Here is a 114,284-nt window from a genome sequence, read left to right as displayed (position 1 = left end):
GCGTGCGAGCACGACGAGCTTGCGATCCTCGTCCGAGAGGTCATCGGTCACGATCGTTCCTTACTGCCGGCTCCTGATCGCGATGTGCGCGAAGCAGATCCGACGGTGTCATGGGTTCCGTTACGCCGGGCAGACCCGTCGCGGCGCTTGTGGTCCTCCGGTGAGCCACGCTCGCCGGCCGCCGCAGACAGCGATTCCGGTGCGGCAACCCGCGCGTCGCCGTTGTCCGCGCGGTCGTGTTCATCTGATCGATCCTCGTCGTCCGGGGCTTCGATCCGGGTCACCAGCACGGTCGTGATCCGCTGGCGTCCCTGCCGATTCGGCCCGCCCTCGGCGATCAGTTCCAGCCCGTGTGACTGTACCCGCGCCCCGGGCAACGGAACGCGGCCCAGTTCCAGACCGACCAGTCCGCCAACGGTTTCCACCTCGTCGTCGTCGATCTCGATGTCGAACAGTTCGCCGAGGTCCTCCACCGGCAGCCGCGCCGACACCCGATAGGCCTCATCCGGGAGTTCCTCGATCGGGGCGACCTCGTCGAGGTCGTATTCGTCGGTGATCTCCCCGACGATCTCCTCGAGCACATCCTCGATGGTCACCAAGCCGGCAATGCCGCCGTACTCGTCGACCAGCATCGCCATGTGATTTCGGGTGCGCTGCATGTCGGCGAGTACCCGGTCGAGCGGCTTGGAGTCCGGGATGAACTCGGCCACCCGCATGACGTCGCCGACGGTGAGCGCCGACGCGTCGTCGGCCGATCTGGCGACCAGGTCTTTGAGATACACCACCCCGAGGACGTCATCGGTGTTCTCGCCGATCACCGGGATACGCGAATGACCGGACCGCACAGCCAGATTGGTGGCCTGCCCGGCCGACTTGTCGGCTTCGATCCAGACCATCTCGGGCCGCGGGACCATCACCTCGCGGGCGAAGGTGTCACCGAGATCGAAGACTGACTGGATCATCCGGCGCTCGTCGGCGGCCACGACGCCGCTGGCCTCGGCGAGGTCGACCACCTCGCGCAGTTCGACCTCGGTGGCGAACGGCCCGTTGCGGAAGCCGCGTCCGGGCGTCAGCGCGTTACCGATGAGGATCAACAACCGGGTGACCGGCTTGAGCAGGACACCGAGGGCCGACAGCAGAATCGCCGACGACAGGGCGATCGTGTACGCATGCTGGCGGCCCAACGTCCGCGGTCCGACTCCGACGGCCACATACGACACCACCGCCATACCGATGATCGCCGCGAACAGGCCCCAGCCGAGTCCAAGAGCATCGGTGGCGCTCAACGCGATCAACGCGACAGCGGCGGTCTCGCAGCTCACGCGCAGCAGCACCGCGAGCCCCACATAGGTGGCGCGCGCGGACAAGATCGTCATCAGCCGCCGAGCCCCCGCCCGGCCTTCCTTGACCATGTCCTCGACGCGGGCGATGGACACCGTCGACACCGCGGTGTCGATCGCGGCGAACAACCCACCGACACTGATCAGGATGATCGCCGCGACGACGAACCATATGTCGTCGGGCACGGTCATTTCTCCTCGGGCGGTGCGGCATCCGAGGCCTTGGCCTCGTCATCCGCTGCGGTGAACCCGATGTTGGACAGCAGACGCGCGTCCTTGTCGGACTGCCGCTGCTTGCGCGCCTGACGGTGACGTTGCGCGTAGAAGGCCTCGAGGATCTCGTTCTGCAGGCCGAACATCTCGCGTTCTTCGTCGGGGTCCGCGTGGTCGAAGCCCAACAGATGCAGGACGCCGTGGATGGTCAGCATCGACAGTTCGTGGTCGAAGGAACGTCGTGCTGACTTGGCTTGCTGCGCAGCGAATTCCGGACACAACACGATGTCCCCGAGAATCGCTGGACCCAGGTCGGCGGCGTCGGGCCGACCGCCCGGCACCAGCTCGTCCATCGGGAAGCTCATCACGTCGGTGGGACCGGGCAGGTCCATCCACTGAACGTGCATGTCGGCCATCGTGTCCTCGTCGACGCACAGCACCGACAACAACGCCGCCGGATTCACGTCCATCGCGTTGATCGCGAAACGCGCGGCCTCGATGATCAATTCGGCCGGGACGTCGACCCCGGATTCGTTGGCGAACTCGATGCTCATGAGCGTCGTCCGTGGCTCGATGCGCGTCGGGTGGCGCGATTACCGGGCAGCTTGTCGGCGTCGCGCAGACGGCCGCCGCGCTGGGCCTCCTCGGCGCGTCCGTAGGCGTCGACGATGTCGGCCACCAGACGGTGGCGCACCACGTCCTGGCTGGTCAGGTGCGAGAAGTGGATGTCGTCGATACCCTCGAGGATCCCCGTTGCGGCAAGGAGACCGCTTCGCGCACCGCCAGGAAGGTCGACCTGCGAGACGTCGCCGGTCACCACAACTTTGGAGCCGAAACCCAACCGGGTGAGAAACATCTTCATCTGTTCGGTGGTGGTGTTCTGCGCCTCGTCGAGGATGATGAAGGAGTCATTGAGGGTTCTACCGCGCATAAAAGCCAGCGGCGCCACCTCGATCACCCCGGCCGCCATCAGCTTGGGGATCGACTCCGGGTCGATCATGTCGTGCAGGGCGTCGTAGAGCGGACGCAGGTAGGGGTCGATCTTCTCGCTCAGCGTGCCGGGCAGAAACCCGAGCCGCTCGCCGGCCTCGACCGCCGGTCGGGTGAGGATGATCCGGTTGACCGCTTTGGACTGCAGGGCCTGCACGGCTTTCGCCATCGCAAGGTAGGTCTTGCCCGTGCCGGCCGGTCCGAGCCCGAAGACCACCGTGTTGTTGTCGATCGCGTCGACGTAGCGCTTCTGGTTGAGCGTCTTGGGGCGGATCGTCTTGCCGCGCCGCGAGATGATGTCCAGGGACAGCACCTCGGCCGGCGACTCGGCGGTCGTCTCGGAGAGCATCGACACGCTGTGCCGCACCAGGTCCGGCGTCAGCGGGGTGCCGCGGCCGACGAGGTCGACCAGTTCGCCGATGACCCGCTCGGAGGCCGCGACATCGGCGGCGGCGCCGGTCAGCGTGACCACGTTGCCGCGCACATGGATCTCGGCGGGCAGAAGCTGTTCCAGGGTGCGCAGATTGACGTCGCTCGCGCCGAGCAGCCCGAACACCACTTCGGGAGAGACTTCGACGGTAGACGTGACCACAGATCGGCGCGTCGAGGTCGCGCGCGACTGCCCGCTCGTGTCGGGATTGTCGTCAGTCACGTATGAAATCACTCCTGATCATCGGGTTGTGTGGCACCGCCCATGCGCGCTGGGCAACACTGCGGTGCACGCCAGTGTATCGCGACACAACGAGCGGCCAGCAGGCAATATTCCGGTGCCGTTCACATCCCCTACCGTTCAGATCCCCAGCACGCGCATCGTCTGTCGGTTTCCGACGCTGCGCGGGTTCACGAAGACGTCGTGCCCTTCCTCCGGCACCACGATCAGCTCGGCGGACTGCCCGCGCGACCCCACCACCTCGACGTAGTGGCGGCTCACCTCGACGGGGATCGCGGTGTCCCTGTCGCCGTGCACGGCGACGACGTGCGCGTCGAAGATGTCCTGCTCGATCGGTGACGCGGCCCGATACCGCGCCGGCGCGTCCGCGTAGGACGCCCCGATCAGCGCGCGCACCGACTCGCGACCCGCCTGGCCTGCCGCGACGAGGTCGAGCGCTGCCGACTGCGCCACAACGGTGGTGATGCGCGTCCGGGCCGTCTGGGCGCCGAGTCGGGCGACCGCGCACACCGCCAGTTGACCGCCGGCCGAATGGCCGACCACACCGACCGACGACCAGTCGACGCGGTCGGCGACCACGTCGGGCAACGGCGCACGCACCTGCTCGTCGAGCGCCGACAGCGCGTCGACGACGTCGGTCGCGCTGTTCGGCCAGCCACCACCGGGCTCGCCGACGCGGCGATACTCGATGTTCCACACCAGAGCGCCACGTTCGGCGTATTGCCGAGCGATTGCGGACTCGATGGTGAGGCTGAACTCCGTGGTCCAGTACCCGCCGTGAATCAGGACCACCGGCCGCATCGTCGGCGGCAGATCGGCCGGATCGGATGCGTGATAGAGGTGACCGAACTTCGACGGCGCCGCGCCGTAGTGGATCTTGGTGCGATGCACCGCACAGCGTTTCACGAGTTGACCGGTTTCACGAGCTCACCGCGTCCAGCGGTCGGTCAGGGCACCGATCGCCCCGAGCGCGACCGCAGCGGCCGTCGACGTCCGCAGGATCTCCGGGCCGAGGATCACCGCGTGCCCACCGAGAGCGGTGAGGTCTGCGACCTCGCCGTCGTCGAGGCCGCCTTCTGGCCCGATCACCAGCACGATCCGATTGGCTTGCGCCAGTGGAAGATCGCGCAACGACGCGGACGCCTCCTCGTGCAGGATCGCCACCGTGCCGCCCGTCGCGATCGCGTCTGCGCAGAGTGCGCGCACGTCGGTCGTCGACGCGAGGTCGGTGACGTCCGGAATCCAGGCCCGCCGACTCTGCTTGGCGGCGGCCGACGCGGCGACACGCCACTTCGTCACGCCTTTGTCGGCTTTACCTGCCCACCGCGCGACGCACCGGGCCGCTTGCCACGGCACGATGATGTCCGCGCCGGCCTCGGTGGCGAGGTCGACGGCCAACTCGGAGCGCTCCGATTTCGGCAGCGCCTGCACCACGGTGACCTGCGGGGTCGGCCGTGCTCGGTAGGTGAACTCACGGACTCGCGCGATCAGCCGGTCTTTCGCCTCGATGGACTCCACCTGCGCCAGCGCGGTCGATCCGGCGCCGTCGCCGATCACGACGCGCTCGCCGACCGACACCCGGGTGACCGTGACCGCATGCCGGCCTTCGGGACCGCCGAGCACGACATCGGCTCCGGGTTCGGGGACCGTCTGGACCCAGAACAGCGGAGGACTCATACGCCCGCCGACCGCTACCGGCCCGCGAACGCGTTGCGCAGACGGGAGAACAGCCCGCCCGGACCGGCGGCGCTCGTGGTGTTGATGATCTCGATCTGATCGTCGGACGCGTCGCGGAAGCGTTTGAGCGCCTCGGACTGCGCGGCGTCGAGCTTGCCGGGCACCACCACGTCGAGGTGGACGTGCATGGTGCCGCGAACACCCGAGTTGACGTGTGGCATGCCCTGTCCGCGCAGCTTCACCACCTGGCCGGGCTGGGTTCCGGCGGCGATCGTGACGGTCACCTGATCGCCCAGGATGGTGTCGACGGCGAACTCCGAACCGAGCGCCGCGTCGGCCATCGGCACCCGCAAGGTGCAGTGCAGGTCGTCCTTGTCACGCATGAACACCGCATGCGGGCGCTCGGCCACCTCCACGTAGAGGTCACCCGCGGGTCCGCCCCCGGGGCCGACCTCACCTTGACCGGCCAGCCGCACGCGCATACCGCTCTCGATGCCTGCCGGGATCCGGACGGTCATCGTGCGGCGCGACCGAACGCGGCCGTCGCCACCGCACTTGTGGCAGGGATCGCTGATGACCTCGCCGACGCCATGGCACGTCGGGCAATCGCGGACGGTCATGACCTGGCCGAGGAGCGAACGCTGGACGGCCTGGATCTGCCCGTTGCCCTTACACGTGTCGCAGGTGGTGGGTTTGCTGTCGCCGTTGGTTCCCGATCCGGTGCACACGTCGCACAGGATCGCGGTGTCGACGGTGATCTCCTTGTTGACGCCCGACGCACACTCGTCGAGGTCGAGTTCGATCGCGACGAGTGCAGGCTCGCCGGGCTGTACCCGGGACCGCGGGCCGCGCCCCGAACCGAATCCGCCGCCACCACCGAACGCACCGCCGGACCCGAAGAACGCCTCGAACACGTCACCGAAACCACCGCCACCGCCGAAGCCGCCGAATCCACCACCGGCACCCGCGGTCGCGAGCGGATCTCCGCCGGCGTCGACGATGCGACGCTTCTCCGGGTCACTCAACACCTCGTAGGCGGTGCTGAGTTCCTTGAAGCGTTCCTCTTCTCCTGGATTGACGTCGGGATGCAGTTCGCGTGCCTTCTTGCGATAGGCGCGCTTGATCTCCTGGTCGCTTGCCCCTTGGGGCACGCCCAGAATTCCGTAATAATCACGTGCCACGGTTGTGTCGGTCCTTCAGGTATGGCTCGGTGTTCAGGTATGGCTCAACGTTCGGCGAGTACTTCGCCGACGTACTTCGCAACGGCTGCGACGGATGCGATTGTTCCCGGATAGTCCATGCGGGTCGGACCGAGCACGCCCACCCCGCCGAACACCGTGCCCGATGCACCGTACCCTGTCGACACCACCGAGGTGCCGCGCAGGTTCTCCGTCTGGGTCTCCTCCCCGATCTGCACTGTGACGCTGCCCATACGGTGCGCCGCGGCGAGCAACTTCAGCACCACGACCTGCTCTTCGAGCGCGTCGAGTACCGGGTCCATGCCGCCGGTGCCAGGGGCGAAATCGGCCGCCGACCTCGCCAGATTCGACGTCCCGCCCAGCACCAGACGGTCGTCCCCGCGCTCCACCAGCGTCTCCACGAGCACCGTCGCCACGTTCACCACTGCGGTGCGGATGTCGGCGGGGGCGGCATTGGCGACCTCGGCCACCGCGGCCGACGCCTCCTCGAGACGTTTACCGTGCAATGCCACCGAGAACATGTCGCGCAGCCGGATGAAGTCCTCGTCGTCGAGATCCTGTGACAGCGCGACCACCCGCTGTTCGACGCGCCCGTTGTCGGTGATCACGACCAGGAGCAGACGCGACGGCGACAAGGTCACCACCTCGAGATGGCGCACGGTTGCCGTGGACAGGACCGGGTACTGGATGACGGCGACCTGTCGGGTCAGCTGGGCGAGCAGCTTGACCGACCGGCGAAGTACGTCATCGAGATCCACTCCGGAATCGAGCACCGAGAGAATGGCGCGACGCTCGGCACCCGACAGCGGTTTGATCTCGCTGATGCGGTCGACGAAGACGCGGTAGCCCTTGTCCGTCGGTACCCGACCAGAACTCGTGTGTGGCTGGGTGATGTACCCCTCGGCCTCGAGGACGGCCATGTCGTTGCGCACCGTCGCGCTCGAGACGCCCAGCTGGTGACGCTCCACCAACGCCTTCGAGCCGATCGGCTCCTGCGTGTCGACGTAATCCGTCACGATCGCGCGCAGGATCTCGAACCGACGATCATCGGTGCTGGACACGCTTTTCACCTCCTGACCACGCTCGCTCTGCCATACAGTGGGTGACGTCCATCTTACGAAACTGCGCTGCAAAGGCCGGACAAGCAATGATCTTCAAGGGGGTGCGCGAGGGCAAGCCCTATCCCGACCACGGTTTGTCGACGCGCGCGTGGGCCAAGATCCCGCCGCGGCAGTTGCGACTCGACGAACTGACGACGGTGACGACGGTGCTCGCGCTCGACAAGCTCCTCAGCGAGGACTCCACTTTCTACGGGGACCTGTTCGCGCACGTCGTGCGCTGGCAGGGCGAGTTGTACCTCGAGGACGGATTGCACCGCGCGGTGCGGTCGGCGCTGCGCAACCGGCACATCATCCATGCCCGCACCCTGGATCTGGACGCGCTGGATCTCCGTTCGGAGGCCACCTCCATCGAGCAACAACTCGGCGACACCGCCGAATTGCCGAAGGCGGAACGTCCGGCCGGCGCCCATCGTCGGCCCACGCCCACCGGTGGCCGGAGCACGGGATGGACCACACCACCGCGCGCGCCCGACCCCAGTTGGAGCAGGCCGGTCGTCGAGTAGGACATGTGACCAGGAACAACATTTCTAAGGTTTGACTAACCTCTCATCGCATCGATAACATTTCGGACACCGACTTCTCACGACCAGCGACGTTCGGGCGACGGTCGGCCATCGGGGGTTCTCGGGCCGAAGGCCGACCAAGCGATCGAGTCCACGTCGTCGGTTACCGATGAAAGGACAACATGATCAAGCTCCTCCGCACCGCGACCATCGCGGTGTTCGCGCTGCTGCTCGGCGTCGGACTGGCCGGCGCGCCTGCCAACGCCGACGTCAACATTCGGGCCGGAAAGGCTGCGGACCTCTCCGTTGCCGCGGCCAACCCGAGCACCGCACAGCTCGAGCGTCAGTACGCCGGATTCTGGAACCCCAACGTTCCGGTGTCCCCGAAGTACGCCGCCAGCTACCGCGGCAACACCCCGAAAGTCCAGCAGCAGATCAACAAGGTGCTGGCCAATTCCCGGACCATGGACTTCTTCTCGATCCAGGGGCGTCTGACCAGCAAGACCATCAACGGCAACCGGATGACCGCGCGCGGCAACGGTGTGATGGCCGGATTCCCGGCGCAGGGCGTCACCATGGAGTACATCCGTGACGGCGGCCTGTGGAAGTTCGACTGGAAGGCCTACTCGCAGAGCAACGGCCTCAAGGGTCTCGACTGGGGCTACTGAGCCGCATCTTCATTGAGTGACAAGGATCTGACATGAGCAAGTTCATCCGTCTGGCCGCGATCGGCTTCTTCGCGCTGCTCCTCGGAGCGGGACTGGCTTCGCCGGCTCAGGCCGACGTCGACATCCGTTCCGGGAAGGCCGCGGATCTCCCCATCCGCTCGGCGAATCCGAGCAACGGTGAGATCGAGCGTTCGTACGCGGCGATGTGGAACCCCAACGTTGCGCTGGCTCCCAAGTACGCAGTCAGCGTTCGGGGCAACACCCCCAAGGTGCAGACCTCGATCCAGAAGGCGATGTCCATGAGCAAGACGATGGACTTCTTCTCCATCAAGGGGCGGGTGACCGGTAAGACGATCAACGGCAACAGCATGACCGTCACCGGCAACGGTGTCATGGCCGGCTACCCGGCGCAGAGCTTCACGTACTACTACGTCCGCGAGGGCGGCATCTGGAAGTACGACTGGAAGGCCAACTGCCGTCCGGGCTGCCAGGGCAATCCCGACTGGGGATACTGATCGGCAACACACGGCGGCCCCTCGCGACGCGAGGGGCCGCCGTGTGCTCTGTGTGGCCACTAACCGGTCTGCTGAGACCTCTGTACAGAGAGATGCACTTTCGATGATCGAAGTGACAGGCTTGTCGAAGTCGTTCGGCAAGAAGGAAGCCGCGAAGGACGTGACGTTCCGGGCCGAACCCGGCGCGCTCACCTATCTTTTGGGACCCAACGGGGCAGGCAAGACCACCGTCCTGCGCATGATCGCGGGCCTCTCGCGCCCGAGCTCGGGCACCATCTCGATCAACGGCTCGCGGTTGCGCGCCCTCCCGGATGTCAAGCGAGAGATCAGCTTCTGCCTCGGCGCCTTCGTCCGCAACCCCAATCACACCGGGCGCCAACACCTTCGCTGGCAAGCGCGGCTCGCGGGCATCGACACCGCCGACGCCGACCGCGTCCTCGAACTGGTGGGTCTGTCCGATGTGGCCAAGCGGCCCACCGGAAAGTACTCCTATGGAATGCTGCAGCGACTGGGGATCGCGACGGCACTGCTCGGCGACCCGCGGACCATCGTCCTCGACGAGCCCGCCAACGGCCTCGATGTCGAGGGAACCCTGTGGCTGCGTGACCTGCTCACCGGCCTCGCCAACGAAGGCAAGTGTCTTCTCGTCGCCTCCCACAGTCTGTCCGAGGTGGAGATCAACGCGTCGTGGGTCATCATCATGGGACAGGGACGCGTGTTGTCCAACACCTCCCGAGACGAGATCGTCGCCGCCGGTACCGAACCACGCAGGCTCGAGTCGGCCTACCTCGACATAACAAGGAACAGTGTGGAATACGCGGGAACAGGGGGCGCACGATGAGTCACCGCGCTCCCGATTCGACAGTCGCGACCGGCATCGAATCGGTGCCCGACGCGCAGCCGACCGACATCGACGCCGCACATTCGGCCACACCCGGTCCGGACGTGGCGCCCCTTCCGCCGGCCACCCGGGTTCGGTCGACAAACGTGCTCACCCGCTCTGCCCGACTCCCCCGCGATCTCGGCCGCGCCGTCGGCAGCGAACTCGCCAAGCTCTCCTGGCGTAGCCCACTCTGGTATGCGATTGTTCCACTGGCCGTTCTGATCCCGACCGCCATCAACTTCGGCATCGCCAAGGCAACCCAGATGGAGGCGATCGACGGCAGCGGCGGTATGGACACCAACAACGCCGGTTACTGGGTGATCGTCTTCTCGACCATCATCATGATGTCGGCACCCGTCTCGTCGTTCTCCAACGAGTTCAAGGACCGCACAGTGGAGATCGTCTGCTCGATCCAACCGCGCCGATGGCTCCTGCCGGTCGCCAAACTGATTGTCTTCGGCACGATTTCGGCGGTGGTCATCGCCGGGACCATCTTCGGAATCCTGTCGGTGTTTCCGCACGTGTTCCCCGAGATCTGGGGACGCGTGGATCTGTGGTCGGCCGCCGGGCTCCGGCAATGGGTGGGCACCGCGTACCTGTCGGTGTTGATCTGCGCACTCGGCCTCGGTTTGGCGGTCCTGCTCCCACGGCCCGGCCTGGTGATCATGGTGATCCTGCTGTGGATCTGGGGTATCGAGAACTTCGTCGGCATGATCCAGGGCGACATCGGGCTCACGTTGCAGAACTACTCGCCGTTCAAGAACGCGACGCTCGGCGTCGGCCAGATCACCTCCATCGAAAGCCCATTCGGCGGACCGAACGGCTCACTCGTCTATTTCTCGATCATCGCCATCGCGATCTTCGTGTTCGGGCTGGTCCGATTGGCCTCGACCGATCTGAAGAGCGAATAGCTGAGGAGCTCACCAATGAAACTGTTCAAACTTGTTGTGGCGTGCGTGTTCACGGTCATCTTCGGACTCGGACTGGCCGCGGCTCCCGCACACGCGGACGTGTCCGTCCGATCCGCCAAGACTGCAGACCTCTACGTCCGCACCGCTGCTCCGGGCAACGCCGAGCTCGAGAAACAGTTCGCCGCACTGTGGAACCCGAACATTCCGATGGCCAACAAGCTCGAGGTGAGCTATCGCGGCAATACACCCAAGGTGCGTGCGCAGGTGCAGAAGGCCCTGGCATACAGCCGGCAGATGGACTTCTTCTCGATCACCGGCCGCTCGATCGGCGCACCGACCATCAACGGCAACCGGATGACCATGACCGGCAGTGTGGTGATGGCAGGCTTCCCGGCCAAGACGTCGCGCTACCACTACATCCGCGACGCCGGACTGTGGAAGATCGACTGGAAGGTCACGTGCCAGGAACTGCAGTGCAACGGCAACCCGGACTTCGGCTACTGATCCGAAGCGCTCGATGGCTGCCCCTGCGACCTGCGGGAATCTGTACGCGGGAGGCTGGTCAGGTGCACAGTGCACTTGGTGGGGTTGGCAGGTACAGCTTTCCTACGGGTGGCGATCGTGTTCGGGACCGTCTGATCGAGGAACTCCACGGCGACGGCCACTGAAACGTTCCCCGACGACGTCGGCGGGTGGGTCGCGGCGACCCGGTGCTCGCGTTTCTCCCATCTGCTCGTAATGCATTGCGCGCAGATGGGAGACATGCGAGCAGATGTCAGTAGCACCGCCGGGTGAGAGGTGTCTGTGCGCGGCCAGCCGAGATGGTGTTCGACACGGCAGTCGAGCCACATCGTCGGTGTGTCGCGATTTCAGAAACCGCGTGTCTGGTCAGAAACCCGTGCGCGCCAGCGGTTTCTGGCGACACCTGCGGTTTCTGGCGACAAGCGCGGTTTCTGCGACGAAGACGACGGGAGGATGGTCGGGATCAGTCCCAGAGGATTCGGCGAATGACCCCGTCGGCAAGCAACCGCCCGGCATCGGTGAGTACGTAGTCGTCGTCGCGCCGGATCAAGAGCCCCTCGCCACACAGGTCGGCAGCCCGACGATCCTCGGCGTCGTCGAGCGCGGTCTGTGGGAGTCCATCGCGGCATCGCGTGGTCAGCATCACGGTTTCGACATGCCGGTCGGCGTCGGCGAGGATCTCTGACTCCGCGCTCGGCAGCCGCCGGCCGCCGAGTGCGTCGGCGTAGCGCGCCGGATGCTTGACGTTCCACCAGCGCACTCCGTTGACGTGGGAATGCGCACCCGGGCCGATCCCCCACCAATCGTGGCTGCGCCAGTACGCGAGATTGTGGCGGCATTCGCCCGCAGCCGACCGCGCCCAGTTCGACACCTCGTACCAGGAGAACCCCGCGTCGGTGAGCCTGCGGTCGAGGATGCGGTAACGGTCGGCGAGTACGTCGTCGTCGGGTGCAGGCATCTCGCCGCGCCGAATTCGCCGCGCCAGCGCCGTGCCATCCTCGACGATCAAGGCGTATGCCGACACATGGTCGACGTCGGCCGCGAGGACCGCGTCGATGCTGGCGTGCAGGTCGGCGTCCGACTCCCCCGGCGTCCCGTAGATCAGGTCCAGGTTGACGTGTGCGAACCCGGCTGCGCGCGCCTCGCGCGCGGCTGCGACGGCCCGCCCCGGCGTGTGCGTGCGGTCGAGCACCGCCAGCACGTGAGCGGCTGCCGACTGCATACCCAGCGAGATCCGGGTGAAACCGGCCGCGCGGAGCCCGTCGAAGAACTCGGGAGAGGTCGACTCCGGATTCGACTCGGTGGTGATCTCCGCGTCGTCGGCGATCTCGAAGTTGTCGCGAACCCGGTCGAGCAGACGACCGAGCCCAGACGCCCCCAGCAGCGACGGCGTTCCGCCACCGACGAAGATCGACGACACCGGCCGAGCCGGACGCAGCAGCGTCGACGCCGCCTCGAGTTCGGCGGCCACCGCGTTGTGCCATGTCTCCGGCGACGACGCGCTGCCGAGTTCACCGGCGGTGTAGGTGTTGAAGTCGCAGTAGCCGCACCGGGTCGCGCAGAAGGGAACGTGCAGGTACAGGCCGAACGGCACGGACCGATCGGCGCTCGCACATGCTCGTGCGATGGCCGGATCCACAACCGGTGGCGACGAGACCTTCACCTGATCCATCATGCCGACCGAACCCGGCAACGGCGTAATCGGCTCGGGAGCCGAGGCCACCGGCGGGAATAGACCGGTGGGAATAGTCGGCGGACCGCACGCCTTGACCCTCATACCTGCATGGATCGACGACCGACCTTTCCATCACAGTGATGGAAAATAACCCCAAGTAGACGAGGCGACCACGAGCGTGGCACTATGGACACCGTGATTTTCCCAGGGGTGTGGCTGGCTGCGCGTCGCCACATTGATTTCAAGCGCGTCTGCAGCGCATTCTGTCGCGTCTAGCGACGTCTCGGCCCTGAGGGATCCCGCATTTCCAGCGGGACGCCGGCACGTAAACCAGCCCGTTCATCGTGCGATACCCGCCGGCCTGTGCGCCGGCACAGGAGATTTCATGACGTCCACAACAGACGCCCCTGCCGTGCCCGAAGAGTCCGCACCCAAGGGGCCCGCGGAGTCGAAGCGGCCCGCACGGACCCCGCGCACCCCGCGTTCGGAAGCCGGCGGCGACGCCCCTCGGCCCGCACGTAAGGCGCGTCCGACCAAGCGCCGCGCGGAAGGCCAGTGGAAGCTGGGCTACCGCGAACCGCTCAATCCCAACGAGCAGGTCAAGAAGGACGACAACCCGCTCAACGTCCGGGCCCGCATCGAGAACATCTACTCCAAGCAGGGGTTCGACTCGATCGACAAGCAGGACCTTCGCGGCCGTATGCGCTGGTGGGGCCTCTACACCCAACGCAAAGAGGGCTACGATGGCACCTGGACGGGTGACGAGAACATCGACATCCTCGAGGACAGCCACTTCATGATGCGCATCCGCTGCGATGCCGGTGCGCTCAATGTCGAGCAGCTCCGCACGCTCGGTCAGATCTCGACCGAGTTCGCGCGCGACACGGCCGACCTGTCCGACCGCGAGAACGTGCAGTACCACTGGATCCGCATCGAAGACGTCCCTACCATCTGGGAACGCATCGAGGGCGTGGGACTCAAGACCACCGAGGCGTGCGGCGACTGCCCGCGCATCATCCTCGGCTCGCCCCTGGCCGGCGACGCCATCGACGAGGTCCTCGACCCCACCCCGGCGATCGACGAGATCGTGCGCCGCTACATCGGCGACCCGCAGTACTCGAACCTGCCCCGCAAGTTCAAGACCGCCATCTCCGGCCTGCAGGACGTCTCACACGAGACCAACGACATCGCCTTCATCGGCGTCAACCATCCCGAGCACGGCCCCGGTTTGGACCTCTGGGTCGGCGGTGGCCTGTCCACCAACCCGATGCTCGCCCAGCGGGTCGGCGCCTGGATCCCGCTCGACGAGGTGCCCGACGTGTGGGAAGGCGTCGTCTCGATCTTCCGTGACTACGGTTACCGCCGCCTGCGCGCCAAGGCACGCCTGAAGTTCCTGATCAAAGATTGGGGCATCGAGAAGTTCCGCCAGGTACTCGAGGACGAATACCTGGGTCGCAAGCTGATCGACGGTCCGGCACCCGAGCCACTGACCCAGCCGCGCGACCACGTCGGTGTGCAGAAGCTCAAGAACGGGCTCAACTCGGTCGGCTTCGCCGCGATCGCCGGGCGCGTCACCGGCACCAAGCTGACCGCCGTCGCCGACGCGGCCGAGCGCATCGGCTCCGATCGCATCCGCTTCACGCCGTACCAGAAACTCGTGGTCCTCGACGTCGCCGACGACAAGGTGGAGCAGCTCATCGCCGAACTGGCTCCGCTCGGACTGCAGGCGCGCGCCTCCAATTGGCGACGAAACCTCATGGCCTGCAGCGGCATCGAGTTCTGCAAGCTGTCCTTCGTGGAGACCCGGAAACGGTCGCAGGTGCTCGTGCCAGAGCTCGAGGAGCGCCTCGCCGACATCAATTCAGGTCTCGACGTCCCGATCACCGTCAACATCAACGGCTGCCCGAACTCCTGCGCGCGATCGCAGATCGCCGACATCGGCTTCAAGGGACAGCTCGTCGAGGACGGCAACGGCGGGCAGACCGAGGGCTTCCAGGTTCATCTCGGCGGCAGTCTCGGCCAGGACGCCGGCTTCGGCCGCAAGCTGCGCCAGCACAAGGTGAACTCGACCGAACTCGGCGACTACATCGAACGCGTCGTCCGCAACTTCGTGGACCAGCGCAACGACGGAGAACGGTTCGCGCAGTGGGCCGTTCGTGCCGACGAGGAGGCACTGCGATGAGCACGTCCACCGCCACGCCAACGGCCACCGGCCGACGTTTCGACGAGCACGAATTGCGCGCGATCGCCGAGCGCGGAGCCGCCGACCTCGGGCCGGACGCGACGCCCGCCGAGCTGTTCGCCTGGACCGCGGAGAGCTTCGGCGACAACTTCGTCGTGGCCTCCAACATGCAGGACGCCGCACTCGTCGACCTCGCCGTCAAGCACATCGACAGTGAGCTGATCGGTGGCGATCCGGTCAAGGTGCTGTTCCTCGACACCGGCTATCACTTCGCCGAGACGATCGGCACCCGAGATGCCGTGGAGCAAGTGTATGGCGTCGAGATGGTCAACCTGACACCCGAGCGTTCGGTTGCCGAGCAGGACGAACTGTTGGGCCGCAACCTGTTTGCCCGCGACCCGGGTGAGTGCTGCCGGCTGCGTAAGGTGGTGCCCCTCAAGGCCGGCCTGCAGCGGTTCGACGCGTGGGTCACCGGCATCCGCCGCGTGGAGGCGCCGACGCGGGCCAACGCACCGTTGATCTCCTTCGACGAGGGCTTCGGGTTGGTCAAGATCAACCCGATCGCACCGTGGTCAGACGAGACCATGCAGGACTACATCGACACCCACGGCGTTCTCGTCAATCCCCTTGTCGACGAAGGCTATCCATCCATCGGCTGCGCCCCCTGCACGGCCAAACCAGAACCCGGATCCGATCCGCGCAGTGGCCGTTGGGCCGGTCGCGCCAAGACAGAATGTGGGCTGCACGCATGACCATCACCGAGACCCCGCGCGAGATCGTCGAATCCGACGACTTCACCACCCTCGACGCACTCGAGTCCGAGGCCATTCACATCTTCCGTGAGGTTGCCGGCGAGTTCGAACGTCCGGTCATCCTGTTCTCCGGCGGCAAGGACTCCACCGTGCTGTTGCACGTGGCACTGAAGGCCTTCTGGCCTGCTCCTCTGCCGTTCGCGCTGCTGCACGTCGACACCGGACACAACCTGCCCGAGGTGCTCGAGTTCCGCGACCAGGTCGTCGAGCGTCACAATCTTCGCCTGCATGTCGCGTCCGTGGAGGACTACCTCGCCGACGGGCGTCTCACCGAACGCCCCGACGGCGTCCGCAACCCGCTGCAGACCATTCCCCTGCTCGACGCGATCACCGAGAACCGCTTCGACGCGGTCTTCGGCGGCGGCCGTCGCGACGAGGAGCGCTCGCGCGCCAAGGAGCGTATCTTCTCCCTGCGCAACGCCTTCGGCCAGTGGGACCCCAAGCGTCAGCGGCCCGAACTGTGGAACCTCTACAACGGACGTCACGCCGCCGGCGAGCACGTACGCGTGTTCCCGCTGTCCAACTGGACCGAACTCGACATCTGGCGTTACATCGCTCGCGAGCAGGTGCTGTTGGCGTCGATCTACTACTCCCACAAGCGCGACGTGTTCCAGCGCGACGGCATGTGGATGACTCCCGGCGTCTGGGGCGGCCCCCGCGAAGGTGAGGAACTGCAACGACTCTCGGTGCGCTACCGCACCGTCGGCGACGGCTCGACGACCGGCGCGGTGCTGTCGGAGGCCGCCGATGACGAGGCCATCCTGGCCGAGGTCGCCGCATCACGACTGACCGAACGAGGCGCCACCCGTGGCGATGACCGGGTCTCCGAGGCCGCCATGGAAGACCGCAAGCGCGAAGGATATTTCTGAGATGAAGCACGTTCCAGATCTGCTGCGGATCGCCACGGCGGGCAGCGTCGACGACGGAAAGTCGACCCTCGTCGGTCGCCTGCTCTACGACACCAAGTCCGTTCTCGCCGATCAGATCGACGCCGTCACCAAGGCATCGGTGGACCGCGGCCTCGCGACCCCCGATCTCTCGCTGCTCGTCGACGGCCTTCGCGCCGAGCGCGAGCAGGGCATCACCATCGACGTCGCCTACCGCTACTTCGCAACGCCCGCACGGTCATTCGTGCTCGCCGACACGCCCGGGCATGTGCAGTACACCCGCAACACGGTGTCCGGTGCGTCCACCGCGCAACTCGTCATGCTCCTCGTCGATGCGCGCAATGGTGTTGTGGCCCAGACCCGTCGGCACGCGGCCGTGATGTCACTGCTCGGTGTGCCCCAGCTCGTCCTCGCGGTGAACAAGATCGACCTCGTCGACAATGCAGCGACTGTGTTCGCCGAGATCTCCGCCGAGTTCGCCGAGTTGACCCATTCGCTGGGCTGGTCGGCTCAGCAGGTGCAGGCGATCCCGGTTTCCGCGCTGCACGGCGACAATGTCGCCACCCGCTCGGAGAACACGCCGTACTACGACGGGCCGACGCTCATCGAGCACCTCGAGAACGTGCCGAACGTGACCGATCGCGAACCCGTCGGCCTGCGTTTCCCCGTCCAGTACGTCATCCGGCCGCGCACCCCCGAATACCCGGACTACCGCGGCTATGCGGGACAGATCGCTGCCGGACGAGTGTCGGTCGGCGACGAGGTCGTCGTACTTCCGTCCGGCCGCCGGACCACCGTCAGCCAGATCGACACGGCCGACGGTCAACTCGCCACCGCGCATACCGGACGCAGCGTCACGCTGCTGCTCGCCGATGACGTCGACATCTCGCGTGGCGACGTCATCGCCGCCACGGGCGACGCTCCCGAACCGGTTCAGCAGTTCACCGCGACCGTGTGCTGGCTCGCCGAGAAGCCGCTGCGGCCGGGCGCACGCCTGCTGCTCAAGCACGGCACCAAGACCACGCAGGCCATCGTCGGTGCGCTCGACGCGCTGTTCGACGAGCAGAACCTGGCGTTGGTCGAGGCACCGGAGTCGGTGGAGCTCAACCAGATCGTGCGGATCTCGGTCCAGACCGCCGAGCCGATTCCGGCCGACGACTACCAGATCAATCGCGAGTCGGGCAGCTTCTTGCTGATCGATCCGCAGGGCGGCAACACCCTCGCGGCCGGCCTGGTCGGCGACGCACTTGCGCCGCTGCATCTCAAAGAGCTGGTGTGACAACCACTCTCGTACTCGTCGCGCACGGCAGCCGGGATCCGCGATTCGCGGATACCGCGCGCCGTGTGCGTGCGGCGGTGGCCGACCGGCTCCCCGGTGTGCGGGTTCGCTTGTCCTACCTCGACCTCAACGAACCTCGCGTCGAGGAGGTGCTGGCGTCATCCGGGCCCGCACCCGTGGTGGTCCCGCTCCTGCTGGCCGCGGGCTACCACAGCAAGACCGACCTCCCCGCCATCATCGGTGAGCACCGCCCCGGCGCCCGGCAAACCGACGTGATCGGCTCGCGCACAATGACTTCCGTCCTGGAACAGCGTCTTCGTGAGGCGGGGATGTCGCGACGCGACGGCGTGATCCTGTGCGCGGTGGGGTCATCGGACCCGACCGCCGATCGCCACGTGCGCCGTCGCGCAATCGAATTGTCCACCCGGTTGCACCGACCGGTCGAAACCGTGTTTGCCACCAAACTGGGTCCCAACCAGCGCGCATTGCACACCGCAGTTCGGCGGCTACGTGCCGGCGGCGCGTGTCGTATCGCCCTCAGCCCGTACTTCCTGTCGGCCGGCCTGCTGACCGAGCGCGTCGAACGCGCCCTCGACACGATCGTGTCCGACGCGGTCGTCGCCGGACCCCTCGGCACCCACGTCGACGTCGTGGATGCGGTCGTGTCGCTCTACCGCGGGGCCACCCTCGACACCCCGCTCGTACACCAAACCTGACCGTCGAACGTGCGTCGCGGATCGTTGACCGTGCGCCGGAAATCGTTGACCGTGCATCGTGTTCCGTTGACGGTGCACGCAATCCACGTTTCGCCAACTCCAAGAGGCACGGTCGACGATTCGAGACGCACGGTCAACGCCAGTTCAGACTCCCGCCGCGCTGAGTGCAGCCACCTTCGTCGCGCGGGCGTAGATCTCTTCGCCCGGTTGCAGATCCAGGGCATTGGCGTCGCCACGGGTGATCTGCGCCTGGAATTCGTCGCCGGTCGCAGCGGCCACCAACTCGACCCGGGTCTCGAATCCCAGTGCGACGACACGCTGCACAGTCGCCTTGATGACACCGGTGTCCAGCGCCGGATCGGCTGCGGGCAACGCCAGCTCCGGACGGCGACCGATGCGAATGTCGTGCGGCCGCACCAGTTCTCCGTTGAGGCGAACCGTGGAGCCGAGGAACGACGCGACGAACTCGTTGATCGGGCGGTCGTAGAGATCCTCCGGTGAACCGATCTGCTCGATCCGGCCCTTGTTGAGCACTGCGATGCTGTCGCTGACGTCGAGCGCTTCCTGCTGGTCGTGCGTCACGAGCACCGTGGTGACGTGCACCTCGTCGTGCAGCCGACGCAGCCATTTGCGCAGATCCTCGCGAACCTTCGCGTCGAGAGCACCGAACGGCTCGTCGAGCAGGAGCACCTGCGGGTCGACGGCCAGCGCGCGTGCCAGCGCCATGCGCTGCCGCTGTCCACCGGAAAGTTGTGCCGGATAACGCTTCTGGAAGCCGGTCAGACCGACGATCTCCAGCAACTCATCGACCTTGGCGTCGATCTGTTCCTTGGGACGCTTGCGGACCTTGAGCCCGAACGCCACATTGTCGCGCACGTTGAGGTGCTTGAACGCGGCGTAGTGCTGGAAGACGAATCCGATGTCGCGCTTCTGCGGCGCCAGACCCGACACGTCGCTGCCGCTGATGATGACGGTGCCCGAATCGAGACTGTCCAGGCCGGCGATGGCCCGCAGCAGCGTCGACTTGCCGGATCCCGACGGACCCAGCAACGACGTCAACGACCCGTCGGGAATCTCGATCGATACGTCGTCGAGGGCGGCGAAGTCGCCGTAGCGCTTGTTGGCACCGATAACCGAGATCGACATGTCAGACGCCTTCCTTGTGTTCGATGAGCTGCCGCGCATCAACGGATTGAGGACCGTGCGGGACGGTCAGTTCGAGTTCGTCGAGGTCGAGGTCGTCGTCGGCCTCCTCGGCGGATTTCTCTGTGTAGGACTGACTGGCGCGGTCGTAGCGGCCCTTGACACGACGCTCGATGAGCGACATCGCGACCAGGACGAGGATCGCCACCAGCATCAGGAGTGTTGCGGCCGCATACGCGCCGTACTCGTTGTAATCGTCGGTGTATCGCGAGTGGACCAGCAGCGTCAGCGTCTGCGAGATGCCCGGGTAGTTCGACGACACCATCGTCACCGCTCCGTACTCACCGAGCGAGCGGGCGACGGTCAGCACCACGCCGTAGGTGAGACCCCAGCGGATCGCCGGAAGGGTGATCCGGCTGAAGGTCTGCCACCCGTTGGCGCCGAGGGTGGCGGCCGCCTGCTCCTGCTCGGTACCGATCTCGTGCAAGACCGGTTCCACCTCGCGCACCACGAACGGCAACGTCACGAACAACGTGGCCAGGACGAGGCCGGGGAATCCGAAGATGATCCGGAATCCGGTGCTCTCGATTCCGCCGAACCATCCGCCGTAACCCCACAACATGATGAGCGCGACGCCGACCACAACCGGAGACACCGCGAACGGCAGGTCGACGACGGACTGCAGGAACGACTTTCCTGGGAAGCGTCCTCGCACCAGGGCCAGCGCCGTGGCGACACCGAAGATCACGTTGAGCGGCACCACGATGGCCACGATCAGCAAGCTCAGCTGCAACGCGGAAATCGCCGCGGGCGTGGTGATCCACTCCCAGAACTGCCCGAGGCCATGCTCGAACGAACGCCAGAAGATCAACGCCACCGGCACGACGAGCAGCACGAACAGGTAGATCAGCGCAATGGTGCGCAGCGTGTAGCGCGTGAACGGCGAAATCCTCACTGGTCATTCTCCTCTCGCACCGACTGCCGACGACCGGCCAGCCGCAGGACGAACAGCGTGACGAACGCGATGGCCAGCAGGGCCACCGAGACGGCTGCCGCGTTGACCGGTTCGTCGACCTCGATCTGCTGCTGGATGTACTGCGAGGCCACCTGCGTCTCGCCGGGAATGTTGCCGCCGATCAAGACGACCGAACCGAACTCGCCGATGGCGCGGGTGAACGCCAGACCGGCGCCGGTGAGGATGGCGGGCAGCAGCGCCGGCAGCACGATCTTGGTGAAGGTCACGAAGTTGCTGGCGCCGAGCACGGCCGCCGCCTCTTCCACGTCCTTGTCGAGCTCGAGCAGCACGGGCTGCACCTGGCGCACGACGAACGGGAGCGTCACGAAGGTGAGGGCAATAGCCAGCGCCGGCTGGGTGGCGTTGAGGTGGATGTCGATCGGGCTGTTGGGGCCGTAGAGCGACAGCAGCACCAGGCTCGCGACGATGGTGGGCAACGCGAACGGGAGGTCGATGATCGAGTTGACAAAACCCTTGCCCCAGAAGTCGTCGCGCACGAGCACCCAGGCGATGATGGTGCCGAAGACGACGTTGATCAGGGCCACGACGATCGACACCAGCACCGTGATGCGCAGCGCATCCAGTGCGGCCGGGTCGGTGACGGCATCGGCGAAGCCGCTCCACCCGTCGTCGAAGGACTGCACGGTGATGGCCGCGAGCGGCAGCAGCACGATGACGCTCAACCAGAGCCAGGCCACACCGATCTGCAGCGGTGACACACCACTGAAGGTCTTGGACCGGCCCAGGAATCCACCGGGCGGAGCAGACTCCGACCGATCCGGACCGGCGGGCGCCGGTTCTTGCACGGGTGCACTCATTGCTGTCCTCCCGACTTGTAGATCTCGGTGATCTCGCCCGACTTGGAGTCGAAGAGCACCTTGTCGACGGCCTTCCAGCCGGTCAGCTTCTTGCCCTTGTCGTCGACGGGGGCGGTTTCGCCGAGGACCGCACCGAGGTCCTTGATGGTCCAGAGCTTGGCGATGTCACCGGGGAACAGCGGTTTGGTCGACGCGATGACCTCGGGCAGCACCGGACGGAAGCCCTGCTCGGCCCAGATGCGCTGCGCCTGCGGCGTGAACAGGAACTGCAGGAAGGCGTTGGCCCCGGCACGGTCTTCGGTGGTGTTGACCACGGCGACCGGGTTCTCGATCTTGAACGTCTGCGGCGGGATCACATAGTCGACCTGGTTGTCGGGCGCGGCGGTCGCGTTGGCCCGATTGAGCATGATCGCCTCGTTCTCGTAGCTGATCAGGACATCGCCCTGCCCCTGCTCGAAAGCGGTGGTCGCCTCACGACCGGACTTCGGCTGCACCTTGATGTGATCGCGTACAAGGGCCGAGATGTAGTCCAGGCCGGCGTCGATGTTCTGACCACCATTGCTCTTGGCCGCGAACGGAGCGAGCAGATTCCACTTCGCCGACCCGGAGCTGCCCGGGTTCGGGGTCACCACCTCGACACCCGCCTTGAGCAGGTCGTCCCAGTCGTGGATGTTCTTGGGGTTGCCCTTGCGCACCACGAGCGCGACCACCGAGCCGAACGGCGTGCTGTTGTTGGGTGCGGCCTTCTTCCAGTCCTCGTCGACCAGGCCGGCCTTGACGAGCCGGGTGATGTCGGGTTCGACGGAGAAGTTCACCACGTCGGCCGGCACGTGTCGGGCCACCTTGCGCGACTGGTCGCCCGATGCACCGTAGGACGCGGAGAAGCCGATGTCGGCGCCCTCCGGCGTCGCCCGGAATGCGGGGATGACGTGATCGAAACCTGGCTTGGGGACCGCGTAGGCGACCAGGTTCAGGTGACGACTTCCACTGGAGATGTCGACGCCGCCCGGCTCGTCGGTCGAGCCTCCGCCGCAGGCGGACACAAGCGTCGCGATCGTGGCCAACGCCACCGAACCGAGCACGATACTGCGCCATCGATGGCGCGCCTGACCCCGCCTGTGACCGGTCATCGGCCCCCTCCTCACCACGCCCGTCGTCCGGGCTCACGCTTGTTTGACCGGATAACGCTAACGCCGGCGAGGAGCTACTCGGCACGTTGAATCTGGGGTGATCGGAAAGGGCGTCCGAGTGTGTTAGCGGGTGAGGAACCAGGCCAGAACGACCAGGATGACCAGCGCGATCAGTGCGAGGGTTACGCGAGAACGGATCACGGCCTACAACCCGGTTCCGTCGTCGTCGGCGAAGCGGCGGCGGTCGAGCACCGACAGCACGCCCTCGACCAGCAGGTTCAGCACGATTGCGGTGACGATTGCGACCGGTACGACCACCGCGAGAGTGACCAGGAGTTGCGGAACGAACGAGAGTCCGGTGAGCCATTCCTCCACGCCATCCCACCAGGTAAAGAAGGACGACACCGGTTTCACCTCACCCATCGCGGCGACTGGCCGACTTTTGTTCAACGTGATTGCAAACCCGGGAGCCTGTACCCCACGTCGAGTGGCGGCAACTCGGGTCGATCGCAATGATATAGCCATGACAGCGACTGACGATTCCACCGTAACCGAGTTGCCGGGCTCCACGAAGTCCGTGGAGGACGTCACCGGGTCGTCGCTGCATGCTGCGGGCGCGCAAACCCACGCCCATCACGGTGCTCCGTCGAGCGCGTTCCCGCCGATCGGCGACTACGCCTTTCTGTCCGACACCGAGACCAACTGCCTCATCGCGCGCGATGGTTCGGTGGAGTGGATGTGCGTGCCGCGCCCGGATTCGCCGAGCATCTTCGGCGCGGTTCTCGATCGCAGTGCCGGTCATTTCCGGTTGGCACCCTATGGCGTCAACGTCCCGGTGGATCGCCGCTACCTCCCGGGCAGCCTCATGGTGGAGACGACCTGGCAGACCGACACCGGTTGGATCGTGGTGCGTGACGCCCTCGTGATGGGTCCGTGGCACGACAACGACAAGCGGTCCACCACCCATCGTCGGACGCCTACCGACTGGGATGCCGAACACATCTTGTTGCGGACCGTGCGGTGCGTGTCCGGGACGGTCGAGTTGTCGATGAGTTGCGAGCCGGCCTTCGACTACAACCGCGCGCTGACCAATTGGGAGTACTCCGGCCCGGCCTACGGCGAGGCGATCGCCACCGCCTTCAAGACGGATGCCAAGACGCCTACGTTGAAACTGACCACCGATCTCCGGCTGGGTCTGGAAGGCCGCGAGGCCCGTGCGCGAACTCGCCTTGTGGAGGGCGACGACCGGTTTGTCGCGCTCAGCTGGTCGAAGCAGCCCGCCCCACAGAACTTCGAGGAGGCCGCCCAGAAGATGTGGGCGACGTCGGAGTGCTGGCGGCAGTGGATCAACATCGGCTCCTTCCCCGACCATCCCTGGCGCACGCACCTCCAGCGTTCGGCGTTGACGCTCAAGGGACTCACCTATTCCCCGACCGGCGCGCTGCTCGCGGCAGCGACTACGTCGCTTCCGGAAACCCCTCAGGGTGAACGCAATTGGGACTACCGGTACGCGTGGGTCCGTGACTCGACCTTCGCGCTGTGGGGCCTGTACACGCTGGGTCTCGACCGCGAGGCCGACGACTTCTTCTCCTTCATCGCCGACGTCTCCGGCATCACCAACGGCGAACACCATCCGTTGCAGGTCATGTACGGCGTCGGCGGTGAGCGCACGCTCGAGGAAGAAGAACTCACCCACTTGTCCGGATACGACGGCGCGAGCCCGGTGCGCATCGGCAATGGCGCGTACAACCAAGCGCAACACGATATCTGGGGCACCATGCTCGACTCGGTGTACCTCAACACCAAGTCCAGCCAGTCGGTGCCCGAAACACTGTGGCCGGTTCTGAAGGCACAGGTCGAAGAGGCCATCAAGAACTGGCAGAAGCCGGACCGCGGCATCTGGGAAGTACGTGGCGAGCCACAGCATTTCACCTCGTCGAAGGTCATGTGCTGGGTTGCCCTCGATCGCGGGTCACGCCTCGCGACGATGCACGGCGAGAAGAAGTATGCGCGCGAGTGGGCCGCGATCGCCGATGAGATCAAAGACGACATCCTCACCCACGGAGTCAACGAGCGTGGCGTGTTCACGCAACGCTACGGAAACGATGCCCTCGACGCGTCACTGTTGCTGGTTCCCCTGCTCCGCTTCCTTCCCTCCGACGATCATCGTGTCCGCGCAACGGTTCTCGCCATCGCCGACGAACTCACCGTCAACGGGCTCGTGCTCCGCTACAAGGTCGAGGAGACCGACGACGGACTCAGCGGCGAGGAGGGCAGCTTCACGATCTGCTCCTTCTGGCTCGTGTCCGCGCTGGTCGAGATCGGCGAGCTCGACAGCGCGAAGACGTTGTGCGAGAGGCTGTTGTCGTACTCGAGTCCGTTGAAGCTGTATGCGGAGGAGATCGACGCCGAGACCGGCCAGCACCTCGGGAACTTCCCGCAGGCCTTCACCCACCTCGCACTCATCAACGCGGTCATGCACGTCATCCGCGCCGAAGAAGCATCCCACTACGGACAGTTCCAGCCGGCCAATCACTGATCCGGGGAGTCGGGTCACGAGGCCCCATCTGTGCCTCGCCTCCCGCCGCTCCCTGAGGTGCGAGCGAAGCGAGCCTCGAAGGGCGCTGGTGAGCCGACAATGCCATCTCACCAGGGGCTTCGAGGCTCGCAGGCTCGCACCTAGTGTCCCGCGCCGTTAATTCGTTGAATTAGTCGAGCGATCGAGCTGAGGATGTCTTCAGCGGTCTTGGTCCAGATGAACGGTTTGGGGTGGGTGTTCCAGTCGGCGACCCAGGCCCTGATGTCGCGTTCGAGAGCGTGGACGCTGTGGTGGTCGCCGCGTTCGAGGAGTTCACGGGTGAGTTCGGCAAACCAGCGTTCGACCTGGTTGATCCAGCTGGAGTAGGTCGGGGTGAAGTGGATGTGGAAGCGGGGGTGACGCTCGAGCCAGGACTGCACGATCGGCGTTTTGTGGGTGCCGTAGCTATCGGCGACCAGATGCACGTCAAGGTCGGCGGGCACCTGTTTGTCGATGTGGCGCAAGAACTCTCGGAAGTCGACGGCGCGGTGGTGGCGGTGCATCTGGGTTATCACGGTGCCATCGACAATGTTGAACGCCGCGAACAGACTTGAGGTGCCGTGCCGCACATAGTCGTGGGTGCGTTTCTCGGGCATCCCCGGCATCATCGGGAACGCGGGCTGACTGCGTGCCAGGGCTTGAATCTGGCTTTTCTCATCGACGCACAACACGACGGCCGCCTCGGGCGGATCGAGGTAGAGGCCGACGATGTCATAAACCTTCTCGGTGAACAACGGATCATTCGACAATTTGTAGTGGTCGGCCCGATGAGGTTGCAGACCAAATGCTTTCCACACCCGGCCGATCGTCGACTTACTCAGCCCGGAACGCTCGGCCATCTTCGCCCGCGACCAATGCGTCGCGTTGGTCGGTGTCTGTTCCAGCGTGGTGACCACCACGTCCTCAATCTTCTCCGTAGCGATCGACGCCGGCCGTCCCGGACGCGGATCATCGACCAGGCCGTCGAGCCTCGATTCGACGAACCGCCGCCGCCATTTTCCCACCGTCGGCTGAGTCACCCGCTCACGGTCAGCAACATCCTTGTTGGTCAACCCTTCGGCGCAGCCCAACACAATCCGTGCTCGTAACGCCAACGCCTGACTGGACTTTGGGCGCCGAGCCCATCGCGTCAACGTGACCCGCTCATCCTCGGTCAACACCAGTTCGGCCTTCGGCCGTCCACCTGCCATACCCCAGGATCCCACGTCAGACTGGCCGTGAACGGCTGCGGCAGGCCGACGTAACAGTTATGTAATCAATTTAAGGCGCGGGACACTAGCCGGCGGAGACGGACTCAGCGCACTCGCTGCAGGCTGTCAGACGGTCAAGCCCCGACGCTCGAGAAGCGGAGCGATCTGCGCCTTTCGACCGATCAAAACCTCGTGTGCGACAAGCGGATCCACGCTGTCCCCGCGCGACAATGTCGCGTCGGCGAAGCGTCGACCGTTCTCGCGTTCGAGCCCGCCTTCGGCGAGGAACCACTGCTCGGTTTCGGCGTCGAGCACCTCCGACCAGATGTAGGAGTAATAGCCCGCCGAATAGCCGCCGCCGAAGATGTGGTTGAAGTAGGCGCTGCGATAGCGCGGCGGAATCAGCTCGGTCGCAAGGCCTGCGTCGATCAACGCCTGCTTTTCGAAGGCCTCCACGTCATCGACAGCCTGGGCCTCGTCTTCCGTCAGCCGATGCCAGGCGAGATCGAGTGCCGACGCCGCGAGATATTCGATGGTGCCATGGGCACTTTCGGCTGACGCCGATGCCCGGGCCGCGTCGGCGAGTTCGGCCGGGATCGGCTCGCCGGTCTCGCGGTGGCGCGCATAGTTGGCGAGGACGTCAGGATGCAGTGCCCACATCTCGTTGACCTGCGACGGGAATTCGACGAAATCACGGGGCACCGACGTACCGGACTGTGACGGATAGTCCACCGCCGACAACAATCCGTGCAGGGCATGTCCGAACTCGTGGAACAGTGTGGTGAGCTGATCCATGGTCAGCAGACATTGTTCTCCCGCATCGGGTTTCGTCAGATTCAGCACGTTGACGATGACGGGACGCTGCGCCAACACCTCCGACTGGTCGACGATGTTGCTCATCCAGGCGCCGCCACGCTTCGACGACCGCGCGTAGAAGTCGCCGAGGAACAACCCGATGCCGGTGCCGCTGTCGTCGAAAACCTCCCAGATGCGCGCGTCCGGGTGGTAACCGGCCAGGTCGGTGCGCTCGGTGAAGCGCAGTCCGTAGAGTTTTCCGGCCGCGTAGAACACACCACGCTCGAGTACCGCATTCAGTTCGCAATAGTCGGCAAAGTCGTCGAGCGCAACGGTCGAGGTCGTCCGCTTCTCGCGGGCGAGCCAGTAACTGTAGTCGGCGGCGCCGACGTCGGCGCCTGCGGCGAACTCGGTGAGCCGCGTCAACTCCCGGCCACCGGCGCGCATCGCCGAAACGGCCAACTCTCCCAACAGTTCGTCCACGGCCGCGGGATCGGGTGCGGTCTGCTCGGCGATGACGTACTCGGCATGGTCGCGGTAGCCGAGCAATGCGGCCCGACGCGCCCGCAGTCGGACGATCTCCAACACGAGTTCAGTTGTGTCGTGGTCGTTTCCACGAGAGCAGCGAGCCACCGACGCATCGAAGACCCGCTGCCGAACCCCTGCATCCGACAGCATTTCCACCGCGGACTGGCTCGTCGGCAGTTCGAGTGCGATGAGGTAGCCGGAGTCGTGCCCGGCGTCCGCAGCCGCCCGTCGCGCAGCGGCGATCTCACCCTTCGACATGCCGTCCAACTGCGATACGTCGTCGACGAGGACCGCCGAGGCGTTGGTGTCGTCGAGAATCTTCTGGGAGAAGGTGGTGGTGAGATAGGCCAGGCGGGAGGCGATTTGACGCATCTCGGCCTGTTCGTCGGGCCCCAGTGCGGCGCCCGCACGCACCGCTTCGCGGTAGCGCTTGTCCAGCAGCCGCCGCTGCGACTCGGTCAGTTCGAGTTGCTCCGCGCGCCCATACAGATCCGAGATCCGCTCGAACAGCACCGGATTCATCGCGATCGTGTTCTCGTGATCGGTCAGCTCTGTCGAGAGCTGCTGCGAGATCGTGTTTCGCTGCGGATTGGTGTCGGGGCCGACGAGATTGAAGAAGGTTCCGCTCGCCCGGGCGAGATCCCGGCCCGAGAGTTCCAGCGCCTCAATGGTGTTCGCAAAGGTCGCCGCACGGGTATCGGCGGCGATCGCCTCGACCTCCCGAAGCTGTTCGGCCATCGCCGTGGCAAATGCGGGCAAGAAGTCATCGTCGGAGATCGACGCGAAATCCGGCAGCCCGTAGGGCAGATCACTCTCGGCCAGCACAGGATTGATCGAATCCGCCGACATCACTTCCCCTTTGGTTTGTCACCCACCGCGTCGGTGGACAGCGCCGCGACGAACGCCTCCTGCGGCACGTCGACCCGCCCGATGGTCTTCATCCGCTTCTTGCCTTCCTTCTGCTTCTCGAGCAGTTTGCGCTTACGGCTGATGTCGCCGCCGTAACACTTGGCGAGGACATCCTTGCGGATGGCCCGAATGTTCTCGCGCGCAATGATCTTGGAGCCGATCGCCGCCTGCACCGGCACCTCGAACTGCTGGCGCGGGATCAGTTCCTTGAGCTTGGTCGCCATCTTGTTGCCGTAGGTGTAGGCGGCTTCCCGGTGCACGATCGCACTGAATGCGTCGACCGCCTCGCCCTGCAGCAAGATGTCGACCTTCACGAGATCGGCCTCTTGCTCGCCCGCCTCCTCGTAGTCGAGGCTGGCGTAGCCGCGGGTGCGGGATTTCAGCGCGTCGAAGAAGTCGAAGATGATCTCCGCGAGCGGCAGCGTGTACCGCAGTTCGACGCGGGTCTCGGACAGATAGTCCATGCCACCGAGCTCACCGCGCCGGGACTGGCACAGCTCCATGATGGCGCCGATGAACTCACTGGGCGCGATGACCGTCGTCTTCACGATCGGCTCGAAGATGTTGCGGGTCTTGCCCTCCGGCCAGTCCGACGGGTTGGTGACGACGTGCTCGCTGCCGTCCTCCATCACGACGCGATACACGACGTTGGGGGCGGTGGAGATGAGGTCGAGCCCGAATTCGCGCTCGAGCCGTTCACGCGTGATCTCCATGTGCAGCAGCCCGAGGAAGCCGCAGCGGAATCCGAAGCCGAGCGCCACCGACGTCTCCGGTTCGTAGGTGAGCGCGGCATCGTTGAGTTGCAGTTTGTCCAGTGCCTCGCGCAACACCGGGTAGTCGGAGCCGTCCACGGGGTACAAGCCCGAATAGACCATCGGCCGTGGCTCGCGGTAGCCGGTGAGCGCTTGGGTCGCACCGTTGCGCGCGGTCGTCACGGTGTCGCCGACCTTGGACTGCCGCACATCCTTCACGCCGGTGATGAGGTAACCGACCTCCCCGACACCGAGACCCTTGGACGGCTTCGGCTCGGGCGAGACGATGCCGACCTCGAGGAGTTCATGGGTCGCGCCGGTGGACATCATGGCGATCTTCTCGCGCGGCACGATCCTGCCGTCCACCACACGCACGTAGGTGACCACGCCGCGGTAGGTGTCGTAGACCGAGTCGAAGATCATCGCCCGCGCCGGAGCATCCGGATCGCCCTCGGGGGCGGGCACCAGCTTGATCACCTCGTCGAGCAGTTCGGTGACGCCGGCACCGGTCTTACCCGACACCCGCAGCACGTCGTCCGGTTCGCAGCCCACGATGTGCGCGATCTCGGCGGCGTAGCGGTCGGGGTCGGCGGCGGGAAGGTCGATCTTGTTCAGCACCGGGATGATGGTGAGATCGTTTTCCATGGCGAGGTACAGGTTCGCCAGCGTCTGAGCCTCGATCCCCTGCGCCGCGTCGACCAGTAGCACCGCGCCCTCGCACGCCTCCAGTGCCCGCGATACCTCGTAGGTGAAGTCGACGTGGCCGGGGGTGTCGATCAGGTGCAGGACGTAGTCGGTGTCCCCAACCTTCCAGGGCAGCCGCACGTTCTGTGCCTTGATGGTGATGCCGCGCTCGCGTTCGATGTCCATGCGATCGAGGTACTGCGCACGCATCTGGCGCTCTTCGACGACGCCGGTGAGCTGCAACATCCGATCGGCCAGGGTCGATTTCCCATGGTCGATGTGGGCAATGATGCAGAAGTTCCGAATCCGGGCCGGATCGGTGAAGGTGGTATCGGCGAAGCTAATCGTCAACTCTCCTCGATAAGGACGCTGCGCTGGACAAAACGCTGCGGTCGGGCGTCGGTGTCCATTTTCTCATGAGTACCCCGACCGCCCACGACCGAGGCTTTTCACCGCGCTCGACCCGACTACTGTGACCAGCGTGCCAGAGAACACCAGCGTCGAGTCCGTGGAGCGCGACGGCGTGGTCGCCGAAATCCACCGGCCGGCATCGATCCCGCGTGCGACGGTCGTCCTCGCGCACGGCGCGGGCGGCAATCGCCACGCCGTGATCCTGCGGGCGCTCGCCGAGGCCTTGTCCGCGCGGGCCTTCACGGTCGCCCGCATCGACCTGCCCTACCGGCAGCGCCGCCCCAAGGCTCCGCCGAGCCCATCCACCGCCGCGGCCGACCGCGACGGCATCCGCGCGGCGTGCGCGATGTTCCGCGACGAATCCGGCGGCCCGCTCATCGTCGGCGGACATTCCTACGGCGGTCGACAGGCGTCGATGGCGGTGGCCGAAGACGGCGCCGACCTTGCCGACGGTCTCCTGCTCACGTCCTACCCCCTGCACCCGCCCGGAAAGCCCGACCGGCTGCGCACCGAGCACCTGTCGTCGATCGCGGTGCCGACGCTCGTCGTCCACGGCAGCACCGACCCGTTCGGGACCACCGACGAGATGGCCGCGGCGATCGGCCTCATCCCGGCGCCGACGCTGATCGTCGAGGTGGAGAAGACCGGCCACAATCTCGACCCGAACAAGAAGCCCACCGTGCTGTTGACCGTCGACGCCGTCGACGACTTCCTGCTGAAAGAGATTTGCCGATGACGCGCCGCGCACCGATCCCGAAGCCCACCGCCCATCTCGCGCGGGAGGTCAGCTATTCACCGAACATCGACGGCGACGCCGACCCCGGCGAGATCGTCTGGACCTGGGTGCCGTTCGAGGACGACCCGAACCAGGGCAAGGACCGTCCGGTGCTCGTCGTCGGCCGCGACCGCGCCGATCAGAACTCCGACGATGTTCTCGGACTCATGTTGTCCAGCAAGGACTATCACCGCGACGACCCGGACTGGATCTCGGTCGGCGCCGGCGCGTGGGATGGTGAACACCGGGAGAGTTTCGTCCGGCTCGACCGCGTGCTCGTCATCGACGACGACGGAATCCGCAGGGAAGGCGCCATTCTCGATCGTCGCCGGTTCGACGAGGTGGCCGGCGAACTCCGCGCACAGCACGGCTGGCGCTGATCAGCCGCCCTCACGCCAGCCGCGTGATCTCCACGATCACATCGAGATCCGTTGCGCCGCCACCGGTGTAGATGCCCTTGAGGGGTGATACATCGGAATAGTCGCGGCCGACGCCCACCGACACATGCTGCTCGGTGATGGGGGTGTCATTGGTGGGGTCGTAGCCCCACCAACCGCCGGTCCACACCTCGATCCACGCGTGACTCTGACCTTCGACGGTTTTGTTGATCTTCGCATTCGGCTTGGGATGCAGGTAACCCGAGACGTAGCGCGACGGAATCCCCAAGCTGCGCAACATCAGTAGCGAGAGATGCGCATAGTCCTGGCAGACGCCCTTGCGCTCGTTCCATGCGTCGACGGCCGTCGTGTGCACACCGGTGGTGCCCGGCACGTACTCCATCTCGGCGTGGACGAACTTGCACACCGCCTCGACCGCCTCTTCCGGCGTCAAACCCTTCGCGAGCCGCTTCGCAGTCGCGCCGAGCCCGCGGTTCTTGGGGACATAGTCGGTGCTGGACAGCATCTCGTCGTAGCGGTCCTCGACGTACTCGCTACGAATGTCCTCCCAGGATCGGCTCTTGTCCGCATCCGGGCGTTCGCCCGCCTCGGTCTCCACCACCGACATCCCCGACACTTCGAGTTCCTCATGCGGTGCGTGCAGGTCGAATGCGGTGACCGCGGTTCCCCAGTAATCGGTGTAGCGATACGACCGGGTGGCGGGCACGGTCTCGACGCGGTTCACGATCACGTTCTGCCGGGCATCGCTGCGCGGGGTGAGGCGAGCCTCGTTGTACGACGACGTGACCGGTTCCTTGTAGGCGAATCCGGTGGAATGGACGACGCGCAGACGCCAGCTCACAGTTCACTCTCCTCGATCACGTGGCCCTCACTGACACGGGCGTCGGCCCACGACACGTACGGCGAGACGTGGAAGTACTGGTTGGTGACCGCCTCGTTGACGGCCCGACAGGTGTCCTGCAGGTCGACGAGCCGCTCCTGCAGATCGTCGAGAAGCTTTCCGGGCTCGAGGAATTCGAGCGAGCTGCGGGCGCGGCCGAGCAGCAGCTGCGCCTCGGCCTGGGCCCCGACGCGGCTCGGCCCCTTCTCCAGCATCGCCAGATTGTGCTCGGCGACGCTCAGCGCGTGGAAGATCGACCGCGGGAACAGGCGGTCGAGAAGCATGAACTCGACGATGTTCTCCGCGTTGAGGATTCCGCGATAGGTCCGCAGATAGGTGTCGTGCGCGCCCGCCGACACCAGGACGTTGACCCAGGCCGGCGAACTCGACCGATCGCCCGCGCGAGCCAACAGCATCCGGATGGTCATGTCCACCCGCTCCACCGAACGGCCGAGCAGCAGGTAGCGATACCCGTCGTCGTGACTCATCGTCGCGTCCGCGAGACCGGCGAACATCGCGGCCCGATTCTTCACGTAGGCCAGGAACTCGTGCGGGCCCAGCCGGCGGGAACGACGCTCGGCCGCGTCGAGCCCGTTGTACGTGGTGTTGAGGCATTCCCACAACTCGCTCGACGTCACCTCACGGGCACCGCGGGCGTTCTCCCGGGCCGCCCGCACCAGGTCGACGATCGAGCCGACGGCGTCGGAATCGTAGGCGACCCGCTCGGTGAGTGACCAGACGTCGAGTTCCTCACCCGATTCGGGTGCGGGGAGTCCGAGGACCTGAACGATCAGGCGGGCCTGACGGTCGACGTCGACCGTCGCGTCCTCGAGCAGCTGCTGGATGGCCACGTCGAGGATGCGGGCCATGTCATCGGCCCGCTCCACATAACGGCCGATCCAATACAACGACTCCGCGTTGCGGGCCAACATCATCGTGCGTCACCACCCTGTTCCTGGCCGCCCTGCTGCTGCGACTGCACCATGTCGCCCATCTGCTGACTCTGCGTGGACATGACGCCCTGTTGTTGCTGTTGAGTCTGTGTGTGCACGGGGTCCGGAGCACTCTCGGCCGGTCGTGCGGCGGCGACACCACTCGCCGTGACCACCTTGGCGCCGGACATCTCCCGCTCCTCTTCGGACCCTCGCGACGCCAGCACCCACGTGTCCTTGGAACCACCGCCCTGACTGGAGTTCACCACGAGCGAGCCCTCCGGGAGCGCAACTCGCGTCAACCCACCCGGCAGGACCCACACCGACTCACCGTCGTTGACGGCGAACGGCCGCAGGTCGACGTGTCGTGGGCGCAGGTCGTCGCCGATCTTGGTCGGCACGGTGGACAGCTGCACCACCGGCTGCGCGATCCAGCCACGCGGGTCGTTGCGGACCTTGCGCGCCAGCGTGTCCAACTCGGCCTTGGTGGCGTCGGGACCGAACACGATGCCGTAGCCGCCCGAGCCCTCCACCGGTTTCACCACCAGCTCGTCGATGCGGTCGAGCACCTCCTCGCACTCGTGGTCGAGCCAGCAGCGCAGGGTGTCGACGTTCTGCAACGACGGCTTCTCGCCCAGGTAGTACTCGATGATCTCCGGGACGTAGGTGTAGATCAGCTTGTCGTCGCCGATGCCGTTGCCAACCGCGCTGGAGATCACCACGTTGCCCGCACGCGCCGCGTTGAGCAGTCCCGCAACCCCGAGCATCGAGTCCGGCCGGAACTGCATCGGGTCCAAGAAGTCGTCGTCGATGCGCCGGTAGATGACGTCCACCCGTTGCTCGCCCTCGGTGGTCCGCATGTAGACGACGTTGTCGCGGCAGAAGAGGTCGCGGCCCTCCACCAGCTCGACGCCCATCAACCGGGCGAGCAGCGAATGCTCGAAATATGCCGAGTTGGCCACGCCCGGGGTGAGCACCACGATGTTGGGGTCGGCCTCGTTGAAGGCCGCGGAGGCGCGCAGGGCCCGCAGCAGGTGGCTCGGGTAGTCGGCGACCGCACGCACCCGGTGCGTGGCGAACAGATCCGGGAACACGCGCGCCATCGCGCGTCGATTCTCCAGGACGTAGGACACACCCGACGGCGAGCGGAGGTTGTCCTCGAGAACACGGAAGTCGCCGTTCTCGTCGCGGATCAGGTCGATACCGGCGACGTGGATGCGAACCCCGTTGGGTGGTTTGATGTTTGCCGCCTGGCGGTGAAAGTGCTCACACGAGTGCACGAGCCGCTTGGGCAGCACACCGTCGCGCAGGATCTCCTGCTCGCCGTAGATGTCGTCGAGGAACAGTTCGAGCGCCTGCACGCGCTGGGTGATGCCGGCCTCGAGCTTGGTCCACTCCGTGGCCGAAATCACCCGTGGCACAACATCCAAAGGGAAGGGCCGCTCCTTGCCGGACAGCGAGAAGGTGACACCCTGGTCGAGATAGGCACGTCCGAGCGCGTCCACCCGCGTCTCGAGATCGGACCGATCCTGGCGGCTCATCGCCTTGTGGATACCGCGATACGGTGTGCGGACGTCGGTTTCGCCGTCGAACATCTCGTCGTAGGCCTCGCCATAGGGACCCGACGCGTAACCGTCGAAAAGTCCTACCGCAGTTGATGTTTCGCCCGCAGAATTGGGCCTCGTCCTGGCCCCGGCGGGCCGCCCTCCCGACTTGCTCGTGGTCGTCGAGGACGACGATTTGGCCGGTACTGACTTACGCGCCGCTGCCTTCTTGGCGGGCGCACTGGTGGAAGCGGGGCTCATAACTTGCCATGGTGCTACAAAAACGCCGATTCGGCATGGTGGTCGCCGACACGCGCAACACGCTGGGGCGATGCCGACCAGGCACTCACACCGAGCGGCGCGCCCCCAGCGCACGCCTGCGCATACGTCGCACCACGTTCACCGCGCGCGTCTGCCAGCGCGGTCGCACGCTGGGCAGCGGCGCCGCGAGCACCATGGCGGCCATCGTGTCCAGGGCGACATCGAGCACGTCGTCGGAGGTCGGGGGTGGCGCGTCACCGGTGGCGCCCGCGGTCGTAGTCACCCCGAGGTCGGCAAGGTCGCCGGTGACCCGGTAGCCCGCCGATCGGACTGCCGCGACCATCGACGCCGACTTCGCCGCCGCCCATTCGCGCTGCGCGGGCGACAGCGCCTGGGCCGGGCCGCCGGGGGCGTCGAACAGGATCTCGCCGATCAGCTGCCCCTTGATCACCCGCTCGTAGCGACGCCATTCGATGGTGTCGGGCTGCAACCTGAGATTGAGGGCGCGCAGGAACTCGGCTTGCGCGGCCGACAGCGAGCTGTTGGTGCTGGGTACCGGGATGGTCAGCGCGGCGGGATCGACGCCGATGGTCGTGAGGAAGCGGTCCCACAGGGAGTCCCCCGGGACCGCCTGGGCACCGCGGGGCCCGACGGTGACGACGTGCACCCGCTCGGGGCCCACCACCTGCGACCATCGGTCCAGAATTTCCACGAAGTCCTGGAATTCCCAGAACGGCTCCTCGTCGATCACCGGCGGCGGATCGGCCGGGCTCTGATCGGGCGAATCGGGCCGGGCGAAGGCGCGCACCGACGAGACGAACTCGTCGAAACTCGCACGACGCTGATTCTTGACGTTCTCCTGCCACACCGACGGCAACTGGCGGGCCAGGTCCCGAACCGTCGCGATGACATGCACCTCGTCGGCAAAGGACAGGTCACTCATGAGGGACTCGATCTGCGCCGGTGTGGCGGTGCTGTACAGCTCGTGGGAGAGCAGCGAGGTCTGCGGCCACGCACGCATCTGTCCGAGCAGTTTCGGCCAGGTCCCGGCGAACGCCGGATCGGCCCAGTCGAGGTAGCGGTCGGGCTGCAGGTGCACGGCGGCATGAAAGTGGTCGGAGATCACATTTCCGGGGTAAAGCAGCCCCGATGACCTGAGTGCCAGGTCACGGTTGCGCCAGAGCCGGTCCTGCAGGTGGGTGGTGCCGGTCTTGGGCAGGCCGACGTGCACGAAGACGACTGACATGATGGTCAAAGACTAGTGGTGTGTCTCGGAAATAGGTGACCGGTATCCGGTAGAGCGATCGGCGACCTGGCAAGGCGGAGGAGGGAGCGATAGCGGCGCTATCGTGACCGACGACAACGCAGCCAGGCGTCGATCGAGCGCCGGAGACTGGTTGCATATTTCCGAGACACACCACTGCATCTGCTCACGGTGATCAAAAGCCGTGGCCTGTGTGTTCACCGTCGGGTTCAGCGATTTTGGGCAGAACCACCGCGACTGGTAATGTTGATCGCTGTTGCAGTGACGAGGTGGCACCCGTGTCGCCGGTGCGCGCTGCCGGCGCGAGCCGAACCCGATGCGGGTCTGCGAGCTCAGCCAGAACAGACCGAACACACCAGCATTGACCAGAGGAAACACGCGTGGCAAACATCAAGTCCCAGATCAAGCGCAACCGCTCCAACGAAGCGGCGCGCAAGCGCAACCAGTCGGTGAAGTCGTCGCTGCGTACCGCGATCCGCGGCTTCCGCGAGGCCGTCGAGGCCGGGGACAAGGACAAGGCCACCGAGCTCGGCCAGTCGGCCAGCCGCAAGCTGGACAAGGCTGCCAGCAAGGGCGTCATCCACGCCAACCAGGCTGCGAACAAGAAGTCGGCGATCGCCATCGCCGTCAACAAGCTCTGATCTGACCCTCGATTCGGCCTGACCGAATCAGCGCATCAGCACTTCCGGCTCACCCCGGCGACGTCCACGCAGTCGCCGGGGTGAATCGCGTCTGCGCCGACGGTGGGCTGAGATCGTGGAGGAGGTACCTCGCGGCTGAGTCGCGAAAGAGCCCCGGCCTCAGGGCCCGATCCGGCACAAAAGTAGGGGAAGAAACTCGTCTCCTGCCCTTGGTGTCCTCCCCTAGAAGTTTCTCGCGGACGACTATGAACCCCGGGGAAGAAGTTCTTCCCCTAGGCTTTCGCAGCAGGCGCTGCCGTATTTCCCCAGCTCACGGGGGCGGTCACCGAGCTCTCCCGATCAGTGACGCTCCCGCGGCCGGCACCGCACCACCCTGTGCCGAATCGTTGAATCTGTGCGCTGCAGCACACAGATTTTCCAACAGGACACAGAGTGTCCGGAGTGGATCAGTCCCGACGCCGACCGGTGGGCCGCAGGTCGGCGACCGTGGCGACGGCATGGGTGAGCGCATAGTCGGCGTCGGCCGCCTGCCCCTTGACGTCGGCGTTGAGCGCCGCGACCACCTTCATCGCCCGGGCGATCGACTCGGAGTCCCAGGCCCGCGCCTGAGCTTGCACGTTCTTGACCCGATTGGGTGACATACCGACTTCCGACGCCACCGAGAAGTGATTGCCGGTCAGCGGACGCACGCGTGCGATGGCGTGGACCGCCTCGGCCAGGGCGTCGGCGAGCAGGACGCGGGCCACGCCGTGATGCAAGGCCCATGCGAGCGATTCGAGAGCAGCCGCCCGATCACCGGTCACCGCTCGGTCGGCCACTTCGAAGCCGGTCACCTCCGGCCGACCTTGGTAGTACAACCGGACCGCGTCGCGATCGACCTTGCCGCCGGTGTCGGCCACCAGCTGGGCACATGCCGCCGCAAGTTCACGCAGCTCCGACCCGACCCCCTCGACCACCTGCTCGACGACGTCGGCGTGGACCTTGACGCCGAGCGCACGAAACTCCTTGCGCACAAAGTCCATCCGCTCCGACGGCCAGCGCGGAGCGGCCGTGGCGTGCTCCACGGCACCGGATTTCTTCAGTGCGGGCACGAGCGATTTCGCCCGACCACCGCCGTTGTGAATCACCATGAGCGTGATGCCGTCGGGCAGCGAGTCAGCAGCCTGCGCGATCAGTGCAGCCGGTTCCTTGCCCGCATCCGCTGCGGACCCGACGACCACGATGCGTTCCTCGGCGAACAACGACGGACTGAGCAACTCCGCGAGTTCGTGCTCACTGACATCCCCCGCACGCACACGCGTGACCGGCACGGGGGTCCCGGCAGCTTTCGACTGCTCAGCAGACACCGCCGAGATGACCCGGCCGGTGAGGAAGTCGTCGTCGCCGAGGAGCAGGTGCAGACGTTCGGTCACGGCCACAATCGTGCCAGACCGGGGTGACAGCGAACCGCGCAGACCGCGACTTCTCACCCCGATGATCGGCGGCCCCGCGACATCCACCGTGCGCAACCTCGCCGGACGAGCACGACGAGACCCGTGACGACAAGGACGATCGCGGCGCCCAGTACCCCGTCGGGTACCACGATGCGGGCCCAACTCAACCGTCCGAGCGTTCGCGCGCACACCCGCATCCACCACAATTCGGGGGCGACGCCCCGGACGAGCAGTTCGGCGGTCGCAGCGCCCGCTCCGTCCGCGGACCCGATCACCCCGACACAGGCGGCGACGGTGCCGACCACGCTGATCACCGCAACCACCGGCGCCACAAGCAGATTCGCCACCACCCCGACCACGGAGAAGGTGCCGGTCACCATCGCCACGATCGGTGCGGTCACCACCTGAGCCGCGATCGCCATCGCGAGGATCTCCGCGGGCCCGGGCGGGATCCGCATGCCGCGCAGTCCGTCGCGTATCCGCGGTGCCCACAGGACCAGTCCTGCGGTGGCGACCACCGACAATGCAAAGCCGGGTTGGAGCGCCAACTCCGGCCACCACAGCAAGGCCCCCACGACCGCGGCACCCAACGCCGGAAACGCCTGCGCACGTCGCGACGACAAGAGCGCCAGCAGGCCGATGGCACCCATGATCGCCGCCCGGAGCACACTCGGTGACGGTCGGACGAGCACCACGAAACCGAGGATCGTCACCGCACCCAGAATCGCCGCCAGCCGAGGCGACGCACCAGCAGCACGAACCAGCATCAGCACCGCGCCGCAGATGATCGCGAAATTGCTCCCCGACACCGCCGTGAGATGGCTGAGCCCGGACGCCCGGAAGTCCTCTTGCACAACCGGATCAAGGGTTCTCGTGTCACCGATGACCAGCCCCGGCAGCAGGCCCGACGACTCGGAGCCCAATGCCCGGGAACTGACAATCTGCAGACGGTCACGTACCGCGCCGGCCAACCGCTGGTGAATGGGTGGATGTCCGATCAGCGTCGGCGGACCTGCCGCGGTCAAGCGGGCGGTCAGCAGCGAACCGGCCGGCGGCGGACGCACCCGCACCAGCGCGCGAACCCGCTGACCCGGCAACAACACCGACCACTGCGCCGTGTCCGCAGACAACTCCGCTGGTCCCGGTGCGACCGTTCGCGCGCCGATCTGATTCACGACCACACGGGTCCGGACCCGACCGTGCCGCTCATCTCCGACGACCGTCGGATCGTCGCGGATGACCATGGTGACCGTCACTTTGCCGGACACGTCGGCAAGTGGGTGGTCGGCACGCTCCTCCTGCCGAATGAACATGGCCGTCGCGCATGTTGCAGCCAGACCGGTCGCGACCACCAGCAGGCCGACGGTGCGCCAGCTTACCAGCCCACGAGCACATGCCACGCCCGACGATCCGCAGCAGATCACCGAGACGATCGCGGCGAGCGCCGTGACCTGTTGCGAGGCAGCAAGTCCAGCAATCGTGGTGGCCCATACCACGACCGCGGGGAGCAGCAGGCGAAGATCCACACCTCGGCGATCCGGCTCAGACCGTCACCAGGTCGCGGAGTTTCGCCAGCCGCGCCGGCCCGATCCCGTCGACCTCCCCGAGCTGGTCGACGTTGCTGAATCGGCCATTCTTGTTGCGCCAGTCGATGATTGCGCGAGCGGTCACCGGGCCGACACCGGGCAACGCATCGAGCTCCGACTCGGTGGCGGTGTTCAGATTGACGCGAGCCCCCGACTCGGGACCCGGTGTCGCCGATGGCGTCGTAGGACCGCCGCCAGGCGTTGCCGACGACGCGGAGTCCGTGCGCGTGGCCGGGACAACCGAACTGCGCAGCGCGCGTCCGTCGGCGCCGGCGTATCCCACGAGAACCTGATCTCCGTCATGCAGGAGTTGCGCAAGATTCAGCGACACCGTGTCGGCTCCCTGACGCGGCCCGCCGGCCGTCTCGATGGCGTCGGCGACCCGAGCGCCCGACGGCACTCTCACGAGGCCGGGCCGGTGCACCAGTCCGACCACACTCACCACCAGTTGGGCCGGCGCCGGCACGGCGGTCGGCATCGACGTCGTCATCGGCACCGACGGGCCTGCCGTCGGTTCGAACGCCACCGCAGGCGGCGGGTCCGAGCCACGAAAGAGTCCGAAACCGGCTACCACGCAAGCGATCACACCGATTGCAAGGAGTGCGAGAGCGGCCGGCGGCGCGACGGCGAACCGTCGGGAGCCGATGCGTTCGGCGTCGTCCTCGTCATCCACGGAGTCGAGCAAGGTCGGCGACCGCACGGCAGTCGAACCTCCGCGGCCGTCGTGGTCGCCGTCCACGGGGTCGAGCCAGGCCGGCATGGCGCCTATCCCCCACCGCGTCTCGGAGACGTGATCGGCATCCGGCGCGGAGTCGGTGTCCGGCCCGGAGTCAGTGTCCGGGACCACCTCCGGCGCGCCCACGAGTGACCGACCAGTCGTGGCCGAGGGTCCGACCGGCGACAGGCGATCGAGCGGATTACGCCGTCCTGATGTGCTCATGCCCGAAGGCTAGGGCCGCGACCCGACCGGCAAGGCGGTTGGCGCGCGTGCGGTGCACCGGTCTGTGCACACACGACGGACTGTGCACAGACCTCGTCGGGTCAGTCCCGACCGATCCCCTCGATGGGCTCGAGATGACTTGCGATGACGACTCCGACCGCACCCGGCCCGACGTGACAGCCGAGCACCGGACCCAGGTCGACGGTGATCTCCGAGACGACGACCCGGAGCTTGGACCGCAGCTTCTCGGCCAGATCGGCGGCGGCGGCGTCGGCTGCGCAGTGCTGGATGCCCAGCGTCACGGCGCGTCCGGCGGCCGACTCGACGGCGGCGTCGACCATCTTCGCGAGCGCCTTGGAGAACGTTCGGTGGCGTTCGCGCAGGGCAAGGGTGCCGTCGACCATGTGCAGGATCGGCTTGATCGCCAGGGCCGAACCCAGCATCTTGCTGGCCGCGCTGATTCGCCCACTGTTGCGCAGGTTGTCCAGGTTCTGCACGCAGAGCAACGAGTCGACGGTCGCGGCCTCGCGGATCGCCGACTCATAGACGCGGTCTCGGTCAGCGCCCGTTCGCGCCGCCTGCGCTGCTGCGATCGCGGTGAACCCCACTGCGAGACCCACCGAGCGCGAGTCCACGACCCGGACCTGACCCGAGAACTTCTCCGCGGCCAATCGAGCCGACGCCCAGGTGCCCGACAGGCGACGCGACATGTGTACGGCCACCACACCGTCGCCGTCGCTGTCGGCGATGGCGGCGTCGAAGGCCTCCGTGAGCTCGTGCGGGTTGGCTCCCGAAGTGGTGACCCCGGGGGTCGAGATGAGATCGGGCGGAATCTCGTCGACGCCCTCCCGATAGTCCTGACCGTCGAGCGTCAGGTGCAGCGGGACCTGGCGGATGCCGTAATGGTCGGCCACCGACCGCGGCAACCGCGAGGACGAATCCGTGACGACGACGACAGGCACGCGTCTACGTTAGCCGGTTCACCCGGCCGGATGCGCCTCGGCCGCGCTCACCGCGGGAACGACGAGTTCCGCTATCCGGCGGTGACACTCGAAACCCCAGTGGATGCCGTCCGGATTCATCTCGACGTCCGGGTCGTCGAATGCGTCCCGCGTCGTCGGATAGAAGTCGACACACCTGATCTGGTGACTATCCGCCCAACGCTGCATCGCCGACGTGGTCGGTATCCGACCGAGGTGCACGTTGCCGTAGTACGGGCTCCGGTGTGTTGGTGGCAGACACAGCAGGAGCGGCAGGTCGGGTCGCAACTGGGCCAGCGCGGCGCGAATCTTCTCCAAGTACTCGACGGTGATCCGCGGCGGCAACGCCACCGGCCAGCCGAGGCGCGACGCCCGCGGTTGCACCCACTGGTATACGTCGCGCACCAGCTGCCGAAGCCTGTTCGGCCGCAGATAGCGGATTTCCTCGCGCAAGGCGGTGGGCAGCGGTGACGGCAGACTGTCCATGCCGCCGAAGGCCAGCACCACCACGTCGGCGTCGGGGACCGCAGCCCAGATGTTCGGGTCCTGGGTGAGTGCCCACCACACGTCTCGACTCGTCCAGCCGATGCGGCCGAACAAGTGGATGCGACGCCGACATTGCTCGCCGACGATCACCGGCCAGATCCGCGAATCCGTTGCGGGCAGACCGCCGGTGGGTCCGTAGTAGGCGAGCGAATCCGAGAGCACCAACACACTGCCGGGTCGGGCGCTCACTGGATCGCCGGGTCCGAATCCTCGGCGGACGCATTCCACACGTCGAGACGCCAGCGGCCCGGCGCACCCGGCATCCCGTGGCTGGACAACTGAACCCAGCTGGTGTTGGCGAGACCGCCGAACACCGGCCAGTTCTCGACCGGCAACGCCAGCAGCCCAGCCGTCATCGCCGCGATCACCCCGCCGTGGGCAACCAGCACCACCGGGGCCTCCGGCGTATCGCCGGCGCCCCACTCGGGCAGTTCGGCGATCAGCTCGTCGACCACGGGGATCGCCCGCGCGGCCACCTGGACCCGGCTCTCACCACCCGGTGGTGTCCACGTCGCATCGTCGCGCCACACCGCACGCGCACCCGGCGCGGACACGTCGACCTCGCTGTGGGTGAGTCCCTGCCAATCCCCGAGGTGCGTCTCGCGCAGCCGCTCATCGGTGGCCACCGTGAGACCGGTGCGCTGTGCCAACGCCTCGGCGGTGTCGCGTGCACGTCGCAGGTCCGACGATCTGATCACCATCGGCTGCCGCTCGGCCAATGCCGCCGCCGCCCACTTTGCTTGCCGCACACCAAGTTCGGACAGGTCAGTGTCGAGCTGACCCTGCATCCGGCTGCCCGCGTTGTACTCGGTTTGCCCATGCCGCAGCAGGATCAGTCGTCGGACCACCGGGGTGAGGCGTTCGACGGCGGTGTCGTGCGAATCCGGTCCACCACTCACGACGGGTCACCCAGATCGACCACCGGGCAGTCCTGCCACAGCCGCTCCAGCGCGTAGAACTGCCGTTCGTCGGCGTGCTGGATGTGTACGACGATGTCGACGTAATCGAGCAGCGCCCAGCGGCCCTCGCGCGTCCCCTCGCGTCGTACCGGTTTGTGCCCGGCCTCCCGCAGCTTGTCCTCGACCTCGTCGACAATCGCGTTGACCTGACGCTCGTTGTCGGCCGAGGCGATCACGAACGCGTCGGTGATCACCAACTGCTCGGACACGTCGAGCACCGTCACGTCGTGCGCGAGTTTGTCGGCGGCCGCCGCAGCAGCCACCCGTGCCATCTCCAGCGCTTCTGCTGACGCAGTCACACCCGTCCCTTCGTCTTTGCCTCACCGGCGGTGTCGAGGCCGCCATCCCGCGCCGGCGGCGACACCCCGGGCGAGGTCGCCCGAGGCGCACGATACAGCTTCCGTTTGGCTATGTACTGCACGACTCCGTCGGGCACCAGGTACCAGACGGGTCTGCCCTTCGCGGCCCGGGTGCGGCATTCGGTCGAGGAGATCGCCAGCGCCGGGATCTCCAACATCTGCAGCGTGTCGGGCGGCATCGCCTCCAGATGCTGCGCCAGATGCTTCGCGTTGAGCTCGTAGCCGGGCCGACTCACGCCGACGAACCGAGCCAGCTCGAACAGTTCCTCCCAGTCCTGCCAGGACAGGATCGACTCCAGCGCATCGGCACCGGTGATGAAGTACAGCTGCGCATCGGGCAGCAGTTCGTGCAGGTCACGCAGGGTGTCGACGGTATAGGTGTCACCCGCACGATCGATGTCGACCCGGCTCACGCTGAATCGCGGGTTCGACGCGGTCGCGATGACCGTCATCAGATACCGGTCCTCGGGCGGGCTCACCCGCGCGTCCTCATCGAGCTTCTGCCACGGCCGCCCCGTGGGGACGAAGATGACCTCGTCGAGCGCGAACCGGTGCGCGACCTCGCTGGCCGCGACGAGGTGCCCGTTGTGGATCGGATCGAACGTGCCACCCATCACGCCGATGCGGCGCACACGCGAACGGTCGACGGACATGAAGGGTGAGTCTACGCGTCCTCGCCGCGCCGTCGGAGTATCGAGGCTGCTCGACAGCAGCTCAGATCGGCAGGAGGTCGGCGATGACGCGGCCGAGTTGCACCGCGTTACGGCACTCGAACATGTCGATCGCCTCCTGGTAATCGGTCGCAGCCGAGTCCCCGGTGCCCCAGTGCGTCTGCGCCTCGGGATTGAGCCAATAGGCGTGCCGGGCCCGGTCCACCAGCTCCGTCAGAGCACCGATCGACGTGTCGTGGAAGTTGTTGCGCGCATCGCCCAGAATCAGCAGCGCACCGCGATGGGTCAGGGAGTCCGCGTACTCGGAGACAAAGCCGCGCAGCATGTTCCCGTAATCGGAATGCCCGTCACGAGTGCTGATGCGGGCGGTCGAGATCATCGCGTGCATGGCCGCGCCGAAGTCGTCCTCGCCATGGTCGAAGTACTCGGTCACCTCGTCGACGGTGTCCACGAACGCGAACACCCGAACCTTGGAGAACTGCTGGCGCAGCGCGTAGACCAAACGCAACGTGAACTGGCTGAAACCGGCGACCGACCCCGACACGTCACACACGATGATGAGCTCGGGACGGCCCGGCCGCGGCTTGCGGTGACTCAGTTCGATCGGCACGCCACCGGTCGACATCGAGGCGCGCAGCGTCTTGCGCACGTCGACCGCACCCCGATGCGCCCGCCGTCTGCGGGTCTCCAGTTTGGCCGCCAACAGTCGTGCGAGCGGCTCGATGGTGCGCCGGATCTCCATCTGCTCGCGCGCACCGGCAGACAGGAAGTTGATGTTCTCCGGGAGTTGCGGGACCGCGTACTCGCCGACGCGCTCGCGGCCGTTGCGATCGGCCATCCGACGCTGCGTCTCCGTCTCGATGGCCGCCCGCAGGTCGGCGGCGCGGGCACGTGCCGCCGCGCGATTCATCGGGTCGGTGCCCGCTCGATCACCCGAGCCGTCATCACCGCCGGCCATCGCCGCGGCGATGGCGGCGATCAACGTCTGCGGATTCACCGCGGACAGTGCCTGATACGCCGAGAACGCCTCTCCCCGCGTCGATTCGTAGCGCCCCAGCGCGTCGACGATCATCGCGACCATGTCGGCCAGCCGGGCGTCGGCGTCGGGTCCGTCGTCGGCGAGGACCTCTGACAGCATGTCGCGCACGGCGGGGATATCGACCTCGCCGTTCTCGTCGCGCGGCAGATCGGTTGTGACGGTTCGCTTTCCGAAGGCTATCGGAAACCAGAGGTCGAAGACACGGTCGAAGACCCCGCGTTGCGCCACATCGGAGAGCAGCGTCGCCGCGAGTCCCTCCCGGAGCTGCGGGCGGCTCAGCAGGTCGAGCACCTCCACCGCCGAGGCGGCATCGATCAGGTTCGACGGCCCCACCTCGATACCGCGGCGACGCAACTCGTCGACGAAGTCGGTGAGATGGGCGACGAGCGGCGCGGTCATCAGCCCAGCTTGAGTTCTTTGAACGCCGTCTTGAGGTCGGGCCGGTGCTTGAGCACCACGCCCAGCGTGCGGGCGATCAAACCGTCGTCGATGCCGCCGCGTGCACTGCCGCTCGCCTCGTCGCCCGCGCCAAGTGCCAACAACGTGTTGGCCCAGTCGATGGTCTCGGCCACCGACGGCTTCTTGCGGATGTCGAGGGTGCGCAGGACGCCGACGATCCGCACCAGTTCGGCCGAGAGAGCATCGGTCAGTCCCGGGACCCGCGAGGCGAGGATCTCCTTCTCTCGCGCCGCATCCGGGAAATCGATGTACAGGTACAGACAGCGCCGCTTCAGGGCCTCGGAGAGCTCGCGAGTGGCATTGGAGGTCAACAGCACCACCGGTCGTCGTGCCGCGGTGACCGTTCCCATCTCCGGGATGGTGATGGCGAAATCGCTGAGCACCTCGAGCAGCAGGCCCTCCATGTCGACGTCGGCCTTGTCGACCTCGTCGATCAGCAGGACGGTCCGCCCCTCCGACGAGATCGCCTTCAGCAGCGGCCGCGGCAAGAGGAACTCGTCGGAGAAGATGTCGGTCTTCGCCTCGTCCCATGCGCGCGTGCCGGTGGCCTGGATGTGCAGGATCTGCTTGGCGTGATTCCACTCGTAGAGCGCCCGCGCCTCGTCGATGCCCTCATAGCACTGCAAGCGGATGAGTTCGGCGTCGGTGGCCGACGCGATCGCGCGGGCGAGCTCCGTCTTGCCCACGCCCGCAGGACCTTCCACGAGCAACGGCTTGCCGAGACGGTCGGCGAGAAAGGTCGACGTCGCGGTCGCCTCGTCGGCGAGATAGCCCGTGCCACGCAGCCGGGTCACCACGTCGCCGACGTCGGCGAAGGACGGCTCGATGCGCGGTGCGGTGTCCGAGGATGCTTGGCTCATCAGGCGGGCCGCACGTGTCCGGCGCCCCACACCAACCATTTGGTGGAGGTGAGTTCGGGCAGTCCCATCGGGCCGCGCGCATGGAGCTTCTGCGTGGAGATACCGATCTCGGCACCGAATCCGAACTGCTCACCGTCGGTGAAGGCGGTCGACGCGTTGACCATGACCGCGGCGGCGTCGACGCGCGAGGTGAACTCGTTGGCGGCGGCCAGGTCGGTGGTGATGATCGCCTCGGTGTGTCCGGTTCCGTATTTGTCGATATGCGCGACGGCGGCGTCGAGGTCGTCGACGACCTTCATCGCGATGTCCATCGACAGGTACTCCTCGGCCCAATCCTGCTCGGTCGCGGGTTCCATCCCCGGCTCGTCGCCATGGATGATGACCCCCTGCGCCTGCAGGACCGACGTGATCCGGGGCAGCGCGTCTGCCGCGACGGCCTTGTCGATCAGGACGGTCTCGGCGGTGTTGCAGACGCTGGGCCGGCGGGTCTTGGAGTTCAGTACCACCCGCGTCGCGACGTCGAGGTCCGCGAGTGCGTGCACGTAGACATGGCAGTTGCCGGTGCCCGTCTCGATCGTCGGCACGGTCGCATTGCTGACGACGGCGTTGATGAGTCCGGCGCCACCGCGCGGGATCACCACGTCCACCAGACCGCGCGCCCGGATCAGTGCAGTCACGCTGGAACGGTCCTCGCTGGGCAGCAGCGCCACCGCGTCGGCAGTGACCCCGTTGTCCGACAACGTTTCTCGCAGGACTCGCACCAATTCGGCGTTCGACGACGCGGCCGACGACGATCCCCGCAGCAGCACCGCGTTGCCCGACTTGAAGGCAATACCGAACGCGTCGACCGTCACATTGGGGCGGGCCTCGTAGACGATGCCGACCACACCGAGCGGAACGCGGATCTGGCGCAGTTGCAAACCGTTGGGCAGGGTCTTGCCGGAGACGATCTCACCGATCGGGTCGGGCAGGACCGCAACCTGTCGCAGGCCCTCCGCGATACCGGTGACGCGCTCGGGAGTCAGGCGAAGCCGGTCGAGGAGGCTGGCCTCCATGTCGGAGGACTCGGCACGCGAGATGTCCTCGGCGTTGGCGGCCAGGATCTCCTCGACCGCGGCTTCCACGGCGTCGGCGGCTGCGAGCAGCACCTTGTTCTTGGCCGCAGTGGTCAGTCCGCCCAGCGACCGCGACGCCGATCGCGCTGCCCGCGCGAGGTCGAGAACGACCTTCTCGGTGTCCGGCTGTGTCCCGGACTCTGCGGTGACGGCTTCTTCTGCGGTGGGTGCGCTCATCGGTGTTCCTCGATCGTCGCGGTGACATGCGTGCGAATATCCGCCCACCAGCGTAGCGCCGCCGATTTCTCGGCCCAACGTGCCGTCGGCGAACGGCCGCGCGTCACCGACACCGGAGAGCATCGGCAAGGACATCCCGGGACGCCGCGTCGATCGCGAGTCCGTAGCTGCGCACGACGATGACGAACTGCACTGCGTACTGACACCAGAACCCCCGCTCGTCCGGCATCCAGCGGGCGGGTTCGGCGTCGCTCTTGTCCTGATTCGATCCCCCGTCCACCGCAACGAGATTGGCGGGGTCGTTGGCGAAGTCCTGCCGCAATTCCGCGGGCCACGCCCACGCCCCCATATCCCACGCGTACGCGAGCGGGACGATGTGATCGATCTGCACGGCTGCAGCGCCCAGGTCACGCCGGAACACGATGTAGTCGCCGGTGTACGGGCTGCGGAACTCCCCTGCGAGCACAGCGCCGGGGCACGTCTTGGTCGGGCCACGACGCGTGTCGTGCAGATCGCGCGCGAGGATGTCGTTTCGGGTGTCACACCCGTTGGAACCGCCACGTACCCGCACCTCGTCGCTCCAGGGAGTTCCGAATGCCGAGCGCTGATAGTCCTCGCGGTGCCGCCGGGCCGCCGAGACGGACAGCGCACCGAGTTCCCCGGTCAGCCGCTGCGCCCTTGCACGTACCCGCTCGTCGACACCCGTCTGCGCGGTGTTGACCATCACCCCGGTCGCCACGAAGAGCGCCGTCACCACGAACGCGCTCAGCACGCACCAGCGACGCATGGTCCATCCATGCACCCCAGAGCGTCGCGATCGGTGATGGCGTACCAAGCGTCGCCACCGGAGAGCGAGGGAGGGTCGGGCCATATTGGTTCGACGCGCGCCGCGCAGTTCCCGTTCCCTGCGGTCAATTAGGGCGTGTCTCCCAATTCCACTGCGAGGGATTGGTGGAGTCGATTGCACCCTGGCTGCGATCGAGCCGCCAAGACCCGCAAAGGGAATTGGGAGACACGCCCTAGTCGAGTCAGCGACCCACCGCCGCCTGCGGCGGCGATCGTGGAGGCGGGAAGAGGGCCGTGGAGCGCGGCGCGGCAACGATGATCCACGAAAAATAGGGGAAGAAACTCGTCCCCTACCCCTGGAGTCCTCCCCGCGAATTTTCTCGCGGACGACTCAACAAGCAGGGGCAGAAAGTAGGGGAAGAACCTTCCCCTACTTTCAGTGGTCCGGCGCCTCGCCGACGTGGCCCGTTCACCTGCCCTTCGAGGCATCCCTCGGCCGGCGCCTCGGGCACCTCAGAGAGCGGTGGGGTGGTGGACGCTTATGCGCAGGTCAGAGCGCTAGTCACCGAACTCTTCGAATCAGCGACCCACCCGCCGACGGCGTCGGCGATCGTGGAGGCGGGAAGAGTGCGGCCTCATCGCAGAAACCGCACTTGTCGCCAGAAACCGCTGGTGCACCTCGGGTTTCTGACCAGACACGCGGTTTCTGAAACCACGACTCGCCGACGACGCGCGTGGGAGGTCGGCGAAGCCGCCGTCGCGGTCAACCCTCACCGAGGTCCACCTCGAGCGCAGACCTCGGACTCCGAACATCGTCGTCGAGCACAGAAAGCGCTCTTTGCCGCCAAGAAACTAGGGGAAGAAAACTCGTGCCCTACTCTTGGAGTCCTCCCCTAGGAATTTCTAGGGGACGACTGTGAACCCCGGGGAAGAAGTTCTTCCCCTATTTTCAGGGACAGAGCACTGCGGCGTTTGCCCAAGTCAGAGCGTCGGTCACCCAACTCTTCGAGTCAGGACTTGTCGAGGTAAGCGATCTTGTGCGGCACCAGGATCGCGTCGACGAGGTCGGCGAGGGGTCGGTGTTCGATCAGGGAGAGGTCGGCGCCCACCACCTCATCGGCCAGTTCGCGGGCATCGGCGATGACGTCGACGTCGTCGAGCAGGGACAGGAAGCGCAGGGACGTGGTGCCGCCCGACTGCAGCGAACCGAGCACGTCACCCTCGCGACGCTGCGCCAGATCGACACGCGCCAGCACGAATCCGTCGTTGGAACCGGCCACCGCGTTCAGTCGCTGCATGCCCTGGGACACGGGTGCCGTATTCGTCATCAGCAGACATAAGCCGGCATGCTGCCCACGACCGACACGACCGCGCAGCTGATGGAGCTGGCTCACACCGAAACGCTCGGCGTCGACGATCACCATCATCGTCGCGTTCGGCACATCGACGCCGACCTCGATGACCGTGGTGGCCACCAGGATGTCGATCTCGCCGCGGCCGAATTCGTCCATCACCGCGTTCTTCTCGTCGGACGGCAGACGACCGTGCAGGAGCCCGATCCGTAGATGACCGAGTGGGCCGGCGATCAGGTTCTCGTACTGGTCGAGCACCGAAACCGTCTGCGGTGCCGTCGAATCGCCCTTTGCCGGGGTGCCTCTACCGTCCGACACCTCGTCGCCACCGATGCGCGAGCACACCACATACACCTGGCGGCCCGCCGCGATCTCCTCCGCCGCGCGCGACCACACCCGGTCGACCCACCGCACGTTCCCCATCGGAACCACGGTGGTGGTGATGGGCTGCCGACCCCGCGGAAGTTCGGTGAGCACCGAGGTGTCCAGATCGCCGAAGGCCGTCATGGCGACCGTGCGCGGGATCGGCGTCGCAGTCATCACCAGGAAGTGCGGCATCGCCCCGTCGCGACCGCGACCGCGCAACACGTCACGCTGTTCGACACCGAACCGGTGCTGTTCGTCGACGACGACCATCCCGAGGTCGAAGAACTCGACATTCTCTTCGAGCAGCGCGTGGGTACCGATCACGATCCCGGCGGCGCCCGACACCACGTCGAGCAGGGTTTGACGCTTGCCCTTGGTCTTCATCGATCCGGTGAGCAGCGCGATCTGGGTGGCACCGTCCGCCGCCGACAGCTCGCCGCCGGCCGCCAGGTCGCCGAGCATCGTTCGAATGGTCCGATAGTGTTGTGCAGCAAGAACTTCGGTGGGAGCCAGGATCGCGCACTGATGCCCGTTGTCGACCACCCGCAGCATCGCCAGCAGGGACACCAGCGTCTTACCGGAGCCCACCTCGCCCTGCAGCAGGCGGCTCATCGGTTGGCTGCGCCCGAGATCCGCGCCGAGTTCGGCGCCGACCTCAACCTGACCGACGGTGAGTTCAAACGGCAAGCGGGCCAGGAGCCCGTCCTCGAGCCCGCCTGGGACATGCGGGCATGGCGGCGCCGAATCATTACGCCCGGCGAGCCGACGCTGCGCCAGGACCGTCTGAATCGCCAGTGCCTCATCGAACTTCAGTCGGGCTGACGCCGCGGTGATGTCGTCCTCGGTGTCCGGGAGGTGAATCCGGGACAACGCGTCGGCGGTGGTGATCAGACCGCGCCGCTTGCGTTCGGCGTCACTGAGCGCGTCCGCGGTGTCGGGTCGGTGAGCGAGGACCCGGCGGACGGCACCCCAGATGTCCCAGGTCTGAATGTCGCGGGTGGCCGGATACAGCGGAATGATCGGCCGGTCGAACTGGGCGAGGAGACCGGCGGCATCGTCATCGGAGGTGAGATCGGCCTCGACCGCGTACATCTCGGTCAGCATCGCCGAACCGACCACGCGATCCACCTCGGAATCACCGTCGGGCAGGACCATCCAATCCGGATGCGACAACTGGATGGTGTCGCGGAAGAACTTCACCGTGCCCGCCATCATCACTCGCGCCCCCGGTTTCAGCCGGTGCTGGATGAATTTCGGATTGAAGAAGCTCGCCTCGTACTTACGGCTCTCGTCGGCGACCGTCACCTTGAGGAATCTGCCCGAGCGTTTCTTCATCGGAATGAGATCGGCCTTGGTGATACGGCCGACGATGGTCAGATACTCCCCCGTCTCGGGCATCTCCGCCTTCGACGCCTGCCCCTGGCGCACATATCGCCGTGGCGTGTAGTGCAGCAACTCGCCCACGGTCGTCACGCCCACCGAGGCCAGACCGTCGACCACCTTGTTGTCCAGAATCTCCGACAACGAATCCGACAGTGAAATCATAGGCTCTGGGAAATCATAGGCTCTGGGAAATCATAGGTTCTGGGAGATCATCGGTTTCGGGCACCCATCCCCGGTCACTCGACCCCGACCTCGATGAGGCGGTGGCGCTGACCGGTCTCGTAGACGGCAAGTTCGATGCCCTGATAGCTGCGTCGCATCTGTTCTGCGATCGCGTCGAGCGCGGCCTTGTCCACCTCGGTTCCGGCCAACACGGTGACCAGCTCGCCACCGGTGGCCAGCATCAGATCCACCAGAGCCGTTGCGGCCCCAGTCTGATCGGGTGCGACCACGAGCACGTCGGAGCCGATCAGCCCGAGCACGTCACCGACGTCACAGGTACCGGCCAGCGTCATCATCCGCTGTTCGGCGATCTGCAGTGATCCCCACCGCGTGCCTGCGGCCGCTTCGGCCATCGCGTAGGCATCGGCGTCGGCCTGCTCGCTCGGGTCGTGCACCGCCAGGGCGGCCAGACACTGGACCATCGACGACGTCGGCAGTGTGACGATCGCCCGCTGCGGGGACCGGACCTCGGTTGCGACGGTCACCAGTTCCTGAGATGCCAAGGCGCCGTTGGCCATCACCACGACATGCGCGCTGTCGGTGTTGCGGATCGCGTCGGCCAACTGCTCGGCGGTGAGACCTCCGTCGGCGAGGAGCACCGTCGCGCCCGCCTCGGTGAACAACTCGGCTGCACCCTCACCGGTGACCACCGCCACCACCGCACGTTTGTGCCGAGGCGGCGGCTCGACCGAATCAGCCTGCGCACGAATGGCATCCAATGCGAAACAGCTGATTCGGACGTCGGAGATGCGTCCGAGCAGCGCACCCGCCTCAACCGCCGCACCCGGGTCGCAGGTGTGCACGTGAACGGAGAACCGCTCGCCGTCCCCACTCGAACTGTCACCGACGATGACCACCGCGTCACCGACGTCGTCGAGGAAGCGGCGCAGATCTGCGATTCGCTCCCCGAGCGCACCGTGCAGCAGGTACATCACCTCGAAGTCCATGTCGCTGCCGTCGGTGCAGGTGTCGTCGGCCGAATGTCCGGGCTGCCCGCCGCCGGTGAGGATGCCGCGATAACGGCGGCGGCGGTTGGACACCCCGGTGAGCACCGACACCATGGCGTCGAGCAGCGCGAGGAACCCGCGGCCACCCGCGTCGACAACGCCCGCACTGGCCAGGACCGGGAGTTGGTCGGGGGTGCGTTCGAGGGCCTCGGCGCATTCGTCGGCGATGGCGCGGGCAAGATCACTGGCCGATTCGGACTCGTGCTCGGCTGCCGCCTGCGCGGCCACCCGGATCAGCGTCAGCACCGTCCCCTCCTGCGGCTCGCTGACCGCGCGGGTCGCGGCGAGCGATCCGAGACGCAAACCGGAGGCGACGAGATTCTTGAAGTTCAGCTCTGGCCCGTCGCCGAGCAATTCGGCGGCGTCGGCGAGACCCACCAGAACCTGCGACAAGATGATCCCGGAATTGCCCCGTGCCGCGGCCACCGCACCTTCGGCCATCGCCCGGGCCACATCCACAACCGCCACGTCCTCAGGCAGCGCCTGGGCAGCGTCCGCGGCCGCAGTCATCGTGAACACCATGTTGCTGCCCGTATCCGAATCCGGGATGGGGAACACATTGAGGTCATTGATCTCGCCACGCAGCGTCTCGAGGTTGTCGGCGCAGGCGCGCGCCCAGTCACGCAACAGCTGCGGGTTCATCGTCCGGGCGATCACACGACCCCTCATTCTGTTCTCGAGACGCTGGGATGTGTTCGAGATTACTCGGCGATCACGACAGACACCCCACGGCCGGCGATGCGTCCTCGCCGGTGGGGCGCGGATTTGGATGCGCCCCGGGCGGCCCGCTATCCTTGCAGGGTTGCCTGTCGGCGCACGCGCATGCTCCGTGCATTGTCCGACGCCACGACGGGCGGACCACCAGACCTTATTTCACCTATCAAGGGAGTTCGACGATGGCTGCCGTTTGCGACCTTTGCGGCAAGGGCCCGGGCTTCGGGAAGTCGGTTTCGCACTCGCACCGGCGCACCAACCGCCGCTGGAACCCGAATATCCAGTCGGTGCGCATCGAGGTTGCCCCCGGCAACCGCAAGCGCAAGAACGTGTGCACCTCGTGCCTGAAGGCCGGCAAGACCACCGCCGTCTGAGTCGGCGACCCTGGCGCATGCCGGGCAGGCGGTAGTTCCGCCACACCGACGAGACCCGACACCGACCGAGCAATCGCTCGCCCCGGCGTCGGGTCTTTGTTGTGCGCCTACTAGAGTTCGGCAGCATGACCTCCACCACATCCACCGCCACCACGCCCTCGACCGCCGAGCCGCTGGTCCACAGCGATGGCGGCGTTCTGACCATCACCGTCTCGACCGCCGCGGCCGGCACGTCACTGGCCGACGACGCCCTGGCCCAGGGTGCGCAGGCCCTGCGCGAAGTCGCCCGGGGCCAACGCGAGGCGGGAGCGATCCTGCTCGTCGGCGCGGGCGCCAATTTCTGTGCCGGCGGAAATGTGCGAGCGTTCGCCGCGGCCGAGGACCGGCCCACCTACCTGCGTGGCCTCGCCGACAACTTCCACGCGATGGTCGCCGCGCTGTACGAGGCCGACCGGCCCGTGGTAGCCGCTGTCAAGGGCTGGGCAGCCGGCGCCGGGATGTCGCTGGTACTGCACGCCGACCTCGCGATCGGCGGCGAATCCACCCGCATGCGTCCCGCCTACCGCGGCATCGGCCTGACCCCCGACGGCGGGATGACCTGGACGTTGCCGCGCGCAGTCGGGGCCGCCCGAGCCCGCAACATCATCCTCACCGATCGGGTGATCTCGGCGTCGGAGGCCGCCGACTGGGGTCTGCTGTCCGAGATCGTCGCCGACGACGATGTCGACGCGCTCGCCCGGGCCGCAGCCGAGAAGATCGCTGCCGGGCCATGGCAGGCCGATCAGGGTGCCCGCCGACTGCTGTCCGCGGCCCCCGATCACAGCCTGGTCGAGCATCTGGCGCTGGAGGCGCAATCCATCGCGCTGCGGTCGGGCGCGCCGGAGGGACGCGAGGGCGTCGACGCCTTCATCGGCAAGCGCAAGCCCGACTGGGCAGCCTCCCGTTAGAGCCCGTCAGGGCAAACGCCAATCGACCGGGTCGGCGCCGAGATCGGCGAGTTCGGAGTTCGCGCGACTGAAGGGCCGCGAACCGAAGAACCCCCGCGACGCCGACAGCGGCGACGGGTGCGGCGACACGATGACCGGGACATCCGGCATCCACTTCTGCAATTCGGCCGCGTGTTTGCCCCACAGAATCGCGACGAGTGGTTCGTCGCGATTGGCGAGCGCCTTGATCGCGCACTCGGTGACCTGCTCCCAGCCCTTGTTGCGATGCGACGCGGGCTCACCCGGCGAGACCGTGAGCACACGATTCAGCAGCAGCACGCCGGCGTCGGCCCAGGGACTCAGATCGCCGTTCGACGGCATCGGGTAGCCGAGGTCGGCGCAGTACTCGGTGTAGATGTTGGCCAGTGACCGCGGAATCGGCGAGACGTCGGGCGCCACCGAGAAGCTCAGTCCCACCGCATGCCCCGGCGTCGGATACGGATCCTGTCCGACGATGAGTACCCGCACATCGTCGAAGGGCCGCGTAAACGCCCGCAGCACGTGCTGGCCGGCCGGGAAATAGCCGCGGCCCTCGGCGATCTCGGCGCGCAGGAACTGCCCCATCTCGGCGACCGCCGACTCGACCGGCGCCAACGCCTCCGCCCACCCGGGATCGACCAACTCCGACAGGGGTTTCGGATTCGGGGGTTTCGCCATCAGTCGAGCCTCCGCAGTGCGGAGCGGTAGTACTGGGCGTTGCGGAAGTACATCTCGCAGTTGAGATCGACGTGGCCGTCAGTCACCTCGAAACCCTCGCGGATCTTCGCCGGGACACCCAACGCCATTCGGCGGGCGGGTACGGCGAACTTGAACGGCACCACAGCGCCGGCGCCGACGATCGCACCGTCACCGACCGTCGAACCGTTGAGCACCACCGACCCGGACGCGATCAGGCAGTTGTCCCCGATCGTCGCACCCTCAATGTGCGCGTTGTGCCCGACCACGCAGCCCGCCCCGATCACCGTCGGATCGACAGGGGTGCAATGGATCACGGTGCCGTCCTGGATGTTGCTGCGCGCGCCGATGCTGATGGTCCCGTAGTCGCCGCGCAGCACCGCGCCAGGCCACACCGACACCCCGTCGCCGAGGGTGACCGCCCCGATGACGACCGCGTCGGGATGGACATAGGTGTCCGCGCCCAGTATCGGCGCGCGGTCGTCGAGTGCATATATCGCCATGCCCCGATCTAATCACCCGCTTACCGATGGTCGCCGCGCGACCGGAGGATCGACGAACCCAGCCGTCAACTGTCCAGTCTCAGGCCGAGAAGGACTCCCAGCCACGCAATCGCGGACCGTCAGCGGCATGGATCGACCTGCCGTCGACCAGGACATCAGCGGGGACGCGCTCCACTCCCGGCGCCGAACTCACGCGGCCCGCTCGCTCCGCTCCCGGCGCCGACACCTCTCCGATCACCGTCCAGCCGGCCGGTACCGCGTCCGCGTCGAAGGCGGCCAGCAATTCGTGGTCTTCGCCGCCGGCGAGTACCCAGTCGACGACATCGGTGCCCAGCTCTTCCGCGAGCGCGGTCACCCTCTCATGTCGGGGCACGCTGCCTGAGCGCACCGACAGCCGAGTGCCCGACGCCTGCGCCATGGTGATCAATTCTTCGACGAGACCGTCCGAGATGTCGGTCATCGCATGTGCCCCGGCAGCCGCAGCAATCGGACCCTGGGTCAGGTCCGGCGATGGAATCCGATACGCGGCAACAAGATCCTGCCACTGCGCGATCAGGTCGTCATCCCCCGACGACAGCACCGCCAGGCCTGCGGCGCAGGCTCCCACCGGGCCGCTCACCGCGAGCACGTCTCCTGGGTTCGCGCCGCCGAGCACCACCGGCTCGGTGCCGTCCATCGCCCCGACTGCGGTGACACTGACCACTACTTGCTGCGCCGCCACGAGATCCCCACCGAGTACCCGCGCCCCGAGGCGATGCGCGGCGTCGACCATCCCCATGTTCAGGTCGAGCAGCGTCCCGACGAGAGTCGACGGCGGAGCCGCGATCGACACCACCACGCCCGTGGTTCGTCCGCCCATCGCGGCGATGTCCGCGGCACTCTGCACGATGGCGCGCGCACCCACGTCCTGGGCCGATGACCAGTCGAATCGGAAGTGCCTGCCCTCGACCGCGGTGTCGGTGCTGATCACCGTGACGCCCCGGGTGTCGATCACCGCGGCGTCGTCGCCCGATCCGATCACGATGTCGTGGTGTGCCGCCGAACCGCGTGCCTGTGCGGTGAACGCGGCGATCATGGCCCGCTCACCGATCTCGCCGACGGTCGCCGTACGCACACCATCGGACTCGGGCTTTCCGGCACCGGCGGCCGTCATTTCTGTTCACCCGGTCTCTCTGAGTCGCGCGTGGAAGGGTTTGTCGGTGACAATGTGTGCCACAGTGTATTGGCTCGGCGGGCGGTTCCCGCCGAGCGCGACATTGCCGCCGGCGTCGACAGCCCGATCCGGCGATGTGGATAAACGGAGAGGATGGCCGTGGTTCAGGCATACATACTGATCCAGACCGAGGTCGGACGGGCCGCGCTGGCCGCGGCGACCATCGCGGAGATCTCGGGGGTCGCCTCGTCCGAGGAGGTCAGCGGTCCTTACGACGTGATCGTCCGGGTCGATGCCGCCAACGCTTCTCACCTGACCGACGACGTCGTCCCGCAGATCCAGAAGGTGGACGGGATCACGCGCACCCTCACCTGCCCGGTGGTGAGCAGCACCCGCTGAGGCGGGCACTACCCTGTACCGAGTGAACGCAGCAGGCCCCGACGACAGCGGTTCGGTAGATCCGGACATCGCGGATACGGACGCCACCGGCAAGTCAGGTGGCGGCGACGCGGCGGATGACCGGGCGACAGTCGAGGCCACGACGGACGAGGAACCCACCGACGGTCGTTCGTCCGAGGGCCGCCCGGCCGAGCGCTACGGTTCCGGCCCGCGACTGAGTCCCGCGCTGATCGCAACCCTGGTCACGATTCCGATCATGGTGCTGGTGGGGTTCATCACCTATGCCGCGCTGAATCAGGACGACGACCCGACACCTGTCGACAACTACACCGTCGACACCGCAGTCGCGCCCGCGTGCGAGAAGTTCCTGGCCGCCCTTCCCGAACACTTCGACGGGTTCGGCGCCAAGGAGGTTCGGGGACAGAACGCCACCTGGCCGGCCTCGGGCGACGGTGACGACCTCACGCTGCGGTGCGGTGTGACCCGCCCCGCGGACCTGGCGCCGAGCAGCAAACTCCAGGTCGTCGATGCACCCGGGTCCGAACCAGTTCAGTGGTTCATCGTCGACACCATCGAGGGGCAGGGCCAGTCATATGTCGCCGTCGACCACCGGCCGTATGTTGCGCTGTGGGTGCCCGCCAACGCAGGCAACGGCCCCATCACCGACATCACCGGCGTGATCGCCAAGACGCTGCCGCCCGGGCCCCTCGAGTTTGCGCCCGCACCGTCACGGTGAGCGCGGGTGATTCCCGGCGTCAGTCACGGTAGATCTCGGGCTTGATCTCCCGCCCGAGCAGCGAGCTCACCGCATCTCCGACGGACATTCCCGAGTGGCACACCTTGTGCACCGCAGCTGTCAGGGGCATGTCGACCTGATGCTTCTCGGCCAGCGCCCGCACCGAGGTACACGACTTGACGCCCTCGGCGACCTGGCCGTGGGTCGCCTCCTGCGCCTGTTCCATCGTCAACCCCTCGCCCAGTCGGGCGCCGAAGGTGCGGTTCCTCGACAGCGGCGACGAGCAGGTCGCCACCAGATCACCGATCCCGGCGAGACCCGCGAGAGTTTCGATCTTCGCGCCGACCGCCACCGCGAGCCGGATGGTCTCGGCCAGCCCACGGGTGATGATCGTCGCCAAGGTGTTCTGCCCGAATCCCACACCGCTGGCCATGCCGCAGGCGAGCGCGATGACATTCTTGGCGGCACCACCGATCTCGCAGCCGATCACATCGGTGTTGGTGTACGGCCGGAAGTAACCGGTCGCGAACGCCTTCTGGAGGCGGCCCGCCCGCTCTTCGTCGACGCACGCGATGACGGTGGCCGCGGGCTGTCCCTCTGCGATCTCACGCGCCAGATTGGGTCCGGTCAGGACCGCGATCTGCTCGTCGGGAAAGGCGGTGACCTCGGCGATGACCTCGCTCATCCGCAGCAAGGTACTCGTCTCCACCCCCTTGGCCAGGGACACCAGCGTGGCGTCCTTGCGCAGATGAGGGGTCCACGCAGCGAGGTTGTCGCGCAACGATTGTGACGGCACCGCGCACACCACCACGTCGGCTTCTGCCAGCAGTTCCGGGTAGGAGTTCGACGCCTCGAGGTCGGCGGGCAGGGTGATTCCCGCGAGGTAGTCGGAGTTGGTGTGGGTGGAATTGATCTCGTCGGCCAGTTCGGCCCGACGCGCCCAAATCGACGTCGGAGTCCCGGCGTCGACGAGAACCTTTGCCGTCGCGGTCCCCCAGGAACCCGCACCCATCACCACCGCACGCACTGTCGTCCTCTCGTCGAGCCTGTGTTGGTGATCACCCTAGCCCTCGCCATCGATGCTTCGGCACGGAACCGGCCCGGGAGGACCAGCCGTATCCTGAGGAATGTGATGGAGTCTCGGGCCGCCGGCGCATGCGGCGGCGTCGCCGCCGATGGCACGCGGCGATCGGGACGGGTTTCGGCGGTGCTGGCCGTCAAACACCTGCGCGACGCCAAAACCCGTCTCGCTGCGACGCTCTCTCCCACCGCGTCGGTGACCGACCATCGTTCCCTTGTCCTCGCGATGCTGCTCGACACCATCGGGGCTCTGACGTCGGCCGGTGTGGATCAGATTCTGGTGGTGAGCCCCGACAACGATGTCCTGACGCATGCCCGGGCCGCGGGCGTGCGCGGCGTGCGCGAACCGGCCCGAGGTGACCGGGAGACGCCGGTGGCTGGGCTCAACCGTGCATTCGCCGACGGAGCACACCGCGCGCAGGAGATCTGGCCCGAGTCGGATTGGGTGCTGCTCATCCAGGCGGACCTACCGGCCGCACGCGCGACCAGTCTCATCGAGGTGATCGACGCCGCCGAGCAGGTCGCACGCAATCGTCTCTGCGATGAGGTCCTGCTCGCCGATCGGGACGGTTCGGGCACCGTGCTGTTGCTCCGACGCCCGTCGTGCGTCGATCCGCCCCGTTTCGGTGCGGGTTCGGCGGCCGCGCACCGGGGTGCGGGCGCGCTCGAACTCGATCCTGACCGGCTGCGCTGGTCCGATCTGCGGACCGACGTCGACACGGCCGGCGACCTCGACGCCGCGGCCGCTCTGGGCTTGGGTCCGAAGACATCCGCTGTGTTGAGCGCATGGGGTGAATCCGCCGACTGACGGGTCGCCGCCGACCCGCCTCACGCCGACCCACCGCGTGATGCGCCCACCGGCGTCACAGATTCGGCCGATGAGTCATGATTGACCGGTGAGCCCTGCCGACGCCTTCGACGCCTCCCCCGACTCGGGCACCCAGACACCGGAATCGCATGTGACAGAACCGACGGTCACGACCTCGATACCAGGCGCGCCGCCCGCGGCCACCCTGATCCCCGACGAGTCGGCCGACCTGCCCGAAGACCGGTACCTGAACCGGGAACTGAGTTGGCTCGATTTCAACTCCCGGGTGCTGGCGCTGGCCGAGGACACCTCGATGCCGCTCCTGGAGCGTGCGAAGTTCCTCGCGATCTTCGCGTCGAATCTCGACGAGTTCTTCATGGTGCGCGTCGCAGGTCTCAAACGCCGCGACGAGACCGGGCTGTCGGTACGCTCCGCCGACGGACTCTCGCCCCGAGAGCAGTTGTTGCGCATCGCGGGCCGCACCCAGACCATTGCCGACCGGCACGCCCGCGTGTTCATGGACTCGGTGCGGCCGGCGTTGGCGGAGAACGACATTCACGTGGTCGGCTGGTCGGACCTGACCGACGAGCAGCAGCGCCGAATGGTGGAACACTTCCACGACGAGGTCTTTCCTGTCCTCACCCCGCTCGCCGTCGATCCCGCGCACCCGTTCCCTTACATCAGCGGTCTCTCACTCAATCTCGCGGTGACGGTCCGCGAAGATGCCGAGAGCGGCGAACACTTTGCGCGCGTCAAGGTGCCCGACAACGTGAATCGCTTTGTGCGCGTGGATCAACTCCTGCCGCGGCCGACCGGGGAAGGCAAGGAACAGAAGCGCACCGTGGTGTTCCTGCCCATGGAGAATCTGATCGCGGCGAACCTCGAACACCTCTTCCCTGGCATGGAAATCGTTGAGCACCATGCCTTCCGGATCACCCGCAATGCGGACTTCGAAGTCGAGGAGGATCGCGACGAGGATCTTCTCCAGGCCCTCGAGCGGGAACTCGCGCGCAGGCGCTTCGGCTCCCCGGTGCGCCTCGAGGTCGCCGACGACATGAGCGAGCACATGCTCGAGTTGCTGCTGCGCGAGCTCGACGTCAATCCCGCAGATGTCATCCAGGTACCCGGTCTCCTCGACCTGTCGTCGCTGTTCGAGGTCAACGCACTCGACCGGCCGCATCTCAAGGACCGTCCGTTCGTCCCGGCGACGCATCCCGCCTTCGGGGAGCGCGAAACCCCGAAGAGTGTCTTCTCCACCTTGCGCGAGGGTGACGTGCTGGTGCATCACCCCTACGACTCGTTCTCGACGAGCGTGCAGCGCTTCATCGAACAGGCCGCCGCCGACCCGCAGGTTCTTGCCATCAAACAGACCCTGTACCGCACGTCGGGCGACTCGCCCATCGTCAATGCGCTGATCGACGCGGCCGAGGCCGGTAAGCAGGTCGTGGCGCTCGTGGAGATCAAGGCGAGGTTCGACGAGCAGGCCAACATCAAGTGGGCACGTCAGCTCGAGCAGGCCGGAGTCCACGTGGTCTACGGCCTCGTCGGCCTCAAGACCCACTGCAAGACCTGTCTCGTGGTGCGTCGCGAGGGCTCGTCCATCAAGCGGTATTGCCACATCGGCACCGGCAACTACAACCCGAAAACCGCTCGCCTGTACGAGGATGTGGGTCTGCTGACGGCATCCCCGGACATCGGCGCGGATCTGACCGATCTCTTCAATACCCTCACCGGCTACTCCCGCAAGAAGGAGTACCGCAACATCTTGGTTGCGCCGCACGGGATTCGGGCAGGCATCATCGCCCGCATCAATCGGGAGATCGAACTGCACCGCGAGGGCAACCCGCAGGCGCGGGTGCAGGTGAAGGCCAATGCACTCGTCGATGAGCAAGTGATCGACGCCCTCTATCGGGCATCGCAGAATGGCGTTCCCGTCGAGATCGTGGTGCGCGGAATCTGCGCGCTGCGGCCGGGGATGGAGGGCATCAGCGACAACGTGGTCGTCCGATCCATCTTGGGCCAATTCCTCGAGCACTCGCGAATCCTGTATTTCGGTGCGCAGGACGAGTACTGGATCGGCAGCGCCGACATGATGCATCGCAACCTCGATCGTCGCGTCGAGGTCATGGCGCAGGTGCGTGATCATCGACTCACCGCCGAACTGGGTGAGATGTTCGCCTCCGCACTGGATCCACGCACGCGCTGCTGGATACTCAAGTCCGACGGAAGCTGGGTGGCATCACCCGCCGCCGGCGAAGACGTTCGCGACCATCAGCGAGAGATGATGCGCCGCAATCGCCGACGTCCGGACATCGGGTCATGACGGGCAGCACCTTTTCGTAACCTCGACGCTCTAGGATCGCTCCCGATGTCGAAGACAGTGAAATCCGTGTGGGCCGCCGGCGGCGTCGTGTGGCGCGCGACCTCCGACTCGGTAGAAGTCGCAATCGTGCACCGGCCCCGCTATGACGACTGGACCCTGCCGAAGGGCAAGGCCGAAACCGGCGAAACCCTTGTGGACACCGCGGTCCGGGAGATCGCCGAGGAGACGGGCTTCAACGTTCGACTCGGCCGACACCTCCGCGACGTCAGCTACGACCTCGATCACTCACGCAAACACGTCCGGTATTGGTCGGCACCGGTCATCGACGGCGAGTTCGCCGCCAACGGCGAGGTCGACAAACTGCGCTGGCTCGACGTCGACAAGGCGGAGAATCAACTCAGCTATGCACTCGATCGCAAGATCCTGCGCGAGTTCACCCGACTGCCGGCCGACCTGCACACTCTGCTGCTGGTACGACATGCCAAGGCGGGACGGCGATCGCGCTACCGCGGCGACGACCGGCTGCGTCCTCTCGACTCGGAGGGGCGCAAGCAGGCCGACGCACTGGTCGGATTGCTGAGCGCATTCGGCGCCACTCGGGTGCATGCCGCCGATCGGGTCCGCTGCCGACAAACCGTCGAACCGTTCGCGTCATTCCTCGACACCGCGATCGAAAACGAGCCGACGCTGTCGGAGGAGTCATACCGGTCGGAACCGAAACCCGCGCACCGCCGGATCCGGGAGATCGCCGCCGACCTCGACCATGTGCACGCGGTCTGCAGTCAGGGCAAGGTCATTCCGCCGTTGATGGCATGGTGGGCCGATCGCGACGGCATCCGGCTACCCGCGGCGCGGAACCGCAAGGGAAGCGTGTGGGTCGTGTCGGCGCACGACGGTCGGCTCGTCGCCGCCGACCACATCTCGAGTCCGCTGCCCATGCCGTTGTAGCGATGCCCTGACGGGGCGGTCTTGCTCGGCATACAGTTCAGCCCTCGACGGGGGAAGTACGTCGAGGGCTGAACGGGGTTGGGTGCGAAGCTACTCAGCGACGAGTGCGCTTGGCCGGGGCCTTCTTGGCCGGAGCCTTCTTGGCTGCGGTGGCCTTCTTTGCCGGAGCAGCCTTCTTGGCCGGCGCCTTCTTGGCGGGAGCCTTCTTGGCTGCGGTGGCCTTCTTGGCGGGCGCTGCCTTCTTGGCGGGAGCCTTCTTGGCTGCGGTGGCCTTCTTTGCCGGAGCAGCCTTCTTGGCCGGAGTGGCCTTCTTGGCTGCGGTGGCGCGCTTGGCCGGTGCGGCCTTCTTGGCCGGAGCGGTTGCGCCGCTACCGCGCTTGACGGCCGGGCCGGACGCAGCGAGCTTCTGCTTGCCGGCGACGACGGCCTTGAACTGAGCGCCCGGACGGAACGCCGGAACGGACGTCGCCCGCACCTTCACGGTCTCGCCGGTACGCGGGTTGCGGGCCACACGCGGTGCGCGCCGCCGCTTCTCGAAGACGCCGAACCCGGTGATGGTCACGCTCTCACCCTTGTTCACCGCCCGAACGATCGTGTCCACCACGAGCTCGACGGCTTCGGTCGCAGTCTTGCGATCCGCGTCGAGCTTCTTGGTCAGCTCATCGATGAGCTCTGCCTTGTTCATTGATTACCTCCGCAAGCTGTTCTGACCACGCTTTTTTGGCCAGCTACCACCACACGGTAAACAACGAATTCGAAAACGTCCATCTTCCACGCCAATTAGACGGGCATGTTGCGAAATCGATAGTGATGGCCGTCATCTCCCCGAACGGGGATATGGGGTTTGGGAAGCGGTCCGAAATCAGGCCGGAAGCGTGACCGGTTTGAAAGCGGGACGAGTCGCCTCGTAGTCGGAAATCGCTTCTACCTGGCGCAATGTCAGCCCGATGTCGTCGAGACCTTCCATCAGACGCCACCGCGTGTAGTCATCAATTGCCAACGGCACCACGAGGTCTGCAGCGGTGACGGTCTTATGGACAAGGCTCACCGTCACTTCCAGACCCGGCTGCTCGTCGAGACGCTTCCACAACAACTCGACGTCGGACTGCTCGACCTGCGCGGCAACCAATCCGGCCTTCCCGGCGTTGCCGCGGAAGATGTCGGCGAACCGCGACGAGATCACCACCCGAAACCCGAAGTCCGACAGTGCCCAGACGGCGTGCTCGCGCGACGACCCGGTGCCGAAGTCGGGCCCGGCGACGAGAACCGAACCGCGACTCCACGGCTCGTTGTTGAGGATGAAGTCGGGATCGGCACGCCATCCGGCGAAGAGTCCGTCCTCAAAGCCCGTGCGGGTCACCCGCTTCAGGTAGACGGCCGGGATGATCTGGTCGGTGTCGACGTTGCTGCGGCGCAGGGGAACGCCGATTCCTGTGTGTTCGGTGAAAGGTTGCATCGAGAGGCCTTTGGTGTGGTGAGGGACGTTGTGGGATCTGGTCAGGACAGGTCGGCGGGAGACGAGAGAGTTCCGCGGACCGCGGTGGCCGCTGCCACCGCAGGCGAAACGAGGTGCGTCCGGCCGCCTTTGCCCTGCCGTCCTTCGAAATTGCGGTTCGACGTCGAGGCGCAGCGTTCCCCCGGCGACAGCTGATCGGGGTTCATGCCAAGGCACATCGAGCATCCCGCCTGCCGCCACTCGGCGCCCGCGCCGACAAAGATCTCGCCGAGCCCTTCGTCTTCGGCCTGTGCCCGCACGCGCATCGATCCTGGCACGATCAGCATGCGCATCCCGTCGGCGATCTTGCGGCCCTTCAGGATGCCGGCCACCGCCCGCAGATCCTCGATCCGGCCATTGGTGCACGAACCGACGAACACGGTGTCGACCTTGATGTCGCGCAGCGGCATGCCGGGACGCAGATCCATGTACTCCAACGCCTTCGAGGCCGAGCTCGCCGCGGTCTCGTCACCCATGTCGGCCGGGTCCGGGACCACCGAACCGAGCGGAGCACCCTGGCCGGGGTTGGTCCCCCAGGTCACGAACGGGCTCAACGCGGACGCGTCGATGTGCACCTCGGCGTCGAACTCGGCACCTTCGTCGGTGCGCAGACTGTCCCAATACTCCACTGCGGCATCCCATTCCGCACCGGTCGGCGCATTTGGACGGTCCTTCAGGAAGTCATAGGTCACCTGGTCGGGTGCGATCATCCCGGCACGCGCGCCGGCCTCGATCGACATGTTGCATATGGTCATTCGGGCTTCCATCGACAGCTTCTCGATGGCTGCGCCGCGGTATTCCAAGACGTAGCCCTGCCCGCCACCGGTGCCGATCTTGGCAATGACGGCCAAGATCAGGTCCTTGCTCGTCACACCGTGGGGTAGTTCGCCGTCGACGGTGATCGCCATGGTGCGGAACGGCCGCAGCGACAGAGTCTGGGTTGCCAGAACGTGTTCCACCTCGGATGTGCCGATTCCCATCGCCAGCGCACCGAACGCACCGTGCGTCGAGGTATGGCTGTCACCGCACACGACCGTCATCCCCGGCTGGGTCAGACCGAGCTGCGGACCGACGACATGCACGATGCCCTGCTCGGCATCGCCCATGGGATGCAACCGGATACCGAACTCTTCGCAGTTGTGGCGGAGGGTCTCCACCTGTGTACGCGACACCTCGTCGGCGATCGGCTTGAAGATGTCGAGGGTCGGGACGTTGTGATCCTCGGTGGCGATCGTCAGATCGGGGCGGCGCACCGGACGCCCGGCAAGGCGGAGCCCCTCGAAGGCCTGCGGACTCGTCACCTCGTGCACGAGATGCAGGTCGATGTAGATGAGGTCGGGATTCTTCGCGCCGGATGCATCGGTGTCACCGGGCACCACAACGTGGTCTTGCCACACCTTCTCGGCGAGAGTACGCGGCTGGGCTGGGCTGTTACTCATGGCTGCACTCGTCTATCTCGTGAACTACTGGGGCTATCTGGAGTTCTCACCGGATGTCTCGTCAACGTGAACATCGCCAACGTGGACATCTCAGTATTTGGACGGATAGTATCGTCCTATGGGAAATGATAGCGCATCTCCGGTCAGCAGCGGAATCGGAGTACTCGACAAGTCGGTCGCGGTTCTGCACGCGATCGCCGAGGCGCCATGCAATCTCACCGAACTCTGTGCGCACACCGGACTCCCCCGCGCGACCGCGCACCGGCTGGCCGTCGGCCTCGAAGCGCACCGGTTCCTGGCCCGCGACAGTTCCGGACGGTGGCAACCGGGACCGGCGCTCGGAGAGCTCGCGGCGTCGGCCCACGATCCGGTGACCGAGGCCGCCCTCATGGTGCTCCCGCGACTGCGTGACATCACCGGCGAATCGGTCCAGGTCTATCGCCGCGAAGGTGCCGAACGCGTGTGTGTCGCGGCGATGGAACCGCCTACGGGACTTCGGGACACGGTCCCGGTGGGCACCCGGTTCCCGATGAGTGCCGGATCGGCGGCCAAGGTGCTGCTCGCCTGGGCCGACCCGGCGACCCAGCGAGCCCTGGTGCACGACAGCGTGTTCAGCGAACGGGCCCTGCACGAGATCCGTCGTCGGGGATGGGCACAGAGCGCAGGAGAACGTGCCGCAGGCGTCGCCAGCGTGTCGGCGCCGGTGCGCGACGCCGGCGGGGACGTCGTCGCCGCCATCTCGGTGTCGGGTCCGATCGACCGGATGGGCCGACGCCCGGGCGCCCGGTGGGCGGCAGACCTCCTCGCCGCGGCCGACGCGATCCACAAGAGACTCCAGTCATCTCGCGGGTGAGGTGTGCCGTCGATCTCAGGCGTCGGCTAGCGTCAGAGCATGGGAGTCAATCAGCGCACACAGATCGTCATGACCGACGACGAGATCACCGAGTTCATCGCCCGCAGCCGGACCGCCACCCTGGCGACCACCGGACCGGACGGCGGCATCCACCTCGTCGCGATGTGGTACGGCATCGTCGACGGCGAGATCTGGTTCGAGACCAAGGCCAAATCGCAGAAGGCCGTCAACCTCCGACGCAACAGTCGCTGCTCGGTCCTCGTCGAAGACGGTGACACCTACGGCACCCTGCGCGGCGTCGCGATCGAGGGCACCGCGGAGATCCTCGACGACCCCGACTCCTGCCTGAAGGTAGGGATCAGTGTGTGGGAGCGCTACACCGCGCCCTACACCGAGGAGTCCAAGCCCTTCGTCGAGCAGATGATGAACAAGCGTGTCGCGGTGCGCGTCATCCCGTCGCGGACGCGCTCGTGGGATCACCGCAAGCTCGGTCTGGGCGAGATGCCGGTGTCGGGCTCGACCGTGCCGTCGACATAACAGTCGCCAAAAGCGAAGGCGCCCCCTCCGACATCTCGGAGGGGGCGCCTTCGTTGTAGCCCCGACGGGATTCGAACCCGCGCTACCGCCTTGAGAGGGCGGCGTCCTAGGCCGCTAGACGACGGGGCCAAGGAACTTTCGTTCTTGAACTGCTACATCCGATGAGACCCTACTCGGTGCTCATCGTGTGTAGTTCGCTGGGGTACCAGGACTCGAACCTAGAATGGCTGAACCAGAATCAGCTGTGTTGCCAATTACACCATACCCCAAGGCTTTGACCATTCCCGCGAGGAAACGGCCGAGCGCTAGAGTATCAAAGCCTGACCAGAAGACCACAAACGTGCAGCTCAGGCCCTATTTTTCGCTCAGTTCCCGCGCGGCCGCCAAGCGGGCCAGCGTCTTGTCGCGGCCGAGGATCTCCATCGACTCGAACAGCGGCGGACTCACCTGCGAGCCGGTGACCGCCACCCGCACCGGGCCGAATGCCTTCCGCGGCTTGAGTTCCAGACCGTCGACCAGAGCACTGTTGAGCGCGTCGTGGATCGACGGAGTGGTCCAGGACGGCAACTCGGCTATCGCGTCGATGGTGGCAGTGAGGACCGGTACGGCGTCCGGGCCGAGGTTCTTGTTCGCCGACTTCTCGTCGATGACGAAGTCCTCGTCGGAGACGTAGGCGAAGCTGATCAGATCCCAGGCGTCACCGAGAACCTGTATGCGGGTCTGGACCAACTCGGCGAGCGCGGCGAAGGTCGCGTCGTCGATCCGCTCCGTCAGCTTGCCCTGACCGATGAGGAACGACTTGAGTCGGGCGGTGAAGTCACCGAGCTCGAGCATGCGGATGTGCTCGGCGTTGATCGCATCGGCCTTCTTCTGATCGAAACGGGCGGGATTGGAGTTCACGTCGTGCACGTCGAAGGCGGCGATCATCTGTTCGAGGGTGAACACATCCGTCTCGTGCGAGTACCCCCAACCGAGCAGTGCGAGGTAATTGAGCAGCCCCTCCGGGAGGAAACCGCGATCGCGGTGATGGAACAGATTCGACTCCGGATCGCGCTTGGAGAGTTTCTTGTTGCCCTCCCCCATCACGAACGGCAGATGCCCGAACGCCGGCACCGCGTCGGCGACACCGATCCGAATGAGCGCCTGGTACAGCGCGATCTGGCGGGGAGTCGAGGACAACAGATCTTCGCCGCGCAGGACGTGGGTGATCTTCATCAACGCGTCGTCGACCGGGTTGACCAACGTGTAGAGCGGATCGCCCGAGGCACGGGTCAGCGCGAAGTCGGGGACGGTGCCGGCCTTGATGGTCGTGGTACCGCGGACCAGATCGTCCCAGCTGATGTCGGCGTCCGGCATGCGTAGGCGCACAACAGGTTTGCGGCCCTCGGCGAGAAAGTCGGAGCGCTGTTCGGGGGTGAGGTCGCGGTCGAAGTTGTCGTAGCCGAGTTTCGGATCACGACCGGCCGCCCGGTGTCGCGCCTCAACCTCCTCGGGTGTGGAGAACGCGTGATACGCCTCGCCCGAGGCCAGCAACTTCTCGACGACCTCGGCATGGATCTCGCGTCGCTCCGACTGCCGGTAGGGCCCGTACGGCCCCCCGACCTCGGGCCCCTCATCCCAGTCGAGGCCGAGCCACCGCAACGCCTCCAGGATTGCGTCGTAGGACTCCTGACTGTCACGCGCGGCGTCGGTGTCCTCGATGCGGAACACGAAGGTGCCGTTGTCGTGCCGGGCCTGAGCGAAGTTGAACAGTGCGGTCCGCACCAGACCGACGTGCGGCGTCCCGGTCGGCGACGGACAGAAACGGACGCGCACACCCTCGTTGTTCATGTGGGCCAGCGTATCGAACGCCCGATGCCCCGATCGTCAGCGGTGACGGCCGAGGAACTCGACGAGAAGTCGATTCACCTCGGCGGGCTGCTCGAGGTAACCGAAGTGCCCGGCCTTGGCGACCTCGGCGTACTCGGCACCCGGAACCGCGTCGGCCACCTCGCGTGCGAGTTTCGGCGGCAGGGTGCGATCGTCGGCAAACCCGATCACGAGCATCGGACGCGTGATCGCTCGATACGCAGCCAGCCGGTTGGCCTCCTGGTTGTGCAACTCGAGTTGTGCACGCACGCCGGCCGTCACCGTCTGCGGCGAGAAACCGATCACGTCGAGCCAGTCACGGGCGGAACGATCGTCGTCGAGCGTGTGCGGCGACAGGTTCAGATGTGCGGTGATCGCCGCCTGATACTCCGGTGGCAGCTTGATCTTGTTGTCGTAGAGGTCGCGCTCGCCGGCCGAAATCGCTTCCTGCAGCGGCGTACCCCGACCGTAGGTGGCAACGGCGACAGCGGCTTTCACCACGTCGGGGCGTGCGAGCGCGAGCTCCTGGGTGATGCGCGCGCCGAGGGACGTTCCGACGACGAGGGCCGGCCCGCCGCCGACATGCTCGATGAGAGCTGCCGTGTCGGCGACCATGTCGTCGACGGTGAATCCCTCGGCGCACTCGGATGACGGTGCGATACCCCGGTTGTCGAAGGTCACCACCCGATAGCCCGCCTTCACCAGTGCGGGTTCCTGATTGGCCTTCCAGACCCGGCCCGGACTGCCGGTACCCATCACCATGACGACGAGCGGACCGTCGCCACTCACGTCGTAGGAGATGTCGATGCCGTTGACCCTCGCGACGGTCACGACCTCTCCCCAACCGGATTGGACAGCGTCCCCAGCCCCTCGACCGTGACCGAAACCCGTTGTCCGGCAACCATTGGGCCGATCCCTTCGGGCGTTCCGGTCAAGATCACGTCACCGGGCAGCAGCGTCATGACGCGCGAGATCCACTCCACGATCGCGCCGATGTCGTGCAGCATCAACGACGTTCGGCTGCGCTGGCGGACCTCACCGTCGAGTTCGGTGCGCAGTTCCACGTCGGACGGGTCGAAGTCGGTGTCGATCCATGGTCCGAGTGGGCAGAACGTGTCGTAGCCCTTGGCGCGGGTCCACTGCCCGTCGATCTGCTGCTGGTCGCGCGCGGTGACATCGTTGGCAACCGTGTAACCGAGGATCACGTCCTTGGCCCGTGCGGCCTTGACGTCCCTGCATGGTTGCCCGATGACCACCGCGAGTTCGCCCTCGTAGTCCACTCGTTCCGACGAGGGCGGACGCAGGATCGGGACGTCGGGACCGATGATCGAGGTGTTCGGCTTGATGAAGATCACCGGCGACGCCGGGGCCCGCCCACCCATCTCCTTGATGTGATCGGCGTAGTTCTTGCCGATGCAGATCACCTTGCTCGCCAGGATCGGTGCGAGCAGCCGTACGTCGGCGAGCTTCCACGACCGGCCGGTGAAGGTGGGTGTGCCGAACGGGTGCTCGGCGATCTCCTTGGCCACCGCATCCGGTGTCACTCCATCCGGACCGGCCCCCTCGATGGAGACGAATGCCACTCCGCCGGGACTCGCGATTCGACCTAAGCGCATGTCGATGACACTACCGCCGGGTCTCAGATGTCGAGAACCGGGTTGGAGTGGTTGCGTGGCTCGTTCTAATATGTGGGCATTGAGTTCCAAAATATGAGATTGGTGGTGAGCGACGTGACCGTGATCGACGCGGTGTCCGTGCAACGCAGGTGGTCGATGCTCGGATGTTCGCTGCTTGCCGCCCTCACCACCACCTGCGTGGTGAGCGGAGTCGCCTATCTGATTCCGGCGCTGCACGCCGACGCCGGGCTCACGCTGACCGAGGCGTCGACACTCGCCGCCATCCCGACCGTGGGGTTGATGGTCGCCATCATCGGCTGGGGCATGCTGCTCGACCGGTACGGCGAGCGACGCATCCTGACGATTTCGCTGTCGATCAGCCTGGCCGGTGCGAGTGCGGCCGCGGCGGCAGCGTTCGCCGGTGCCTCGTATCTCGTGCTCGGTGCTTGCCTGCTCATCGGCGGCGTCGGATCGGGTGCGGCCAACGGTGCGAGCGGTCGGATCGTTGTCGGGTGGTTCCCCGCCGACCAGCATGGCACCGCGATGGGTATTCGCCAGATGGCCCAGCCGCTGGGCATCGCAGTATGTGCACTCACCATGCCGGCGACGGCGGCGGCGCACGGAATCGGTGCAGCACTTGCCATTCCGGCCGTCGTGACCGCGGCGGGACTTATCGCGGTACTGATCGGCGTCGTCGATCCGCCGCGGCACCCGACCCGCGTCGTGGACTCGCACGCACCAGCTCCGAAGCGAAATCCCTACCGGGAGAGCAGTTTCCTGGCCCGCGTACACACCGTCAGCGTTCTGCTGGTGGTACCGCAGTCGATGCTGTGGACCTTTGTGCCGACCTGGCTGATCGTCGCGCATCATTGGGCGCCGACGACAGCCGGTGTCTTGATCACCGTGACCCAGGTGATCGGTGCGCTCGGTCGGATCGTCGCCGGCCGGTGGTCGGACGCCTGGGCGTCCCGGATGCGCCCGGTCCGGCTCATCGCGATCGGCGCGGCCGCCGCGATGGCTGCGCTGGCCTTCGCCGACTGGATCGACAGCCCATGGGCGCCCGCCCTGATGGCGGTGGCCACGGTGATATCGGTCGCCGACAACGGACTCGCGTTCACCGCCATCGCGGAGTACGCGGGACCCGAATGGAGCGGTCGGGGTCTGGCCGTGCAGAACACGGGTCAGTATCTGGCGACGGCGGTGACCACACCGGTGTTCGGCGCATTGATCGCGGCCGTGGGCTTTCCGCTGACCTTCGCGATCACCGCGCTGACGCCATTACTGGCCGCTCCCCTGGTACCCGACGATCCGCCGGTCGTCGAAGAGCCGGTGGCATAGGCCGCCTCGACACACTCTGTGTCCACATGAGAACCTGCGTGCTCCAGCACACAGGTTCTCCTGCAGCACGCAGGGATGTTGTCTACAGCGACTCAGGCGAGCCGTTCGCGAATCCGCTTGCCGACCTCGCTGGTGCTCAGGACCGCACCGCCGCGATCGGCGAGGTCGTCGGCGACCGCCTTCTCGACGCGCTTGGCCGCATCGGCCTCACCGAGATGCTCGAGCAGCAGGGCGACCGAGAGGATCGCGGCCGTCGGATCGGCCTTGCCCTGTCCGGCGATGTCGGGGGCACTGCCGTGGACGGGCTCGAACATCGACGGGTTGGTTCGGGTCGCGTCGATGTTGCCGGACGCGGCGAGACCGATTCCACCACTCACCGCGGCCGCGATGTCGGTGATGATGTCGCCGAACAGGTTGTCGGTGACGATGACGTCGAATCGGCCCGGATCGGTCACCAGGTAGATGGTGGCGGCGTCGACGTGGCAGTAGTCGGTGGTCACATCGGGGAACTCGGCCCCGATCTCCTCGACCGCGCGCGCCCACAGCGACCCGGCAAAGGTGAGCACGTTGGTCTTGTGCACCAACGTCAGATGCTTGCGCCGCTGCTGAGCCCGGCCGAAGGCATTACGGACGACGCGTTCGACGCCGTAGCGCGTGTTGACGCTGACCTCGGTGGCCACCTCGTGCGGGGTTCCGGTCCGAATGGCCCCGCCATTGCCCGTGTACGGCCCTTCGGTGCCCTCGCGGACCACCACGAAGTCGATGTCGGGGTCGCCTGCGAGCGGCGTGGACACACCCGGGAACCGTCGCGACGGGCGCAGGTTCACGTGATGGTCGAGCGCGAAGCGCATCGTCAGCAGCAGGCCGCGCTCAAGGACACCCGACGGCACCGACGGGTCGCCGATCGCGCCGAGCAGGATGGCGTCGTGCTCACGCAGCGACTCGAGGTCAGCGTCAGTGAGCAGTTCGCCGTTGCGGTGGTAGCGGCGGGCACCGAGATCGAACTCGGTGGTGTCGACGTCGGGAACCACCGTCCGCAGCACGTCGAGTGCTTCGCCGATGACCTCCGGCCCGATGCCGTCGCCGGCGATGACGGCAAGTTTCATGACAGATCCACCTGTTCGATGAGAGTTGCGCCGACCGCATCGGAGATCGCGGAGACGAGGTCGTCGGCGATCTTGTCACCAACGCGGAGCATCATCGTCGCGCCCGGTCCCTCGGCGTCCTGGGACAGGCCGGCAGCGAGGATGTCGATACCGGCGTTGCCGAGCAGCGTGCCGATCTTGCCCAGCGAACCAGGCTGGTCGGCGTAGCTGACCAGCAGGTTGTGGCCCTCGGCACGCAGGTCGAAGTTGCGGCCGTTGATGTTGACGATCTTCTCCACCAGCTGCGGCTCGGTGAGCGAGCCGGCGACATTGAGCACCGAACCGTCGGCGAAGACGGCCTTCACATCGACGACGCTGCGGTGGTTGGGGCTTTCGGTGGCTGTGGTCACCTCGGAGGTGACACCACGCTCGGTGGCCACTGCGGGCGCGTTGACGAAGGTGACAGGCTCCTCGAGGACCGCCGAAAACAGTCCGCGCAGCGCCGAGAGACCGAGGACCTCGACGTTGCTCGACGCGAGTTCACCGCGCACGTCGACGACGATCGAGGTCGGCGGCTCCGGGCTGATCGCGCCGATGACGACGCCGAGCTTGCGGGCCATCTCGAGCCACGGCGCGACCTCTTCGTCGACCGCCCCACCCGTGATGTTGACCGCATCCGGCACAAAGTGGCCGGCCAGGGCAAGTCGGACGCTCTTGGCGACGTCGGTACCGGCTCGATCCTGCGCCTCGCTGGTGGAAGCGCCGAGGTGAGGTGTGACCACCACCTGCGGCAGTTCGAACAGAGGCGAATCGGTGCACGGCTCGGTCGCGTAGACGTCGAGACCCGCGCCCCGGACCTGTCCGGCGGTGATCGCGTCGGCGAGCGCCTGCTCGTCGATCAGCCCGCCACGCGCGGCGTTGACGATGACCACGCCCTTCTTGGTGCGGGCCAACTGCTCGGCGCCGATGAGACCCAGCGTCTCCGGCGTCTTGGGAAGGTGCACGGTGATGAAGTCGGCACGCTCGAGCAGCTCGTCGAGCGTGACCAGCTCGATGCCGAGCTGTGCGGCGCGGGCCGGCGACACATACGGGTCATAGGCGATGACATGGGTCTCGAAGGCCGCCAGACGCGCTGCGACGAGCTGGCCGATACGACCGAGCCCGACCACGCCGACCGTCTTGTCGAAGATCTCGACACCGTTGAAGGACGAGCGCTTCCAGGTGTGGTCACGCAGCGTCGCATCGGCCGCCGGGATCTGGCGGGCCGCCGACATCAGCAAGGCGATGGCGTGTTCGGCGGCGGTGTGGATGTTGGAGGTGGGCGCGTTGACCACCATCACGCCACGCGATGTCGCGGCCGGCACATCGACGTTGTCCAGGCCGACGCCGGCACGGGCGATGATCTTGAGCTTCTTGCCCGCCTCGAGCACATCGGCGTCGACGGTCGTCGCCGACCGGACGAGCAGGGCGTCGGCGTCGACGACGGCGTCGAGCAGCTTCGGACGATCCGGACCGTCGACCCACCGCACTTCGACTCCGTCGCCGAGCGCCTCCACCGTGGAGGGCGCCAACTTGTCGGCGATCAGGACAATCGGACGGCCAGCAGAGCTCACTTTATGTTTCTCCATGTCGGACGTGGGATCAGGTTCGCGACGATCTCGCGCGGTCACGCGCAGAGCAAAGTCTCCGACCACACAGCTTAGAGGTGTGCTAGGGGCCACAGAACAGGCGGTCCACCCCTTGCCTGGAGGAAGGCTGTGGACGCGGCTGGAATGTGACGGCTATTACGGATAGGTTGCAATGCAACCGCGGGACGATTCCGCGGCGGGCGCAGCGGCGCGCACGCCCGGTACCGTGTGCACAGACGCCTGCCGCGCTCTGACGGCAGGCGTTTCGACGCCTACTAACGATGGAGTGTGGATGATTAGGAAGCTGACAGCACTGCTGGCTGTTCTGGCTGCGACAGTGCTGGCCGGCTGGGGGGCGGGTTCTGCAATCGCCGCACCGGCAAAGGCGTACGTCGGCGGTGGCTCGGGAATTCTCGTCCTCAAGGGCGGCAACTCCGCGGCGGCCTGCACGCTCACCACGATCGGAAAGTCGAAGACCGGCAAGCTGATCGGCATCACCGCGGGTCACTGCGGTACGCCCGGCCAGAAGGTCTACTCTGAGACCTATCAGGACCGCGGCCAGATCGGCACCATCACCTACTCCAAGCCCGACCTGGACATGGCGATCATCGAGTTCAACCCCGCCAAGGTCGTGCCGCTGCGCACCGTGCGCAGCGTGACCATCCGCAGCGTCGACACGCGGCCGATCGGTTTCCCGACCATCGCCTGCAAGGAGGGCCGGACCACCGGGTCCACCTGCGGTATCGCCTGGTTCTCCGACGGAGACGTTCACCTGTCGCAGATGTGTGTGATCGAAGGTGACTCGGGCAGCCCGGTGGTCGTCGGTGATCGCCTCGTCGGCATGGTCAACGCGTACTACTTCGTCGGCTGCGTCGGACCGGAGACCGGCACCAACATCGGCCCGATCCTCAAGCGGGTCAACTCGTTGCCCGCCTACCAGGGCTTCCGCCCGATCTGATCGCGGCTCTCCCGCGCAAACAGAAAAGTTGCCCTTTGACTCGCGAGTCAAAGGGCAACTTTTTTGTTTCGATCAGGCGGTCTCGGTGATGGGGCGATCGACCCAGCTCATCAGGTCGCGCAGCTTCTTGCCGGTGACCTCGATGGGGTGCTCGGCGTTCTGCTTGCGCAGGCCCTCGAGTTCCTTGTTGCCGCCTTCGACGTTGGCGACGAGGCGCTTGACGAAGGTGCCGTCCTGGATGTCGCGCAGGATGCCGCGCATGCGCTCCTTGGTGTCGGCGTCGATGACCCGCGGGCCCGACAGGTAGCCGCCGAACTCCGCGGTGTCACTCACCGAGTAGTTCATGCGCGCGATGCCGCCCTCGTACATGAGGTCGACGATCAGCTTGAGCTCGTGGAGCACCTCGAAGTAGGCCATCTCCGGGGCGTACCCGGCCTCGACCATGACCTCGAAGCCGGTCTTGACCAGTTCCTCGGTGCCACCGCAGAGCACGGCCTGCTCGCCGAAGAGGTCGGTCTCGGTCTCTTCTTTGAACGTGGTCTTGATGATTCCGGCACGGCCGCCGCCGATGGCACTGGCGTAGGACAGCGCGAGCGCCTGGCCCTCGCCCTTGGGGTCTTGGTCGACCGCAATGAGGCACGGGACGCCCTTGCCGTCGACGAACTGACGGCGCACGAGGTGTCCGGGCCCCTTCGGGGCGACCATCGCGACGGTGATGTTGTCCGCCGGCTGGATCAGGTCGAAGTGGATGTTGAGGCCGTGCCCGAAGAAGATGGCGTCGCCGTCCTTCAGGTTGGGCTCGATGTCCTCGGTGAAGATCGTGGCCTGGCTGGTGTCCGGCGCGAGGATCATGATGACGTCTGCCCACGCCGCCGCCTCGGATGCGCTGAGGACCTTGAGCCCCTGCTCCTCGGCCTTCTCGCGCGACTTGCTGCCCTCGCGCAGGCCGATGACGACATCGACACCCGAGTCACGCAGCGACAGCGAATGCGCATGCCCCTGGCTGCCGTAGCCGATGACCGCGACCTTGCGACCCTGGATGATCGACAGATCGGCGTCGTCGTCGTAGAACAGTTCGATCGCCACAGTTGATTCCCTTCATATGTGGTGTCCCCGGAGACTCGTTGTCACCCAACGGGACTGTCTAAATTTCTGTGCAGTCGGTCAGCGGTGTGCCGACATACTCTTGGGTCCCCGACCCAGCGCGACCGCTCCCGATTGTGCGATCTCGCGGATTCCGTACGGATCCAGCATCCGCAGCAGTGCCTCGAGTTTCTCCGCGGTGCCGGTCGCCTCGATGGTGAGGGACTCGGGTGACACGTCGATCACCTTGGCGCGGAACAGGTTCACCACCTCGATGACCTCGGTGCGCACGGTCGCGTCCGACCGCACCTTGACCATCATCAGCTCACGCGACACCGACGCAGCCGGATCCTGCTCGACGATCTTGATGACGTTGATCAGCTTGTTGAGCTGCTTGGTCACCTGTTCGAGCGGGAAGTCCTCGACGCTGACCATGATGGTCATCCGCGAGATGCCCTTGAGTTCGGTGGGCCCGACGGCCAGGGACTCGATGTTGAACCCTCGCCGGGAGAACAGCGCCGACACGCGGGCCAGCACGCCTGGCCGGTCTTCGACCAGCACGCTCAGGGTGTGGGTGGTGCTCACTGCTCGTCCTTCTGGTTGGGAGCCGCCGCATCGGACTTCTCCATGGTTTCGTGGATGTCGACCGGGTCCGACGCGGATTCGTCGTCGTCGAACAGCGGCCGGATGTCGCGGGCAGCCATGATCTCGTCGTTGCCGGTGCCGGCGGCGACCATCGGCCACACCTGGGCGTCCTTGCCGACGATGAAGTCGATCACCACCGGGCGGTCGTTGATCTCGCGGGCCTTGGCGATGACCTCGTCGACGTCGGACTCACGTTCGACGCGGAATGACGCGCAGCCCAACGCTTCCGACAGCTTCACGAAGTCCGGGATCATCCGGGAGTGCGTGGCGAGGTCGGTGTTGGAGTAGCGCTCCTCGTAGAACAGGGTCTGCCACTGCCGGACCATGCCCAGGTTTCCGTTGTTGATCACGGCGACCTTGATGGGGATGCCCTCGATCGCACACGTCGCGAGTTCCTGATTGGTCATCTGGAAGCACCCGTCGCCGTCGATCGCCCAGACCTCGGCGTCGGGGTCGGCCATCTTGGCGCCCATCGCCGCCGGGACGGCGTAGCCCATGGTGCCCAGGCCACCCGAGTTCAGCCAGCTGCGCGGCTTCTCGTAGGAGATGAACTGCGCGGCCCACATCTGATGCTGGCCGACGCCGGCGCAGTACACCGCGTCGGGCCCGGCGATCTTCCCGATCTGGGAGATCACGAACTCCGGCGACATCGAACCGTCGGTCTGACGGTCGTAGCTCAGCGGATAGGTACGACGGATGTTGTCGAGGTAGCGCCACCAGGTGGAGATGTCCGCACCCTCGCCGCTGGTCGCCCGCTCGTTGCGCAGGGTCTCGGTCAGCTCGGTGATGACGGCCTTGCAGTCGCCGACGATCGGCACGTCGGCGTGCCGGTTCTTGCCGATCTCCGCGGGGTCGATGTCGGCATGGATGACCTTGGCGTTGGGTGCGAACGACGCCAACTGGCCGGTCACGCGGTCGTCGAATCGGGCACCCAGGGTGATGAGCAGGTCGCTGCGCTGCAAGGCGGCAACCGCGGCGACGGTGCCGTGCATGCCGGGCATGCCGAGGTGCTGCTGATGGCTGTCGGGGAAGGCACCGCGCGCCATCAGCGTCGTCACCACCGGGATGCCGGTGAACTCGGCGAGTTCCAGCAGTTCGGCCGAAGCGTTGGCCTTGATCACGCCGCCACCGACGTAGAGCACCGGCGAGGAGGCCGCGTTGATGAGGCGAGCGGCCTCACGAACCTGCTTGCCGTGCGGCTTGGTGACCGGCCGATAGCCCGGCAGATCGATCTGCGGCGGCCACGAGAAGGTGGTCTGCGCCTGCAGGATGTCCTTGGGGATGTCGACCAGAACCGCACCCGGGCGGCCGCTTTCGGCGATGTGGAACGCCTCGGCGATGACCTGCGGGATGTCGGCGGCATTGCTCACCAAGAAGTTGTGCTTGGTGACCGGCATCGTGATACCGGAGATGTCGGCCTCCTGGAAGGCGTCGGTGCCGATCAGCGCGCGTCCGACCTGACCGGTGATCGCGACCACCGGGACCGAGTCCATCTGGGCGTCGGCCAGCGGTGTCACCAGGTTGGTGGCACCGGGACCGGACGTGGCCATCATGACCCCGGCGCGTCCGGCAACCTGCGCGTAGCCGGTCGCAGCGTGACCGGCACCCTGCTCGTGGCGCACCAGGACGTGGCGGACCTTCTTGGAATCCAGCAGCGGGTCGTAGACGGGGAGCACGGCTCCACCGGGAATGCCGAAGACGATCTCGACGCCGAGTTCTTCGAGCGAGCGCACCACCGACTGCGCACCGCTGACCCGCTCGGGGGCGACGGTGTGCTGCCCTACCGCACGGAGATTTCCTCCCGCGGGCGACTGTTGCCGGGCTCCTGCATTGCGATCCGGCTCACTGCGGCCGGCGTCGGTGCGTGCTGTTGGTGCGCTCACTGCACGATCCTCATCTGGTTGTCGATCTTCATTTGCTGGTGACAAGAAAAAACCCCCGACAGCTTCGCTGTTCGAGGGTGGCGCGTCGATGCTGAGTGGGGTCTCGTCTGTGACCGGTCAGGCGACGCGCCAGCCGATTACTACTACGAGAGTCCCGTTCTTCATCACGCATTCACGGTATGACCGCGTGTAGTCGTGAGTCAAACTCCGGACCGTTGCGTCTCATATCGTGAGAACACACAGGTGGGGCCGCACCTGCCGGGATGGCACACAGCGCGGGTTGGCACAATGAAGGCGTGCCGACAGATTCACCGACCGATCCGGAGACCACCTCGCCCGCCGATTCTGACGCATCGGGGAGCGCCGAGGATCGCGTCGAATTGCCCGCAGTGTTTCGCCTGAACCGGGTCGCCTACTTCACGGTTCCCATGGTGGCGATCGTGTGCATCATCCTGGCCGGCACCTCCCTGGTCTGGCTCGGCTGGACGCTCGCCATCCCGGTCGTCCTTGCGGTGTGGATCCACCGGTTGCGCACCGTCGTCACCGAGGACGGGTTGACCGCGGTCGGTACCTTCGGCAGCGCAGCGGTCGCCTGGACCGATATCGCGGGCCTGCAATTCCCCCGGTGGAGCGCCGTGCGCGCGGTGACCTCCGACGGCGAGCGGGTGCGCCTTCCCGCGGTGGGATTCCACGATCTGCCCCGCCTGTCGGCAGCGAGCCGTGGCCGAATCCCGGACCCGTTCGCAGCGGCCGACGAAGCCGACAGCTGAGCCTTTTTTGAAGCCCCTAGCGGCAGCGGAGTACGCTGACCTGTAGCAACGCAGCAAGACTCGGCCACAACGCCACCTCGCCGCATTCACCACAACCGGGTCGGGCATGAAATAACACCGTCGGCTTTCGACGTTGTGGTGGCATCCGGTGTCATCGGCATCGGGTCGAATCACCAGCCAACTGCACCACCGCACGCCGATCAGATCGAGGAACCATGCCTGCCCTGAGATCACGCACCACCACCGTCGGCCGCGAAGCTGCCGGAGCGCGATCGCTCTGGCGAGCAGCCGGACTGACCGACGACGACTTCGGCAAGCCGATCGTCGCCATCGCGAACTCGTACACCCAGTTCGTGCCCGGCCACGTCCATCTCAAGGACGTCGGCGAGATCGTCGCCGACGCGGTGAAGGCGGCCGGTGGAGTGCCACGTGAATTCCACACCATCGCCGTCGACGACGGCATCGCCATGGGACACGGCGGGATGCTGTACTCGCTGCCGAGTCGCGAGATCATCGCCGACTCGGTGGAGTACATGGTCAACGCCCACACGGCGGACGCACTGGTCTGTATCTCCAACTGCGACAAGATCACTCCCGGAATGCTCAATGCCGCGATGCGGCTGAACATCCCCACCGTCTTCGTCTCCGGCGGCCCTATGGAGGCCGGCAAGGCGGTGGTGGTCGGGGACGTCGCCCACCCGTCGTCGGACCTCATCACCACCATTTCCGCGTCGGCCAACAGCGCCGTCGACGAGGAAGGGCTGTCCGAGGTCGAACGTTCCGCCTGCCCCACCTGCGGTTCGTGTTCGGGCATGTTCACCGCCAACTCGATGAACTGCCTGACCGAGGCACTGGGACTTGCGTTGCCCGGCAACGGTTCCACGCTGGCCACCCACGAAGCACGCCACGCACTCTTCGAGCGTGCGGGCCGCGTCGTGGTCGAGGCCGCGACACGCTGGTACCGCGACGACGATGCGTCGGTTCTGCCACGAAACATCGCGTCGGCCACCGCATTCCGCAACGCCATGGCACTCGACGTGGCGATGGGCGGCTCGACCAACACCGTCCTGCACATCCTTGCGGCAGCACAGGAGGGCGAGGTCGAGGACTTCGATCTCGCCGTCATCGACGAGATCAGCCGCAACGTGCCGTGCCTGTCCAAGGTGTCGCCCAACTCCGACTACCACATGGAAGACGTCCACCGGGCCGGTGGCATCCCGGCGATCCTGGGTGAATTGCGACGCGCCGGTCTCATCGACGACACCGCGTCGACCGTCCATTCGCCGACGATCGCGGACTTCCTCGACGACTGGGACATCCGCGGTGGCAAGGCCATCGACGCGGCGGTCGAGCTGTTCCATGCTGCTCCCGGCGGCGTGCGCACGACGACGCCGTTCTCCACCGCCAACCGATGGAGTTCGCTGGACACCGACGCCGCGGGCGGCTGCATCCGCGACCTCGAGCACGCGTACACCGTCGAAGGCGGCCTGTGCGTGCTGCGCGGCAACCTCGCCCCCGACGGCGCGGTCCTCAAGACTGCCGGCATCGACGAGGACCTGTGGCACTTCGAGGGCCCGGCCCGCGTGGTGGAGAGCCAGGAAGAAGCCGTCCAGGTCATCCTGTCCAAGAAGATCCAGGCCGGCGAGGTGCTGGTGGTCCGCTACGAGGGACCGTCCGGCGGTCCCGGCATGCAGGAGATGCTGCACCCGACCGCGTTCATGAAGGGCACCGGCATGGGCAAGAAGTGTGCCCTGATCACCGACGGCCGCTTCTCCGGCGGATCGTCGGGCCTGTCGGTGGGGCATATGTCCCCCGAGGCCGCATCCGGCGGCGCGATCGGACTCGTCGAAGACGGTGACCCGATCCTCATCGACGTCAAGACGCGGACGCTGGAAGTTCAGGTGCCCGACGACGTGCTCGCCGAGCGGCGGGCCAAGATGGAAGCCTCCGAGCACCCGTGGCAGCCGGTGGACCGCCAGCGCACGGTCACCACAGCGCTACGCGCCTACGCGAAGCTGGCGACCTCCGCGGACCGCGGTGCGGTTCGCCAGGTCGACTGAGCCGGCGAATACCGCGCCTGAGGCGAGCCGAGAGCCATCCCCTGCTCAGGAAGAGCCATCCCCCGATCCCTGAGGTGCGAGCTTGCGAGCCTCGAAGGGCTGCTGAGACGACAACGCGAATCTCACCAGCCGGGATTCCCGGCCTCAGCCGCCAGGGTTACCCGGTGACGACAGCGGGTTGGTGCCGTTGCACAAGATCCAGATGAGCGCTGCCGCACCGATTCCCACAATGAGCCACAGGAACGATCCGATGAACGGTCGTCTGGCCCATCCGTAGGGAAAGTCCAGTGAGTACAGGCCTGGGCCTGTGAGGATGATGACCGCGGCCGCCACGGCCAGGGTGAGCTCGTACTCGACGCCGCCGACGGCAGCGAAGAACGAGAAGCCTCCGGCCAAGGTGGTCTTGTAGGCGGCGGCGATCAGCATGGTGCCCAGGATCGCCGACGCACCCACCGGTGTGAGCAGCCCCAAGATCACCATCGCCCCACCGAGCGTCTCCGACAGCGCACCGAGGATGGCCAGCGGTTTCGCGAAGTCGGGATTGAACCCGATGCTGCTGTTGGCCGAGTTGACGAGCATGTCCTCGAACCCGCTCAGTCCCGGACCGCTCCACCAGCCGAAGAGCTTCTGCAGTCCGTGCGCGAGCGCGACCGCGCCAACCGCAACCCGCAGCAACAGCAGCCCGAGGTCGAGGGTGCCGCGACGGGCTTTCGCCTTGGCTTCGTCGAGATCGTCGGCCGTCGCGTCGGACGCAGGTGGCTCGGCGTCGGATTCCGACACCAGCGGCCGGGTCTCGTTCGCCGTCGCCTCGGCGTCGGCGGCGGGACGACGCGCCGCGAAAGCCTCCGTCGGACTGGTGTCGGGCTCGGGAGTCGAGTCGGGCGTGCGACGCCGAACCCCTACCGGATCGGTGATTCGCGACGCGTTTCGGTCGGGCCCGCCCGGTTCGTCGCCGGCGGTGACTCGTGTCGGTTCGGCACGCGCAGGCGCGGCGTCGGGACGCGCCACGACCGGTGGCCGTTCGATGACCGCCGTCTGCTCGTCCGGGACGCCGCGATCGACCGGCAGCGGATCGGTCTGTGGCGAACCGGTCTGTGGCGAACCGGTCTGTGGCGAACCGGTCTGCGGCGAACCGGTCTGCGGCGAACCGGTCTGAGGCGAACCGGTCTGAGGCGAACCGGTCTGCGGCGCGGTATTCGGAGCACTGGGCGTCGGGCGCGTTTCCACGTCGCCAGGGTCGAGGTCATCCAAGTCGTCGACCCGCGACACCTGCGCGGGTGACCGTCTCGCATGCCGCTCGTAGAAGTCGTCGCGGTTCGGTGGTGGTGCGACACGGCCCGGTTGCGGTGTCCTGGGAAGGTCGATCTGGCCCGTCGGCTCGTCGTACGGACTGGTCGGACCGTTTGTCGACTTGTCACGTTCGCTCACCATTCCGACTCTAAGGGGTTGGCGTCGCCGTGGTCGCCAGGCGCAGCCGGGTGAGTCGGACCAGCCGATCTCCGGTCCACCGCATCGGCACCACTACTGTGGACGGCATGCGTAAGGGGCGGCGGACGAGTCGGCACCGGCGGGGGTACGTCGGCGCGCCGGTCGGTCGATGGCGAGCGGTGGTGACCGGTCTTGTGGCGGTGACGATCGCGGTGAGTGGCTGCGCCGACTTCAGCGCCCAGGATCAGCAGAAGGCGGCGGGTCCGTTCAGTTCGAACAACCCGAATCCCCCACCTCCGACGCAGACGCCACCGCCGTCGCCACAACCTCAGCAACCGCCGACCGGTCCATGTATCGATCCCGATCCGTCGGTGATCGCGACGTGCCTGGAATCCACCGGCGGGATCGCGCCGGGCGACGAGAGCGGCCAGTCGGCGGTGATCGCCGAGCGCACCACCGGCAAGATCATCGCGCAGCAGAAGTACGGACCGCATCGTGAGTTGGGTTCGGTGCCGGTCGACGCATCGGGCGACGGCGGGCTGATCGACTTCGCGTTCTCACCCACCTACTCGCAGGACCGGCTGATCTACGCGTTCATCACCACGCCCTCGGACAACCGGATCGTCCGACTCGCCCCGGGCGACGTGGCCAAGCCGATCCTGGTCGGCATCCCGAAGGGCGCGACGGGCAACATGGGCTCGATGTACTTCCGGTCGCCCAACGAGTTGGTCGTCGCGACCGGTAACGCGGGAAGTCCGGCGTCGGCGAGCAATCCGTCGTCGCTGGCGGGCAAGATCCTGCTCGTCACCTCGCTCAGTTCAGGCGCCAACCCGCCGCCGAAGATCCTGGCCTCGGGATTCGGGTCGTCGGTCGCCCTCTGTCCGAACCCGGCTACCGGCGCGCTCTATGCCGCCGACCAGACCGCCACCGAGGATCGCCTGCAAGCCATCGAGGATTCCGGGCCCAAGGTGTTGTGGACGTGGACGGACAAGCCGAAGATCGCCGGATGTGCGGCCGCGGCCGGCAGCATCTACGTGTCGACCACCCGCACCCAGCGCATCGAGGCCGTCAACGAACCCACCCGGGAACGACCGACCATCACGGCGCCGGTGGTGGTCCTCGAACGCCGTTATGGCGCACTCGGCCGCATGGCCGCACTTCCGAACGGCCTGATCCAGTTCGCGACGGTCAACAAGGAGAACGGCCGGCCCGTGCCGACCGACGACCGGGTGGCCGTCATCCAGGGCGGCGCGGGAGCCGACAACCGCACGTGACTCCTGGCCACGTCCCGCGTCAAGCCGCGAGAACTCGAGTTGAGTTGGAGAACGCGAGTGCTGCAGCACTCGCGTTCTCCAACTCGGCACCTGTTCTCGCGCTCGGCGGGCGGGGGTTGCCTAGCTGCAGGCGGCGAGCACAAGCTCCTTGACGCGGGCGGGATCGGCTTGTCCCCGAGTCGCTTTCATGACGTCGCCGACGATCTTGCCGGCCGCCGCAACCTTGCCGCCGCGGATCTTCTCGGCGATGTCGGGATTGGCGGCCAGCGCGTCGTCGACCGCCTTCTGCAGCGCCGAGTCGTCGCGCACGACCTCGAGTCCGCGGTCGGCGACGATCTGCGCCGGTTCGCCCTCGCCGTCGAGCACGGCGGTCGCGACCTGCTGGGCCAGCTTGGTGGTGAGCTTGCCGTCGTCGACCAGGCCGATGATCTCGGCGACCTGGGCCGGGGTGATGGCCAGATCGGCGAGTTCCGTCTCACGCGCATTGGCCTGCTGCGCAAGGAAAGACACCCACCAGCCGCGGGCGGCCTCGGGAGCCGCGCCCGCGTCGACGGTGGCGATGATCAGATCCACCGCGCCGACGTTGACGAGGTCACGCATGACCTCGTCGGACACTCCCCACTCCTGCTGGATGCGGGCCCGACGCAGCCACGGCAGTTCCGGCAGCGTGGTGGCCAGCTCGGCGATCCACGCCGAATCCGGTTGCACCGGAGGAAGATCGGGCTCCGGGAAGTAGCGGTAGTCCTCGGCCGTCTCCTTGCGCCGACCCGGTGACGTGGTGCCGTCGGTCTCGTGGAAGTGCCGGGTCTCCTGGATCACCTCACCACCGGCGAGCAGCACCGCGGCCTGGCGACGCATCTCGTAACGCACCGCGATCTCCACACTCTTGAGGGAGTTCACGTTCTTGGTTTCGGTGCGGGTACCGAATTCCGTTGCGTCCTTGCGCATCAGCGAGACGTTGGCGTCGCAGCGCAACGAGCCCTGATCCATGCGGACATCCGAGACGTCGAGCGCCTTGAGCAGGTCGCGCAGCGCGGTGACGTAGGCCCGTGCCACCTCGGGTGCGCGTTCGCCGGCACCCTCGATGGGTCGGGTCACGATCTCCACCAACGGAACACCCGCGCGGTTGTAGTCGAGCAGCGAATGACTCGCTCCGTGGATACGCCCGGTCGACCCACCGATGTGCAGCGACTTGCCGGTGTCCTCTTCCATGTGCGCACGTTCGATCTCCACGCGCCATTCGGTGCCGTCGGGCAGAACGACGTCGAGGTACCCGTCGTAGGCGATCGGCTCGTCGTACTGCGAGATCTGGTAGTTCTTCGGCTGATCGGGATAGAAGTAGTTCTTCCGCGCGAATACACTCGACGGCCGGATCGAACAGTTCAATGCGAGCCCGATCCGGATGGCGGATTCGATGGCCTTCGCATTGGCCACCGGCAGCGACCCGGGCAGTCCGATGCACACCGGGCACACCTGGGTGTTCGGCTCGGCGCCGAAGGCCGTCGGGCACCCGCAGAACATCTTGGTGGCGGTACCCAGTTCGACGTGCACCTCGAGGCCCATCACGGGGTCGAACTCCGCGATGACCTCGTCGTAGTCCAGCAATTCGGCGGCGGCGGCAGTCATGGCTGACAGTTTATGCGGCGAATTCCCGGGTGGATGTTCAGGGTGATCACCGATGCGCCCCGAAGGCCTCCCTTCGTAGCGTCGGAGATGACGTACAAGCCACCGAACCAGGAGACCCGACCATGACCAGCACAATCGCGCCCGTCAACACTGCGCCCACTTCTGCGCCCGAGCGGCGCCTCACCCGTTCACGTACGGACGCGTGGTTCGGCGGGGTGTGCGGCGGCATCGCAGCACGATGGGACCTCGACCCCACACTCGTGCGCGCGCTCTTCGTCGTATCGATCCTGCTCCCGGGACCTCAGGTGCTGGTGTATTTGGCGCTGTGGCTCGTCATCCCGCGCGAACCCGTACGAACCAGCCCGGAGACGACAGTGATCGACGCGCCTACACCAGACGGATCCTTCAGCAGCTGACCCTCATCCGAAGATGACGCGGATCTCCTGGTATTGGTCCTGCGGGACCCGCTTCAGTTCGCCGAGCGCCTCGTCGAAGGTGATGCGCACGATGTCGGTGCCGCGCAGTGCGACCATCTGCCCCCAGCCGCCCTCCGCCACGAGATCGGCCACACCCATCCCCATGCGGGTGGCGAGGACACGGTCGAAAGCGGTTGGGACACCGCCGCGCTGGATGTGGCCGAGCACCGTGGCACGGGTCTCGATACCGGTGCGCTCCTCGATCAGCGGCGCGAGCACCTCGGCGATCCCGCCCAGCCGCGGCCGATTGAATCCGTCGAGACCCTTGACCGAGTACTCCTCTTTCATGTCCGGGAGTTTGAAACCCTCCGCAACCACGACCATCGGCGCACGACCGCGGTTCTTGACGCTGGTGACCCAGGCGCAGATCTGATTGAGGCTCTCCCCTTGCTCAGGGATGAGAATCGCATGCGCACCACCGGCGATCCCGGAATGCAGAGCGATCCAGCCCGCGTGGCGGCCCATGACCTCGAGCACCATGCAACGCTTGTGTGAATTGCCCGTGGTGCGCAACCGGTCGATCGCCTCGGTCGCGATCTCCACCGCCGTGTTGAAACCGAAGGTGTAGTCGGTGGCGTCGATGTCGTTGTCGATGGTCTTGGGCACGCCGACGATGTTGATGCCGTCTGCATAGAGCCGCTTGGCGGCCGACGCGGTGCCCTCGCCGCCGATCGCGATCACACCGTCGATCCCGAGGTTCTTGAGCACCTTCTTGATGTTGTCCGGACCGCCGTCGGGCTCCGAATACGGGCCGAAACGGCTGGTGCCGAGGATGGTGCCGCCCTGGTTGGAGAGACCGCGCACATGCGAACGGTCCAGCTCGATGATGTCGCCGTAGACCAGGCCGTACCAACCGTCCTTGAATCCCACGAACTCGTGGCCATAGACAGTCTCGCCCTTGAGCACTGCTCCGCGGATGACCGCGTTCAGACCGGGGCAATCGCCCCCGGACGTGAGAATGCCAAACCTCTTGGCCATTGTGGTGAGACCCTCCTGCCGACCGGATGGAACACACTCAATCTAGGGCATCTGTCTCGATCCGGCCCGACGTTGCGGCCTCCACCACACCCGCGTGAACGCCGGTTATCCGGCCGGCGACGGGCGTCAGCCGATCGGACCCCGCGCGGCCTCGTAGGAGGCGCCAATCCGATAAAGCCGATCGTCGGCGAGTGCGGGCGCCATGATCTGCAGGCCCACGGGCAGACCGTCGTCGGCGCTGAGTCCCGACGGCACCGACATGGCACCGATCCCGGCCAGGTTGACCGGCAGCGTGCACAGGTCGAACAGATACATCGCCAGCGGGTCGTCGACCTTCTCCCCCAACGGAAATGCGGTGGTCGGGGTGGTCGGCGACACCAGCACGTCGACCTTCTCGAACGCCGACGCGAAGTCGCGGGAGATCAGCGTGCGCACCTTCTGCGCCTGCCCGTAATAGGCGTCGTAGTAGCCCGACGACAACGCGTAGGTCCCGATCATGATGCGACGCTTGACCTCTGGACCAAATCCCTGGTCCCGGGTCATCGCCATGACCTCTTCGGCACTGTGTGACCCGTCGTCGCCGACGCGCAGTCCGTAACGCATCGCATCGAAACGCGCGAGGTTCGACGACACCTCCGACGGGAGGATCAGATAGTAGGCGCCGAGCGCATAGGTGAAGTGCGGGCAGCTGACCTCGACCACCTCGGCCCCGCGCTCGGTGAGCAGCGACACCGCAGCGCGGAACGACTCGAGGACGCCGGGCTGATAGCCCTCGCCCTGCAGTTCGGTGACCACGCCGATGCGGACGCCCGAGAGGTCCTGTTCGGCACCGGCCTTCGCCGCGGCGATCACATCGGGCACCGGAACATCGATCGACGTCGAATCGCGGGCATCGTGTCCGGCGATCACCGAGTGCAGCAGAGCGGTGTCGAGGACGGTCCGACCACATGGCCCGCCCTGATCCAACGACGACGCGCATGCGACCAGGCCGTAGCGCGACACCGTGCCGTAGGTGGGTTTGACGCCGACGGTCGCAGTGACCGCGGCCGGTTGGCGGATCGATCCGCCCGTGTCGGTGCCGATCGCCAGCGGCGCCTGGTAGGAGGCCAGCGCGGCGGCACTGCCGCCACCGGAGCCACCCGGGATGCGGGAGGTGTCCCACGGGTTGCGGGTCACCTGGTAGGCGGAGTTCTCGGTCGAGCTGCCCATGGCGAACTCGTCCATGTTGGTCTTGCCCAGGATCGGGATGCCCGCCGCGCGGAGACGCTCGGTCACGGCGGCGTCATAGGGCGGCACCCACCCTTCCAGGATCTTCGAACCGCACGTGGTCGGGGCGTCGAGGGTGGTGAAGACGTCCTTCAGCGCGATGGGCACCCCGGCCAGCGCCGACGGTGCGTCGCCGGACGCGATCGCGTCGTCGGCGGCCTTGGCCGCAACCAGCGCTTGCGCACCGCTGACGTGCAGGAACGCGCCAAGCTGATCGTCGATCTCGGCGATCCGGTCCAGATGCGCCTGCGTGACCTCCACCGACGACACCTCGCGCGAAGCGATCTTGCCGGCCAGTTCGGCTGCGGTGAGCCCGGTCAGTTCTCCGGCAGCGCGAGTGTCGGTGCTCACTGTTCTTCCCCCAGGATCTGCGGGACCGCGAACCGGTCCTGTTCGACGGCCGGCGCACCCGACAACGCCTGCTCGGTGGTGAGTCCGGGTACCACGACGTCCGGGCGGAGCACGTTGGCGAGTTCCGCGGGATGGGCGGTGCCCGGCACATCCTCGGCGGCCACCTCGGACACCTGCGCGACGTGGGTGAGGATCGAATCCAACTGCTCGGCGTACACATCGAGTTCGTCCGCGGTCAGATCCAGACGCGACAGCCGCGCAAGGTGCGCGACCTCCTCGCGGGAAATGGACTTCGGTTCACCGGCCACCAGTTCATCCTTTCGCGGGCGCGTCGTGATGCCCTCCAGCCTATGGGAGGCGACTCGACGCGCTCCCGCCACCCGAGGCGAGGGCTGTCACGTCAGCCATCTCTTGAGTCGCGCGGTCAGCCAGGGCAACACGAAGTAGACCATCAGCGGGGTGTTGATGACCGTCGCGACAAGCGTCTTCGCCGCGAGCGGCAGGTCACCGAGGTGCGCGACGACACCGTAGTTGATGGCCAGCGACATCGGGAAGAAGCCCAGCCAGATGGTGATCGCCTGTTTCCATCTCGCCGGCGGGTCACCCTGCACCCGAACGGCGTTCGTCAGATTGTGCTGGGGCTCGAACCACCCCTCGATGCCGGACAGCCGGTGGGTCGCGTATTCCGCCGCGACCCCCTCGCCACGCGACAACCAGGCCTTGCGTACCGGTGATCGCTGCCACTCATCCATGCTCAGTTCGTCGGCGAACCGGTAGACCACGTAGTACTCGTCGTCGATGCGGGAGTTGCGCAACCAGCCGCCGCCCAGGAACCCGGGAAATGTCCGGGCGAGCGCGATGCCCGCGTCGGTCCAGGTCACGAACTCGTGCTCGCGGCCGGGTGTGATCCGTCGCGCGACCGAGGTGGTGACGTGCGACGGCTCATCGTCGAGATTCTGTGGGGCTCGATCGTGGTCGGACATACCGCCATCCTCGCGTCGATCGGTCTCGGGAGCACGACGATCCGCACAACGTCACGCCGAGCACTCACTCCCGTGTGTAGAACTCCAGGGCGATGTTGTCGGGGTCGCGGAACGAGACCACCCATCCCCACAAACCGCGCACCGGCTCGTTGTGACCGATGCCGTGGGTGTCGAGGACCTCGATCCAGCGGTCGAGCTCGGCACGGTCTGCGACCGCGAACCCCAGATGATCGAGACCTGCCCGGTGCTCGTCGAACAGTCCGTCGACCGCAGAATCACCGTGTGCCACAAAGCTGATGGTGACGCAGTCATCGCGGGTCAGCACGGCCTTGCCGACGCCGTCCCGCTCGACGCGCAGCCCCTCCCGATATCCCAGCACTCGCGTGTACCACTCGATGGTGGTGTCGAGGTCGCTGACGGAAAGTGTGACGTGGTGCACACCATCGAGTTCCGGATGATCGGTCACCCCACCCACGGTAGCCCCGACGGACGGGGCCGCGGGATGCTCGCAACGCGCCCGTCACAGCCGGGTGCGAGAATGTCGCACGTGTCATACCTGCTTCGGGTGTATCTCCAGGACCGGCCGGGCAGCCTCGGGCTGCTCGCCGTGCAACTCGGTTCCGTCGGCGCCGACATCCTGTCGCTGGAGGTCGTCGAGCGCGGCGAGGGCTACGCCGTCGACGACCTCGTGGTCGAGGTCGCACGCGGCGCACTGCCGGACAGCCTGATCACCGCCGCCGAGAAGGTGAAGGGTGTGCGGGTGGATTCGATCCGGCCGTACTCGGGTGTGCTCGACACCCACCGCGAGCTCGAACTCGTCGATCAGGTGGCCACGACCGCAACCGACCGGCTGCAGGTTCTGGTCGATCAGGCGCCGCGCGTATTGCGCGTGTCGTGGGCGATGATCCTCACGCAGGGCGTCGGCGGCGGTGTCCTACAGTTGTTCGGCAGTTCGGGCGCGCCCGAGACTCCCCTGACCCGCGCCGACTGGCTGCCCCTGAATCGGGCAGAACAGTTGGATCCGGACGCCGATTGGGTGCCAGAAGCGTGGCAGGACATGGACACCCGCATGGCGGCCGCCCCGCTGGGTTCGAGCGGAAAGGCCATTCTGCTCGGACGGATCGGCGGACCCGATTTCCGGCCGTCGGAGATCGCCCGCCTCGGCTATCTCGCCGGAATCGTCAGCACGGTGCTGCGCGCCGAGAACTGAAGTCCGCGGCACTCATTCGCGAATGGTCATCCGAGCGACCATCGAGCCGACGACGCTATAGGTGAACGTCGACAGCCCGTTGAACCCATCACCGCCCACCTGTGCGATCACGATGGTCTCGGCGCCGTTCGTGGTCACGGACGTGACATCGAGCGTCACATTCTTGCCGACGTACTCGTTGTCGCTCCACCGGGTTATCGCCGAGTTTCCCACGAAGACCCGGCCCCAATCGTCGACTGCTCCGTCCGCATCGAAGGTCGCAAGAAACGCTTTGAGGTCACCGGCGTTGGTGGCGTCGATGGATGCCTGTACCACGGCTGGGAGTTTATCGGTCATGGTGTCTCAATCTCCTTGGCTGTCAGTCGATCAGCGTGTGGTGTAGCCGCCGTTGGCGAAGAGTGTCTGACCGGTGATCCAACTGCCGTCGGTGCACAGGAATGTGACGATCGGCGCGATGTCCTCGATGGTGGTGAGTCGATTTCCGATCGCCTGCGACTTATGGAACTCCACTCGCTCGGGCGTCTCCTGTGGGTAGAAGAATGGGGTGTCCATCGGACCCGGACCGATGTTGTTCACTCGAATACCACGCTCCGCAAACTCCTTTGAAGCTGCACGGGTGAAATGCTCGACGGGGCTCTTCCCACCGGCGTACGTGGAGTAGCCGTCGGTGTAGGCAGCGAGCAACGAGGTCACGATGGTGATGATGGATCCGTTGTCGTTCAGTCGCTTGCCTGCGTTCTGCAGGAAGAAGTACGCCGCCTTGGCGTTGACGTCAAACATCGTGTCGTACTCGGCCTCGGTGGTGTCGACGATCGGTTTGCGCAGAACCTTGCCGACGGTGTTGATCGCGATGTCCACTCCGCCGAAGGCCTCTGAGGCCGCGTCGAAGAGGGCGGTGTTGTTGGCCGGTACGGTCAGATCGCCCTGAACGAGGATCGCTTTCGACCCGACCTCGCTGATCGCCGCCTGCGTCTTCTCGGCGTCGACACGTGTGGCGTCGCTGTTGTAGTGGATCGCGACGTTGGCACCGAGCGCGGCGAGCCGAGTAGAGATCAGTCCGCCGAGGTTCTTCGCACCCGCCGCGACCACTGCGGCCTTCCCGGTGAGGGGTGCGTTGGTCCGATGCGCGTCAGCGCGCGTTCCTGCCTGTGTCATGTCGCTCCTTCGAATCGCATGGGTGTGTCCTCATCGAAAGTAGGAGCAGAACAAAACAAACACCAACGAACTCATTTGGTCTTTGATCAATTACAGTTTGTATGTGGCTGATGACCATCTCTCTCTGGGCGGAAATGACGCGCTCGACACCCGACGGCTGCGACAGTTCGTCGCCGTCGCCGAGGAGCCGACGCTCGCAGCAGCAGCGGCCAAGGTGTTTGTCACGCAGCAGGCGCTGTCGGCAGCGATACGCACACTCGAACGTGATCTCGGTGTCGAACTGTTCGATCGGTCACGGCGGCATCTCGAGTTGACCCCGGCCGGCCGCGCTCTGTATGTGGGCGCACGACCCCTTCTGTCTGGCACGTCAGCGCTGGCACGCGACGTAAAGCAGGTGGCGGCCGGCGCACGGCAGCCGTTTGTCATCGGACATTCACCGGCATTGTCCGGAGCCGAAGTGTATGCGCTCATCGAGTCCGCGCTCGACCACGGTGGCGACCGGTCCGTGACCGCCCGGCAGGTGTTTCCAGACGATTTCCGCGATGCACTGCTCTCCGGCAGTCTCGACCTCATCCTTCGTCGGGGCGTGTCGACGCCCCCCGAACTCGCATCGGCCATCATCACGTACCACCGCCTACGCATCGCGGTGTCGTCACGTCATCCGCTCGCTGGTCGCGCGCAGCTCACGATGACCGACCTCACACCACACCCGATCATGGTGTGGGCACCCGAGCATCAGTCGTTCTACACCGATTTCCTCATATCTCACTGCCGCAGAAGCGGTTTCGAGCCGCGAGTTCGCGTCAACCCCATCCAGGGGACACCACCGTCGACAGCAGTGCTCCGCGATGGTGATGCGTGCGCATTTGTCACCGACGAAGCCGGACCGGTCCACGGAGGACGCGCTGTGGTGGTGGACCTGACCCCGGCACCGCTCGTACCGGTTCAAGCCCTATGGATTCCGCACACCGAGTCCGATTTCCGGATGGCTCTGCTACAGATGGAGGCATGACCGAGATCGTTCTGGTCCAAGGTGACATCACCTCGGAGTCCACCGATGCCATCGTCAACGCCGCCAACTCGTCATTGCTCGGGGGCGGTGGAGTCGACGGCGCCATCCACCGTCGCGGCGGGCCGCAGATTCTTGCTGAGTGTAAGCAGTTGCGCGCCAACACTTATCCCGACGGCCTGGCGGCCGGGCACGCTGTTGCGACCACTGCGGGCGACCTCGAAGCCCGATGGGTGATCCACACCGTCGGGCCGGTGCATTCCACGACTGAGGACAGGTCCGCCACCCTGATCTCCTGCTATCGCGAATCCCTGCGTGTCGCAGACGAACTCGGCGCCACGACGGTTGCGTTCCCGGCGATCTCGACCGGTGTGTACGGCTGGCCCATCGACGACGGCGCACGCAAGGCCGTCCACACCGTGCGCGCCACCGATACCGACGTCACCGAAGTGCGGTTCGTGCTGTTCGACGGCCGGGCGTATCGCGCGTTCACCGACGCGCTCTCCTGACCTCGTTGACTGGGCGTCGAAAACCGTTGACTGTGCGTCGGAATCCGTTGACCGGGCGTCCCAAAGCGTTGACCGTGCACAGTCGGCCGGTCATTGTTCGACCGCCGGCGCCTCTCCCGTCTCGAGCAGTTGCTTGAACGCGTCCTCGTCGAGGACGGGAACGCCGAGTTGTTCGGCCTTGGCGGCCTTGCTGCCCGGTGAATCGCCGACAACCACGTAATCGGTCTTCTTCGACACCGAGCCCGACGCCTTCCCGCCACGTTGCAGGATCGCTTCTTTCGCCCCGTCACGGGAGAAGTCCTGTAGTGAGCCGGTCACGACGACGGTCTTGCCCTCGAGCGTCCGCGCGATCGACTCGTCGCGCTCGTCTTCCATGGATACCCCTGCGGCACGCCACTTTTCGACGATCTTCCGATGCCAGTCCACCTCGAACCAATCGTGGATGCTCTGTGCCAGCGTCGTTCCCAGCCCCTCGACACCGGCAAGCTGCTCGACGTCGGCATCCTCGATCGCGGTGAGCGAACCGAATTCGGTGGCCAGCGCCCGCGCCGCCGTCGGCCCCACGTGTCGAATCGACAATCCGACCAGCACCCGCCACAGTGGAACCTTTTTGGCGTTGTCGAGGTTGGCGAGCAGGCGCTTGCCGTTGGCCGAGAGCGCGCCGGCCTTGGTGGTGAACAGCTCTGTGCGGGAGAGATCGTCGGCGGTGAGGGAGAAGAGGTCGCCCTCGTTGGTGATCACCTCGGCGGTGAGCAATGCCGCGGCCGCCTCATAGCCGAGGGCCTCGATGTCGAAGGAACCGCGCCCCGCCAGGTGGAACAACCGCTCCCGCAACTGCGCCGGGCAGGTCTCCTGGTTGGGACACCGGATGTCGACGTCGCTGTCCTTCTCCGGCCGAAGCGGCGCACCGCATTCCGGACATTTGTCAGGCATGACGAACGCACGCTCCGACCCGTCACGGAGGTCGACGACGGGACCGAGCACCTCGGGGATGACGTCACCGGCCTTGCGGATGGTGACCGTGTCACCGATCAGGACACCCTTGCGCTTTACCTCGGACTGGTTGTGCAACGTGGCCCGCGACACCGTGGACCCGGCGACCAGTACAGGTTCGAGCACCGCGAACGGGGTGACCCGACCGGTGCGGCCGACACCCACCATGATGTCGAGCAGTTTCGTCGTCGCCTCCTCGGGCGGGTATTTGTAGGCGATCGCCCATCGTGGCGCGCGAGACGTCGAACCGAGGCGTCGTTGCACGGTGACGTCGTCGGCTTTCACCACGATGCCGTCGATCTCGTGCTCGACGTCGTGCCGGTGCTCACCCCAGTAGGCGATCTTGTCCAAGATCTCGCCTACCCCGCACGCCTTGGTGGTGTGTGTCGACACCGGGAGACCCCATGCGCCGAGCGCCAGGTACGCGTCGTGCAACGACTCGGGACGCCAGCCCTCGGTGTGCCCGATGCCGTGACAGATCATCCGCAGCCTGCGACGCGCCGTGATCTGCGGATTCTTCTGACGCAGCGACCCGGCAGCCGAGTTGCGCGGATTCGCGAACGGGGCCTTGCCGTCGGCAACCAGTGACGCATTCAGTGCCTCGAAGTCCTCGACCCGGAAGAAGACCTCGCCACGCACCTCCAGCACGTCGGGTATCGGGTACTCATCGGAGGCGGTGAGGCGCTGTGGGATGTCGTCGATGGTGCGTGCGTTGAGCGTGACGTCCTCACCGGTGCGTCCGTCGCCGCGGGTGACGCCGCGCACCAGCACGCCGTTCTCGTAGACGAGCGCGAGCGCGACCCCGTCGATCTTGAGCTCACACAGGAACTCCACCTGCGCACCCGCGTCGGCGTCGACCCGCTCGACCCACGCGCGCATCTCGTCGGCGTCGAAGACGTTGTCCAGCGACATCATTCGCTCGAGATGGTCCGACGGAGTGAATGCCGTGGAGAAACCACCACCGACCAGCTTGGTCGGCGAATCGGGGGTTGCGAGCTCGGGGTGATTGTCCTCGAGATCCTGGAGGCGACGCAGCAAGACGTCGAACTCACCGTCGGTGATGACCGGCGCGTCCTTCACGTAGTAGCGGAACTGATGCTCGCGGATCTCGTCGGCGAGCGTCGACCACTGCTCACGTAGGTCCGTGTCATCCAATGCCGGTTCGTCTGCCACAAAACCGAGCCTATCGGAGGGGCCTGACAGCCCGATCGAACCGATCTATCGTCGTGGCATGCCGCACCCGATCATGTTCGACGACAATGACCCGTGCCTCATCCGGGTTCGCGAGATAGCGCTTGCACTCCCCGACGCCACCGAAGTCGTCGCACACGGACGGCCGACATTCCGCTGCGGCAAGATGTTCGCGAACTACGGGGGCAGCGTCAGGGGCAGCAAGGAGCGCCACGACCAGAGCATCCTGTTCATCCCCGACGAGTCGGAACGTCAAGCACTGGAAGAAGATCCGCGGTTCTTCATGCCCGCGTACCTCGGTCCGTACGGGTGGTTGGGACTGCTCCTCAAACCCCGGATGGACTGGACCGAGGTGGCCGAACTACTCGATGCGAGCTATCGACAGATCGCACCCAAGCGCAGCGTCGCCAAGCTCGACGCCGACTGAAACGCCCAGTCAACGGTTCGAAACGCCCAGTCAACGGTTTTGGGACGCACTGTCAACGATTTCCGACGCCCAGCCAACGGGGTTTGGGACGCCCGGTCGACGAGGTCAGAGGGCGTCGGGGTCGGTGGCCAGGAGATGCCCGGCCTGTGCACTGACCGCCAGTGCTTGTTTCGACCACGACTCCGATGCACCCGCAAGGCCGCACGTGGGTGTCACGATCACGTTCTGCGCCAGTACTTTTCGATTAAGACCGACCCGATCGGTGAGCGCGGCGAGTGACGTGGCGACCGCGTCGGAGTGCACTCGTCGGTCCGACGAGACCGCGGGCACCACGCCCGCCAGCAGCGTGTCGCCACGGTCGATCAGGGCGCCGATACCGTCGAGGTCGCGGGCGGTGGGCGCACTCAGGTCGGCGGACAACGCCACACCGGGCAGTCGCTGCACCAGATCCCACCGCGGCGCGCTGCAGTTGTGGAAGATCGTCGGTCGGCCGACGACGTCTATGAGCTCACGCAGCGACTCCGCGACCTCGGCCACAGGAATCGCGTCCAGGACATCGAATCGGGTCAACGGCTTGACGGCACCGTCGATCACCGCGCCGATCATCGGCTCGTCGAGTTGCACGACGACATGCGCGCCGAGCCGGCGAGCCACCTCGCCGGCATGCTCGCGCAGCCCCTCGGCGCAGGAGGCCACCACGTCACGGACAGCACCGCGATCGGCCAGCACCTTGTGCCCACCCCGCAGTTCCACCGATGCGGCCGTGGTGAACGGTCCGGCCACCTGAACCTTGAACGGGCGACCGGAACCGACGAAACCCGCTGTCTCCCAAATCTCTTCGACCATGTCGAGATCTTCGTGCAGCAGGTCTGTCGCGCGCCTGGTGAGCCGCGACGGACGCTGCGCCAACCGGTAACCCCACGTGCCGGTGTCCATCGGAAGGTCGACGAGAATCGCCGCCATTCGCCCGATCATGTCGGCTCCCAGCCCACGACCGGGCAGTTCGACGAGGTGGGCGAAGTCGAGCTCACCGTTGACGATGGCGGCCGCAGAGCGGGCGTCGGTGCCGGGCATCGAGCCGATACCGGTACCGACACCGGCGGGCAGAGCGTCGGCCGAGTGGTCGGGTGTGCTCACCGAGCGCTCGACGCGACCGCAGGCGCTGCGCTGGTCGCGGAGATCCGCCCGCAACCGAGGACGAGGTCGCCGCGTTCGGCGTCGGGCAGATACAGCACGGCCGCCTGACCACGAGCGACGCCGGTCAGCGGTTCGCTCAGTGCGATCTCGATACCGGGCTCACCGTCGACGACGACAGGCGTGGCACGGGCGGGCGCGAGTCCGCCATGAGCGCGCACCTGCACGACGCAGTCGATGGGCCCCTCGGGTGTCGTACCGGACGTCCACACGGCGCGGCGCGCCGTGATCGTCCAGACCTCCAGGTCGGCGGCCGTCCCGACCGTGACCGTGCCCGATTCGGGGTCGATGTCGGTCACGTAGCGGGGCCGGCCGTCGGCCGCGGGCGCATCGATACCGAGGCCCTTGCGCTGCCCGATGGTGAATCCGTGGACACCGTCGTGATCGGCGAGCCGGTCGCCGGTGCCCGCATCGACCACCGCACCCGGGCGCAGGCCGATCCGCGCACCCAGGAACGCACGCGTGTCGCCGCTCGGGATGAAGCAGATGTCGTGGGAGTCGGGCTTGTTGGCGACCGAGAGTCCGCGTCGGGCCGCCTCGGCCCGGATCTCACCCTTGGGCGTATCGCCGACCGGGAACAACGCTCGTGAGAGCTGGTCGTGATTCAGCACCGCGAGCACGTAGGACTGATCCTTGTCGGCGTCCACCGCGCGGCGCAGTTCTCCGTCGTGTAGACGGGCGTAGTGTCCGGTGGCCAGCGCGTCGAAGCCGAGTGCCACGGCCTTGTCGGCGAGGGCCGCGAACTTGACCTTCTCGTTGCAGGTCAGACACGGATTGGGAGTCTGCCCGGCCGCATACGCCGCCACGAACTCGTCGATCACGTCGTCCTTGAACCGGTCGGCGAAATCCCAGACGTAGAACGGTATGCCGAGAACGTCGGCTGCGCGACGGGCGTCCGAGGCGTCCTCGCGCGAGCAGCACCCGCGCGACCCGGTCCGCAACGCTCCAGGTGCCGTCGACAGCGCGAGGTGCACCCCGACGACCTCATGGCCGGCATCGACCGCGCGGGCGGCCGCGACCGCCGAGTCGACGCCACCGCTCATCGCCGCAAGAACCCGCATCAGCGCACCCCCTCGCGCGCCATCGCACCGCTGGGTACCGAGACCAATCCGGCCGCACGTGCACGATCGACGACCTCGCCGATCACGTCGGCAACCCTGTCGATCTCGGCGTCGGTGGTGAACGGCGACAACGAGAATCGCAGCGACGACCGAGCGTCGGCCATGCCGAGTCCCATCGCCAGAAGCACATGGCTCGCCTGGGCGACACCTGCGGTGCAGGCCGAACCCGTGGAGCACTCGACGCCCTTCGCGTCGAGGAGCATCAGCAGCGAGTCACCCTCACAGCCCGCGAACGACACGTGCACGTTGCCGGGCAGCCGGAGGTCGCCCCCTGCACCGTTCAGTTCGGCGCCGTTGAGCGTGGTGCCATCCAGCGACAACAGCACCTCGGAAAGCCGGCCCTGCAGCCGCTTCATGTGTGCGGCGTTCTCGTCCAGGTGCTCGACACACCAGCGCAATGCTGCGGCCATGCCCACGGCACTCGCGACATCTTGTGTACCGGACCGGACGTCACGTTCGTGTCCACCGCCGTGCAGCAGAGGCACGCAGTCGACGTCACGGCCGAGCAGCAGGACGCCGGCACCCTGTGGGCCGCCGAACTTGTGCGCGGCGATGCTCAGTGCGGCCAGACCGCTGGCGGCGAAGTCGACCGGCACGTGCCCGACCGCCTGAATCGCATCCGAGTGCACCGGTACCCCGAACTCGGCGCCGAGCGCGGCGAGCGTGGCGATCGGCGCAATGCTGCCGACCTCGTTGTTGGCCCACATGACCGACACCAGTGCGGTCTCGTCGGCGTGTGCCTCCAGTTCGGCCCGTAGGTCAGCCGCGGACACGATCCCGTCGGCATCGACCGGCAGGATCACCAGTTCGGCGCCCGACTCGTCGGCGAGCCACTGGGCGGGGTCGAGGACCGCGTGATGCTCGACAGCCGACACCACAATCCGTCGACGACGATCATCGGCCGCGCGACGCGCCCAGTAGATTCCCTTGACGGCGAGATTGTCGGCCTCGGTTCCACCGCCGGTGAAGATCACCTCGGACGGCCGGGCACCCACCGACGCCGCTATCGACTCGCGCGCCTCTTCGAGTTGCCTGCGCGCCCGGCGCCCGGATCCGTGCAACGACGACGCGTTGCCCGGCTGCGCGAAGACAGCCGTCATCGCCTCGATCGCAGCGGGCAGCATGGTCGTGGACGCGGCGTGATCGAGGTAGACGGGTGCGCGAGAGGGCACACGGGAGGACATGGACATCGTCAACCAGGATAGACGCGCTCGGCGCACCGACAAATTCCAGCGAGATCAACGATCGCAGTAGGGCAGCTGACCTCATCACCGGGAGATCCTGAGGGCGGAAAGAGCCCCACCTGCCGACTGAGTCGCGAGCGTGACGTCGCTTCACGCTGGCAAGACGCGAGCGTAGGTCAGCCTCACGCAGCGTCCCTCCGCCGGCGTTGCCGACGATCGTGGACGCGGGAAGCGCGCGGCCTCATCGCAGAAACCGCACTTGTCGCCAGAAACCGCAGGTGTGGCCAGAAACCGCTGGTGCGCCTCGGGTTTCTGACCAGACACGCGGTTTCTGAAATCGCGACACGCCGACGACGCGCCTCGGAGGTCGGCGAAGCCTCCGTCGCGGTCAACCATCACAGAGGACGCTGTCGAGCACGGTCCTCGGACTCCGAACATCGTCGTCGAGCACAGAAAGCGCCCTTTGCCGCCCAAGAAACTAGGGGAAGAAATCTCGTCCCCCACTCTTGGAGTCCTCCCCTAGGAATTTCTAGGGGACGACTGTGAACCCCGGGGAAGAAACTCTTCCCCTAGATTTTGCAGGCGAGGCGTATTCACATTTCCGCTGATCAGGGAGTGGAAGCCTCTCAGGCGCGCTCGAGATAGAAGTAGAAGTGACGACCGTCGACGACGCCGCCCTTGCCGTTCATGATGCCCATGACGGTGGTGTCGTCGACCCGCTTGAAGTGGTCGATCACCGGCTGGCCGTCGTAGACCATCGACGCGGTGACCTCACCGCGGAACTCGACCGCCCACAGACTCGCCTCGCCCTTGCCCAGCTTCTTGTTGGAGTACAGCTTGCCGTCGGCATCACGACAGACGAGAGGCTGCACCTCGCTGCGCGAGATGAAGGTCTTGCCGTACCAGCCCGCCTTGTCGAGCATGCCGTTGATGGCGTGACCGGTGACGAACTCGCCACCCTTCCAGGCGCCGAGCATCTCCTCGGGCCGGAGTGTGGCCAGTCCAGCCCACACGGAGTCGAGGTCGGCGTCGTCGACCACTCCTTCGACAGCACGCAGTTCGGCGAACTTTGCGATCGCCTCGTCGCGGGTCAGTTTGGTCGCGGACGTCACCGATGGCCTCCTCGAGAGTTTGGCGGCTCGACCCCACTAACGAGCCGCTTCTAGCAAAATATATGAGGAAACACTCGATGTCACTTCAACCGGGGTCCCCTCACTGCGACCATCAAGCGGCAAGCGCGACCGCCGGCTCACCATGTCCGGCAATGATCCGCTCGCACCGGCGGGCAAGTTCACGACGGTCCGTGCCAGGCAGCTGCGGTTCGTGCATGCGGACAGTCACCGTCAGCCCGCGCATGCGGAGAACGCGTCGCAGGGTGTCGACCAGACTGTCGTCGCCGATGAAACTGGCTGCCGTCGCCGTGGCGCCGCCGACGGTGAAGGTCAGTCGCACCGGAATCACCGGCACGCGCGCGTCGATCGCGGCCTGGAAGAACGCCGGCCGAAACGCACCCATCGCCTGCCCGCATCGAGTGGTGCCCTCGGGGAACACGGCGACCGTCGAATCCTGGTGCAGGCGTTCGACGGCGACGTCGAGCGTGTTCGGCAGGAGCCGCAGCGACGCCCGCTCGATCGGGATCACACCGACACGACGCGCGATCGTCGAGATCACCGGAATCGCCGCGACCTCTGATTTCGCGACGAAATGCGAGGGTGTCACGGTCGCCACGGCGAAGACATCGAGGAAGGAGATGTGGTTGGCCACCAACAGGCCGCGGGCACTTCCGGCGAAGGGGCGCCGGTCATCGAATTCCACCGTCATGCCGAGCGCGGCTATCACCATGCGGGCGGATCGGCGAATGAACCCTCGACGCGCCAGCCTCGGCATCGGCACGATGACGAACGCACACATCGCGATGGTCGCCATGACCAGGAACAACCGAATCAGCCTCAGCGCCACCAGGACTCGCCCGGCAACCACTTTCGCGTCGTCGACGCAGCCGGACGCGCACGGGCTGATCGGATACCAGCCGTGGTGGTGCCCGGTCGTCAGCGCGGGGGCCGCGTGCAATTCATGGCCCACCGCGGCGCTCACGACAGGCTCCCGAGCCGAACCAGGCTGGCTGACAGGCGATCCAGGTACCGGGCGTTGGCGCCCTGGCGGTCGAGGACCGTGAGGAAATCGGCGGTGTCGAAGTCCTCGTCGACCGCGGGTTCACCGCACACCCGGGCGCCGAGCCGTAAGTACCCGCGCATCAGCGCCGGAATCTGCGCCTCCTCCGCGGGCTCGAGATCGGTGAGCAGCCGACCGTCGACGCGAGCCGCTTCGTGCGGGCGGACTCGCCAGCGCACCTCTCGGTGCTTCTCGAGCAGGGTGTCGTGGATCGTGCGCAACGCCCGGCCGCGATCGACCGGCGCCTCGCCGGGACCCGTGAGCGGCACCGACACACATCCGATGAGGTGCTGGTATCCGCCGACGTCCATATAGCGCAGCAGCGCCGCCCACATGAGCGCGGTCACCGTGCCGCAACGATGGGCATCGGCCACACAGGCCCGACCCATCTCGACCGTCGACGACGCGATGGCGGCGAGTTCGGAGAGGTCGAATTCACCCGCCCCGTACCAACCCCCCGCCGCGATGGCGCGGGTCGGCGGTAGGAGTCGGGCACAGCCGATGACGCCATCGGACTCGTGATGGACGATGAGGTGTTCACAGAAAGCGTCGAACCGATCGGCGTCGCGTTCGGTGAGCGGGTCGCCGATGGTGTCGGAGAAGCCCGGTTCGTCGGCGAAAACGCGGTAGCGCAAACGCTGAGCGGCAACGATGTCGGTCGGGTCGTCGGACACCACGATCCGGATCGGCCCGGCAGTGATCACGGTGATCGGCACCCCAGCACGAGCGGTGCCGACCCGGGACAGAAACTGCATGGTGTTCATGTCCCGAATGAAATCGACAGTGGGCGTCGACGCGGCTACCGCACCGTGTCATGTCGGGACAGATCGCGTGAACTCACCCGAACCGACCTGAACACATGCCGACGCGCAGGCGAATACAAAACGCGACGACCCCCGACCGGGCAGGTCGGGGGTCGTCGGCGGCTGCGTCAGCCGAGATCTCAGCGCATCACTTGCGCTTCTTGACCTCTTCGGTCAGCTGCGGCGCGACGTTGAACAGGTCGCCGACCACACCGAAATCGGAGATCTCGAAGATCGGTGCCTCTTCGTCCTTGTTGACCGCGACGATGGTCTTCGAGGTCTGCATACCGGCGCGGTGCTGGATCGCGCCGGAGATGCCGAGCGCGACGTAGAGCTGCGGCGACACGGTCTTGCCGGTCTGGCCGACCTGGAACTGACCCGGGTAGTAGCCGGAGTCCACAGCGGCACGCGAGGCGCCGACTGCGGCACCGAGCGAGTCGGCGAGCTCCTCGACGACCGAGAACTTGTCGGCCGAACCGACACCGCGTCCACCGGAGACCACGATCGAGGCCTCGGTGAGCTCCGGACGGTCGCCGCCGACGTTCGGCTCGACCTTGGTGATCTTCACGGCGTTCTCGGCGGCGGCCGGAACCTCGACGTCGACCCGCTCGCCGGCACCGGCCTGCGGAGCGGCCTCGACGCCACCCGGACGCACCGAGAAGACGGGGGTGTCACCCTTGGCCTGAGCGTCGACGGTGAAGGCGCCACCGAAGATCGAGTGGATTCCGACGCCGCCTTCCTTGATCTCGATGACGTCGGCGAGCACGCCCGAACCCAGGCGCACGCCCAGGCGTCCGGCGATCTCCTTGCCGTCGGCGGTCGCGGCGACCACGATGCCGGCGGGCGACACGTCCTCGGCGATCGACGACAGCACGTCGACCTTGGGGCTGATCAGGTACGACGCCGCGTCGTCGGACTCGGCGACGTAGATCTTCTCCGCGCCGGCCTCCTTCAGGCCGTCGATGATGCCGTCGGCCTTGCCCGGGCCGCCGACGACGACCGCCGACGGGGTGCCGAGGGCACGCGCGGCGGTGATGAGCTCACTGGTGACCTTCTTCAGGGCGCCTTCGGCGTCCTGCTCCACGAGCACGAGTACTTCTGCCATTGTTCTGTCTCTCCTGAAATGTCTGTGGGTTGCCGTTGTGTGCGTGGAGTCGCTCAGATGATTTTCTGGCCCACCAGGTACTCGGCGACCTTCGTGCCGCCGTCGCCCTCGTCGGTGACGCGCTCACCGGCGGTCTTCGGAGGCTTCGGGGTGGAAGCGGTAACCGCGGTGCCCGCATTCTCCAGGCCCACGTCACTCGGCTCGACGTCGATCTCGGCGAGAGTGAGAACGGCGACTTCCTTCTTCTTCGCGGCCATGATGCCCTTGAAGGACGGGAAGCGCGGCTCGTTGATCTTCTCGTTGACGCTGACGATCGCGGGCAGCTCGGCCTCGATGTGGTAGATGCCGTCGTCGGTCTCGCGCTCGCCGGTGAGCTTCTCGCCCTCCAGGGTCAGCTTGCGCAGGTGCGTGAGGTGCGGCAGTTCGAGGTACTCGGCGATCATGGCCGGGATGGCGCCGACGCGACCGTCGGTGGCCTCGTTGCCGGCGATGACGAGCTCGACGCCCTCGACGGTGCCGAGCGCACGGGCCAGCACGTAGGCGGTCTGGACCGAGTCGGAGCCGTGGAGCAGGTCATCCTTGATGTGGATGGCCTTGTCGGCGCCCATCGACAGCGCCTTGCGGATCGCCTCGGTGGCCCGCTCGGGTCCTGCGGTCAGCACCGTGACCTCACCACCGTCGGCTTCTTTGATCTTGAGCGCCTCTTCGACGGCGCGCTCGTTGATCTCGTCGAGCACGGCGTCCGCGGCCTCGCGGTCGAGGGTGAAGTCACCGTCGGTGAGCTTGCGCTCGGACCACGTATCGGGCACCTGCTTGATCAGAACGACAATGTTTGTCATGGGTCTACGTCGACCTCCTGCATCGGGTTCGCGCACCTTACCGACGAGTAAGGAGCGATCGGTCTCCCCCACTTTAGCGTCTCCTATGATCCCACTAAACATCGACTACCTCACACAATGCTTGTGGAACGGACGCTCGTTCGGTCCCGTTGTCCGGTTGCCGCGTCCGACACCTCACAGCCATGCCCTAGTGTCGTGTGGATGACCGACCAGGACCGGACCCTCGAGGACCTCCCCGCCGACGTGCGGCTGGCGCTCACCGGCGAGCGGACCGTTCCGGGCATTCCCGCAGAGAACTACTGGTTTCGGCGGCACGAGGTCGCCTACGACCACATCGTCGCTCGGTGCGCGGGACGCGACATTCTCGAGGCCGGCTCCGGCGAGGGTTATGGCGCCGCAATGATCGCGACGGTCGCCAACTCGGTGACCTGCGTCGACTATGACCAGAGCGCTGTCGAGCACACGCGCCGCCGCTACCCCGGACTGATCGTGCACCAGGCAAACCTGATCGATCTGCCGCTGCCCGATGCCTCGGTCGACATCGTCGTCAACTTCCAGGTGATCGAACATCTGTGGGACCAGCCCGCGTTCGTCGCCGAATGCCGCCGGGTCCTGCGGCCGGGCGGTCAGCTGCTGATGTCGACGCCCAACCGGATCACCTTCTCTCCCGGCCGCGATACGCCCCTCAACCCCTTCCATACGCGCGAGCTCTCAGCCGCCGAACTCACCGAACTGCTCGTCCACGGCGGCTTCGAGGTTTCCACCATGCTGGGCGTTCACCACGGCGCGACGCTGCGGCACCTCGACGAGAAGTGGGGCGGTTCGATCATCGACGCCCAGATCGAGCGCGCACTGGCCGGGATCGACTGGCCCGACGAACTGACCTCCGACGTCGCATCGATCGCGGCGTCGGACTTCGACATCGCCGACGCAGCGGAAGCGGACATCGAGACATCGCTGGATCTCTTCGCGCTCGCGGTCCGGGTCTGACGCGTGGGCGGCGGTGACGGTTCGGCGCCGGGCCAGTTCACCCTGGTCCTGCATTCGCACCTGCCCTGGCTCGCCAACCACGGGCGATGGCCGGTCGGCGAGGAATGGCTCTATCAGTCGTGGGCCGGGTCGTACCTCCCTGTCTTCGACGTCCTGAACCGTCTCGCGGCCGACGGCTTCGAGAATCAGCTGTCCCTCGGCATCACCCCGGTCCTCGCCGCTCAGCTCGACGATCCGCACTGCTGTTCCTCGATGCACACGTGGCTGGCGGACTGGCAGTTGCGTGCCTACGACGCGGCCGGCTCCGCCGACGCCGTGCGCGCAGAGTCGGGCCGACGCGAATATCGCGTGGCCGCAACAGCACTCGCCGATTTCGAGACACGGTGGCGCCACGGCGCGTCGCCCCTCATCCGATCACTGGCGACCTCCGGCGTCATCGAGGTCCTCGGCGGCCCCCTTGCCCATCCTTTTGCACCTCTACTCGACCCGCGGCTGCGCCAGTTCTCAGTGCGCGAAGGCCTCGCCGACGCTCGGGCACGGTGGGGCTTTGATCCGGCAGGGATCTGGGCACCCGAGTGCGCGTTCGCGCCCGGGATGGAGACTGAGTACCAGAACGCGGGCGTCGGGCACTTCATGGTCGATGGGCCGACGCTGCACGGCGACACGGCCCTCGGCCGACCGGTTGGTGACAGCAATGTGGTCGCCTATGGCCGTGACCTGCAGGTGAGCTATCGCGTGTGGTCGCCGAAATCCGGATACCCGGGCCACGCCGCATACCGGGACTTTCACACCTACGACCACGAGACCGGGTTCAAGAGTTTCCGCGTGACTGGCCGGTCGGTGCCCGGCGAAGGCAAGCGACCTTACGACCCGGCCCGGGTGGACGCGGTCATCGACCGCCATGTCGACGACTTCGTCGAGCATGTCGTCCGCCGGTTGCGCACCGAATCCGACCGGATCGGCCGACCGGCGCTGGTGGTGGCGGCCTTCGACACCGAACTGTTCGGGCACTGGTGGTACGAGGGCCCGCGCTGGCTCGAACGCGTGCTGCGGCGTCTACCCGAGGCCGGGGTGCGGGTCGGGACGCTCGCACAGGCCACCAGGGATGGATTCGTCGGCGACGCAGTCGATCTGGGTCCGTCGTCGTGGGGTTCGGGCAAGGACTGGCGGGTGTGGGACGGTCCACAGGTACAACACCTCGTCGACCTCAATGCAGAGGTCACCGAGACCGCTCTCGACACCGTCGCCAAACTGCTGGGCGAAGGGGGTGGACGTGACCGCGTCGCCGACCAGATCCTGCGGGAGACGCTGCTGACCGTCGCGTCCGACTGGCCGTTCATGGTGTCCAAGGACACGGCCGCGAACTACGCTGTAGGGCGAGCGCACACGCACGCGCACGCCACCCGCGAGATCTGCGACGCCGCGATGCGCGGCCGCCACACCACGGCAGCACGACTCGCTGCGGGATGGCAGAGGGCCGACGGTCTCTTTCCGGGGCTCGACGCGCGCAGGCTGCGACTCGGGGACACGCTGACCGACGCCGCAGGGGGCACACGATGAGAATTCTGCTTGTCTCGTGGGAGTACCCGCCTGTGGTCGTCGGCGGGCTTGGCCGCCACGTCCACCATCTCGCCACCGAACTCGCGACGCAGGGCCACGAGATCGTCGTGCTCACGCGACGGCCGTCGGGGACCGATGCGGTGACCCACCCGACCACCGATCAGGTAGTTGACGGCGTACGGGTGATCGCGGTCGCCGAGGATCCGCCGGAGTTCGAGTTCGGCGCCGACATGATGCCGTGGACCCTCGCCATGGGTCACGCGTTCATCCGTGCCGGGCTGAAAATTCTTGCCGGCGAACGCAACTCGCTGTCCGATACGACATGGACACCCGAGGTGGTACACGCCCACGACTGGCTGGTCGCGCATCCGGCGATCACTCTCGCCGAGTTCTTCGACTGCCCGCTGGTCACCACCATCCACGCCACCGAGGCAGGCCGGCACAGCGGCTGGGTGAGTGGTCGCACCAATCGGCAGGTGCATTCGGTCGAGTGGTGGCTGGCGACCGAGTCCGACGCCATCATCACCTGCTCGGAATCCATGCGCGACGAGGTGTTCCGGCTTTTCGGCCCCGCAGCGCAGGTTGCCGACGACGCGGTCCGTGCGCCGAGCCCACCGCTGGCCGACATCCAGGTCATCCACAACGGCATCGACATCACCACCTGGCCGTTCGCACCGCGCACGCCGCAACCCGGACCGCCAGAACTCCTGTTCGCCGGACGTCTGGAATACGAAAAGGGCGTGCAGGATCTGCTTGCCGCGCTCCCCCGGATCCGACGCACCCACCCGGGCACCACACTCACCGTCGCCGGTACCGGAACCCAACAGGAGTGGCTGGTCGAGCAGGCACGCCGGCATCGCGTGAGCAAGGCTGTGCAGTTCGTCGGCGCGGTCGGCCACGACGAGCTGGTCGGCCTCATGCATCGTTGCTCGGCGATCGTGCTGCCGAGCCGCTACGAACCGTTCGGCATCGTCGCCCTCGAGGCCGCGGCCACCGGTGCGCCGCTGGTGGTGTCGACGGCCGGGGGCCTGGGCGAGGCGGTCACCGAGCCGATCACGGGTCTGACCTTCGCACCCGCCGACGTGTCGGGCCTGGCCGCTGCCGTCCGCGCCACCCTCGCCGATCCTGGCGCCGCCGCCGATCGTGCCCGACGCGCCCGTGACCGTCTCACCGCCGACTTCTCCTGGTCCGAGGTGGCCGAACGGACCGCAGGCGTCTACCTGTCCGCCAAGCGCCGCGTGCGTCATCCCGTCGGCCGACCACGAATCGTCGAACGCCCACTTCCGGAACGGGATCCTGGACAATTGGCGTAACCGACGGACAAAGGAGTCAGCCGTGCGCAGTCCGATCTTCGACCAGTCCAACCAGGAGAAGCAGAGCCAGCAGCGCTGGACGATGCAGTCCTCGAAGATGCTGCGCGTGGGCTTCGGCCCGGAAGCACTCGCGGCCAAGGGCGCCATGGTCGCGTATCAGGGGCAGATCGACTTCAAACACGAAGGCTCCGGCAGCGTCAGCAACTTCCTCAAAAAGGCCATCTCCAACGAGGGCGGCCAGCTGATGCGGGTCAGCGGTCAGGGTGAGGTGTTCTTCGCCCGACGCGCCGAGGACGTGTTCACCATCGAACTCGAGGGTCCGCACGAATCGCTCACCATCAACACCTCCAGCCTGCTCGCCTTCGACGCGTCGCTGCAGTGGAACATCACCTCGATCGGCAACGCCGGGATGCTCGCCGGCGGTCTCTTCAATCTGACGCTCAGCGGTCAGGGGACGGTCGGGGTGTCCAGCGACGGACCGCCGATGATCCTCGACTGCAGCCAGCAGCCGACCTTCGTCGACCCGCAAGCGGCGGTCTGCTGGTCGGCCAACCTCCAGCCCGGCCTCAAGAACGACTTCAAGATGGGCTCGCTCATCGGACGGGGTTCCGGCGAGTCATTCCAATTGGCCTTCCACGGCCCCGGATTCGTCGTCGTGCAACCCAGCGAAGGCTTCCCGCTCGGCGGGCCGTCGCACTGACGTTTCAGCCGGTAGCGTCGTGCTCGCGCGCGGCCGCCTTCTTGCGTTCGATGTCGGCAAGGGCGCGTTCGAGCTCCGCGCGTTCGGCGGCGTTGCTCGCCCAGTCGTCCATCCGGTTCTTCACGACGCGGGCCGGGGCGCCGACGGCGATCGAATAGTCGGGGATGACGCCCTTGACCACCGCATGCGAACCGAGCACACACCCGCGACCCACGATGGTGTTGCGCAACACCGACACCTTGGCCGCGACCCACGTGTCGGGTCCGATGCGCACCGGCCCTTTCACGATCCCCTGATCCTTGATGGGCAGGGTGATGTCGTCCATCTTGTGGTCGAAGTCGCAGATGTAGCACCAGTCGGCGATGAGCGTGGAACCGCCGATCTCGAGGTCGAGGTAGGAGTTGACCACGTTGTTGCAGCCGAAGACGGTCTTGTCGCCGATCTTGAGACTGCCCTCGTGACAGCGGATCGAGTTGCCGTCGCCGATGTGCACCCAGCGGCCGATCTCCATGCGGGACAGTTCGGGTGTGGCGTGCAGTTCGACGTTGCGCCCGAGGAACACCATGCCGCGCAGCACCACGTGCGGATTGGCCATGCGGAATCGCGCCAGCCGGTAGTAGCGGACCAGATACCAGGGCGAATACGCCCGGTTGCGCAGCACCCAGCGCAGCGAATCGAGGGTGAGGAACCGCACCTGCGCCGGGTCGCGCCGGCGGCCCGCACGCCACCGGCTCCGGTAGGAGGCATTCCACATCGTCGTCATGACGACAAACCCTAATCGACGCGATTTCGGCACACGATAGGCTCTGAGGCTGGTGCGTTCGACCCTGCGTTCTCGGCTGGTCCGGAGCACCTACCTCGCCCTCGACCGAGGGCGTGCACAGGACAGGAGCACGGATGGCAGAGCACGACCGGCAGCGACCTCACCGGCCGCCGCACTCGCGCCGTCCTGCCGCTCTAGTCGTCGCCGTTGTGGCTGCGTGCGCCCTGCTGCTGTCGGCCTGCTCGGACGGCCACATCGACGTCCGGTCGGTGCCCGGCCTCGGCTGGCCCAGCTACGGCGGAAACTGGGCCAACTCGAACTTCACCACCGCCACCGTGCCCGACGACCTCGCGCTGTCCTGGCAACGTCCCACCGGCGGCCCGATCACCGCGCCACTCACGGTGTCGACGCGGTCGAATGTCGGGGTCACGTCGAACACAGCCAACGGCTGCAACACCTTCGTCTTCGACCCGAATTCGGGCCGCAAGAACTTCTGCAAACGGATGCGCGAGGGCGTCGAGGTGTCCGCACTCCTGGTGGATCAGTACGACCAGCCCTACATCGGCGAACAGACGACGTTCCTCGCGTTCAACGCGGGCGGCGCGATCCGCTGGCGCACACCCGTTCTGGGTGTACCGCTGTCGGCCAAGTTCGCGTCCCCCAGCATGGCTCTCATCGTGACCACCCTGGGACAGATCCAGCTGCTCGACACCCAAACGGCCGAGCCCGTCGCGCCCGAGGTGCTTCTTCGGCCCGACGCCGACCCCAACGACCCGCTCTTCGGCTTCGGTGAATGCGTACAGAACGGGCCGCGCTGCGTGATCCCGGCGCCACCCGCGGTCGACCCCGTGCACGAGCGCTTCTTCCTCAACATGTGGCCGCCCGGCGCGATCGCCTCGCAGGTCCGGGGATTCGGCTACTCGATGGCCGACGGTAAGCGGACGATCCGCGAGATCTGGCACAACGACGTGCCGGGCGGGATCGTCGGTCCGACCACGCTGTCCGTCGACGGCGCCACCGTGTACGCGTTCTCGCGACTCGGCCAGATCGTCGCGATCGACGCCGCTACAGGCAAGACCAGGTGGACCTACAACAACGGCGGCTACGGCTTTGCGACGATGTCCGTCTCCCCCGACGGCCTCATCATGCCGACCGGAGTCGCCGGAGCACCGCTGACGCTGTTGCGCGACAAGGGCGACCGCGCCGAATCTGTCTGGACGCGTACCGATCTCGCGACCGTGAGCCTGTCCACGTTGACGGCATCGGGCACGGCATGGACCGTCGTGCGCGATCCGGGCAAGCAGACGCTGTCGCTCACCGAGGTGTCGACCACCGACGGCGCCACCAAACGCCAACTGCCGCTACCGGAATCGATCGGCTTCGCGACCGGCGTCGCGGTGTCGCCGAACGGACAGATCGCGGTCGCGACGCACATCGGCGAGGTGTACTTCTTCGACAGTGCCGCCAACATCAAACGCTGACGACAGATTCTTGTCGGACCCCGGCGATAGTCTGTGATCAGTTTCGAGATCAGATGACAGCTCGCCGGCGCTTCTTGTCGGTGGTCTCGGCTACCGTGGTTTTCAGCAGGTCACCAATGATGAAAGATACTCATCGGCAGTAGGTTTCGCCGATGCACCACGAATGATGACGACAAGCCCACCCTCAGATGTGGAAGGTTCCGTCATGCCCACAACAACAGCTCCTGCCCTGTGCCGTCGCCACGCATATCGGCGAGGTGCACTTCTTCCACAGCGCCGCCAGCATCAAGCGCCGACGACAGATTCTTGTCGGACCCCCGCGATAGTGTGTGATCAGTTTCGAGATCAGATGACAGCATGCCTCCGTGGCGACAGCCAGATGATGACCGTCCATTCTTGTCGGTGCCCCCGGCTACAGTGGCTTTCAGCAGGTCAGACAACGATGAATGACAGTCATCGGCAATAGGTTTCGCCGATGTATTTCCAACGATGACGACACGCCCACCCTTTTGATGTGGAAGGTTCCGTCATGCCCACAACAACCGCCCCCGCCCCAAACACTGACAGCCCACAAGTCGTCGACGCCCAGCTTCTC

Annotated in this window: 108 protein-coding genes and 2 tRNA genes (1 of these 110 running past the window's edge); 39 read left to right on the top strand and 71 right to left on the bottom strand. The window is 66.4% G+C overall.

Going from position 1 to position 114,284, the window contains the following annotated elements; all coding sequences use genetic code 11:
* The 8 genes from ACWDTF_RS13750 to hrcA form a co-directional block, all read right to left on the bottom strand.
* Positions 1-51: the 5' portion of a cytidine deaminase gene (locus ACWDTF_RS13750; protein ID WP_355276161.1), read on the bottom strand. Its footprint begins 288 nt before the window's first position; the window shows 51 of its 339 coding nt (coding positions 1-51); it begins with the start codon at positions 49-51; its stop codon lies off the left edge, out of view.
* Positions 48-1,526: a hemolysin family protein gene (locus ACWDTF_RS13745; RefSeq protein WP_449754497.1), complete on the bottom strand. Its 1,479-nt coding sequence runs from the start codon at positions 1,524-1,526 to the stop codon at positions 48-50. The genes ACWDTF_RS13750 and ACWDTF_RS13745 overlap by 4 nt, the downstream gene beginning before the upstream one ends.
* A 2-nt stretch (positions 1,527-1,528) precedes the next feature.
* On the bottom strand, positions 1,529-2,107 hold the full coding sequence (gene ybeY, locus ACWDTF_RS13740) for an rRNA maturation RNase YbeY (RefSeq protein ID WP_355276165.1): 579 nt from the start codon (positions 2,105-2,107) through the stop codon (positions 1,529-1,531).
* Positions 2,104-3,195, bottom strand: coding sequence for a PhoH family protein (locus ACWDTF_RS13735; RefSeq protein WP_240857597.1), 1,092 nt, complete (start codon positions 3,193-3,195; stop codon positions 2,104-2,106). Before ACWDTF_RS13735 ends, ybeY begins: the two co-directional genes overlap by 4 nt.
* A gap of 138 nt (positions 3,196-3,333) precedes the next feature.
* Complete coding sequence (locus ACWDTF_RS13730) at positions 3,334-4,104, bottom strand: alpha/beta hydrolase family protein (protein WP_240857596.1); 771 nt, start codon at positions 4,102-4,104, stop codon at positions 3,334-3,336.
* A 36-nt stretch (positions 4,105-4,140) separates the two neighbouring features.
* On the bottom strand, positions 4,141-4,890 hold the full coding sequence (locus tag ACWDTF_RS13725) for a 16S rRNA (uracil(1498)-N(3))-methyltransferase (RefSeq protein WP_240857595.1): 750 nt from the start codon (positions 4,888-4,890) through the stop codon (positions 4,141-4,143).
* A 14-nt stretch (positions 4,891-4,904) separates the two neighbouring features.
* A complete protein-coding gene (gene dnaJ, locus ACWDTF_RS13720) occupies positions 4,905-6,071 on the bottom strand; it encodes a molecular chaperone DnaJ (RefSeq protein WP_449754496.1) in 1,167 nt (388 codons plus the stop codon).
* Between the two features lie 44 nt (positions 6,072-6,115).
* A complete protein-coding gene (hrcA, locus tag ACWDTF_RS13715) occupies positions 6,116-7,150 on the bottom strand; it encodes a heat-inducible transcriptional repressor HrcA (protein WP_240857593.1) in 1,035 nt (344 codons plus the stop codon).
* An 86-nt stretch (positions 7,151-7,236) separates the two neighbouring features.
* Between hrcA and ACWDTF_RS13710 the strand changes: the two genes are divergently transcribed.
* The 6 genes from ACWDTF_RS13710 (at position 7,237) to ACWDTF_RS13685 (ending at position 11,194) form a co-directional block, all read left to right on the top strand.
* Positions 7,237-7,713, top strand: a complete 477-nt coding sequence (locus tag ACWDTF_RS13710) for a type II toxin-antitoxin system VapB family antitoxin (RefSeq protein WP_240857592.1) — start codon at positions 7,237-7,239, stop codon at positions 7,711-7,713.
* Between the two features lie 182 nt (positions 7,714-7,895).
* Complete coding sequence (locus ACWDTF_RS13705) at positions 7,896-8,381, top strand: hypothetical protein (protein ID WP_240857591.1); 486 nt, start codon at positions 7,896-7,898, stop codon at positions 8,379-8,381.
* 32 nt (positions 8,382-8,413) lie between these two features.
* The gene (locus ACWDTF_RS13700) at positions 8,414-8,896 is read left to right on the top strand and encodes a hypothetical protein (protein WP_240857590.1); all 483 of its coding nucleotides are present in this window, start codon (positions 8,414-8,416) and stop codon (positions 8,894-8,896) included.
* 103 nt (positions 8,897-8,999) lie between these two features.
* Entirely contained in the window at positions 9,000-9,737 is a 738-nt protein-coding gene (locus tag ACWDTF_RS13695; protein WP_240857589.1) for an ABC transporter ATP-binding protein, read from the top strand.
* The gene (locus ACWDTF_RS13690) at positions 9,734-10,690 is read left to right on the top strand and encodes an ABC transporter permease (RefSeq protein ID WP_355276170.1); all 957 of its coding nucleotides are present in this window, start codon (positions 9,734-9,736) and stop codon (positions 10,688-10,690) included. The genes ACWDTF_RS13695 and ACWDTF_RS13690 overlap by 4 nt, the downstream gene beginning before the upstream one ends.
* Positions 10,691-10,705: 15 nt before the next feature.
* Positions 10,706-11,194, top strand: a complete 489-nt coding sequence (locus tag ACWDTF_RS13685) for a hypothetical protein (protein WP_240857587.1) — start codon at positions 10,706-10,708, stop codon at positions 11,192-11,194.
* A 481-nt stretch (positions 11,195-11,675) separates the two neighbouring features.
* On the opposite strand, the gene hemW is transcribed toward ACWDTF_RS13685, so the two are convergent.
* Positions 11,676-12,884, bottom strand: coding sequence for a radical SAM family heme chaperone HemW (gene hemW / locus ACWDTF_RS13680; protein ID WP_449754511.1), 1,209 nt, complete (start codon positions 12,882-12,884; stop codon positions 11,676-11,678).
* 388 nt (positions 12,885-13,272) lie between these two features.
* On the opposite strand from hemW, the gene ACWDTF_RS13675 reads away from it, so the two are divergent.
* Genes ACWDTF_RS13675 through ACWDTF_RS13655 form a run of 5 tightly spaced genes read left to right on the top strand, consistent with a single transcriptional unit; the run spans position 13,273 to position 18,763 of the window.
* Positions 13,273-15,069, top strand: coding sequence for a nitrite/sulfite reductase (locus ACWDTF_RS13675; protein ID WP_449754495.1), 1,797 nt, complete (start codon positions 13,273-13,275; stop codon positions 15,067-15,069).
* Positions 15,066-15,821, top strand: coding sequence for a phosphoadenylyl-sulfate reductase (locus ACWDTF_RS13670; RefSeq protein ID WP_449754494.1), 756 nt, complete (start codon positions 15,066-15,068; stop codon positions 15,819-15,821). Before ACWDTF_RS13675 ends, ACWDTF_RS13670 begins: the two co-directional genes overlap by 4 nt.
* The gene (gene cysD, locus ACWDTF_RS13665) at positions 15,803-16,750 is read left to right on the top strand and encodes a sulfate adenylyltransferase subunit CysD (protein ID WP_433255373.1); all 948 of its coding nucleotides are present in this window, start codon (positions 15,803-15,805) and stop codon (positions 16,748-16,750) included. Before ACWDTF_RS13670 ends, cysD begins: the two co-directional genes overlap by 19 nt.
* Position 16,751: 1 nt before the next feature.
* Complete coding sequence (locus tag ACWDTF_RS13660) at positions 16,752-18,047, top strand: sulfate adenylyltransferase subunit 1 (RefSeq protein ID WP_449754493.1); 1,296 nt, start codon at positions 16,752-16,754, stop codon at positions 18,045-18,047.
* Entirely contained in the window at positions 18,044-18,763 is a 720-nt protein-coding gene (locus ACWDTF_RS13655; RefSeq protein ID WP_449754492.1) for a sirohydrochlorin chelatase, read from the top strand. The genes ACWDTF_RS13660 and ACWDTF_RS13655 overlap by 4 nt, the downstream gene beginning before the upstream one ends.
* 144 nt (positions 18,764-18,907) lie before the next feature.
* Here the strand turns inward: ACWDTF_RS13655 and ACWDTF_RS13650 are convergent, their stop codons facing one another.
* The 5 genes from ACWDTF_RS13650 to ACWDTF_RS13630 form a co-directional block, all read right to left on the bottom strand.
* Entirely contained in the window at positions 18,908-19,909 is a 1,002-nt protein-coding gene (locus tag ACWDTF_RS13650) for a sulfate/molybdate ABC transporter ATP-binding protein (protein ID WP_449754491.1), read from the bottom strand.
* A gap of 1 nt (position 19,910) precedes the next feature.
* Positions 19,911-20,861 (bottom strand): sulfate ABC transporter permease subunit CysW, encoded by a 951-nt coding sequence (cysW, locus tag ACWDTF_RS13645; protein WP_449754490.1) that lies wholly within the window; start codon positions 20,859-20,861, stop codon positions 19,911-19,913.
* Positions 20,858-21,739, bottom strand: coding sequence for a sulfate ABC transporter permease subunit CysT (gene cysT / locus ACWDTF_RS13640; RefSeq protein WP_449754489.1), 882 nt, complete (start codon positions 21,737-21,739; stop codon positions 20,858-20,860). Before cysT ends, cysW begins: the two co-directional genes overlap by 4 nt.
* Positions 21,736-22,869, bottom strand: coding sequence for a sulfate ABC transporter substrate-binding protein (locus ACWDTF_RS13635; RefSeq protein WP_449754488.1), 1,134 nt, complete (start codon positions 22,867-22,869; stop codon positions 21,736-21,738). Before ACWDTF_RS13635 ends, cysT begins: the two co-directional genes overlap by 4 nt.
* A gap of 204 nt (positions 22,870-23,073) precedes the next feature.
* Entirely contained in the window at positions 23,074-23,274 is a 201-nt protein-coding gene (locus ACWDTF_RS13630) for a hypothetical protein (RefSeq protein WP_240857577.1), read from the bottom strand.
* A gap of 118 nt (positions 23,275-23,392) precedes the next feature.
* On the opposite strand from ACWDTF_RS13630, the gene ACWDTF_RS13625 reads away from it, so the two are divergent.
* The gene (locus ACWDTF_RS13625) at positions 23,393-25,408 is read left to right on the top strand and encodes a glycoside hydrolase family 15 protein (RefSeq protein WP_449754487.1); all 2,016 of its coding nucleotides are present in this window, start codon (positions 23,393-23,395) and stop codon (positions 25,406-25,408) included.
* 140 nt (positions 25,409-25,548) lie between these two features.
* Here the strand turns inward: ACWDTF_RS13625 and ACWDTF_RS13620 are convergent, their stop codons facing one another.
* From ACWDTF_RS13620 to lepA, 3 genes are all read right to left on the bottom strand, one after another.
* Positions 25,549-26,637, bottom strand: coding sequence for an IS630 family transposase (locus ACWDTF_RS13620; protein ID WP_449754486.1), 1,089 nt, complete (start codon positions 26,635-26,637; stop codon positions 25,549-25,551).
* Positions 26,638-26,763: 126 nt separating this feature from the next.
* Positions 26,764-28,809: a M3 family metallopeptidase gene (locus ACWDTF_RS13615; RefSeq protein ID WP_449754485.1), complete on the bottom strand. Its 2,046-nt coding sequence runs from the start codon at positions 28,807-28,809 to the stop codon at positions 26,764-26,766.
* Positions 28,809-30,656 carry a translation elongation factor 4 gene (lepA, locus tag ACWDTF_RS13610; RefSeq protein WP_240857574.1) on the bottom strand — a complete coding sequence of 616 codons (1,848 nt, stop codon included), beginning with the start codon at positions 30,654-30,656 and terminating at the stop codon, positions 28,809-28,811. The genes ACWDTF_RS13615 and lepA overlap by 1 nt, the downstream gene beginning before the upstream one ends.
* A gap of 130 nt (positions 30,657-30,786) precedes the next feature.
* On the opposite strand from lepA, the gene ACWDTF_RS13605 reads away from it, so the two are divergent.
* Positions 30,787-31,452: an alpha/beta hydrolase family protein gene (locus tag ACWDTF_RS13605; protein WP_449754484.1), complete on the top strand. Its 666-nt coding sequence runs from the start codon at positions 30,787-30,789 to the stop codon at positions 31,450-31,452.
* Positions 31,449-31,871, top strand: coding sequence for a type II toxin-antitoxin system PemK/MazF family toxin (locus ACWDTF_RS13600; protein WP_433255385.1), 423 nt, complete (start codon positions 31,449-31,451; stop codon positions 31,869-31,871). Before ACWDTF_RS13605 ends, ACWDTF_RS13600 begins: the two co-directional genes overlap by 4 nt.
* A 10-nt stretch (positions 31,872-31,881) precedes the next feature.
* On the opposite strand, the gene ACWDTF_RS13595 is transcribed toward ACWDTF_RS13600, so the two are convergent.
* The 4 genes from ACWDTF_RS13595 to ACWDTF_RS13580 all read right to left on the bottom strand — a co-directional run bounded on the left by ACWDTF_RS13595 (position 31,882) and on the right by ACWDTF_RS13580 (position 36,752).
* Positions 31,882-32,730: a transglutaminase family protein gene (locus ACWDTF_RS13595; protein WP_433255388.1), complete on the bottom strand. Its 849-nt coding sequence runs from the start codon at positions 32,728-32,730 to the stop codon at positions 31,882-31,884.
* A complete protein-coding gene (locus ACWDTF_RS13590; RefSeq protein ID WP_240857570.1) occupies positions 32,727-33,704 on the bottom strand; it encodes an alpha-E domain-containing protein in 978 nt (325 codons plus the stop codon). The genes ACWDTF_RS13595 and ACWDTF_RS13590 overlap by 4 nt, the downstream gene beginning before the upstream one ends.
* The gene (locus ACWDTF_RS13585; protein WP_240857569.1) at positions 33,701-35,506 is read right to left on the bottom strand and encodes a circularly permuted type 2 ATP-grasp protein; all 1,806 of its coding nucleotides are present in this window, start codon (positions 35,504-35,506) and stop codon (positions 33,701-33,703) included. Before ACWDTF_RS13585 ends, ACWDTF_RS13590 begins: the two co-directional genes overlap by 4 nt.
* 85 nt (positions 35,507-35,591) lie before the next feature.
* Positions 35,592-36,752 (bottom strand): sulfotransferase family protein, encoded by a 1,161-nt coding sequence (locus ACWDTF_RS13580; protein ID WP_240857568.1) that lies wholly within the window; start codon positions 36,750-36,752, stop codon positions 35,592-35,594.
* Positions 36,753-37,150: 398 nt separating this feature from the next.
* Here ACWDTF_RS13580 and rpsT point away from each other — a divergent pair, with 398 nt between their 5' ends.
* Positions 37,151-37,411, top strand: a complete 261-nt coding sequence (gene rpsT / locus ACWDTF_RS13575; protein WP_355276191.1) for a 30S ribosomal protein S20 — start codon at positions 37,151-37,153, stop codon at positions 37,409-37,411.
* Positions 37,412-37,857: 446 nt separating this feature from the next.
* On the opposite strand, the gene holA is transcribed toward rpsT, so the two are convergent.
* The 14 genes from holA to ACWDTF_RS13505 all read right to left on the bottom strand — a co-directional run bounded on the left by holA (position 37,858) and on the right by ACWDTF_RS13505 (position 54,293).
* Positions 37,858-38,823 (bottom strand): DNA polymerase III subunit delta, encoded by a 966-nt coding sequence (gene holA / locus ACWDTF_RS13570; RefSeq protein ID WP_355276193.1) that lies wholly within the window; start codon positions 38,821-38,823, stop codon positions 37,858-37,860.
* Positions 38,824-38,876: 53 nt separating this feature from the next.
* Positions 38,877-40,370 (bottom strand): ComEC/Rec2 family competence protein, encoded by a 1,494-nt coding sequence (locus ACWDTF_RS13565; RefSeq protein ID WP_433255394.1) that lies wholly within the window; start codon positions 40,368-40,370, stop codon positions 38,877-38,879.
* A gap of 16 nt (positions 40,371-40,386) precedes the next feature.
* Positions 40,387-41,370: a helix-hairpin-helix domain-containing protein gene (locus ACWDTF_RS13560; RefSeq protein WP_449754483.1), complete on the bottom strand. Its 984-nt coding sequence runs from the start codon at positions 41,368-41,370 to the stop codon at positions 40,387-40,389.
* A 101-nt stretch (positions 41,371-41,471) separates the two neighbouring features.
* On the bottom strand, positions 41,472-42,332 hold the full coding sequence (locus ACWDTF_RS13555) for a DegV family protein (RefSeq protein ID WP_449754482.1): 861 nt from the start codon (positions 42,330-42,332) through the stop codon (positions 41,472-41,474).
* A gap of 18 nt (positions 42,333-42,350) precedes the next feature.
* Positions 42,351-43,085 (bottom strand): diglucosylglycerate octanoyltransferase, encoded by a 735-nt coding sequence (octT, locus tag ACWDTF_RS13550; protein ID WP_449754481.1) that lies wholly within the window; start codon positions 43,083-43,085, stop codon positions 42,351-42,353.
* On the bottom strand, positions 43,082-43,795 hold the full coding sequence (locus tag ACWDTF_RS13545) for a histidine phosphatase family protein (RefSeq protein WP_240857561.1): 714 nt from the start codon (positions 43,793-43,795) through the stop codon (positions 43,082-43,084). The genes octT and ACWDTF_RS13545 overlap by 4 nt, the downstream gene beginning before the upstream one ends.
* Positions 43,792-44,154, bottom strand: coding sequence for a ribosome silencing factor (gene rsfS / locus ACWDTF_RS13540; protein WP_240857560.1), 363 nt, complete (start codon positions 44,152-44,154; stop codon positions 43,792-43,794). The genes ACWDTF_RS13545 and rsfS overlap by 4 nt, the downstream gene beginning before the upstream one ends.
* Positions 44,151-44,867 carry a nicotinate-nucleotide adenylyltransferase gene (nadD, locus tag ACWDTF_RS13535; protein ID WP_433255403.1) on the bottom strand — a complete coding sequence of 239 codons (717 nt, stop codon included), beginning with the start codon at positions 44,865-44,867 and terminating at the stop codon, positions 44,151-44,153. Before nadD ends, rsfS begins: the two co-directional genes overlap by 4 nt.
* A gap of 61 nt (positions 44,868-44,928) precedes the next feature.
* Positions 44,929-46,323 carry a vWA domain-containing protein gene (locus ACWDTF_RS13530; protein WP_449754480.1) on the bottom strand — a complete coding sequence of 465 codons (1,395 nt, stop codon included), beginning with the start codon at positions 46,321-46,323 and terminating at the stop codon, positions 44,929-44,931.
* Positions 46,323-47,243 (bottom strand): AAA family ATPase, encoded by a 921-nt coding sequence (locus tag ACWDTF_RS13525; protein WP_240857557.1) that lies wholly within the window; start codon positions 47,241-47,243, stop codon positions 46,323-46,325. The genes ACWDTF_RS13530 and ACWDTF_RS13525 overlap by 1 nt, the downstream gene beginning before the upstream one ends.
* Positions 47,243-48,535 carry a glutamate-5-semialdehyde dehydrogenase gene (locus ACWDTF_RS13520; protein ID WP_240857556.1) on the bottom strand — a complete coding sequence of 431 codons (1,293 nt, stop codon included), beginning with the start codon at positions 48,533-48,535 and terminating at the stop codon, positions 47,243-47,245. The genes ACWDTF_RS13525 and ACWDTF_RS13520 overlap by 1 nt, the downstream gene beginning before the upstream one ends.
* 103 nt (positions 48,536-48,638) lie before the next feature.
* Complete coding sequence (locus ACWDTF_RS13515; RefSeq protein WP_374246886.1) at positions 48,639-49,406, bottom strand: HNH endonuclease family protein; 768 nt, start codon at positions 49,404-49,406, stop codon at positions 48,639-48,641.
* Between the two features lie 925 nt (positions 49,407-50,331).
* Complete coding sequence (gene recG / locus ACWDTF_RS13510; RefSeq protein ID WP_355279949.1) at positions 50,332-52,584, bottom strand: ATP-dependent DNA helicase RecG; 2,253 nt, start codon at positions 52,582-52,584, stop codon at positions 50,332-50,334.
* A 74-nt stretch (positions 52,585-52,658) separates the two neighbouring features.
* Positions 52,659-54,293: a DAK2 domain-containing protein gene (locus ACWDTF_RS13505; RefSeq protein WP_355279952.1), complete on the bottom strand. Its 1,635-nt coding sequence runs from the start codon at positions 54,291-54,293 to the stop codon at positions 52,659-52,661.
* 254 nt (positions 54,294-54,547) lie between these two features.
* Between ACWDTF_RS13505 and rpmB the strand changes: the two genes are divergently transcribed.
* The gene (gene rpmB, locus ACWDTF_RS13500; RefSeq protein ID WP_355279946.1) at positions 54,548-54,739 is read left to right on the top strand and encodes a 50S ribosomal protein L28; all 192 of its coding nucleotides are present in this window, start codon (positions 54,548-54,550) and stop codon (positions 54,737-54,739) included.
* Positions 54,740-54,864: 125 nt separating this feature from the next.
* Positions 54,865-55,686 (top strand): enoyl-CoA hydratase/isomerase family protein, encoded by an 822-nt coding sequence (locus ACWDTF_RS13495; protein ID WP_449754479.1) that lies wholly within the window; start codon positions 54,865-54,867, stop codon positions 55,684-55,686.
* A 6-nt stretch (positions 55,687-55,692) separates the two neighbouring features.
* Here the strand turns inward: ACWDTF_RS13495 and ACWDTF_RS13490 are convergent, their stop codons facing one another.
* From ACWDTF_RS13490 to ACWDTF_RS13480, 3 genes are all read right to left on the bottom strand, one after another.
* Entirely contained in the window at positions 55,693-56,382 is a 690-nt protein-coding gene (locus ACWDTF_RS13490) for a uracil-DNA glycosylase (protein WP_355276872.1), read from the bottom strand.
* Positions 56,382-56,903 (bottom strand): gamma carbonic anhydrase family protein, encoded by a 522-nt coding sequence (locus ACWDTF_RS13485; protein ID WP_240857550.1) that lies wholly within the window; start codon positions 56,901-56,903, stop codon positions 56,382-56,384. The genes ACWDTF_RS13490 and ACWDTF_RS13485 overlap by 1 nt, the downstream gene beginning before the upstream one ends.
* A gap of 79 nt (positions 56,904-56,982) precedes the next feature.
* Entirely contained in the window at positions 56,983-58,056 is a 1,074-nt protein-coding gene (locus ACWDTF_RS13480; protein WP_355276870.1) for a thiamine-phosphate kinase, read from the bottom strand.
* 153 nt (positions 58,057-58,209) lie between these two features.
* On the opposite strand from ACWDTF_RS13480, the gene ACWDTF_RS13475 reads away from it, so the two are divergent.
* A complete protein-coding gene (locus ACWDTF_RS13475; RefSeq protein WP_240857548.1) occupies positions 58,210-58,455 on the top strand; it encodes an Lrp/AsnC ligand binding domain-containing protein in 246 nt (81 codons plus the stop codon).
* Positions 58,456-58,477: 22 nt separating this feature from the next.
* Positions 58,478-59,191: a DUF3515 domain-containing protein gene (locus ACWDTF_RS13470; protein ID WP_240857547.1), complete on the top strand. Its 714-nt coding sequence runs from the start codon at positions 58,478-58,480 to the stop codon at positions 59,189-59,191.
* A 19-nt stretch (positions 59,192-59,210) separates the two neighbouring features.
* Here the strand turns inward: ACWDTF_RS13470 and ACWDTF_RS13465 are convergent, their stop codons facing one another.
* Complete coding sequence (locus ACWDTF_RS13465) at positions 59,211-60,218, bottom strand: NAD(P)H-dependent glycerol-3-phosphate dehydrogenase (RefSeq protein WP_240857546.1); 1,008 nt, start codon at positions 60,216-60,218, stop codon at positions 59,211-59,213.
* Positions 60,219-60,323: 105 nt separating this feature from the next.
* Between ACWDTF_RS13465 and cofC the strand changes: the two genes are divergently transcribed.
* The 3 genes from cofC to ACWDTF_RS13450 all read left to right on the top strand — a co-directional run bounded on the left by cofC (position 60,324) and on the right by ACWDTF_RS13450 (position 64,350).
* A complete protein-coding gene (gene cofC, locus ACWDTF_RS13460; protein WP_355276878.1) occupies positions 60,324-61,079 on the top strand; it encodes a 2-phospho-L-lactate guanylyltransferase in 756 nt (251 codons plus the stop codon).
* Positions 61,080-61,167: 88 nt separating this feature from the next.
* Positions 61,168-63,402 carry an RNA degradosome polyphosphate kinase gene (locus ACWDTF_RS13455; protein WP_374246881.1) on the top strand — a complete coding sequence of 745 codons (2,235 nt, stop codon included), beginning with the start codon at positions 61,168-61,170 and terminating at the stop codon, positions 63,400-63,402.
* A 45-nt stretch (positions 63,403-63,447) separates the two neighbouring features.
* The gene (locus tag ACWDTF_RS13450; RefSeq protein WP_240857545.1) at positions 63,448-64,350 is read left to right on the top strand and encodes an NUDIX hydrolase; all 903 of its coding nucleotides are present in this window, start codon (positions 63,448-63,450) and stop codon (positions 64,348-64,350) included.
* A 94-nt stretch (positions 64,351-64,444) separates the two neighbouring features.
* Here ACWDTF_RS13450 and ACWDTF_RS13445 read toward each other — a convergent pair whose 3' ends face one another.
* From ACWDTF_RS13445 to leuC, 3 genes are all read right to left on the bottom strand, one after another.
* Positions 64,445-65,035 (bottom strand): HU family DNA-binding protein, encoded by a 591-nt coding sequence (locus ACWDTF_RS13445; RefSeq protein WP_240857544.1) that lies wholly within the window; start codon positions 65,033-65,035, stop codon positions 64,445-64,447.
* Between the two features lie 177 nt (positions 65,036-65,212).
* On the bottom strand, positions 65,213-65,806 hold the full coding sequence (gene leuD, locus ACWDTF_RS13440) for a 3-isopropylmalate dehydratase small subunit (protein ID WP_433255430.1): 594 nt from the start codon (positions 65,804-65,806) through the stop codon (positions 65,213-65,215).
* Between the two features lie 41 nt (positions 65,807-65,847).
* On the bottom strand, positions 65,848-67,284 hold the full coding sequence (gene leuC, locus ACWDTF_RS13435) for a 3-isopropylmalate dehydratase large subunit (RefSeq protein ID WP_240857542.1): 1,437 nt from the start codon (positions 67,282-67,284) through the stop codon (positions 65,848-65,850).
* A 118-nt stretch (positions 67,285-67,402) separates the two neighbouring features.
* On the opposite strand from leuC, the gene ACWDTF_RS13430 reads away from it, so the two are divergent.
* Both ACWDTF_RS13430 and ACWDTF_RS13425 read left to right on the top strand, forming a co-directional pair.
* A complete protein-coding gene (locus ACWDTF_RS13430) occupies positions 67,403-68,137 on the top strand; it encodes an IclR family transcriptional regulator (protein WP_355276864.1) in 735 nt (244 codons plus the stop codon).
* 39 nt (positions 68,138-68,176) lie between these two features.
* The gene (locus tag ACWDTF_RS13425; protein WP_240857540.1) at positions 68,177-68,674 is read left to right on the top strand and encodes a PPOX class F420-dependent oxidoreductase; all 498 of its coding nucleotides are present in this window, start codon (positions 68,177-68,179) and stop codon (positions 68,672-68,674) included.
* Between the two features lie 56 nt (positions 68,675-68,730).
* Here the strand turns inward: ACWDTF_RS13425 and ACWDTF_RS13420 are convergent.
* The 5 genes from ACWDTF_RS13420 to ACWDTF_RS13400 form a co-directional block, all read right to left on the bottom strand.
* Positions 68,731-68,803: transfer RNA gene (locus ACWDTF_RS13420), tRNA-Glu, on the bottom strand.
* Between the two features lie 68 nt (positions 68,804-68,871).
* A tRNA-Gln gene (locus ACWDTF_RS13415) sits at positions 68,872-68,943 on the bottom strand.
* Between the two features lie 85 nt (positions 68,944-69,028).
* Complete coding sequence (gltX, locus tag ACWDTF_RS13410) at positions 69,029-70,504, bottom strand: glutamate--tRNA ligase (protein ID WP_240857539.1); 1,476 nt, start codon at positions 70,502-70,504, stop codon at positions 69,029-69,031.
* A 36-nt stretch (positions 70,505-70,540) separates the two neighbouring features.
* The gene (locus tag ACWDTF_RS13405; protein WP_240857538.1) at positions 70,541-71,353 is read right to left on the bottom strand and encodes an alpha/beta fold hydrolase; all 813 of its coding nucleotides are present in this window, start codon (positions 71,351-71,353) and stop codon (positions 70,541-70,543) included.
* Positions 71,350-72,138, bottom strand: coding sequence for a fumarylacetoacetate hydrolase family protein (locus ACWDTF_RS13400; RefSeq protein ID WP_240857537.1), 789 nt, complete (start codon positions 72,136-72,138; stop codon positions 71,350-71,352). Before ACWDTF_RS13400 ends, ACWDTF_RS13405 begins: the two co-directional genes overlap by 4 nt.
* 156 nt (positions 72,139-72,294) lie before the next feature.
* On the opposite strand from ACWDTF_RS13400, the gene ACWDTF_RS13395 reads away from it, so the two are divergent.
* The gene (locus ACWDTF_RS13395) at positions 72,295-73,476 is read left to right on the top strand and encodes an MFS transporter (protein ID WP_449754510.1); all 1,182 of its coding nucleotides are present in this window, start codon (positions 72,295-72,297) and stop codon (positions 73,474-73,476) included.
* Between the two features lie 92 nt (positions 73,477-73,568).
* Here the strand turns inward: ACWDTF_RS13395 and ACWDTF_RS13390 are convergent, their stop codons facing one another.
* The gene (locus ACWDTF_RS13390) at positions 73,569-74,582 is read right to left on the bottom strand and encodes a 3-isopropylmalate dehydrogenase (RefSeq protein ID WP_240857536.1); all 1,014 of its coding nucleotides are present in this window, start codon (positions 74,580-74,582) and stop codon (positions 73,569-73,571) included.
* Positions 74,579-76,174, bottom strand: coding sequence for a phosphoglycerate dehydrogenase (gene serA, locus ACWDTF_RS13385; RefSeq protein ID WP_240857535.1), 1,596 nt, complete (start codon positions 76,172-76,174; stop codon positions 74,579-74,581). Before serA ends, ACWDTF_RS13390 begins: the two co-directional genes overlap by 4 nt.
* A gap of 307 nt (positions 76,175-76,481) precedes the next feature.
* Between serA and ACWDTF_RS13380 the strand changes: the two genes are divergently transcribed.
* Entirely contained in the window at positions 76,482-77,147 is a 666-nt protein-coding gene (locus ACWDTF_RS13380; RefSeq protein WP_240857534.1) for a S1 family peptidase, read from the top strand.
* Between the two features lie 72 nt (positions 77,148-77,219).
* On the opposite strand, the gene ilvC is transcribed toward ACWDTF_RS13380, so the two are convergent.
* The 3 genes from ilvC to ACWDTF_RS13365 all read right to left on the bottom strand — a co-directional run bounded on the left by ilvC (position 77,220) and on the right by ACWDTF_RS13365 (position 80,758).
* Positions 77,220-78,233, bottom strand: coding sequence for a ketol-acid reductoisomerase (gene ilvC, locus ACWDTF_RS13375; protein WP_355276859.1), 1,014 nt, complete (start codon positions 78,231-78,233; stop codon positions 77,220-77,222).
* Between the two features lie 78 nt (positions 78,234-78,311).
* The gene (gene ilvN / locus ACWDTF_RS13370; protein ID WP_240857532.1) at positions 78,312-78,815 is read right to left on the bottom strand and encodes an acetolactate synthase small subunit; all 504 of its coding nucleotides are present in this window, start codon (positions 78,813-78,815) and stop codon (positions 78,312-78,314) included.
* Positions 78,812-80,758: an acetolactate synthase large subunit gene (locus tag ACWDTF_RS13365; protein WP_240857531.1), complete on the bottom strand. Its 1,947-nt coding sequence runs from the start codon at positions 80,756-80,758 to the stop codon at positions 78,812-78,814. Before ACWDTF_RS13365 ends, ilvN begins: the two co-directional genes overlap by 4 nt.
* A gap of 296 nt (positions 80,759-81,054) precedes the next feature.
* On the opposite strand from ACWDTF_RS13365, the gene ACWDTF_RS13360 reads away from it, so the two are divergent.
* Together ACWDTF_RS13360 and ilvD are read left to right on the top strand one after the other, a co-directional pair.
* The gene (locus tag ACWDTF_RS13360) at positions 81,055-81,528 is read left to right on the top strand and encodes a PH domain-containing protein (protein WP_240857530.1); all 474 of its coding nucleotides are present in this window, start codon (positions 81,055-81,057) and stop codon (positions 81,526-81,528) included.
* 215 nt (positions 81,529-81,743) lie between these two features.
* Positions 81,744-83,588 carry a dihydroxy-acid dehydratase gene (gene ilvD, locus ACWDTF_RS13355; RefSeq protein ID WP_355276856.1) on the top strand — a complete coding sequence of 615 codons (1,845 nt, stop codon included), beginning with the start codon at positions 81,744-81,746 and terminating at the stop codon, positions 83,586-83,588.
* 144 nt (positions 83,589-83,732) lie between these two features.
* On the opposite strand, the gene ACWDTF_RS13350 is transcribed toward ilvD, so the two are convergent.
* Complete coding sequence (locus ACWDTF_RS13350) at positions 83,733-85,019, bottom strand: DoxX family protein (protein WP_355276854.1); 1,287 nt, start codon at positions 85,017-85,019, stop codon at positions 83,733-83,735.
* 104 nt (positions 85,020-85,123) lie between these two features.
* Here ACWDTF_RS13350 and ACWDTF_RS13345 point away from each other — a divergent pair, with 104 nt between their 5' ends.
* A complete protein-coding gene (locus tag ACWDTF_RS13345; protein ID WP_240857527.1) occupies positions 85,124-86,290 on the top strand; it encodes a PQQ-dependent sugar dehydrogenase in 1,167 nt (388 codons plus the stop codon).
* Positions 86,291-86,410: 120 nt separating this feature from the next.
* Here the strand turns inward: ACWDTF_RS13345 and gatB are convergent, their stop codons facing one another.
* Positions 86,411-87,916 (bottom strand): Asp-tRNA(Asn)/Glu-tRNA(Gln) amidotransferase subunit GatB, encoded by a 1,506-nt coding sequence (gene gatB, locus ACWDTF_RS13340; RefSeq protein ID WP_240857526.1) that lies wholly within the window; start codon positions 87,914-87,916, stop codon positions 86,411-86,413.
* A 122-nt stretch (positions 87,917-88,038) separates the two neighbouring features.
* On the opposite strand from gatB, the gene ACWDTF_RS13335 reads away from it, so the two are divergent.
* Entirely contained in the window at positions 88,039-88,332 is a 294-nt protein-coding gene (locus ACWDTF_RS13335) for a PspC domain-containing protein (RefSeq protein ID WP_240857525.1), read from the top strand.
* 3 nt (positions 88,333-88,335) lie between these two features.
* On the opposite strand, the gene ACWDTF_RS13330 is transcribed toward ACWDTF_RS13335, so the two are convergent.
* From ACWDTF_RS13330 to ACWDTF_RS13310, 5 genes are all read right to left on the bottom strand, one after another.
* Positions 88,336-89,370, bottom strand: coding sequence for a 6-phosphofructokinase (locus ACWDTF_RS13330; protein WP_240857524.1), 1,035 nt, complete (start codon positions 89,368-89,370; stop codon positions 88,336-88,338).
* A 126-nt stretch (positions 89,371-89,496) separates the two neighbouring features.
* Positions 89,497-90,987 carry an Asp-tRNA(Asn)/Glu-tRNA(Gln) amidotransferase subunit GatA gene (gene gatA, locus ACWDTF_RS13325; protein WP_355276851.1) on the bottom strand — a complete coding sequence of 497 codons (1,491 nt, stop codon included), beginning with the start codon at positions 90,985-90,987 and terminating at the stop codon, positions 89,497-89,499.
* Positions 90,984-91,295, bottom strand: coding sequence for an Asp-tRNA(Asn)/Glu-tRNA(Gln) amidotransferase subunit GatC (gatC, locus tag ACWDTF_RS13320; RefSeq protein ID WP_240857522.1), 312 nt, complete (start codon positions 91,293-91,295; stop codon positions 90,984-90,986). The genes gatA and gatC overlap by 4 nt, the downstream gene beginning before the upstream one ends.
* A gap of 87 nt (positions 91,296-91,382) precedes the next feature.
* Positions 91,383-91,970, bottom strand: a complete 588-nt coding sequence (locus ACWDTF_RS13315) for an antibiotic biosynthesis monooxygenase (protein ID WP_240857521.1) — start codon at positions 91,968-91,970, stop codon at positions 91,383-91,385.
* A 64-nt stretch (positions 91,971-92,034) separates the two neighbouring features.
* Complete coding sequence (locus ACWDTF_RS13310; protein WP_355276848.1) at positions 92,035-92,436, bottom strand: VOC family protein; 402 nt, start codon at positions 92,434-92,436, stop codon at positions 92,035-92,037.
* Positions 92,437-92,508: 72 nt separating this feature from the next.
* On the opposite strand from ACWDTF_RS13310, the gene ACWDTF_RS13305 reads away from it, so the two are divergent.
* On the top strand, positions 92,509-93,180 hold the full coding sequence (locus ACWDTF_RS13305) for an ACT domain-containing protein (RefSeq protein ID WP_355276846.1): 672 nt from the start codon (positions 92,509-92,511) through the stop codon (positions 93,178-93,180).
* A gap of 12 nt (positions 93,181-93,192) precedes the next feature.
* On the opposite strand, the gene ACWDTF_RS13300 is transcribed toward ACWDTF_RS13305, so the two are convergent.
* Together ACWDTF_RS13300 and ACWDTF_RS13295 are read right to left on the bottom strand one after the other, a co-directional pair.
* Positions 93,193-93,516 (bottom strand): nuclear transport factor 2 family protein, encoded by a 324-nt coding sequence (locus ACWDTF_RS13300; protein WP_240857518.1) that lies wholly within the window; start codon positions 93,514-93,516, stop codon positions 93,193-93,195.
* Positions 93,517-93,546: 30 nt separating this feature from the next.
* A complete protein-coding gene (locus ACWDTF_RS13295; RefSeq protein WP_240857517.1) occupies positions 93,547-94,335 on the bottom strand; it encodes an SDR family oxidoreductase in 789 nt (262 codons plus the stop codon).
* Positions 94,336-94,438: 103 nt separating this feature from the next.
* On the opposite strand from ACWDTF_RS13295, the gene ACWDTF_RS13290 reads away from it, so the two are divergent.
* Together ACWDTF_RS13290 and ACWDTF_RS13285 are read left to right on the top strand one after the other, a co-directional pair.
* A complete protein-coding gene (locus tag ACWDTF_RS13290) occupies positions 94,439-95,347 on the top strand; it encodes a LysR family transcriptional regulator (protein WP_240857516.1) in 909 nt (302 codons plus the stop codon).
* Entirely contained in the window at positions 95,344-95,853 is a 510-nt protein-coding gene (locus ACWDTF_RS13285; RefSeq protein ID WP_240857515.1) for an O-acetyl-ADP-ribose deacetylase, read from the top strand. The genes ACWDTF_RS13290 and ACWDTF_RS13285 overlap by 4 nt, the downstream gene beginning before the upstream one ends.
* 90 nt (positions 95,854-95,943) lie before the next feature.
* On the opposite strand, the gene ligA is transcribed toward ACWDTF_RS13285, so the two are convergent.
* Positions 95,944-98,019 (bottom strand): NAD-dependent DNA ligase LigA, encoded by a 2,076-nt coding sequence (ligA, locus tag ACWDTF_RS13280; protein ID WP_240857514.1) that lies wholly within the window; start codon positions 98,017-98,019, stop codon positions 95,944-95,946.
* Between the two features lie 58 nt (positions 98,020-98,077).
* Between ligA and ACWDTF_RS13275 the strand changes: the two genes are divergently transcribed.
* A complete protein-coding gene (locus ACWDTF_RS13275) occupies positions 98,078-98,464 on the top strand; it encodes an MmcQ/YjbR family DNA-binding protein (RefSeq protein ID WP_240857513.1) in 387 nt (128 codons plus the stop codon).
* A gap of 105 nt (positions 98,465-98,569) precedes the next feature.
* Here the strand turns inward: ACWDTF_RS13275 and ACWDTF_RS13270 are convergent, their stop codons facing one another.
* The 8 genes from ACWDTF_RS13270 to ACWDTF_RS13235 all read right to left on the bottom strand — a co-directional run bounded on the left by ACWDTF_RS13270 (position 98,570) and on the right by ACWDTF_RS13235 (position 106,882).
* Positions 98,570-99,601, bottom strand: coding sequence for a uroporphyrinogen decarboxylase/cobalamine-independent methonine synthase family protein (locus ACWDTF_RS13270; RefSeq protein WP_355276843.1), 1,032 nt, complete (start codon positions 99,599-99,601; stop codon positions 98,570-98,572).
* Complete coding sequence (gene mnmA / locus ACWDTF_RS13265; protein ID WP_240857512.1) at positions 99,598-100,719, bottom strand: tRNA 2-thiouridine(34) synthase MnmA; 1,122 nt, start codon at positions 100,717-100,719, stop codon at positions 99,598-99,600. Before mnmA ends, ACWDTF_RS13270 begins: the two co-directional genes overlap by 4 nt.
* The gene (locus ACWDTF_RS13260; protein WP_355274802.1) at positions 100,719-101,969 is read right to left on the bottom strand and encodes a cysteine desulfurase family protein; all 1,251 of its coding nucleotides are present in this window, start codon (positions 101,967-101,969) and stop codon (positions 100,719-100,721) included. The genes mnmA and ACWDTF_RS13260 overlap by 1 nt, the downstream gene beginning before the upstream one ends.
* 620 nt (positions 101,970-102,589) lie before the next feature.
* A complete protein-coding gene (locus tag ACWDTF_RS13255; RefSeq protein WP_374246867.1) occupies positions 102,590-103,075 on the bottom strand; it encodes a DUF4334 domain-containing protein in 486 nt (161 codons plus the stop codon).
* 112 nt (positions 103,076-103,187) lie between these two features.
* Positions 103,188-104,057, bottom strand: a complete 870-nt coding sequence (locus ACWDTF_RS13250) for a lysophospholipid acyltransferase family protein (protein ID WP_240857510.1) — start codon at positions 104,055-104,057, stop codon at positions 103,188-103,190.
* Entirely contained in the window at positions 104,054-104,899 is an 846-nt protein-coding gene (locus ACWDTF_RS13245; protein ID WP_240857509.1) for a GNAT family N-acetyltransferase, read from the bottom strand. The genes ACWDTF_RS13250 and ACWDTF_RS13245 overlap by 4 nt, the downstream gene beginning before the upstream one ends.
* Positions 104,900-105,086: 187 nt before the next feature.
* Positions 105,087-106,043 carry an electron transfer flavoprotein subunit alpha/FixB family protein gene (locus tag ACWDTF_RS13240; RefSeq protein WP_240857508.1) on the bottom strand — a complete coding sequence of 319 codons (957 nt, stop codon included), beginning with the start codon at positions 106,041-106,043 and terminating at the stop codon, positions 105,087-105,089.
* A gap of 53 nt (positions 106,044-106,096) precedes the next feature.
* Complete coding sequence (locus ACWDTF_RS13235; RefSeq protein ID WP_240857507.1) at positions 106,097-106,882, bottom strand: electron transfer flavoprotein subunit beta/FixA family protein; 786 nt, start codon at positions 106,880-106,882, stop codon at positions 106,097-106,099.
* 201 nt (positions 106,883-107,083) lie between these two features.
* On the opposite strand from ACWDTF_RS13235, the gene ACWDTF_RS13230 reads away from it, so the two are divergent.
* The 4 genes from ACWDTF_RS13230 to ACWDTF_RS13215 are packed head-to-tail and all read left to right on the top strand — an operon-like array spanning position 107,084 to position 111,445.
* Positions 107,084-107,872: a class I SAM-dependent methyltransferase gene (locus tag ACWDTF_RS13230; RefSeq protein ID WP_240857506.1), complete on the top strand. Its 789-nt coding sequence runs from the start codon at positions 107,084-107,086 to the stop codon at positions 107,870-107,872.
* 3 nt (positions 107,873-107,875) lie between these two features.
* Complete coding sequence (locus ACWDTF_RS13225) at positions 107,876-109,432, top strand: 1,4-alpha-glucan branching protein domain-containing protein (protein ID WP_240857505.1); 1,557 nt, start codon at positions 107,876-107,878, stop codon at positions 109,430-109,432.
* Positions 109,429-110,745 (top strand): glycosyltransferase family 4 protein, encoded by a 1,317-nt coding sequence (locus ACWDTF_RS13220; RefSeq protein ID WP_355274797.1) that lies wholly within the window; start codon positions 109,429-109,431, stop codon positions 110,743-110,745. Before ACWDTF_RS13225 ends, ACWDTF_RS13220 begins: the two co-directional genes overlap by 4 nt.
* A 22-nt stretch (positions 110,746-110,767) precedes the next feature.
* Entirely contained in the window at positions 110,768-111,445 is a 678-nt protein-coding gene (locus ACWDTF_RS13215) for an AIM24 family protein (protein WP_240857503.1), read from the top strand.
* A 4-nt stretch (positions 111,446-111,449) separates the two neighbouring features.
* On the opposite strand, the gene ACWDTF_RS13210 is transcribed toward ACWDTF_RS13215, so the two are convergent.
* Positions 111,450-112,208, bottom strand: a complete 759-nt coding sequence (locus tag ACWDTF_RS13210; protein WP_240857502.1) for an acyltransferase — start codon at positions 112,206-112,208, stop codon at positions 111,450-111,452.
* 134 nt (positions 112,209-112,342) lie between these two features.
* Here ACWDTF_RS13210 and ACWDTF_RS13205 point away from each other — a divergent pair, with 134 nt between their 5' ends.
* Positions 112,343-113,689, top strand: coding sequence for an outer membrane protein assembly factor BamB family protein (locus tag ACWDTF_RS13205; protein WP_240857501.1), 1,347 nt, complete (start codon positions 112,343-112,345; stop codon positions 113,687-113,689).
* Positions 113,690-114,284: the final 595 nt, after the last annotated feature.

Source organism: Gordonia sp. NPDC003422 (assembly GCF_053588675.1).
Note: the sequence above shows the minus strand (reverse complement) of the source record. Positions and strands in the feature narration are given on the sequence as shown.

What these genes read in the sequence shown, in the direction of transcription:
- leuD (WP_433255430.1), bottom strand. Translation starts at nt 65,806, where the DNA reads ATGCAACCTTTCACCGAACACACAGGAATCGGCGTTCCCCTGCGCCGC.
- ACWDTF_RS13260 (WP_355274802.1), bottom strand. Translation starts at nt 101,969, where the DNA reads ATGTCCATGTCCTCCCGTGTGCCCTCTCGCGCACCCGTCTACCTCGAT.
- ACWDTF_RS13585 (WP_240857569.1), bottom strand. Translation starts at nt 35,506, where the DNA reads ATGAGCCCCGCTTCCACCAGTGCGCCCGCCAAGAAGGCAGCGGCGCGT.
- ACWDTF_RS13670 (WP_449754494.1), top strand. Translation starts at nt 15,066, where the DNA reads ATGAGCACGTCCACCGCCACGCCAACGGCCACCGGCCGACGTTTCGAC.
- ybeY (WP_355276165.1), bottom strand. Translation starts at nt 2,107, where the DNA reads ATGAGCATCGAGTTCGCCAACGAATCCGGGGTCGACGTCCCGGCCGAA.
- ACWDTF_RS13445 (WP_240857544.1), bottom strand. Translation starts at nt 65,035, where the DNA reads ATGAACAAGGCAGAGCTCATCGATGAGCTGACCAAGAAGCTCGACGCG.
- ACWDTF_RS13330 (WP_240857524.1), bottom strand. Translation starts at nt 89,370, where the DNA reads ATGGCCAAGAGGTTTGGCATTCTCACGTCCGGGGGCGATTGCCCCGGT.
- ACWDTF_RS13600 (WP_433255385.1), top strand. Translation starts at nt 31,449, where the DNA reads ATGACGCGCCGCGCACCGATCCCGAAGCCCACCGCCCATCTCGCGCGG.
- cofC (WP_355276878.1), top strand. Translation starts at nt 60,324, where the DNA reads ATGGAGTCTCGGGCCGCCGGCGCATGCGGCGGCGTCGCCGCCGATGGC.
- ACWDTF_RS13345 (WP_240857527.1), top strand. Translation starts at nt 85,124, where the DNA reads ATGCGTAAGGGGCGGCGGACGAGTCGGCACCGGCGGGGGTACGTCGGC.
- gltX (WP_240857539.1), bottom strand. Translation starts at nt 70,504, where the DNA reads ATGAACAACGAGGGTGTGCGCGTCCGTTTCTGTCCGTCGCCGACCGGG.
- nadD (WP_433255403.1), bottom strand. Translation starts at nt 44,867, where the DNA reads ATGTCCGTCGACCGTTCGCGTGTGCGCCGCATCGGCGTGATGGGTGGC.
- ACWDTF_RS13210 (WP_240857502.1), bottom strand. Translation starts at nt 112,208, where the DNA reads ATGACGACGATGTGGAATGCCTCCTACCGGAGCCGGTGGCGTGCGGGC.
- ACWDTF_RS13395 (WP_449754510.1), top strand. Translation starts at nt 72,295, where the DNA reads ATGCTCGGATGTTCGCTGCTTGCCGCCCTCACCACCACCTGCGTGGTG.
- ACWDTF_RS13515 (WP_374246886.1), bottom strand. Translation starts at nt 49,406, where the DNA reads ATGGCCCGACCCTCCCTCGCTCTCCGGTGGCGACGCTTGGTACGCCAT.
- ACWDTF_RS13690 (WP_355276170.1), top strand. Translation starts at nt 9,734, where the DNA reads ATGAGTCACCGCGCTCCCGATTCGACAGTCGCGACCGGCATCGAATCG.
- gatB (WP_240857526.1), bottom strand. Translation starts at nt 87,916, where the DNA reads ATGACTGCCGCCGCCGCCGAATTGCTGGACTACGACGAGGTCATCGCG.
- ACWDTF_RS13480 (WP_355276870.1), bottom strand. Translation starts at nt 58,056, where the DNA reads ATGACGGCCGCCGGTGCCGGAAAGCCCGAGTCCGATGGTGTGCGTACG.
- ACWDTF_RS13475 (WP_240857548.1), top strand. Translation starts at nt 58,210, where the DNA reads ATGGCCGTGGTTCAGGCATACATACTGATCCAGACCGAGGTCGGACGG.
- hemW (WP_449754511.1), bottom strand. Translation starts at nt 12,884, where the DNA reads ATGGATCAGGTGAAGGTCTCGTCGCCACCGGTTGTGGATCCGGCCATC.
- cysD (WP_433255373.1), top strand. Translation starts at nt 15,803, where the DNA reads ATGTGGGCTGCACGCATGACCATCACCGAGACCCCGCGCGAGATCGTC.
- ACWDTF_RS13335 (WP_240857525.1), top strand. Translation starts at nt 88,039, where the DNA reads ATGACCAGCACAATCGCGCCCGTCAACACTGCGCCCACTTCTGCGCCC.
- ACWDTF_RS13400 (WP_240857537.1), bottom strand. Translation starts at nt 72,138, where the DNA reads ATGCGCTTAGGTCGAATCGCGAGTCCCGGCGGAGTGGCATTCGTCTCC.
- ACWDTF_RS13625 (WP_449754487.1), top strand. Translation starts at nt 23,393, where the DNA reads ATGACAGCGACTGACGATTCCACCGTAACCGAGTTGCCGGGCTCCACG.
- ACWDTF_RS13235 (WP_240857507.1), bottom strand. Translation starts at nt 106,882, where the DNA reads ATGACAAACATTGTCGTTCTGATCAAGCAGGTGCCCGATACGTGGTCC.
- ACWDTF_RS13305 (WP_355276846.1), top strand. Translation starts at nt 92,509, where the DNA reads ATGTCGCACGTGTCATACCTGCTTCGGGTGTATCTCCAGGACCGGCCG.
- ACWDTF_RS13615 (WP_449754485.1), bottom strand. Translation starts at nt 28,809, where the DNA reads ATGTCGGCGGATTCGATCAATCCTGTGCTGGCCGAGAGTGATCTGCCC.
- ACWDTF_RS13450 (WP_240857545.1), top strand. Translation starts at nt 63,448, where the DNA reads ATGTCGAAGACAGTGAAATCCGTGTGGGCCGCCGGCGGCGTCGTGTGG.
- ACWDTF_RS13425 (WP_240857540.1), top strand. Translation starts at nt 68,177, where the DNA reads ATGGGAGTCAATCAGCGCACACAGATCGTCATGACCGACGACGAGATC.
- ACWDTF_RS13350 (WP_355276854.1), bottom strand. Translation starts at nt 85,019, where the DNA reads ATGGTGAGCGAACGTGACAAGTCGACAAACGGTCCGACCAGTCCGTAC.
- ACWDTF_RS13590 (WP_240857570.1), bottom strand. Translation starts at nt 33,704, where the DNA reads ATGATGTTGGCCCGCAACGCGGAGTCGTTGTATTGGATCGGCCGTTAT.
- ACWDTF_RS13660 (WP_449754493.1), top strand. Translation starts at nt 16,752, where the DNA reads ATGAAGCACGTTCCAGATCTGCTGCGGATCGCCACGGCGGGCAGCGTC.
- ACWDTF_RS13620 (WP_449754486.1), bottom strand. Translation starts at nt 26,637, where the DNA reads ATGGCAGGTGGACGGCCGAAGGCCGAACTGGTGTTGACCGAGGATGAG.
- ACWDTF_RS13650 (WP_449754491.1), bottom strand. Translation starts at nt 19,909, where the DNA reads ATGTCGATCTCGGTTATCGGTGCCAACAAGCGCTACGGCGACTTCGCC.
- ACWDTF_RS13700 (WP_240857590.1), top strand. Translation starts at nt 8,414, where the DNA reads ATGAGCAAGTTCATCCGTCTGGCCGCGATCGGCTTCTTCGCGCTGCTC.
- ACWDTF_RS13705 (WP_240857591.1), top strand. Translation starts at nt 7,896, where the DNA reads ATGATCAAGCTCCTCCGCACCGCGACCATCGCGGTGTTCGCGCTGCTG.
- ACWDTF_RS13525 (WP_240857557.1), bottom strand. Translation starts at nt 47,243, where the DNA reads ATGAGCCAAGCATCCTCGGACACCGCACCGCGCATCGAGCCGTCCTTC.
- ACWDTF_RS13205 (WP_240857501.1), top strand. Translation starts at nt 112,343, where the DNA reads ATGGCAGAGCACGACCGGCAGCGACCTCACCGGCCGCCGCACTCGCGC.
- ACWDTF_RS13245 (WP_240857509.1), bottom strand. Translation starts at nt 104,899, where the DNA reads ATGAACACCATGCAGTTTCTGTCCCGGGTCGGCACCGCTCGTGCTGGG.
- ACWDTF_RS13560 (WP_449754483.1), bottom strand. Translation starts at nt 41,370, where the DNA reads ATGAGCACATCAGGACGGCGTAATCCGCTCGATCGCCTGTCGCCGGTC.
- ACWDTF_RS13725 (WP_240857595.1), bottom strand. Translation starts at nt 4,890, where the DNA reads ATGAGTCCTCCGCTGTTCTGGGTCCAGACGGTCCCCGAACCCGGAGCC.
- ACWDTF_RS13230 (WP_240857506.1), top strand. Translation starts at nt 107,084, where the DNA reads ATGACCGACCAGGACCGGACCCTCGAGGACCTCCCCGCCGACGTGCGG.
- ACWDTF_RS13490 (WP_355276872.1), bottom strand. Translation starts at nt 56,382, where the DNA reads ATGGCGAAACCCCCGAATCCGAAACCCCTGTCGGAGTTGGTCGATCCC.
- ACWDTF_RS13520 (WP_240857556.1), bottom strand. Translation starts at nt 48,535, where the DNA reads ATGAGCGCACCCACCGCAGAAGAAGCCGTCACCGCAGAGTCCGGGACA.
- ACWDTF_RS13635 (WP_449754488.1), bottom strand. Translation starts at nt 22,869, where the DNA reads ATGACCGGTCACAGGCGGGGTCAGGCGCGCCATCGATGGCGCAGTATC.
- mnmA (WP_240857512.1), bottom strand. Translation starts at nt 100,719, where the DNA reads ATGCGGGTTCTTGCGGCGATGAGCGGTGGCGTCGACTCGGCGGTCGCG.
- ACWDTF_RS13390 (WP_240857536.1), bottom strand. Translation starts at nt 74,582, where the DNA reads ATGAAACTTGCCGTCATCGCCGGCGACGGCATCGGGCCGGAGGTCATC.
- ACWDTF_RS13220 (WP_355274797.1), top strand. Translation starts at nt 109,429, where the DNA reads ATGAGAATTCTGCTTGTCTCGTGGGAGTACCCGCCTGTGGTCGTCGGC.
- ACWDTF_RS13530 (WP_449754480.1), bottom strand. Translation starts at nt 46,323, where the DNA reads ATGACCGCGCCGCTCGTCGCCCATCTCACCGACTTCGTCGACGAGTTG.
- ACWDTF_RS13695 (WP_240857589.1), top strand. Translation starts at nt 9,000, where the DNA reads ATGATCGAAGTGACAGGCTTGTCGAAGTCGTTCGGCAAGAAGGAAGCC.
- recG (WP_355279949.1), bottom strand. Translation starts at nt 52,584, where the DNA reads ATGATTTCACTGTCGGATTCGTTGTCGGAGATTCTGGACAACAAGGTG.
- rpmB (WP_355279946.1), top strand. Translation starts at nt 54,548, where the DNA reads ATGGCTGCCGTTTGCGACCTTTGCGGCAAGGGCCCGGGCTTCGGGAAG.
- ACWDTF_RS13505 (WP_355279952.1), bottom strand. Translation starts at nt 54,293, where the DNA reads ATGAACCCGCAGCTGTTGCGTGACTGGGCGCGCGCCTGCGCCGACAAC.
- ACWDTF_RS13675 (WP_449754495.1), top strand. Translation starts at nt 13,273, where the DNA reads ATGACGTCCACAACAGACGCCCCTGCCGTGCCCGAAGAGTCCGCACCC.
- ACWDTF_RS13315 (WP_240857521.1), bottom strand. Translation starts at nt 91,970, where the DNA reads ATGTCCGACCACGATCGAGCCCCACAGAATCTCGACGATGAGCCGTCG.
- ACWDTF_RS13240 (WP_240857508.1), bottom strand. Translation starts at nt 106,043, where the DNA reads ATGGCAGAAGTACTCGTGCTCGTGGAGCAGGACGCCGAAGGCGCCCTG.
- ACWDTF_RS13495 (WP_449754479.1), top strand. Translation starts at nt 54,865, where the DNA reads ATGACCTCCACCACATCCACCGCCACCACGCCCTCGACCGCCGAGCCG.
- ACWDTF_RS13710 (WP_240857592.1), top strand. Translation starts at nt 7,237, where the DNA reads ATGATCTTCAAGGGGGTGCGCGAGGGCAAGCCCTATCCCGACCACGGT.
- ACWDTF_RS13685 (WP_240857587.1), top strand. Translation starts at nt 10,706, where the DNA reads ATGAAACTGTTCAAACTTGTTGTGGCGTGCGTGTTCACGGTCATCTTC.
- ACWDTF_RS13275 (WP_240857513.1), top strand. Translation starts at nt 98,078, where the DNA reads ATGCCGCACCCGATCATGTTCGACGACAATGACCCGTGCCTCATCCGG.
- ACWDTF_RS13430 (WP_355276864.1), top strand. Translation starts at nt 67,403, where the DNA reads ATGGGAAATGATAGCGCATCTCCGGTCAGCAGCGGAATCGGAGTACTC.
- cysT (WP_449754489.1), bottom strand. Translation starts at nt 21,739, where the DNA reads ATGAGTGCACCCGTGCAAGAACCGGCGCCCGCCGGTCCGGATCGGTCG.
- ilvD (WP_355276856.1), top strand. Translation starts at nt 81,744, where the DNA reads ATGCCTGCCCTGAGATCACGCACCACCACCGTCGGCCGCGAAGCTGCC.
- ACWDTF_RS13485 (WP_240857550.1), bottom strand. Translation starts at nt 56,903, where the DNA reads ATGGCGATATATGCACTCGACGACCGCGCGCCGATACTGGGCGCGGAC.
- ACWDTF_RS13295 (WP_240857517.1), bottom strand. Translation starts at nt 94,335, where the DNA reads ATGACACAGGCAGGAACGCGCGCTGACGCGCATCGGACCAACGCACCC.
- leuC (WP_240857542.1), bottom strand. Translation starts at nt 67,284, where the DNA reads ATGAGTAACAGCCCAGCCCAGCCGCGTACTCTCGCCGAGAAGGTGTGG.
- ACWDTF_RS13285 (WP_240857515.1), top strand. Translation starts at nt 95,344, where the DNA reads ATGACCGAGATCGTTCTGGTCCAAGGTGACATCACCTCGGAGTCCACC.
- ACWDTF_RS13300 (WP_240857518.1), bottom strand. Translation starts at nt 93,516, where the DNA reads ATGACCGATAAACTCCCAGCCGTGGTACAGGCATCCATCGACGCCACC.
- ACWDTF_RS13580 (WP_240857568.1), bottom strand. Translation starts at nt 36,752, where the DNA reads ATGTCAGTCGTCTTCGTGCACGTCGGCCTGCCCAAGACCGGCACCACC.
- ACWDTF_RS13380 (WP_240857534.1), top strand. Translation starts at nt 76,482, where the DNA reads ATGATTAGGAAGCTGACAGCACTGCTGGCTGTTCTGGCTGCGACAGTG.